102 protein-coding genes (2 of these 102 cut by a window edge) are annotated in these 114,292 nt (G+C 67.5%); 38 read left to right on the forward strand and 64 right to left on the reverse strand.

Features of this window, described 5'->3' with window-relative positions:
- The 3 genes in view from ACW18C_RS12810 to ACW18C_RS12820 are tightly spaced (each overlapping or abutting the next) and all read right to left on the reverse strand, a layout consistent with a single transcriptional unit that may run on beyond the window.
- On the reverse strand, positions 1 to 664 hold the 5' portion of the coding sequence (locus ACW18C_RS12810) for a sensor histidine kinase (protein WP_008260327.1). The gene continues 377 nt to the left of window position 1, outside the view; 664 of the gene's 1,041 nt are visible here — the first part of the coding sequence; its start codon is at positions 662 to 664; its stop codon lies beyond the left edge, outside the window.
- A complete protein-coding gene (locus ACW18C_RS12815; RefSeq protein ID WP_231492442.1) occupies positions 661 to 1,086 on the reverse strand; it encodes a response regulator in 426 nt (141 codons plus the stop codon). The genes ACW18C_RS12810 and ACW18C_RS12815 overlap by 4 nt, the downstream gene beginning before the upstream one ends.
- Positions 1,083 to 2,609 carry a sensor histidine kinase gene (locus ACW18C_RS12820; protein ID WP_035305615.1) on the reverse strand — a complete coding sequence of 509 codons (1,527 nt, stop codon included), beginning with the start codon at positions 2,607 to 2,609 and terminating at the stop codon, positions 1,083 to 1,085. The genes ACW18C_RS12815 and ACW18C_RS12820 overlap by 4 nt, the downstream gene beginning before the upstream one ends.
- 131 nt (positions 2,610 to 2,740) lie before the next feature.
- On the opposite strand from ACW18C_RS12820, the gene ACW18C_RS12825 reads away from it, so the two are divergent.
- On the forward strand, positions 2,741 to 3,457 hold the full coding sequence (locus ACW18C_RS12825; protein WP_492071258.1) for a hypothetical protein: 717 nt from the start codon (positions 2,741 to 2,743) through the stop codon (positions 3,455 to 3,457).
- Between the two features lie 18 nt (positions 3,458 to 3,475).
- Here ACW18C_RS12825 and flhA read toward each other — a convergent pair whose 3' ends face one another.
- The 10 genes from flhA to ACW18C_RS12875 form a co-directional block, all read right to left on the reverse strand.
- Entirely contained in the window at positions 3,476 to 5,572 is a 2,097-nt protein-coding gene (gene flhA, locus ACW18C_RS12830) for a flagellar biosynthesis protein FlhA (RefSeq protein ID WP_426025421.1), read from the reverse strand.
- Between the two features lie 7 nt (positions 5,573 to 5,579).
- Complete coding sequence (gene bla / locus ACW18C_RS12835; RefSeq protein ID WP_492071260.1) at positions 5,580 to 6,464, reverse strand: class A beta-lactamase; 885 nt, start codon at positions 6,462 to 6,464, stop codon at positions 5,580 to 5,582.
- 14 nt (positions 6,465 to 6,478) lie between these two features.
- Positions 6,479 to 7,897, reverse strand: a complete 1,419-nt coding sequence (gene flbD, locus ACW18C_RS12840; RefSeq protein ID WP_035305627.1) for a sigma-54-dependent transcriptional regulator FlbD — start codon at positions 7,895 to 7,897, stop codon at positions 6,479 to 6,481.
- 69 nt (positions 7,898 to 7,966) lie between these two features.
- Positions 7,967 to 8,299, reverse strand: coding sequence for a flagellar motor switch protein FliN (gene fliN / locus ACW18C_RS12845; protein WP_008258919.1), 333 nt, complete (start codon positions 8,297 to 8,299; stop codon positions 7,967 to 7,969).
- On the reverse strand, positions 8,299 to 8,946 hold the full coding sequence (locus tag ACW18C_RS12850) for a FliH/SctL family protein (RefSeq protein ID WP_492071262.1): 648 nt from the start codon (positions 8,944 to 8,946) through the stop codon (positions 8,299 to 8,301). Before ACW18C_RS12850 ends, fliN begins: the two co-directional genes overlap by 1 nt.
- Before the next feature lies 1 nt (position 8,947).
- A complete protein-coding gene (gene fliG / locus ACW18C_RS12855) occupies positions 8,948 to 9,982 on the reverse strand; it encodes a flagellar motor switch protein FliG (protein WP_008262778.1) in 1,035 nt (344 codons plus the stop codon).
- Complete coding sequence (fliF, locus tag ACW18C_RS12860; RefSeq protein WP_492071264.1) at positions 9,982 to 11,619, reverse strand: flagellar basal-body MS-ring/collar protein FliF; 1,638 nt, start codon at positions 11,617 to 11,619, stop codon at positions 9,982 to 9,984. The genes fliG and fliF overlap by 1 nt, the downstream gene beginning before the upstream one ends.
- A 96-nt stretch (positions 11,620 to 11,715) precedes the next feature.
- Positions 11,716 to 12,759: an alpha/beta fold hydrolase gene (locus tag ACW18C_RS12865; RefSeq protein ID WP_492071265.1), complete on the reverse strand. Its 1,044-nt coding sequence runs from the start codon at positions 12,757 to 12,759 to the stop codon at positions 11,716 to 11,718.
- Complete coding sequence (locus ACW18C_RS12870) at positions 12,756 to 13,364, reverse strand: uracil-DNA glycosylase family protein (protein WP_492074028.1); 609 nt, start codon at positions 13,362 to 13,364, stop codon at positions 12,756 to 12,758. Before ACW18C_RS12870 ends, ACW18C_RS12865 begins: the two co-directional genes overlap by 4 nt.
- Positions 13,354 to 13,656, reverse strand: coding sequence for a DUF3253 domain-containing protein (locus ACW18C_RS12875; protein WP_492071266.1), 303 nt, complete (start codon positions 13,654 to 13,656; stop codon positions 13,354 to 13,356). Before ACW18C_RS12875 ends, ACW18C_RS12870 begins: the two co-directional genes overlap by 11 nt.
- 47 nt (positions 13,657 to 13,703) lie before the next feature.
- Between ACW18C_RS12875 and ACW18C_RS12880 the strand changes: the two genes are divergently transcribed.
- Complete coding sequence (locus ACW18C_RS12880) at positions 13,704 to 14,138, forward strand: PaaI family thioesterase (RefSeq protein ID WP_008262173.1); 435 nt, start codon at positions 13,704 to 13,706, stop codon at positions 14,136 to 14,138.
- On the opposite strand, the gene ACW18C_RS12885 is transcribed toward ACW18C_RS12880, so the two are convergent.
- The 7 genes from ACW18C_RS12885 to ACW18C_RS12915 all read right to left on the reverse strand — a co-directional run bounded on the left by ACW18C_RS12885 (position 14,122) and on the right by ACW18C_RS12915 (position 19,099).
- Complete coding sequence (locus tag ACW18C_RS12885) at positions 14,122 to 14,760, reverse strand: YoaK family protein (protein WP_040349723.1); 639 nt, start codon at positions 14,758 to 14,760, stop codon at positions 14,122 to 14,124. The two genes, ACW18C_RS12880 and ACW18C_RS12885, sit on opposite strands and share 17 nt — an antisense overlap.
- A 6-nt stretch (positions 14,761 to 14,766) precedes the next feature.
- A complete protein-coding gene (locus tag ACW18C_RS12890) occupies positions 14,767 to 15,387 on the reverse strand; it encodes a glutathione S-transferase family protein (RefSeq protein WP_008258672.1) in 621 nt (206 codons plus the stop codon).
- A 26-nt stretch (positions 15,388 to 15,413) separates the two neighbouring features.
- Positions 15,414 to 16,688: a NupC/NupG family nucleoside CNT transporter gene (locus tag ACW18C_RS12895; protein ID WP_035305644.1), complete on the reverse strand. Its 1,275-nt coding sequence runs from the start codon at positions 16,686 to 16,688 to the stop codon at positions 15,414 to 15,416.
- An 83-nt stretch (positions 16,689 to 16,771) separates the two neighbouring features.
- A complete protein-coding gene (locus ACW18C_RS12900) occupies positions 16,772 to 17,200 on the reverse strand; it encodes a DoxX family protein (RefSeq protein ID WP_492071269.1) in 429 nt (142 codons plus the stop codon).
- Positions 17,197 to 17,961: an HvfC/BufC family peptide modification chaperone gene (locus ACW18C_RS12905; RefSeq protein WP_492071271.1), complete on the reverse strand. Its 765-nt coding sequence runs from the start codon at positions 17,959 to 17,961 to the stop codon at positions 17,197 to 17,199. The genes ACW18C_RS12900 and ACW18C_RS12905 overlap by 4 nt, the downstream gene beginning before the upstream one ends.
- Entirely contained in the window at positions 17,958 to 18,806 is an 849-nt protein-coding gene (bufB, locus tag ACW18C_RS12910; RefSeq protein ID WP_492071273.1) for an MNIO family bufferin maturase, read from the reverse strand. The genes ACW18C_RS12905 and bufB overlap by 4 nt, the downstream gene beginning before the upstream one ends.
- Positions 18,806 to 19,099, reverse strand: a complete 294-nt coding sequence (locus tag ACW18C_RS12915) for a BufA1 family periplasmic bufferin-type metallophore (RefSeq protein WP_492071275.1) — start codon at positions 19,097 to 19,099, stop codon at positions 18,806 to 18,808. Before ACW18C_RS12915 ends, bufB begins: the two co-directional genes overlap by 1 nt.
- 152 nt (positions 19,100 to 19,251) lie before the next feature.
- Here ACW18C_RS12915 and ACW18C_RS12920 point away from each other — a divergent pair, with 152 nt between their 5' ends.
- The gene (locus ACW18C_RS12920) at positions 19,252 to 19,794 is read left to right on the forward strand and encodes a sigma-70 family RNA polymerase sigma factor (RefSeq protein ID WP_035305656.1); all 543 of its coding nucleotides are present in this window, start codon (positions 19,252 to 19,254) and stop codon (positions 19,792 to 19,794) included.
- Positions 19,784 to 20,419: an NrsF family protein gene (locus ACW18C_RS12925; RefSeq protein ID WP_492071278.1), complete on the forward strand. Its 636-nt coding sequence runs from the start codon at positions 19,784 to 19,786 to the stop codon at positions 20,417 to 20,419. Before ACW18C_RS12920 ends, ACW18C_RS12925 begins: the two co-directional genes overlap by 11 nt.
- 7 nt (positions 20,420 to 20,426) lie before the next feature.
- Here ACW18C_RS12925 and ACW18C_RS12930 read toward each other — a convergent pair whose 3' ends face one another.
- Positions 20,427 to 21,305, reverse strand: a complete 879-nt coding sequence (locus ACW18C_RS12930) for a branched-chain amino acid aminotransferase (protein ID WP_492071279.1) — start codon at positions 21,303 to 21,305, stop codon at positions 20,427 to 20,429.
- 88 nt (positions 21,306 to 21,393) lie between these two features.
- Here ACW18C_RS12930 and ACW18C_RS12935 point away from each other — a divergent pair, with 88 nt between their 5' ends.
- The 3 genes from ACW18C_RS12935 to ACW18C_RS12945 all read left to right on the forward strand — a co-directional run bounded on the left by ACW18C_RS12935 (position 21,394) and on the right by ACW18C_RS12945 (position 24,110).
- Entirely contained in the window at positions 21,394 to 22,125 is a 732-nt protein-coding gene (locus tag ACW18C_RS12935) for a response regulator (protein WP_369733943.1), read from the forward strand.
- 16 nt (positions 22,126 to 22,141) lie between these two features.
- Positions 22,142 to 23,509, forward strand: coding sequence for an ATP-binding protein (locus ACW18C_RS12940; protein ID WP_008264280.1), 1,368 nt, complete (start codon positions 22,142 to 22,144; stop codon positions 23,507 to 23,509).
- 124 nt (positions 23,510 to 23,633) lie between these two features.
- Positions 23,634 to 24,110, forward strand: coding sequence for a hypothetical protein (locus tag ACW18C_RS12945; protein ID WP_492071281.1), 477 nt, complete (start codon positions 23,634 to 23,636; stop codon positions 24,108 to 24,110).
- A gap of 48 nt (positions 24,111 to 24,158) precedes the next feature.
- On the opposite strand, the gene ACW18C_RS12950 is transcribed toward ACW18C_RS12945, so the two are convergent.
- From ACW18C_RS12950 to ACW18C_RS12960, 3 genes are all read right to left on the reverse strand, one after another.
- On the reverse strand, positions 24,159 to 24,965 hold the full coding sequence (locus tag ACW18C_RS12950) for a pyrroline-5-carboxylate reductase family protein (RefSeq protein ID WP_492071283.1): 807 nt from the start codon (positions 24,963 to 24,965) through the stop codon (positions 24,159 to 24,161).
- Positions 24,965 to 25,468, reverse strand: coding sequence for a type III secretion system chaperone family protein (locus tag ACW18C_RS12955; protein ID WP_008260608.1), 504 nt, complete (start codon positions 25,466 to 25,468; stop codon positions 24,965 to 24,967). The genes ACW18C_RS12950 and ACW18C_RS12955 overlap by 1 nt, the downstream gene beginning before the upstream one ends.
- A 76-nt stretch (positions 25,469 to 25,544) precedes the next feature.
- Positions 25,545 to 25,844 (reverse strand): accessory factor UbiK family protein, encoded by a 300-nt coding sequence (locus ACW18C_RS12960; protein ID WP_492071286.1) that lies wholly within the window; start codon positions 25,842 to 25,844, stop codon positions 25,545 to 25,547.
- A 175-nt stretch (positions 25,845 to 26,019) separates the two neighbouring features.
- Here ACW18C_RS12960 and lgt point away from each other — a divergent pair, with 175 nt between their 5' ends.
- The 3 genes from lgt to pgeF are packed head-to-tail and all read left to right on the forward strand — an operon-like array spanning position 26,020 to position 28,738.
- Positions 26,020 to 26,889 carry a prolipoprotein diacylglyceryl transferase gene (gene lgt / locus ACW18C_RS12965; RefSeq protein ID WP_492071288.1) on the forward strand — a complete coding sequence of 290 codons (870 nt, stop codon included), beginning with the start codon at positions 26,020 to 26,022 and terminating at the stop codon, positions 26,887 to 26,889.
- The gene (locus ACW18C_RS12970) at positions 26,886 to 27,971 is read left to right on the forward strand and encodes a class I SAM-dependent methyltransferase (protein WP_492071289.1); all 1,086 of its coding nucleotides are present in this window, start codon (positions 26,886 to 26,888) and stop codon (positions 27,969 to 27,971) included. Before lgt ends, ACW18C_RS12970 begins: the two co-directional genes overlap by 4 nt.
- Complete coding sequence (gene pgeF, locus ACW18C_RS12975; protein WP_492071291.1) at positions 27,968 to 28,738, forward strand: peptidoglycan editing factor PgeF; 771 nt, start codon at positions 27,968 to 27,970, stop codon at positions 28,736 to 28,738. The genes ACW18C_RS12970 and pgeF overlap by 4 nt, the downstream gene beginning before the upstream one ends.
- A 192-nt stretch (positions 28,739 to 28,930) precedes the next feature.
- Here pgeF and lpxC read toward each other — a convergent pair whose 3' ends face one another.
- From lpxC to murC, 10 genes are all read right to left on the reverse strand, one after another.
- A complete protein-coding gene (gene lpxC / locus ACW18C_RS12980; protein WP_292150274.1) occupies positions 28,931 to 29,830 on the reverse strand; it encodes a UDP-3-O-acyl-N-acetylglucosamine deacetylase in 900 nt (299 codons plus the stop codon).
- Positions 29,831 to 30,019: 189 nt separating this feature from the next.
- The gene (gene ftsZ, locus ACW18C_RS12985; protein WP_492071294.1) at positions 30,020 to 31,615 is read right to left on the reverse strand and encodes a cell division protein FtsZ; all 1,596 of its coding nucleotides are present in this window, start codon (positions 31,613 to 31,615) and stop codon (positions 30,020 to 30,022) included.
- Between the two features lie 237 nt (positions 31,616 to 31,852).
- Positions 31,853 to 35,254 carry a TonB-dependent receptor plug domain-containing protein gene (locus tag ACW18C_RS12990; protein WP_492071296.1) on the reverse strand — a complete coding sequence of 1,134 codons (3,402 nt, stop codon included), beginning with the start codon at positions 35,252 to 35,254 and terminating at the stop codon, positions 31,853 to 31,855.
- Positions 35,255 to 35,529: 275 nt separating this feature from the next.
- Positions 35,530 to 36,822, reverse strand: a complete 1,293-nt coding sequence (ftsA, locus tag ACW18C_RS12995) for a cell division protein FtsA (protein WP_492074031.1) — start codon at positions 36,820 to 36,822, stop codon at positions 35,530 to 35,532.
- A 59-nt stretch (positions 36,823 to 36,881) separates the two neighbouring features.
- Entirely contained in the window at positions 36,882 to 37,766 is an 885-nt protein-coding gene (locus ACW18C_RS13000) for a cell division protein FtsQ/DivIB (protein WP_040349724.1), read from the reverse strand.
- On the reverse strand, positions 37,754 to 38,695 hold the full coding sequence (locus ACW18C_RS13005) for a D-alanine--D-alanine ligase (protein ID WP_492071298.1): 942 nt from the start codon (positions 38,693 to 38,695) through the stop codon (positions 37,754 to 37,756). Before ACW18C_RS13005 ends, ACW18C_RS13000 begins: the two co-directional genes overlap by 13 nt.
- Before the next feature lie 87 nt (positions 38,696 to 38,782).
- Complete coding sequence (gene murB / locus ACW18C_RS13010) at positions 38,783 to 39,691, reverse strand: UDP-N-acetylmuramate dehydrogenase (protein WP_492071300.1); 909 nt, start codon at positions 39,689 to 39,691, stop codon at positions 38,783 to 38,785.
- Complete coding sequence (locus ACW18C_RS13015) at positions 39,688 to 40,083, reverse strand: type II toxin-antitoxin system VapC family toxin (RefSeq protein ID WP_292150265.1); 396 nt, start codon at positions 40,081 to 40,083, stop codon at positions 39,688 to 39,690. Before ACW18C_RS13015 ends, murB begins: the two co-directional genes overlap by 4 nt.
- Positions 40,083 to 40,328 carry a type II toxin-antitoxin system VapB family antitoxin gene (locus ACW18C_RS13020; protein WP_292150264.1) on the reverse strand — a complete coding sequence of 82 codons (246 nt, stop codon included), beginning with the start codon at positions 40,326 to 40,328 and terminating at the stop codon, positions 40,083 to 40,085. Before ACW18C_RS13020 ends, ACW18C_RS13015 begins: the two co-directional genes overlap by 1 nt.
- Positions 40,329 to 40,395: 67 nt before the next feature.
- Complete coding sequence (murC, locus tag ACW18C_RS13025) at positions 40,396 to 41,808, reverse strand: UDP-N-acetylmuramate--L-alanine ligase (protein ID WP_292150262.1); 1,413 nt, start codon at positions 41,806 to 41,808, stop codon at positions 40,396 to 40,398.
- A 279-nt stretch (positions 41,809 to 42,087) separates the two neighbouring features.
- Between murC and ACW18C_RS13030 the strand changes: the two genes are divergently transcribed.
- Positions 42,088 to 44,175: a carbon starvation CstA family protein gene (locus ACW18C_RS13030; protein ID WP_492071303.1), complete on the forward strand. Its 2,088-nt coding sequence runs from the start codon at positions 42,088 to 42,090 to the stop codon at positions 44,173 to 44,175.
- A complete protein-coding gene (locus ACW18C_RS13035) occupies positions 44,168 to 44,431 on the forward strand; it encodes a YbdD/YjiX family protein (protein ID WP_492071305.1) in 264 nt (87 codons plus the stop codon). The genes ACW18C_RS13030 and ACW18C_RS13035 overlap by 8 nt, the downstream gene beginning before the upstream one ends.
- 1 nt (position 44,432) lies before the next feature.
- Here the strand turns inward: ACW18C_RS13035 and ACW18C_RS13040 are convergent, their stop codons facing one another.
- Positions 44,433 to 45,707 carry a S41 family peptidase gene (locus ACW18C_RS13040; RefSeq protein ID WP_492071307.1) on the reverse strand — a complete coding sequence of 425 codons (1,275 nt, stop codon included), beginning with the start codon at positions 45,705 to 45,707 and terminating at the stop codon, positions 44,433 to 44,435.
- A 50-nt stretch (positions 45,708 to 45,757) separates the two neighbouring features.
- Entirely contained in the window at positions 45,758 to 46,468 is a 711-nt protein-coding gene (locus ACW18C_RS13045) for an SDR family NAD(P)-dependent oxidoreductase (protein WP_492071309.1), read from the reverse strand.
- Positions 46,469 to 46,509: 41 nt separating this feature from the next.
- On the opposite strand from ACW18C_RS13045, the gene ACW18C_RS13050 reads away from it, so the two are divergent.
- From ACW18C_RS13050 to ACW18C_RS13075, 6 genes are all read left to right on the forward strand, one after another.
- Positions 46,510 to 47,211, forward strand: a complete 702-nt coding sequence (locus ACW18C_RS13050) for an HAD family hydrolase (protein WP_492071311.1) — start codon at positions 46,510 to 46,512, stop codon at positions 47,209 to 47,211.
- A 67-nt stretch (positions 47,212 to 47,278) separates the two neighbouring features.
- Entirely contained in the window at positions 47,279 to 47,653 is a 375-nt protein-coding gene (locus tag ACW18C_RS13055) for a ribonuclease E inhibitor RraB (protein ID WP_230307711.1), read from the forward strand.
- Positions 47,654 to 47,678: 25 nt separating this feature from the next.
- Positions 47,679 to 50,978 carry a carbamoyl-phosphate synthase large subunit gene (carB, locus tag ACW18C_RS13060; RefSeq protein WP_492071314.1) on the forward strand — a complete coding sequence of 1,100 codons (3,300 nt, stop codon included), beginning with the start codon at positions 47,679 to 47,681 and terminating at the stop codon, positions 50,976 to 50,978.
- On the forward strand, positions 50,978 to 52,273 hold the full coding sequence (locus tag ACW18C_RS13065) for a glycosyltransferase (protein ID WP_492074032.1): 1,296 nt from the start codon (positions 50,978 to 50,980) through the stop codon (positions 52,271 to 52,273). Before carB ends, ACW18C_RS13065 begins: the two co-directional genes overlap by 1 nt.
- Positions 52,274 to 52,347: 74 nt before the next feature.
- Positions 52,348 to 52,887, forward strand: a complete 540-nt coding sequence (locus ACW18C_RS13070) for a hypothetical protein (protein WP_492071316.1) — start codon at positions 52,348 to 52,350, stop codon at positions 52,885 to 52,887.
- 58 nt (positions 52,888 to 52,945) lie between these two features.
- Positions 52,946 to 54,265, forward strand: a complete 1,320-nt coding sequence (locus ACW18C_RS13075; RefSeq protein ID WP_492071318.1) for an amidohydrolase — start codon at positions 52,946 to 52,948, stop codon at positions 54,263 to 54,265.
- 7 nt (positions 54,266 to 54,272) lie between these two features.
- Here ACW18C_RS13075 and ACW18C_RS13080 read toward each other — a convergent pair whose 3' ends face one another.
- The gene (locus tag ACW18C_RS13080) at positions 54,273 to 55,568 is read right to left on the reverse strand and encodes a dicarboxylate/amino acid:cation symporter (protein WP_492071320.1); all 1,296 of its coding nucleotides are present in this window, start codon (positions 55,566 to 55,568) and stop codon (positions 54,273 to 54,275) included.
- Positions 55,569 to 55,693: 125 nt separating this feature from the next.
- On the opposite strand from ACW18C_RS13080, the gene ACW18C_RS13085 reads away from it, so the two are divergent.
- From ACW18C_RS13085 to ACW18C_RS13110, 6 genes are all read left to right on the forward strand, one after another.
- Positions 55,694 to 55,894, forward strand: coding sequence for a hypothetical protein (locus ACW18C_RS13085; RefSeq protein ID WP_008264128.1), 201 nt, complete (start codon positions 55,694 to 55,696; stop codon positions 55,892 to 55,894).
- Positions 55,895 to 55,950: 56 nt separating this feature from the next.
- Positions 55,951 to 56,616: a glutathione S-transferase family protein gene (locus tag ACW18C_RS13090; protein WP_426024861.1), complete on the forward strand. Its 666-nt coding sequence runs from the start codon at positions 55,951 to 55,953 to the stop codon at positions 56,614 to 56,616.
- 53 nt (positions 56,617 to 56,669) lie between these two features.
- Positions 56,670 to 56,870: a hypothetical protein gene (locus tag ACW18C_RS13095; protein WP_008259424.1), complete on the forward strand. Its 201-nt coding sequence runs from the start codon at positions 56,670 to 56,672 to the stop codon at positions 56,868 to 56,870.
- 146 nt (positions 56,871 to 57,016) lie between these two features.
- The gene (gene greA / locus ACW18C_RS13100) at positions 57,017 to 57,490 is read left to right on the forward strand and encodes a transcription elongation factor GreA (RefSeq protein ID WP_008260399.1); all 474 of its coding nucleotides are present in this window, start codon (positions 57,017 to 57,019) and stop codon (positions 57,488 to 57,490) included.
- Between the two features lie 4 nt (positions 57,491 to 57,494).
- Positions 57,495 to 57,917, forward strand: coding sequence for a VOC family protein (locus ACW18C_RS13105; protein WP_492071323.1), 423 nt, complete (start codon positions 57,495 to 57,497; stop codon positions 57,915 to 57,917).
- On the forward strand, positions 57,914 to 58,900 hold the full coding sequence (locus ACW18C_RS13110) for a mitochondrial fission ELM1 family protein (protein ID WP_492071325.1): 987 nt from the start codon (positions 57,914 to 57,916) through the stop codon (positions 58,898 to 58,900). The genes ACW18C_RS13105 and ACW18C_RS13110 overlap by 4 nt, the downstream gene beginning before the upstream one ends.
- Positions 58,901 to 59,052: 152 nt before the next feature.
- Here the strand turns inward: ACW18C_RS13110 and ACW18C_RS13115 are convergent, their stop codons facing one another.
- A complete protein-coding gene (locus tag ACW18C_RS13115; RefSeq protein ID WP_492071327.1) occupies positions 59,053 to 59,319 on the reverse strand; it encodes a glycine zipper domain-containing protein in 267 nt (88 codons plus the stop codon).
- A 70-nt stretch (positions 59,320 to 59,389) separates the two neighbouring features.
- On the opposite strand from ACW18C_RS13115, the gene trxB reads away from it, so the two are divergent.
- Positions 59,390 to 60,397, forward strand: a complete 1,008-nt coding sequence (gene trxB, locus ACW18C_RS13120) for a thioredoxin-disulfide reductase (protein ID WP_492071329.1) — start codon at positions 59,390 to 59,392, stop codon at positions 60,395 to 60,397.
- A 45-nt stretch (positions 60,398 to 60,442) separates the two neighbouring features.
- Here the strand turns inward: trxB and ACW18C_RS13125 are convergent, their stop codons facing one another.
- The 4 genes from ACW18C_RS13125 to ACW18C_RS13140 all read right to left on the reverse strand — a co-directional run bounded on the left by ACW18C_RS13125 (position 60,443) and on the right by ACW18C_RS13140 (position 64,624).
- Entirely contained in the window at positions 60,443 to 60,850 is a 408-nt protein-coding gene (locus ACW18C_RS13125) for a response regulator (protein ID WP_492071331.1), read from the reverse strand.
- 69 nt (positions 60,851 to 60,919) lie between these two features.
- Positions 60,920 to 62,896, reverse strand: a complete 1,977-nt coding sequence (locus tag ACW18C_RS13130) for a PAS domain-containing protein (RefSeq protein WP_492071333.1) — start codon at positions 62,894 to 62,896, stop codon at positions 60,920 to 60,922.
- A gap of 49 nt (positions 62,897 to 62,945) precedes the next feature.
- Complete coding sequence (locus ACW18C_RS13135) at positions 62,946 to 64,043, reverse strand: cell wall hydrolase (protein ID WP_492071335.1); 1,098 nt, start codon at positions 64,041 to 64,043, stop codon at positions 62,946 to 62,948.
- Between the two features lie 101 nt (positions 64,044 to 64,144).
- On the reverse strand, positions 64,145 to 64,624 hold the full coding sequence (locus tag ACW18C_RS13140) for a Dps family protein (protein WP_035310050.1): 480 nt from the start codon (positions 64,622 to 64,624) through the stop codon (positions 64,145 to 64,147).
- Between the two features lie 134 nt (positions 64,625 to 64,758).
- Between ACW18C_RS13140 and ACW18C_RS13145 the strand changes: the two genes are divergently transcribed.
- A complete protein-coding gene (locus ACW18C_RS13145) occupies positions 64,759 to 68,496 on the forward strand; it encodes a PAS domain S-box protein (protein WP_492071337.1) in 3,738 nt (1,245 codons plus the stop codon).
- Positions 68,497 to 68,583: 87 nt separating this feature from the next.
- Here the strand turns inward: ACW18C_RS13145 and ACW18C_RS13150 are convergent, their stop codons facing one another.
- Positions 68,584 to 68,940: a DUF6481 family protein gene (locus ACW18C_RS13150; RefSeq protein WP_008263506.1), complete on the reverse strand. Its 357-nt coding sequence runs from the start codon at positions 68,938 to 68,940 to the stop codon at positions 68,584 to 68,586.
- Positions 68,941 to 69,172: 232 nt separating this feature from the next.
- Positions 69,173 to 69,358 (reverse strand): hypothetical protein, encoded by a 186-nt coding sequence (locus ACW18C_RS13155; protein WP_492071339.1) that lies wholly within the window; start codon positions 69,356 to 69,358, stop codon positions 69,173 to 69,175.
- A 444-nt stretch (positions 69,359 to 69,802) separates the two neighbouring features.
- On the opposite strand from ACW18C_RS13155, the gene ACW18C_RS13160 reads away from it, so the two are divergent.
- Complete coding sequence (locus ACW18C_RS13160; RefSeq protein ID WP_492071341.1) at positions 69,803 to 70,975, forward strand: cell wall hydrolase; 1,173 nt, start codon at positions 69,803 to 69,805, stop codon at positions 70,973 to 70,975.
- A 46-nt stretch (positions 70,976 to 71,021) separates the two neighbouring features.
- Here ACW18C_RS13160 and nadC read toward each other — a convergent pair whose 3' ends face one another.
- Genes nadC through nadA form a run of 4 tightly spaced genes read right to left on the reverse strand, consistent with a single transcriptional unit; the run spans position 71,022 to position 75,403 of the window.
- Positions 71,022 to 71,882, reverse strand: a complete 861-nt coding sequence (nadC, locus tag ACW18C_RS13165) for a carboxylating nicotinate-nucleotide diphosphorylase (RefSeq protein WP_492071343.1) — start codon at positions 71,880 to 71,882, stop codon at positions 71,022 to 71,024.
- Positions 71,879 to 73,411 (reverse strand): L-aspartate oxidase, encoded by a 1,533-nt coding sequence (locus ACW18C_RS13170; protein WP_492071345.1) that lies wholly within the window; start codon positions 73,409 to 73,411, stop codon positions 71,879 to 71,881. Before ACW18C_RS13170 ends, nadC begins: the two co-directional genes overlap by 4 nt.
- Positions 73,411 to 74,301 carry a metalloprotease gene (locus ACW18C_RS13175; protein ID WP_492071347.1) on the reverse strand — a complete coding sequence of 297 codons (891 nt, stop codon included), beginning with the start codon at positions 74,299 to 74,301 and terminating at the stop codon, positions 73,411 to 73,413. Before ACW18C_RS13175 ends, ACW18C_RS13170 begins: the two co-directional genes overlap by 1 nt.
- A 22-nt stretch (positions 74,302 to 74,323) precedes the next feature.
- Complete coding sequence (gene nadA, locus ACW18C_RS13180; RefSeq protein ID WP_492071349.1) at positions 74,324 to 75,403, reverse strand: quinolinate synthase NadA; 1,080 nt, start codon at positions 75,401 to 75,403, stop codon at positions 74,324 to 74,326.
- 208 nt (positions 75,404 to 75,611) lie between these two features.
- Between nadA and ilvA the strand changes: the two genes are divergently transcribed.
- Positions 75,612 to 77,126, forward strand: a complete 1,515-nt coding sequence (ilvA, locus tag ACW18C_RS13185) for a threonine ammonia-lyase, biosynthetic (RefSeq protein ID WP_492071351.1) — start codon at positions 75,612 to 75,614, stop codon at positions 77,124 to 77,126.
- Between the two features lie 56 nt (positions 77,127 to 77,182).
- On the opposite strand, the gene ACW18C_RS13190 is transcribed toward ilvA, so the two are convergent.
- From ACW18C_RS13190 to ACW18C_RS13215, 6 genes are all read right to left on the reverse strand, one after another.
- Entirely contained in the window at positions 77,183 to 77,581 is a 399-nt protein-coding gene (locus tag ACW18C_RS13190; protein ID WP_492071353.1) for a host attachment family protein, read from the reverse strand.
- A 65-nt stretch (positions 77,582 to 77,646) separates the two neighbouring features.
- The gene (locus ACW18C_RS13195) at positions 77,647 to 78,177 is read right to left on the reverse strand and encodes a methylated-DNA--[protein]-cysteine S-methyltransferase (protein ID WP_492071355.1); all 531 of its coding nucleotides are present in this window, start codon (positions 78,175 to 78,177) and stop codon (positions 77,647 to 77,649) included.
- Positions 78,170 to 79,240, reverse strand: a complete 1,071-nt coding sequence (locus tag ACW18C_RS13200; RefSeq protein ID WP_492071357.1) for a bifunctional transcriptional activator/DNA repair enzyme AdaA — start codon at positions 79,238 to 79,240, stop codon at positions 78,170 to 78,172. Before ACW18C_RS13200 ends, ACW18C_RS13195 begins: the two co-directional genes overlap by 8 nt.
- Positions 79,241 to 79,309: 69 nt before the next feature.
- On the reverse strand, positions 79,310 to 79,519 hold the full coding sequence (locus ACW18C_RS13205; RefSeq protein WP_426024846.1) for a helix-turn-helix transcriptional regulator: 210 nt from the start codon (positions 79,517 to 79,519) through the stop codon (positions 79,310 to 79,312).
- Positions 79,509 to 80,192 (reverse strand): hypothetical protein, encoded by a 684-nt coding sequence (locus tag ACW18C_RS13210; protein ID WP_492071359.1) that lies wholly within the window; start codon positions 80,190 to 80,192, stop codon positions 79,509 to 79,511. The genes ACW18C_RS13205 and ACW18C_RS13210 overlap by 11 nt, the downstream gene beginning before the upstream one ends.
- A gap of 44 nt (positions 80,193 to 80,236) precedes the next feature.
- Positions 80,237 to 80,938 carry a hypothetical protein gene (locus ACW18C_RS13215; protein WP_492071361.1) on the reverse strand — a complete coding sequence of 234 codons (702 nt, stop codon included), beginning with the start codon at positions 80,936 to 80,938 and terminating at the stop codon, positions 80,237 to 80,239.
- A gap of 112 nt (positions 80,939 to 81,050) precedes the next feature.
- Here ACW18C_RS13215 and ACW18C_RS13220 point away from each other — a divergent pair, with 112 nt between their 5' ends.
- Both ACW18C_RS13220 and ACW18C_RS13225 read left to right on the forward strand, forming a co-directional pair.
- Entirely contained in the window at positions 81,051 to 83,681 is a 2,631-nt protein-coding gene (locus tag ACW18C_RS13220) for a M14 family metallopeptidase (RefSeq protein ID WP_492071363.1), read from the forward strand.
- A gap of 103 nt (positions 83,682 to 83,784) precedes the next feature.
- Positions 83,785 to 84,114: a hypothetical protein gene (locus ACW18C_RS13225; protein WP_492071365.1), complete on the forward strand. Its 330-nt coding sequence runs from the start codon at positions 83,785 to 83,787 to the stop codon at positions 84,112 to 84,114.
- A 38-nt stretch (positions 84,115 to 84,152) separates the two neighbouring features.
- Here the strand turns inward: ACW18C_RS13225 and ACW18C_RS13230 are convergent, their stop codons facing one another.
- The 5 genes from ACW18C_RS13230 to ACW18C_RS13250 all read right to left on the reverse strand — a co-directional run bounded on the left by ACW18C_RS13230 (position 84,153) and on the right by ACW18C_RS13250 (position 94,112).
- Positions 84,153 to 85,928, reverse strand: a complete 1,776-nt coding sequence (locus ACW18C_RS13230) for an SLC13 family permease (protein WP_492071367.1) — start codon at positions 85,926 to 85,928, stop codon at positions 84,153 to 84,155.
- A gap of 91 nt (positions 85,929 to 86,019) precedes the next feature.
- On the reverse strand, positions 86,020 to 87,132 hold the full coding sequence (locus ACW18C_RS13235) for an HAAS signaling domain-containing protein (RefSeq protein WP_492071369.1): 1,113 nt from the start codon (positions 87,130 to 87,132) through the stop codon (positions 86,020 to 86,022).
- A 26-nt stretch (positions 87,133 to 87,158) separates the two neighbouring features.
- Positions 87,159 to 87,491 carry a PadR family transcriptional regulator gene (locus ACW18C_RS13240; protein ID WP_008261789.1) on the reverse strand — a complete coding sequence of 111 codons (333 nt, stop codon included), beginning with the start codon at positions 87,489 to 87,491 and terminating at the stop codon, positions 87,159 to 87,161.
- A 154-nt stretch (positions 87,492 to 87,645) separates the two neighbouring features.
- Positions 87,646 to 90,900 (reverse strand): TonB-dependent receptor domain-containing protein, encoded by a 3,255-nt coding sequence (locus tag ACW18C_RS13245; RefSeq protein WP_492071371.1) that lies wholly within the window; start codon positions 90,898 to 90,900, stop codon positions 87,646 to 87,648.
- Positions 90,901 to 91,154: 254 nt separating this feature from the next.
- Positions 91,155 to 94,112, reverse strand: coding sequence for a TonB-dependent receptor domain-containing protein (locus ACW18C_RS13250; protein WP_492071373.1), 2,958 nt, complete (start codon positions 94,110 to 94,112; stop codon positions 91,155 to 91,157).
- 313 nt (positions 94,113 to 94,425) lie between these two features.
- Here ACW18C_RS13250 and uvrB point away from each other — a divergent pair, with 313 nt between their 5' ends.
- From uvrB to ACW18C_RS13270, 4 genes are read left to right on the forward strand one after another with little or no spacing between them, the layout of a single operon-like run.
- Positions 94,426 to 96,768, forward strand: a complete 2,343-nt coding sequence (gene uvrB, locus ACW18C_RS13255) for an excinuclease ABC subunit UvrB (RefSeq protein WP_492071375.1) — start codon at positions 94,426 to 94,428, stop codon at positions 96,766 to 96,768.
- 23 nt (positions 96,769 to 96,791) lie between these two features.
- Positions 96,792 to 97,226, forward strand: coding sequence for a very short patch repair endonuclease (locus tag ACW18C_RS13260; RefSeq protein WP_292149280.1), 435 nt, complete (start codon positions 96,792 to 96,794; stop codon positions 97,224 to 97,226).
- Between the two features lie 60 nt (positions 97,227 to 97,286).
- Positions 97,287 to 98,354 (forward strand): DNA cytosine methyltransferase, encoded by a 1,068-nt coding sequence (locus ACW18C_RS13265; protein WP_292149278.1) that lies wholly within the window; start codon positions 97,287 to 97,289, stop codon positions 98,352 to 98,354.
- Positions 98,355 to 98,389: 35 nt separating this feature from the next.
- The gene (locus ACW18C_RS13270; protein ID WP_292149276.1) at positions 98,390 to 99,253 is read left to right on the forward strand and encodes a NaeI family type II restriction endonuclease; all 864 of its coding nucleotides are present in this window, start codon (positions 98,390 to 98,392) and stop codon (positions 99,251 to 99,253) included.
- A 144-nt stretch (positions 99,254 to 99,397) separates the two neighbouring features.
- On the opposite strand, the gene ACW18C_RS13275 is transcribed toward ACW18C_RS13270, so the two are convergent.
- Positions 99,398 to 100,171 carry a hypothetical protein gene (locus tag ACW18C_RS13275; RefSeq protein ID WP_156796458.1) on the reverse strand — a complete coding sequence of 258 codons (774 nt, stop codon included), beginning with the start codon at positions 100,169 to 100,171 and terminating at the stop codon, positions 99,398 to 99,400.
- A 317-nt stretch (positions 100,172 to 100,488) separates the two neighbouring features.
- On the reverse strand, positions 100,489 to 102,297 hold the full coding sequence (gene lepA / locus ACW18C_RS13280; RefSeq protein WP_492071378.1) for a translation elongation factor 4: 1,809 nt from the start codon (positions 102,295 to 102,297) through the stop codon (positions 100,489 to 100,491).
- A 185-nt stretch (positions 102,298 to 102,482) separates the two neighbouring features.
- On the opposite strand from lepA, the gene ACW18C_RS13285 reads away from it, so the two are divergent.
- On the forward strand, positions 102,483 to 103,625 hold the full coding sequence (locus tag ACW18C_RS13285) for an efflux RND transporter periplasmic adaptor subunit (RefSeq protein ID WP_492071380.1): 1,143 nt from the start codon (positions 102,483 to 102,485) through the stop codon (positions 103,623 to 103,625).
- A 9-nt stretch (positions 103,626 to 103,634) separates the two neighbouring features.
- The gene (locus tag ACW18C_RS13290) at positions 103,635 to 106,727 is read left to right on the forward strand and encodes an efflux RND transporter permease subunit (protein ID WP_154726990.1); all 3,093 of its coding nucleotides are present in this window, start codon (positions 103,635 to 103,637) and stop codon (positions 106,725 to 106,727) included.
- 54 nt (positions 106,728 to 106,781) lie between these two features.
- On the opposite strand, the gene ACW18C_RS13295 is transcribed toward ACW18C_RS13290, so the two are convergent.
- The 3 genes from ACW18C_RS13295 to nhaA all read right to left on the reverse strand — a co-directional run bounded on the left by ACW18C_RS13295 (position 106,782) and on the right by nhaA (position 112,124).
- The gene (locus tag ACW18C_RS13295) at positions 106,782 to 107,834 is read right to left on the reverse strand and encodes an NAD(P)H-dependent flavin oxidoreductase (RefSeq protein ID WP_492071382.1); all 1,053 of its coding nucleotides are present in this window, start codon (positions 107,832 to 107,834) and stop codon (positions 106,782 to 106,784) included.
- A 180-nt stretch (positions 107,835 to 108,014) separates the two neighbouring features.
- The gene (locus ACW18C_RS13300) at positions 108,015 to 110,666 is read right to left on the reverse strand and encodes a TonB-dependent receptor (RefSeq protein WP_492071384.1); all 2,652 of its coding nucleotides are present in this window, start codon (positions 110,664 to 110,666) and stop codon (positions 108,015 to 108,017) included.
- Between the two features lie 264 nt (positions 110,667 to 110,930).
- Positions 110,931 to 112,124, reverse strand: coding sequence for a Na+/H+ antiporter NhaA (gene nhaA / locus ACW18C_RS13305; protein ID WP_492071386.1), 1,194 nt, complete (start codon positions 112,122 to 112,124; stop codon positions 110,931 to 110,933).
- Positions 112,125 to 112,340: 216 nt separating this feature from the next.
- On the opposite strand from nhaA, the gene ACW18C_RS13310 reads away from it, so the two are divergent.
- The gene (locus tag ACW18C_RS13310) at positions 112,341 to 113,798 is read left to right on the forward strand and encodes a protein adenylyltransferase SelO (RefSeq protein ID WP_492071388.1); all 1,458 of its coding nucleotides are present in this window, start codon (positions 112,341 to 112,343) and stop codon (positions 113,796 to 113,798) included.
- Positions 113,799 to 113,915: 117 nt separating this feature from the next.
- On the forward strand, positions 113,916 to 114,292 hold the 5' portion of the coding sequence (locus ACW18C_RS13315) for a DUF2975 domain-containing protein (protein ID WP_372705103.1). The gene runs 151 nt beyond the window's last position; the window shows 377 of its 528 coding nt (coding positions 1-377); its start codon is at positions 113,916 to 113,918; its stop codon lies beyond the right edge, outside the window.

A 114,292-nucleotide genomic window follows, 5' to 3' on the forward strand; every position in this document is an offset into this window, starting at 1 on the left:
GGCCTTCGAGATATTCGTCCATGGCCACCCGGCTCATGTCGCCCGAGGTGTAGAGGCGGCGATGGACGTGGGCCACGGCCTCGATCCGCGCCTGGCATTCCCGCAAGGCCTCGCGCGCGCCCTCATCGGTGATCTGGCGCATCTGCAGGGACATGAAGCTGGACACCAGTTGCAGCGAATTGCCGACCCGGTGATTGACCTCGCGCAACATGGCCTCGGCACGGTCACGGGCCAGACGGACTTCCTCCTGCGCGATGTCGTTCTCACGCTGCAGCCGGCGACGCAGAACGGCGTCTTCCAGGGCCGACCGCAACAGGGAGGTGAAGTCTTCCGACACGTCCTTGATGACATAATCCGCAGCGCCCGCACGCAGGGCGGCCACAGCGATCCGGCCCTCCTGGGCGCCGGTCACGTAAACGACCGGGGGCGGCGCGTTCAGGGTCAGGATGTCCGGCAGAACGTCCAGCCCGTCGCGGCTGGGCATATAGTGGTCCAGGGCGCAGACGTCGTATTCATGGGCCGCAAGCAGCGCCAGCCCGGCGTCACCATCGGGCGCGCAGGTCACGGCGAAGCCGTGGCGGCTCAACTCCTTCTCGACCAGCCGCGACAGGCCGCGGTCATCGTCGATATAGAGCAGTCGAATGGCGCCGGAGATTGCGGTCACTCGATCTCCGGGGCCTGCATCACCGACAGGAACAGACCCAGTTGGCGGATCGCGCCGGCGAAGGATTCATAATCGACCGGCTTGGTGATGTAGACGTTGCAGCCCAGGTCGTAGCAGCGCTGAATCTCGACCTTGTCGTCCGTGGTCGTCAGAACCACGACGGGCGCGCGCTTCAGTCGGTCGTCGGATTTCACCTTCTCCAGAATGTCGGTGCCCGACATATCCGGCAGGTTCAGGTCCAGCAGGATCAGCAGCGGGCCGTTGGCCAGGATTTCCGCACTGAACAGATAGTCGAGCGCCGCGCCGCCTTCGTCGAAATGCTTGATCTCGTTGCTGATATTCGCACGGCGAATATTCTTCTCGATCAGTTTGGCATGACCGTGGTCGTCTTCGACCATGATGATTTTGACGGGTTGCGTCACAGCACGCCTCCGGGTTCGGACAGGATCAGTCGTTTGGGGAATTTCAGAAGGAAAGTCGAGCCCTTGCCAAGCTCGGACTCCAGATCGATGACCCCGCCGATCCTGCGCACGCTGTTGCGCACGAAGGCCAGGCCCAGTCCCTCCCCGGCGCGGTCCTGCTTGCCCGAACGACGGAACAGTTCGAAGATTCGTTCATGGTCCCTGGGCGCGACGCCGCGTCCATTGTCGGCGACCCGATAGACGATCCAGCCGCCGGGCACCTCTTCCCCCGAGACGACGATCTCGCCCGGCCGGCCGGCGTCCAGATATTTGACGGCGTTGTCGATCAGATTGCCCAGGATCTGTTCCATCGACAGACGGTCGCTCTCGATCGGCGGCAGGCTTTCGACGACGATCCGTGCGCCGGAGGCCTCGGTCTGATGGTGGACGCTGTCGGCGATGTTCTGGGCCATGGCGGTCATGTCCAGCCGCTCCGGCGCCAGATTGCGCCGCCCCTCGCGCGACAGTTTCAGGATGGCGTTAATCAGCCGGTCCATCTTTTCCGTGGAGGCCCGGATGAAGCCCAGGGCCTCCGGCATGTCCTCGCGCACGGCCGTGACGACGTCGGCGCTGACAGGGCCTTCGGCCTCCGCCTCGCGGATCGCCGCATCGATCACCTTGCCAGCCTGCTCCAGTTCGGAAGTGTAACCCATGACATTGACCAGGGGCGCGCGCAGATCGTGGCTGACGATATAGGCGAACCGCTGGATCTCGTCGTTGGCGCGGGTCAGGGCGGCGGTGCGGTCGCGGACCGTGTCCTCCAGGCCGGCGTTCACCGCATCCAGTTCCTCGCGCGCCCTCTGGATCTCGCCGACGTAGCGACGCACCATCCAGGCCGACAGCAGGGCCAGAATCAGCACCAGAAGGCCGGTCATGGCGTTCATCAACACCGTGACGAAGGCGGATCGCTCGGATGCATGGGTGCGGTCGGCGATGCGGGCGGACTTGAGGGCGTCGAAGTCGTCGATGGCCACGCGCAGCTCGTCCATGTAGCGCTTGCCTTCGCCGGAGCGCACGGACTGGATCGCCTGCCCTATGCGACCCGCGCGCGCCAGGGCCAGCGTGCCCTCCATTTCTTGAAGCTTGGCGTCCGCCAGGCGTCGTATGCGCGCCACCGGCTCCTCCAGGACAGGGTCGCCGACCACGCCCTGCTCCAGAAAGCTGAGGGCCGGCTCCCGCTCCGCCCTTGCGGCCTCGAAGGGCTGAAGGAAGTCGCTCCGTCCGGTCAGCAGAAAGCCGCGCTGCGCCGTCTCGGCGTCCAGCATGGAGATCAGGACGGTGCGTGACGCCCGCCGCATCTGCTGTGCATGTTCGATCGTGTCGTTCACCGTCGCGGTGCGCCGGATCATGACGAAGGTCGAGATATTCACCGTAAGCAGCAGGACGAAGGCCAGGATCAGCAAACCCGAGACGGATCGCACAAGCGACGGCGTCCGCAGGAAGGTGCTGAAACGCGACCAGTTCTGGCTTTGTCGAGGTGTCATGCCACGAGCATTAGCGGCGCCGGGGCGTGCGTCAAACGCCTGTTGCACGAAACCTGCGGGCTTTTCGCGGCTTGTGGTTAATATGGCCCGGCATGACCTTGCGGGGGCGGGGCTTAATCGGGGACGGGACGATGATCGGGTGGTGGTGGATTTTGCCGACGGCGGTGGCGCTGATCGGGCTGGTTCTGTTGATCCGGGGCTTGCGGGCCCTGTTCGGCGGCAAGCCTCTGAGCGGGGGCCTGGGCGCAGTCTTCGGCGGGGCCATTCTCTGGGCCGCCTGTCTGGCCGCCCTGTTCGGCATGAATATTCAGACCTACGCCCGCCTCACCTACGAGCGTCCGGTCGCCACCCTGACCCTGCGCCAGATCGGGCCGCAGTATTACGAGATCAACCTGGTCCAGCCCCCGCGCGAGGGCCAGGCCGCCGCTGCGGGCGCCCTCTATCCGGTTCACGGCGACGACTGGCGGATCGAGGCCCAGGTCCTGAGGTGGAAGCCTTGGGCCAATGTTCTGGGGCTGGATGCGCAATACCGGCTGGACCGGCTGTCCGGCCGGTATCGAGCCATCGAACAGGAGTTGCACGGCGAACGCAGCGCCTATGACCTGGCGGCGGCCGAGGCCAACGCCCGCAACGGCGCCGTCCCCTTCAAGGTCGAGGCCTGGGACGCCATCCGCCGCTACCGGCGCTATGTTGATGCTGCGGACACCCTGTACGGCTCGGCCGCCTACATGCCGATGGCCGACGGCGCCCGTTACGAGGTCTGGATCACCCAGTCGGGCCTGGTCGCCCGCCCCGTCAACGACGTCGCACGCAACGCCTCGGCCGGCGGTTGGACCATCGCGAACTAGGCCGCGATCCAGTCTGGTCTAAACCTGCCCCAGGGTGCGCAGCTTGGCGCGCGGGTGGATCTCGTTCTGACTCATCACCACCGTCTGCCCGCGGAAGCGCTCGATGATCGAGCGGACATAGGGGCGGGTCTGGGGCCCGGTCAGCAGGACGGGATTTTCGCCTGACATGGCGATCCGTTCGAAGGTCTCGCGCACGGATCGGATGAAGTCCTGAAGCCGTGACGGCGCCATGGCCAGTTGCTTGTCCTCGCCGCCGCCGACCAGGCTCTCGGCGAAGGCGCTCTCCCACTCCGGCGACAGGGTGACGATGGGCAGGGCGCCGTCGCCGCCCTGGTGCTGCCAGCACAGCTGGCGGGCCAGGCGGGCGCGGACGTGTTCGACCAGGGTGGTGACGCTCGTGCTGTGGGGCGCCGCCTCGGCCAGGCCCTCCAGGATCGCCGGCAGGTCGCGGATCGAGACCTTTTCGCGCAGCAGGGCCTGAAGCACGCGCTGCAGGGTGGTGACGGTGACGACGCTGGGGATCAGTTCCTCGACCAGCTTCTTCTCCTCGACCCCCAGTTCCTTCAGCAGCTTCTGCACCTCGCTGTAGGACAGCAGATCGGCCATGTTTTCCTTCAGGATCTCCGTCAGGTGGGTCGTCAGCACTGTCGAGGGATCGACCAGCGTATAGCCGTGGAAGGTCGCTTCCTCGCGCAGGTTCTCGTTGATCCAGGTGGCCGGCAGGCCGAAGGCGGGTTCGCGCATGTGTTCGCCCGGCAGTTCCACCTGGCGGCCGGCGGGGTCCATCGCCATCAGATGGCCCAGACGCACTTCGCCTGCGCCGGCGTCCATCTCCTTGATGCGGATGGCGTAGCCCTGGGTCGGCAGGCGCATATTGTCGAGGATGCGCACCTGCGGGATGACGAAGCCGTATTCCTGAGCCAGCGACCGGCGCAGGGCCTTGATCTGGTCGGTCAGGCGACGCCCCTCCAGATCATTGATCAGGCTGAGCAACGAATAGCCCAGCTCGATCTTCACCTCGTCGATGGTCAGGATGCTGGAGATCGGCTCTTCGACCTCCTCCTTGGGCTTGGCCGCTGCGGCGGCGATCTCGGCCTCCGTCGGCTGCGGCTTCAGCCGGCTGCGTCCCAGTTTCCAGGCCATAAAGCCCGAACCGATGGCCAGGGCGGCGAAGGGGATCAGCGGCATGCCGGGGATCAGGCCGATCAGGCCGGCGGCGCCGGACACAACGCCCAGCGACACCGGGTTGGTGGCCAGCTGGGTCACCATGGCCTTGTCCGCCGTACCCTCGACGCCCGCCTTGGACACCAGGAAGCCGGCGGCGATCGAGATGATGATGGCCGGCACCTGCGTCACCAGACCGTCGCCGATGGTCAGCTGCACATAGGTGTTGGCGGCCTCCATCGCCGGCATGCCGTGCGTCAGGGTTCCGATCAGGACGCCGCCGATGGCGTTGATGAAGGTGATGATCAGACCGGCCACGGCGTCGCCGCGCACGAACTTGGACGCGCCGTCCATGGCGCCGAAGAAGGTCGATTCCTGCTCCAGCTCCTTGCGGCGCAGCTTGGCCTGATCCTCGGTGATCAGGCCCGACGACAGATCGGCGTCGATCGCCATCTGCTTGCCCGGCATGGAGTCCAGGGTGAAGCGGGCCGAGACCTCGGCGATCCGGGTCGAACCCTTGGTGATGACGACGAAGTTCACCACCAGGATGATGGCGAAGATGATCACCCCGATGATGAAGTTGCCGCCCATCATCAGCTGGCCGAAGGCGTTGATGACCTGACCCGCCGCGTCGTGGCCTTCCTGGCCGTGGGTCAGGATCAGGCGCGTCGAAGCCAGGTTCAGGCCCAGGCGGAACAGGGTCGAGACCAGCAGCACGGTCGGGAAGATGGCGAAGTCCAGCGGCCGCTTCATCATCACGGCCGTCATCAGGATCAGCACGCTGGACACCAGCGAGATCGCCAGCAGCAGGTCCAGAAGCATCTTCGGGACCGGCAGGATCAGCAGCATGATCACGCCGATCACGCCGACGGCCATCAGCACTTCGCCGCGATTGACCCAGCCCAGGACGTCGCGCCCGGTGGGGCGCGCCATGCCGTCCTTCATCATCATGGGCGTATCAGTCACGGCCCAGCGCCTTCAGGGCGCGGCGGGTCGCCTCGGCGATCACGGCGTCGCGCTGATCGTCGGTCGCCTCGGTCGCGCCGGTGAAATAGGCGGCGACGATGACCGGCGAACCGCTCAGCGGCGTCAGCATGGCGATGTCGTTGGCCGTGCCGTTGGCGCCGGTCCCGGTCTTGTGGGCCACGGTCCAGCCTTCGGGCGCAGCGGCCTTGATCCGGTTCGGGCCGGTTGGCGAGGCCGTCAGCCAGCCGTGCAGCAGGGCGTCGTTCTCCGGCGTCAGCCGCTCGCTGAAGGCCATCTCGCGGATATTGGCCAGCGTCTGCTCGGGCAGGCAGGTGTCGCGCGGGTCGTTGGGCAGGGCGGTGTTCAGGTCCGGCTCCAGGCGCGAAATCACGGTGGTGGTGTCGCCGAACGTCGGCCACCACGAACGCCATACGGCGATTCCGCCCATTTCGCGGATCAGGATGTTGGCGGCCGGATTGTCGCTGACCTCCACCGTCGCCTGCATCAGTTCACGGATCGTCAGCGTGCGGCCCACGGCCTTTTCGGTCACAGGCGCATGGGGGACGATATCGGCGCGGGTGACGGCGACGGCGCGATCCAGGCTCTCCTCGTCGCGCTGCACCCGTTCCAGGGTGGCGGCGGCCAGAAAGGCCTTGAACGTCGAGCAGAAGGCGAACCGCTCCTGGCCGCGCCACAGCACGCGTCGGCCGCTGGCGACGTCCAGGGCCGCGACGCCGAGCCGGCCGCCGTGACGCGCTTCAAGATCGCTCAGGAAGAAGTCCGGCGCCTTTTCGGCCGGGATCTCGTCCTGTGTGCGCGGCGTGCAGGCGGCTAGGACCAGCGCACCGGCGCCGGCGATCAGCTTTCGTCTGTCCACACCGCGCCCCATGCTCAGGCTGCGTAGCCCGAGGCGGAGACGCCCGACTGGGGCGCCGGGATGGTCGTGCCCTCGTCGGCGTATTCGTTCAGCTTGTTGCGCAGGGTGCGGATCGAGATGCCCAGGATGTTGGCCGCATGGGTCCGGTTGCCCAGGCAGTGGGTCAGGGTGTCCAGGATCAGGGTCTTTTCCATCGCCGCCACCGTCTGACCGACGAAGCTGCGCGTCACCGCATCGGCCGCCTGGGCCGCCCGCGCCGCGACGCCGCCGCCGTAGGGGTTTTCCTGACCCGTCGAGGCCGCGCCCATCATGCCCGAAGCCGGGGTCAGGGGCTGACCGTCCGGCAGGCGGATGGCGTCGACGTCGATCTCCGGCCCGGTCGCCAGCAGCACCGCCCGGTGCATGGCGTTTTCCAGCTCACGGACGTTGCCGGGCCAGCGGTGGGCGCTGATGGCTTGGCGTGCGCGCGCCGAGATCGGCCGAACCGGCACGCCGTTGGCGGCGGCGTATTTCTTGATGAAATGCTCGGCCAGAACCCCGATGTCGCCCGGCCGCTCGCGCAGGGCCGGCAGGCGCAGATTGACGACGTTCAGCCGGTACAGCAGGTCTTCGCGGAACGTGCCTTCCGACACGGCGCGGGCCAGGTCGCGGTTGGACGTGGCGATGATGCGGATATTGACCGACACAGGCTTGGAGCCGCCGACGCGGTCGATGACCCGTTCCTGGATCGCGCGCAGCAGCTTGGCCTGAAGCCGGGCGTCCATTTCGCTGATTTCGTCCAGCAGCAGGGTGCCGCCATCGGCCTCTTCGAACTTGCCGATCCGGCGCGCGACGGCGCCGGTGAAGGCGCCCTTCTCGTGACCGAACAGCTCGGATTCCAGCAGGTTGTCGGGAATGGCCGCGCAGTTGACGCTGATGAAGGGGCGTTCCGACCGGCGCGAATTGTCGTGCATGTAGCGCGCCATCACCTCCTTGCCGACGCCGCTTTCGCCGGTGATCAGGATCGAGGCTTCCGAGCGCGCCACCTGGTCGGCCAGTTGCAGCACCGCCTTCATCGACGGGTCGGCCGAGATCATCGGCTTCTCGTCGTCGGCGACAGCGGCCAGGACGGCGGCGATCAGTTCCGCGTCGGGCGGCAGGGGGATGAACTCCTTGGCCCCGGCCTTGATCGCCGCCGCAGCCTCGCGCGCGTCGGCGTCGACGCCAAAGGCGACGACCGGCACCGTGATCCGTTCGGCCTCGTTCGCGGCGATCAGGGCCGCGATGTCGAGCTGGTAATCGACCATCAGAAGGTCGGCGCCCTGCCCCCGTCGCAACTGCTCGGTCGCCTGGTCCGCACGCTCGACGTGACTGACCTTGGCGCCGTGCGCCATGGCCATCTTCACCGCCGAAGCGAGCTGTCCGCTCAGTCTGCCTACCACCAGAAGACGCATTGTTCTTCTCCTCTAAACTTTCATCCGGGTCGCCGTCGTTCAGCCGCGCAGAACCTGCGCGGGGTCGCTTCAGCCCCCCGAGTCCTCGGTCTTGATGATTTCCGTCATGGTCACGCCCAGCCGGTCGTCGACGACGACGACCTCGCCGCGCGCGATCAGACGGTTGTTGACGAAGATGTCGATGGCCTCGCCGACCTTGCGGTCCAGCTCCAGCACAGACCCCTTGTTCAGTTTCAGCAGCTGGGCCACCGACATGTGCGACTTGCCCAGCACGGCCGAGATGTTCACCGGCACCTCGAAGACCGTGGCCAGGTCGGCGGCGGTCTTGTCGCCATGATCATCGACCACGGCCAGGGCGGTGGAGTCCGGGAACTCCTCGAGCGAAAGATCGTCGGAGGCCATCAGAAATCACTCCGGTCAGTATTGATAGGGGGTTCGGCATGCCCGGCCTCGGCGGCCAGGGCGGCGGTCAGAGCTTCGGCCACGCGTGTGGCCGAGCCTTCCGGATCGTGGTCGGCGCGGCCGTCGGCCCATTCCAGCTGGAAGGCCGCAACTCCCATGCCCGGCTCGTCGCGGAAGGCGACGACGCCGGTGAAACCGCTGTCGGCGCAGGCCCGCTCGATCTGGGCGCGGCCCTCGTCGTCCAGACCGGCTGCACGCACGACCAGACGCGGCGAAGCGTCGATCTCCTGGGCCAGCGCCTCAAGGGCGGCGCGCAAGGGGGCCTGGGGGAAACGCTCCAGCGCCGCGCCGCCGATGGCCCGGGCGGCCGCCAGGGCCAGGTCGGCCGACTGTTCACGATGCGTCTGGGCCACGTTCCTCAGCGAGGGCAAGGCCGCCGCCACGCCCTGGGCGATATTGGTCAGAGCCATGGCCCGGATGTTCTCGATCTCGTTCAGCGCCTGCTGGCGCGCCTCCAGCTGCGCATGGGCGACCAGGGCGTCCACCTCGGCAGGCAGATAGCTGCGCTTGGTCGGCTTCCAGGCGCTTTCGCGCACCACCGAACCGTCGGCGTCGAACTCGGTATCGAAGGCGAAGGGAGTGCTCATGTCAGTAGATCAACTCGTCGTCGGTGCCCTGGCCGGCCAGCATGATCTCGCCGCGCGCCGCCAGATCCTTGGCGACCTGCACCATGGCCATCTGGGCGGTGTCGACGTCCTTCAACCGGACCGGCCCCATGGATTCCATGTCCTCGCGCATGATCTTGGAGGCGCGTTCGGACATGTTGGAGAAGAACATCTCGCGAAGCGGCTCCGACGCGCCCTTCAGGGCCAGGCCCAGGGAGTCCTTGTCCACCGCCCGCAGCAGCGTCTGCACGCCGCCGGGGTCCAGCTTGGACAGATCCTCGAACACGAACATCAGGGCGCGGATCCGTTCGGCGGATTCGCGGCTGCGCTCTTCCAGAGCGCCGATGAAGCGCGCCTCGGTCTGGCGATCGAAACTGTTGAAGATGTCGGCCATCATCTCGTGGCTGTCGCGCTTGGAGGTGCGCGCCAGGTTCGACATGAATTCGGTCCGCAGCGTCGCCTCGATCTTGTCCAGGATCTCGCGCTGGACCGGCTCCATGCGCAGCATCCGCTGCACGCATTCCAGGGCGAAATCTTCCGGCAGTGCGGTCAGCACGCGGGCGGCGTGGTCCGAACGCACCTTGGACAGGATGACGGCGACGGTCTGCGGGTATTCGTTCTTCAGATAGTTGGCGAGAACCGCCTCGTTCACATTGCCCAGCTTGTCCCACATGGTCCGGCCGGCCGGACCCCGGATTTCCTCCATCAGGCCATCGACGCGGTCCTTGGGCAGGAAGGCGGCCAGCAGCCTCTGGGTCTGTTCATAACTGCCCATGACCGAGCCCGAGCCGGCCAGGCCCGAGACGAATTCGATCATCAGGGCCTCGACCGCCTCGGCGGTGACATTGCCCAGGGTGGCCATGGCCTGGGAGATCTCCTTGACCTCCTCGTCGTCCAGCCGTTCCCACAGGGCGGTGTGCTCCTCGCCCAGAGCCAGCAGGATGACGGCCGCCTTTTCAGGCCCCGTCAGCTTGTTGGGATCGTCGATCGACAGCTTCTTGGTCACGAGCTTGGCCATCAGCCTTCGGCCACCCAGTTGCGCAGGATCCCGGCGGCCTCATCGGGGTGCGCCTGGACGAAATCCGCGACCTTCTTGACCGAAGACGCCTTCACCTGACCCTCGATACGGGCGATGTCGATCTTCTGATCCATCTCGTTCGGGGCCGGAAGTTGCACCAGCTGGGGCTGACCGTCGGCGCCGATGACGGTCGTCGTCACCGTGGCCACGGGCAGGCCGGCGGGGGCTGCGGCCACAGCCCCAGGCGCCGCGCCGCCCGCCGTTTTCAAAAGCGGACGCAGCACGAAGAAGATCAGCAGCAACGCCACGACGGCCAGGATGCCCAGTTCGATCAGCCGCATCACGTCGGTGCGGGAGAAGTCCAGCAGCGACGACTTGCCTTCCAGACCGCCGGCGATGCCGGTGTCGTGGTTGAAGCGGACGTTGATCACCTCGATCTTGTCGCCCCGCGCCTCGTCGATGCCTGCGGCGGCGGCGACCAGGGACTTGATCTGGGCGATCTCCTCGGCGGTTCTCGGCGCATAGGTCGGCTCGCCCTTGCCGTCTGCGGCCGGGGTCCACTTGCCATCGACGGCGACGGCGACGGCGAGTTTCTTGACCTCGCCCGGCTCCTTGGTCGTCGTGGTCGTAGTGTTCGAGATCTCGTAATTTGTCGTCTCGGCGTTTTCCGCACTGGTCGCGCCGGCCGGCGTGGTGGCAGGCGGCGCGCCGCCGGGGATGTTGTTGGCGGCCGTCACGCCGCCGTCGTTCTGGCCCGTGGTGTCCGAGGATTGCGAACCGTTGGCGGTGGTCGAGCGCACGACCTGACCGTCGGGATCGAACTTCTGCTCCTGGGTGGTGGAACGGCTCTGATCGATGTCGGCCGTGACCTGGACGCGCGCAGCGCCGATGCCGACCACGCCTTCGACGATATCCTTGATCCGCGACTGCAGCTGGGCCTCGGTATTGCCCTTGGTCTCGGCGGCGGAGGCGGACGAGAAGGTTCCGTCATCGGACCCGGCCGCCAGGGTGCGGTTGTTCTGATCGGCGACGGTGACGCGGTCGGGCTTCAGGTTCGGCACGGACGAGGCCACCAGGTTGCGGATCGCCCGCACCTGGTCAGGCGTCAGATCCCGACCGCCCAGCCCGACCAGAACGGCCGCTGTGGGGTCTCCGGCCGCAGCGGTGAACATCTCGCGACGCGGCATGGTGATGTGGACGCGAGCGGCGGTGATGCCGCGCATGGACATGATGGTGCGCGACAGTTCGCCTTGCAGCGCGCGCTGTTCATTCAGTTGCTGCTGGAACTCGGTCTGGCCCAGCACCGACTGGTTGTCGAAGATTTCGTAGCCGACGGATCCCGAGGTCACGAGGCCCTTTTCCGCAATCAGCATCCGCGCGGTGCCGACGTCGTCGCGGTTCACCATCACGGTCGAGCCGTCGCCCTTGGACGTATATTTGATGCCGGCCTGTTGCAGGGCCGAGGTGATCTCGCCGGCCTCGCGCAGATCCAGGTTGGAATACAGCAGGGCGTCCGGCGCCTGACCCATGCGCAGCATGACAGCCACCAGCACGGCGGTCACGCCTGCGGCGACGCCGAGGACCGCAGCCAGACGACCGATCCCGAACTTCTGCAACGCCGCCGTAAAGCCGCCCACGCGTTCCCGCCCCAAACTCGCGGGAGACACTGACGCCCCGCTAGGCAGAAAATGCCGCCTGGATGGTAAACGTCACGTTAAGAGACGTTTACGGGGTCACCGCCGGCTCGCCGCTCGGCCATCGGGAGCGGCCGGCTTCTCCAGCTCCGGCAGCACCGCGGGCGCGCCCGACGGCAACGCCGCGTCGGGATTCCTCAGCCAGGCGGCGACGTCCCGGTAAACGATCTCGGCGTCCAGATCGCGGTTCAGCAGATGCCAGCCGTTCGGATACCAGGCCGTCTTCAGGGCGCCGCCGTCAGCCTGCGCGCGCTCCAGGGCCAGACGCATCGGCCCCCGCTTCACGATCTCGTCGTGCGCGCCATACATCAGCACGGCGTCGCCCCGGATGCGGCCCAGGCTGCGCGACGCCGTCTCCATCAGATCGACCAGGCCATAGACGGTGTCGAACCGGGTCGCGAGAATGTTCATCGGATCACGCCCGTTGCGGATCAGCTCCAGCGTATTGCTGGAGGCGTGGATGTCGCGGGTGATGAACTCGGGCGGCTCCAGCGCCACATCGCCGAGCGCGCGCGCCGCGATGTTCAGGGCCACGCTGTTCAGCGGCCCCTGGGTCGACCACCCCCAGACCCCCGGCGCCAGCAGCACCAGCCTGTCGGCGTCCGGCGGATTGTCTGAACCGAAGGCGGCCGCCGCCACCGATCCGCCCATGCTCTCGCCCACCACGGCGATGACGGCGTCGGGATAGCGGGCGCGGGCCAGGGCCGTGACCTCGCGCAGGTCGTCGGTCATCCGCGCCTGCCCGGCCCAGACGCCCCGCCCCGGTGCGGCGCCGAAGCCACGCTGGTCATAGGCCCAGGTCTCGATCCCCTGTTCGGCCCACCACGGCCCCGCCAGACGGAAGCTGGCGTCGTGGTCGTTCATGCCGTGCAGGGCCACGATCACCGCCCAGGGCGCCCGATCGGTCGGCCCCCAGCGCAGATAGGGCAGCCGCGCCCCGTCCGACATGACCAGGGCGCGATCCTCGACGTGAGCGCCGGCGAACCCCGGCGGCGGCGTCAGCGGCGGCTGGATGTGGGGCGCGGCGCAGGCGGACGCTCCCAAGGTCAGAGCGATGGCGGCGGCGGGGAAAGCGGGCTTCATGCGCGCATCCTTGCGGGGGGCGTCAGAATCGAACGCACCCGTTCCCGCAGATAGGGAACCACCTCGTCCTCGAACCAGGGGTTCTTCCTCAGCCAGGCCGTGTTACGCCAGGACGGATGCGGCAGCACCAGCAGGTCCGGCGCATAGTCCCGCCACGCGCGCACCGTCTCCGTCATGTTCCGCTTCGCCCGCTCGCCCAGCGCCCAGGCCTGGGCGTAGCCGCCGACCAGCAGGGTCAGCTCCATCTGCGGCAGGGCGTCCAGCAACTGCGGCCGCCACAGGTCGGCGCACCGGCTCGGCGGCGGATGGTCGCCCCCTTTCGGGGCCGTGCCCGGATAGCAGAAGGCCTGGGCCGCCACGCCGATGCGGCGGTCGGCGTAGAAGGTGTCGTAGTCCACGCCCATCCAGTCGCGCAGCCGGTCGCCCGACGGGTCGGTGAACGGCAGGCCGCTTTCATGCACCCGCCGCCCCGGCGCCTGGCCGCAGATCAGCAGCCGCGTCTCGGGAAAGACCCGCACCACCGGGCGCGGCGTATGCGGCAGCATGCCCGCGCAGGCGCGACAGGCGCGGATGTCGCTCAGGACTGCGTCCAGATCAGTCGTCATCATCCTCGACGACCGGCGGACGGCGGCTCAGCGCCAGGGCCGTCTCTTCCTCGGTCGGCTGGCGCAGACGCGTTACCCCTCGGAAATTGTCCGGATCGACCGGCTTGCCCTTCTTGGTGATGGTCAGCTTGCCCTGGCGCATCAGGCTCAGGGCGAGGGCGCGCACCTTGGGCAGCATGCGCTGCCACTGCTCGGGCTGTAGCTCTTTGGCCACGTCAGCCGGCTCGATGCTCTTGCCGGGCTCCAGCCCGGCGATTTTGTTCAGGATTGCGGTTTCGATCGGATCGCTCATTGCGCCTATATGCTGCACAGCGAGACCAGAAGTAAGGCCGAGTCGTCATGCCGAAGAAAATCACCGTCACCGAGGGCGAATTCGCCGGCTGGCAGACCTATGACCTCCACGACACCTTCGACGTCGTGGTGGGGCCCTTCTACGGCAAGCTCGATCCTGACGGTCACATGCGCTGCGCCTTCCGCGCCGAGCAGAAGCACATGAACGCCGGCGGGCGGATGCATGGCGGATGCCTGATGACCTTCGCCGACATCGCCATGTTCCAGATCGCCTATCAGGAGATGGAGGGCGCCTCGGGCGTCACGGTCCAGCTGGACTCCACCTTCATCGACGGCGCCTATGTCGGCGAACTGATCGAGGCGACCGGCCAGGTCACCAAGGCGGGCAAGAGCCTGATCTTCGTGCGCGGCCAGATCAACACGGGGGAACGGCTGCTGATGACCTTCTCGGGCGTGATCCGCAAGTTCACGCCGCGCGGTTGAGCCGCACGATCAGGGCCATAAGCACGGCGAAGCCGGCGGCGGGCCAGAGGGCCGCCAGTCCCAGACGGCCGAAGGTCAGGGCGCCCAGCACCGCCCCGAAGCTCAGCCCTGCCCAGAGGGTGAGATAAGCTTTGTAGGCGTATCGGTCTCCGCCCTTCACAGCGCCGGCCAAGGCCTGCCCCAGCTTGACCAGGGTTCCGGTCATATAGGTCAGGCTGACCCCGACCTCTCCGTTCCTCAGGAAGACCGAGTTCTCGGCGCCCATGGCCATGACCATCAGACCGACGGCGGCAGGCGTCAGCCCGGCGCCCGCCGCAGCGGCGGCCAGCGCCAGCAGCAAGGCCTCAAACATCAGCACCCGACTACGCGAGCGTACGTCCTCGCCGCCCGCGACCAGGGCGCCGGCGAAGGATCCCAGGACGAACAGGCCGAGTATGGCGGCCAGATGCGCCGCCGCCGGCCACTGTCCCTCGGCCACGCTGGCGGCGAACCGGGTGGAGTTTCCGCTCATGAAGGAGACGAAGACGCCGCCCAGATGCAGAAAGCCCAGACTGTCCACATAGCCCGCCAACCCCGCCAGCAGCAGGGCCAGCCAACGATCCGACGGCGTCAGCAACCGCAAGGCCGTTCAGACCCCGGCCTTGGCCGCCGGTCGGTCTCGGCAGGCGTCGAACCAGCGGTGCAGGTTCTCGAACTCGGCCGGGGGGCGATAGCGAACCATCCGCGCGAAATCCAGGCCGACCACCGCGACGATGTCGGCGATGGTGAACCGGTCCAGGGCGATGAACTCCCGCTCGGCCAGATGCCGGTCCAGGGTCTTCATGAACCGTTCCGCCGACAGCCGGTTGTAGTCGGCCACCTGGGGAATCTGCACCGCCTCCAGCGCCGCCAGGGCCGGATGCGAGTGGCGCACGTTCAGCATGATCGGGTTGGACAGATAAAATTCGCACCGGCGGGTCCACATCTCGACCACCGCCTGTTCGCGCGCATCGCGACCGAACAGATTGGGTTCCGGATACAGGGCCTCCAGGTAGCGGCCGATGGCCACGGATTCCGAAATGGTCGTGCCGTCGTCCAGCTCCAGCGCCGGCAGGTGGGGCACCCCGACCTTGTCGCGATATTCCGGCTTCTTGTGATCACCCGTCAGAATGTCGATCTCGACCAGTTCGACGTCCTCGACGCCCTTCTCGGCCATGACCCAGCGGACCCGGCGCGGATTGGGCGCGCGGTGCGAGGTGTAGAGCTTCATCGGACGCCTCCGTTCTTTTGAAAAACCTACTGCCCGAACACCGCCGCTGGCAAGGCGCCGACGACGGCCGCGCTCATCAGGGTGGCCATGAAGCCGGCGAACAGGGCCTTCCAGATCAGGCTCAGCACCTCGTGCCGGCGTTCAGGCATCAGCACCGACAGACCGGTCACGGTGATGCCGACCGAGCCGATATTGGCGAAGCCGCACAGGGCGTAGGTCATCAACATCCGCGTCCGCTCGCTCATCGCCTCGGCCGGCAGCTTGCCCAGATTGATGAAGGCCACGAACTCGGTCAGGGTCAGTTTGACGCCCAGCAGCCAGCCGCCCAGGGCCGCCTCGCGCGCCTCGATCCCGATCAGCCAGGCGAAGGGAGTGAACAGGACGCCCAGGATCCGTTCGACCGTCAGCGGCTCGCCGAAGATGATGATGCCGCCCAGCATCAGGTTGACCAGGGCCACCAGGGCCACGAAGACGATCAGCACGGCCGAGATGTTCAGCACCACCATCAGGCCGTCCGACGTGCCCTTGGAGATGGCGTCGATAGCGCTGTCATACTTCAGGGCCGAGTCATAGCTGATCGACTGGATGGCCTCCTTGTCCGGCTCGGGCACGATGATCCGCGCCAGCAGCACCCCGGCCGGGGCCGAAACGATGGAGGCGACCAGGACGTGGCCGGCGGCGTTGGGCAGGGTCTGTGACAGGATGCTGGCGTAGGCGACCATGGTCGAACCGGCCACGGTCGCCAGGCCCACGGTCATCATCAGGAAGATCTCGGACCGGCTCAGCTTGTCCAGATAGGCCTTGATGACGATGGGGCTCTCGATCGTGCCCAGGAAGATGTTGGCCGCCACAGCCAGAGCCGAGGCGCCGCCCAGGCCCATGGTGCGCTGGAACAGCAGGCCGAAGCCGCGGATCAACCACTTCAGGATCTTCCAGTGCCACAACAGGGCCGACAGGGCCGAGATCACCATGATCAGCGGCAGGACGTTGAAGGCGAAGGTGAACAGCGCCCCCTCGTTCTGAACCGCATAGGGCTGGTCCCCGCCGGCCAGATAGCCGAACACGAACCGCGTCCCCTGGGCCGTCGCAACCGCCAGCCCGTCGATGGCGCCCGTCACCGCCGCCAGCACCGTGCGCGACCCCGGAATGCCGAACAGCGCCAGCACCAGCCCGGCCTGAACCGCCACGGCGCCCAGGGCCAGCTTCCAGGGAAAGACCCGGCGGTTCTCTGAAATCGCCCAGCACAGGGTGATGATGACGACCAGGCCGAACAGGCTCTGGAGGTTCAGAAGGCTGAACATGAAAGATGGATCCCTGACCGGCCCGCGCCGGCTTCATCCGCTTCAAGGACAAAGTGACGCGGCTGACAAGGGGCGTGCGCGTATCAGTCGATCTTCAGCACACGGTCCAGACTGATCGCACCCGGCCCGCGCGCGATCAGATAGGCCAGCGGTCCGGCCCAAAGCAGGTGGACGGGCCAGCCGCCCGGCTCGACGAAGAGCTGGATCACCAGGGTCATGAACAGCAGGCCCGCCGCCGCCGGCCGCGTCGCCAGACCCAGCACGATCAGGATCGGCGCCAGATGTTCGGCATAGGTCGCCAGATGCGCCGCCAGGTCGGGCGCCAGCAGGGGCAGGCGGTATTCCTCGGCGAACAGGTAGCGCGTCGAGGGCGTGATCGTCAGCAGTCCCTCGACCTTGGTCCGCCCCGACAGGAAGAAGGGCGTGGCGACGCCCACGCGCAGCAACAGGGCGAGACCGGCCTCGGGTACGGCGGCGGTGATGCGTCTATGGATATCCGCGATGCGGTTCATGGTCGGTCCTTTGGGATTGAGGGTGAAGTGAAGACGCCGAGCGCGATGAGGGCGGCGAAAACAGCGGACAGATCCAGGCCGGGCGAGGCGGCCTGGGCCGCAGCCGCAGCGACGCCGAACGGCCGGTTGAGGCGGCAGGCGTCCAGAAAGACCCATTCCGCGCGACCCAACCGCCGCGCCTGCACCTCGGCGCACGAGCGGTGCACCAGCAGGCCTTCAGCCTCGGCCCGCCATTCAAGAGACGCGTCCGCGGACGGATAGCGATGCGCGAGCCAGAGCGAGGGCGCCGTCCACTCGAACCAGAACAGCTGGACCGATGGGTGCAGAGCCGCCGTCGCCCCCGCCAGGGCGGGTCCGAGCGCGGCGGCCTCCCGCGCCTCTAACGGCGCTGCATCCTCCGCGAGATGGGCCTGGGTCCAGGCCCGGTCCAGCCGGGCGCAGGGCGCCAGATAGGTCATGTCCCGCGCCGGCTCGAAGCGGGCCAGCCAGTCGGGAAAGCCTGCGCCGTAGTCAGCCAGGACCGGCGTATCGCCTGGTTGTTCTGCGACGAAGGCGGCGGCGGCGGCGCGGAACCAGTCCTCGCCGACCATCTGCAACACGGTGGGATAATTGGCCTCCAGGGCGTCGATCCGCGCCTTGATCGTCGTGTTGCGATAGACGGCCAGCGCCCCCAGCGTCCGGTCGCCCGGCTCCAGGTGCGGCCACAGGGCGTCCAGGTCGCCAGTCAACGCCCTGTCGAAAGCGGCGTGAAACCCGGTCACGCCACCGCCTCCACGGCGGCCAGCGCCGCAGCGGCGCGAGCCTGTTCAGACAAAAGGACCGGGAATTCGGGAACATCGCCGTCGCGCTCGACCAGGGTCGGCCGGGGACCGATGCGCGCGATCAGACGATCATAAAGCGCCCAGACGGTCTCGGACACGGGGGCGTCGTGGCTGTCGATCAGCAGGGCCTCGCCCCAGACGGGATCGGGGCGATGGCCCGCGAGATGGATCTCGCCCACCAGCTCGCCGGGGACGGCGTCCAGCCAGGCCTCGGCGGCGAAGCCCATGTTCGAGGCGCTGACATGGACGTTGTTGACGTCGATCAGCAGGCCGCACCCGGTCCGCCGGGCGATCTCGACCAGAAACTCGACCTCGTCCCACTCATGACCGGCCAGGGCCAGATAGGCGGACGGGTTCTCGATCAGCAGCCGCCGCCCCAGGACGCGCTGCACCTCGTCGACATGGTCGCACACCAGGTTCAACACCTCGCGGCTGCGCGGGACGGGCAGAAGATCGGGATGATAGACGCCGCCGCGCCGCGACCAGGCCAGGTGTTCGGACACCACAAAGGGTTCGAACCGGTCGATCAGGGCGCGGAACCGGGCCAGATGGTCGCGATCAGGGCGTTCATCTCCAGCCAGTGACAGGCCGACCCCGTGCAGAGACAGCGGGCGAACGGCGCGCACCGTCTCCAGCCAACTCAGGCGGGGGCCGCCCGCGACCATGTAGTTCTCGGGATGAACCTCGAACCACAGGCCGCGCTGGGCTCCGGCCGCCGGACAGGCCGCGGCCTCCGAATAGTGCTGGGGCTTCAGACCCAGTCCGGCGGTCGGAGCGGCGGACATCAGCGGTTCGCGATCGGGGTCAGCGAGCCATGGCCCCTGGGCGTCTGGATCGAGGCGCAGGTGCCCTTGGCGACCAGTTTCCAGGCATTGCCCTGATAGTCGCGCACCGAGGTGCCGGCGCAGGTGGTGCCGGGCCCGGCGGCGCAGTCGTTCTGGCCGGCCTTGGCCACGCCATAGCATTTCTCCATGGCGTTTTCCTGCTGGGCCGTGGGCCGGTTCTGCGCGGCGGCGGCGTTGGCGCCCAGGGCCAGCAAGGCGCCGGCGCCGACCAGGATCTTGGCGGAGATATTCATGGGACGATTTCCTGTGTGACAGCCGTCCGGGGCGGAGCGGCCTGACAGCAGAGGTTTCGGTCCCGGCGCGGCGAAGGTTACGAGAAATATTTCGTCGTCGTCCGCCGCCGGGCGTGTAACCTTCGCCCCGTCCGGCGCGAATGGGATGCTGCGTGGTCGACAAGGAAGCCGAGCTCAAACGTCTGATGTTGCGGGGTCTCGACGGCGACCCCGTGGCCTGGCGCGCCCTGCTGACCGAAATGCGCGGCGCCCTGACCCCCTTCTTCAAACGTCGCCTGACCGGCTGCGAGGCCGATGCGGAGGATCTCGTGCAGGACTGCCTGATCGCCATTCACGCCAAGCGCGCGACCTATGACCGGTCGCTGCCCTTCACGGCCTGGGCCTATGCGATCGCGCGCTACAAGCTGATCGATCATTTCCGCCGCCAGGGCCGCCGTCACGACGTGCCGCTGGAGGAGGCGTCGGTCCTGCTGGCAGATCACACGGTCGAGGACGGCGTCGTCCGCCGGGATCTGAAGAAGGTCCTGTCCATCCTGCCGCTGCGCCAGCGCCGCCTCATTGAGGATGTCCGCGTCGGCGGTTTCAGCCTGGCCGAGGCCGCCCAGCGCAACGGCTTTACCGAGGGCGCGGCCAAGGTCAGCGTCCACCGCTCCATGAAGACGCTGGTCGCCAGCGTGAACCCAAATGAAGACTGACGACCTGATCGACGCCCTGGCCGCCGGACTTGAGCCGGCCAAGCCCGCACGGCCCAGCCCCGCCCTGCTGGGCGCCGCCGCTGCGGCAGCCGTGGCGGCCGTGGCCCTGCTGCTGGGCGTCCGGCCTGATCTGGCGCAGGCGCTGCAGGGGCCGATCCCCTGGCTGAAGGGAATCTACACCGCCGCCCTGGCGGGAACCGGGATCTGGCTGGCGACACGGCTCGGGCGACCCGGCGTCGATCCGCGCCCGGCCGCCTTCGCCCTGCTCGCCGTCGTGGCGGCGGCGGGACTGTGGGGCGTGATCGAGATGAGCCTGACCCCGCCGGATCAGCGCATGGCCGGCTGGCTGGGCCAGACCTGGGACATCTGCGGGCGCAACATCGTGCTGGTCTCGGCCTTCGCCGCGCCGCTGGTGTTTCTGTCGGCGCGGCGGCTGGCGCCGACACGGCCGACGACGGCCGGTCTGGCGCTGGGTCTGGCGACGGGCGGCATCGCCGCCACCGCCTATGGTCTGCTGCACTGTGGCGAGGCGACCGCCGCCTTCGTCGCCACCTGGTATACGCTGGGCGTCGCGGCCGCCGGCCTGATCGGCGCCGCCGTCGGCCGCTTCGCCCTGCGTTGGTGACGCCGCCTTAGGCTTGGCGACGCACCAGCCGGCCGTAGGTCTCCATCAGGTCCAGCGACAGGGCGCCCGGCGTGAAGCGATAGTCGCCCACCTCGGCCACCGGCGTCACCTCGACGGCGGTGCCGGTCAGGAAGCACTCCGAGAAGTCCGACAGTTCTTCCGGCAGGATGTCGCGCACCACGACCTCGATCCCCTTGGACTTGGCGATCTCGATCACCGTCTGACGGGTGATGCCGTCCAGGATGTGCTCGACCTTGGGCGTGTGCAGCACGCCGTCCTTGACGAAGAAGACATTGGCGCCGGTCGCTTCGGCCACATAGCCGCGCCAGTCCAGCATCAGGGCGTCGGCGAAGCCGTTCCGCTCAGCCGTGTTCTTCGACATGGTGCAGATCATGTACAGGCCGGCCGCCTTGGCGGTCGTCGGCGCCGTCGCCGGATCCGGGCGGCGCCACTTGGACCATTCCAGCTTCAGGCCGCGCGCCTTGACCTCAGGGTCGAAATAGCTGGGCCAGTCCCAGACGGCGACCGCCAGGTGAACCTTGTTGTTCAGGGCCGAAACGCTGGTCTGTTCCGGGCCCAGATAGGCGACCGGGCGCACATAACAGTCGGTCAGACCGTTTTTGGCGCAGGTTTCGTTACAGATGGCGTCGATTTCAGCGACGCTGTAAGGTATCTCGAAATCGAGCAGGTTCGCGGACCGCTTCAGGCGCTCCGAATGCGGCGTCAGCTTGAAGATTTCGCCGCCGTACATACGCTCACCCTCGAATACCGACGAGCCATAGTGGAGGGCATGGGTCAGAATATGCGTCTTCGTTTCCCGCCAGGGCACGAAATCGCCGTCAAACCAGATCCATCCATCACGATCGTCGAAAGGAACGAAGGCCATTGAAACACGTCTCCTGCAGAAGTCTGTCTGTTAGAGCTCCCCGAATCGCTCAGGTCAACGGCCGGGATCGGGAGAATCGCGGATGAGCATGGCCGAAACGCGCGCATATGGCCGCTCGGGTCCCATCGCCGGGCCGGGCGTGGGTCGCCATCTGCTGATCGTCGACGACGACGACCGCATCCGCGAACTGCTGAAGGAGTATCTGTCGCGCGAGGGTTACCGTGTCACCGGCGCCGCCCACGCGGCGGCGGCCAAGCGGATGATGGAGCTGATCGAGTTCGACCTGGTCGTGCTGGATGTCATGATGCCGGGCGAAAGCGGCCTGGACCTGACCTCCTGGGTTCGCGCCAAGGCCGAGACCTCGAAGACGCCGGTCCTGCTGCTGACGGCGCGCGGCGATCCCGAGGATCGGATCGAGGGGCTGTCGCGGGGCGCCGACGACTATATGTCCAAGCCGTTCGAACCGCGCGAACTCGTGCTGCGGATCGAGGCCATCCTGCGCCGCACGGGCGGCAAGCCCATCGGCCCGCGCGAGATCAAGCTGGGCACGGCCGTGTTCGACATGGAGCGGCTGGAGCTGATCCGCGACGGCGCGCCCCAACGCCTGACCGAGGCCGAGGCCCAGTTGCTGAAGACCCTGGCGCTTCACGCCCACGCCCCGGTCGAACGCATGAGCCTGTCGCCCGACACGGCCGACATCACCGGCCGCGCCGTCGATGTTCAGGTCACCCGCCTGCGGCGCAAGCTGGAAGCCGACCCCAAGAACCCGCGCTATCTCCAGACCGTGCGCGGCGTCGGCTATATGCTCGCGCCCGACTGAGGCGGCGACGAACATCATGCGGCTGCTGCCCGCCTATCTGTGGCCGCGCTTTCTGAAGCGGCGCCTGCCGACCTCGCTGTGGGGGCGGTCGCTGCTGATCATCGTCCTGCCGGTGCTGGTCATGCAGGTGGTGGTGACCTGGATCTTCTTCGACGCCCACTGGCAGACCGTGACGGCGCGCCTGTCCGAGGGCCTGGCCGGCGATATCGCCTGGGCCGTCGAGAGCTATGAGGACGACCCCAGCCAACGCAATCTGGAGCGACTGGCCGATCGGGCCGAGCGGTCCATGTCCCTGTCGATCGCGCTGCAGGAGGGCCGGACCCTGCCGACGGAACAGAGGCGCGGCCCCATCGGGGTGGTGGACCGCGTGCTGGACAAGGCGCTGGCGGCCCGACTGGACCGCCCCTACTGGTTCGACACCACCCGCTACCCCGCCTATGTCGACATCCAGGTGCAGGAGCCGCAGGGCGTGCTGCGCATCATCGCCCCGCGCGAACGCGCCGTGGCCACCCAGGCCCATATCTTCGTGCTGTGGCTGACCATCGCCACCGTCCTGCTGATGGGGGTGGCGATCCTGTTCATCCGCAATCAGGTCCGCGCCATCGAACGCCTGGCCGACGCCGCCGAGGCCTTCGGCCGGGGCGAGACCGTGCCCCGGTTCAAGCCGCACGGCGCCCGCGAGGTTCGCGCCGCCGCCGTGGCCTTCCTGGCCATGCGCGACCGGATCCAGCGCCACATCGACCAGCGCACCGCCCTGCTCGCCTCGGTCAGCCACGACCTGCGCACCCCCCTGACCCGGCTCCGGCTGGAACTGGCCCTGGCCCCGCCGTTCAAGCGTCAGGCCGCCATGCGCGGCGACCTGGACGAGATGGAGCATATGATCGACGAATATCTGGACTTCGCCCGCGGCGAGGCCGGCGAACCGCCCCAACCCGTGTCGATCCTCGACCTGCTGAAGGCGGCGGGCGAAGACGCCAGGCGCGCCGGGGCCGAGGTCGAACTGTCGGTCGCCCAGGGCCTGACCGCCTCGCTTCGCCCGCTCGCCTTCAAGCGCGCCCTGGTCAACCTGGCCGGAAACGCCGCCTCTCACGGCGAGCATGTGCGCCTGTCGGCGCGGTCGCTGGCCTCGGGCGGGCTGGAGATCGCCGTCGAGGACGACGGCCCCGGCATTCCCGAAGATCTGTATGACGAGGCCTTCCGTCCCTTCTCCCGTCTGGACGAGTCCCGCAACCAGAACCGCAAGGGCGTCGGCCTGGGCCTGGCCATCGCCCGCGACGTGGCGCGCGGCCACGGCGGCGACGTCACCCTGGAGCGCAGCGACCTGGGCGGGCTGAAGGCGATCATCCGCGTGCCGGGCCAGGCGACCGTCGTTCCCGCCGCCTGACGGCGTATTTTTTGAACCAGGGCGCTGAAACGGGCGGTCGGAGCGAGATTTGGATGTCCGGCGTCTAGCGGAACCGTGCAGGAAGGATCATCTTCATGCCGACAGGGCATGGAGACAAAACACGATGCGTAAACTCGCCTTCTTCGCCCCTTTGGCCGCGGCGCTCGCCGTCGCCGCCATGGCCCAGGCGCAAACCCCCACGGTCAACGTCACCGTCGGCCCCGAACTGCAACGTCAGATCGAGAAGCTCGGCGAACGTGAAGTCAACGAACAGATCGACGAATTGAAGGCTGAAGTCGGTCAGGCGCTGGAGCACCGCTATCCGGGAGCCACCGCCAATCTGGTCCTGGTCGACCTGAAGCCGAACCGCCCCACCTTCGAACAGATCCGCCAGACGCCGGGCCTGGACCCGATCCGCAGCGTGTCCATCGGCGGCGCGGCGATCAAGGGCGAGATCGTCACCGCCGACGGCCAGTCCCGGCCGGTGGACTTCTCCTACTTCTCGCCGAACATCCGCGACGTCTGGGGCTACGGCGTCTGGCGCGACGCGGACCGCGCCTTCGGACGTCTGGGCGACCAGATCGAACAGGGCCGATTCTGATCCCGCAGGCCTCTCTCCCGTTTCGCGACGGGAGAGAGGCGTCGGGTTTCAGCCCATCTCGCGGTTTCGCCGCACGGCCGCCGCGACCGTCTCGTCCAGCATCCGCGTTAGGCGGCCGTCCTTCGCCAGGGCGTCCAGCCCGGCGCGGGTCGAGCCGCCCGGCGAGGCGATACGGCCGATCAGGGCCTCCAGATCATCGTCGCCCATCGAATCCGCCGCCGACCGCAGGGTGGCTCGCGCCAGGACGTCGGCGGTCGCCGCGTCCAGGCCGCTGGCCTGACCCGCTCGGGCCAGGGCTTCGGTAAAGGCGTAGAAATAGGCCGCGCCCGATCCGGCCACCGCCGTGGCCGCATCCATCAGGGCCTCGTCCGCCAGAACGACCGTCTCGGCCATCGGCTCGAACAAGGCCCGTCCCAGGGCCTGGGCGCGATCATCCGCCGACCAGATCGAGGCCACGCCGCGCCCGCGCGACACCCCGGTCGTCGGCATCACGCGCACGATGGGCCAGCCGCCGATCCCCTCGGCCAGGGTGGGCGCCGTCACCCCTGCCATGACCGACAGGATCACGGCCTGATCGTTCAGGAAGGGCGTCAGGGGCGTCACCACCTCGCGCCAGATCGCCGGCTTGACCGACAGCACGATCACACCCGCCCCGGTCAGGGCCTCCAGCGGCGGATTGATCCGCGCGCCCTGGGCCCGCGCCGCCTCGGCGGCGGGTTTTTCCGACGGACTGAGAATGATCAGATCGGCCGGCGCGACCGTCTCCGTCAGCAGCCAGCCTTCCAGAATGGCCGAGCCCAGCCGGCCGCAGCCGACCAGGACGACAGGTCCCCCGGACCGGACGGACCCCGCCATCAGGCGTTGCCGACGGTCTCGAACAGGCAGGCGTCGATGGCCTCCTGCGGTTTCTTGTTCCCGCGCACCATGAAGTCGAACGCGGGGTAATAGCGATCCGCCGCCTCAATGGCCGCATCGATCATCGAGGCCGCCTGGGCCAGGGTCGGGCGCTCGCCCATCGGCAGGGCCAGCGAATGACGGAAGACGATCTCCCCGTCCTCGGCCCAGACCTCGAAATGCCCCATCCAGGTGCGTTGGTTGATCAGGCCGACCAGTTCATAGGCGGCCGTCTTGCGGCTCTTGGCCACACGCAGATCCAGGGCGCAGCACAGCTGAAGACAATCGCCCTCAGGCCGCCAGGCGAACCACAGCTCGTAATCCTTCCAGTCCCCCGCCAGGGCGAAGGCCAGGTCGCCGTCGTCGGTGCGGTCGAACGGGAGGTTCTCGGCCGTGAGGACATGCTCGACGACCTCAAGCGGGTCGAAGGGCGTGTCCATTTCCTCGGGCCGGGCGATGTCCATCAAGTCTCTCGATTCGCGCTGCGTCCGCGAGAATCGCGGCCGTTAACAGAGTGGTAAGCCTGTTCGCGGATTCGGCTCAACCGGCTGCGTCCCCGGGTTGAGTTCCATCTGTGGACGTTCCCGCCGCTGGCTTGCTCGACGCCTTGGCCGCCGGCTTCTTCGCCGCCTTCAGTTCGGCGATCTCGGCCCGCAAGGCGGCGATCTCATCCTTCAGCACGTCGAACTCGTCGCGGCGGACCAGATCCATCTCGGCGGCGATCCGGTCGGCCTGGGCGCGCCAGGCGGTCTTGGCTTCCTCGCCGGCGGCCTGGGCCAAGCCCATGGCGCCGGTGGTCAGTTTGGCGAACTCGTCCAGGATGGGATTGCGGGTCTGCATGGCGGTCTCCGACTTCAACGTCGTTAACGAAGCTTCACCGACTATGGTGAATGAAACCTTTCTTTCTGCTGCTTCGCGGACGCCATCAAGGCGTCGTGATCTTTCTTCACAGGCGACGCAGCCGGCGACGCTTGCTAAACCGCCCTTCTGAGACAGGCTTGCACAGGAACGCCCCTTGCCCTTTCCCGAATTCGATCCGGTCCTGATCCATCTCGGACCGCTTCCGATCCGCTGGTACGCCCTGGCCTATGTCGCCGGCATCGTCCTGGGCTGGTGGTACGCCGCCCGTCTGGTCAAGACCGAACGCCTGTGGGCGCCGGGCAAGCCGCCGATCAACACCACCCAGCTGGACGACCTGGTCCTGTGGATCGTGCTGGGCATCATCCTGGGCGGCCGCCTGGGCTACGCCCTGTTCTACAAGCCGATCATGTACGCCCAGCTGTTCACCGGCCAGACCCTGGGCGAGCGGTTCGAGCTGTTCCAGCTCTGGACCGGCGGCATGAGCTTCCACGGCGGATTCCTGGGCGTCTGCCTGGCCATCTTCCTCTACGCCCGCGCCCAGAAGATCGACATGCTGCGCCTCGGCGACGTCATCGCCCCGGTCGTGCCCATAGGCCTGATGTTCGGCCGCCTGGCCAACTTCATCAACGGCGAGCTGTGGGGTCGCGAGACGACCGTTCCCTGGGCCGTCCGCTTCTGCAACGCCCGTATCCAGCAGATGTACGGCTTCTGCCCCGCCGGCGACGCGCCTCGCCACCCCAGCCAGCTCTATGAGGCGGGACTGGAGGGGATCGTCCTGCTTTCCATCCTGTCGCTGGGCATCTGGAAGTTCGATCTGCTGAAGAAGCCGGGCTATATCACCGGCCTGTTCCTGGTCGGCTACGGCGTCTGCCGCGCCGCGCTGGAGAATGTGCGCGAGCCCGACTTCGGCATGCCCGACTTCCCCCTGGGCCTGACCATGGGGATGATGCTGTCCATCCCGATGATCCTGGTCGGCGGCTGGTTGATCTGGCGCGCCTGGGACCGGCCGCCCGTCCAGGCATGAGCGACGCCGAAACCCTGAAAACCCGTCTGGCGCGCGAGATCGCCCTGACGGGGCCGATGACGGTCGCCGACTATGTCACCCGCTGCCTGCATGATCCCAGGGGCGGCTATTACGCCTCGTGCCCTGCTCTGGGGGAAGGCGGCGACTTCATCACCGCGCCCCTGGTCAGCCAGATGTTCGGCGAACTGATCGGCCTGTGGGCGGTCGAGACCTGGAACCGCCTGGGCGCGCCCGAACGGTTCCGGCTGGTCGAAGTCGGCCCTGGCGACGGAACCCTGATGAGCGACGCGCTGCGCGCCGCCCGCCTGGTTCCCGGCTTCCTAGAGGCCTGCGACCTGATCCTGATCGAGCCCAGCGCGCCTTTGCGCGATCTCCAGGCCAAGGCCCTGGCCGGCGCCGACCTGTCGCCGCGCTGGGTGCGCGACCTGACGCGGATCGAGACCGACGCCCCCGTCATCCTGATCGCCAACGAGGTTCTGGACTGCCTGCCCGCGCGCCAGTTTGTCCGCACTGACGGCGGCTGGGCCGAGCGCCGCATCGGCGTCACCGACGACAACGACCTGATCTTCGGCCTGACCGCGATTTCGGGCGGGTTCGAAAAACCCGGCTTCGACATCGCGCCCGGCGAGGTGTTCGAGATTTCGGAACAACAGGCGATCTTCGGCCGCGACCTGGCCGGGCTGATGAAGGCCGCCTCGGGCGCCGCCCTGCTCATCGATTACGGCCGCGCCCGACCCGAGGCCGGCGACACCCTCCAGGCCCTGCGCCGCCACCATAAGGTCGATCCGCTGGACAGCCCCGGCGAGGCCGACCTGACCCAGTGGGCCGACTTCCCGCGCGTGCTCGAGGCGGCGGTCCGCGCCGGCGCCGACGTCACCGGCTGCCTGCCCCAGGGCGAGTTCCTGAGACGGCTGGGGATCGAAGCCCGCGCTGAACGGTTGAAGGCGGGACGGCCCGACGCCGCCCCCGTGATCGACCGCCAACTGCACCGCCTGACCGCCGAGGACCAGATGGGAAGCCTGTTCAAGGCCGCCGCGATCTTCTCCCCCCGCGCGCTGATCGTGCCGGGGTGGGACCTGTGAGCGACCTGGCCCCCATCACCCATCCGCTGCTGACGGCCGCCGGCTTCGACCACGGCTTCTTCACCCGCGCCGGCGGCGTCTCGACCGGCCTCTATGAAGGCCTGAACGCCGGCGTCGGCTCGAACGACGACCCCGCCGCCGTGGCCGAGAACCGCCGTCGCGTCGCCGCCCATTTCGGCGCCGACGTCGATCATCTGAACGGCTGCTACCAGATCCATTCCGCCGTCGCCCGCGTCGCCGATGGCCCCTGGCAGGGCGACCGGCCCGAGGGCGACGCCGTCGTCACCGCCGAACCCGACCTGTTGTGCTCGGTCCTGACCGCCGACTGCGCGCCGATTCTGCTGGCCGATCCCGAGACGCGGATCGTCGCCGCCGTCCACGCCGGCTGGAAGGGCGCCCTGGGCGGCGTGGTCCATTCCGCTGTCGCGGCCATGCAGGCCCTGGGCGCCGATCCCCGTCACATCCGCGCCGTCGTCGGCCCCTGCATCGCCCCCGCCAGCTATGAGGTCGGCCTCGACTTCCAGGACCGTTTCGCCCACCACGACCCGGGCAGCGAGCGCTTCTTCTTTCCGGGCGAGACCGACGACAAACGCCGGTTCGACCTGCCCGGCTTCGTCCTGTGGCGCCTGCAACAGGCCGGCGTCGGCCAGGCAGTCTGGACCGGCCACGACACGTGCACCGACGCGGCGCGCTTCTACTCCAACCGCCGGGCGTTTCAGCAAGGCGAACCGGACTTCGGCCGATTGATCAGCGTGATCGGGGTTTAGGCGCGCGCACGATAATTCTTCCTCCCCGTCCGGGGAGGGGCGTCGCGCAGCGACGGGGTGGGAGCGGCCCGGCAGGGACGCACTATTTCCGAAAAGATAAATCAGTGGACCGGCGCCCTGCCCGTCCCACCCGGCTTCGGCTGCGCCTTCGCCCCCCTCCCCCGCTGGGGGAGGGAAAGGCTGATGCGCTTGTCAGCCCGCCTGCGCCATCTCGGGCACGCGTGTGACCTCGCGCCACGCATGGGGCGCAGCCAGCAGCGCACGGACCAGCTTGTTGTTGACCGCGTGCCCGGCCTTGTAGCCCTCGTAACGGCCCAGCAGGGGCGCGCCCAGGACATACAGGTCGCCGATGGCGTCCAGCGCCTTGTGCCGCACGAACTCGCGTTCCATCCGCAGGCCGCCGGGGTTCAGGATGTCGTCGCCGTCGATGACCACGGCGTTCTCCAGCGAGCCGCCGCGGGCCAGGCCCGCCTGACGCAGGGCCTCGACCTCATGGGCGAAGCCGAAGGTGCGGCAGGCCATGATTTCCTTGCGGAAGGTCGGCTCGTCCACGACGAAATCGATGATCTGGTTGCCGATCACCGCCGACGGGAAGTCGATCTCGAACCGCATTTCATAGCGGTCGCACGGCAACAGGGCCGCGTGCTTGTCGCCTTCGGTGACGTGAACCGTCTCCAGGATCTCGATATAGCGCTGCGGCTGCGCCTGGGGACGGAAGCCCGCCCGGTCCAGCAACTGCACGAACTCCAGCGCCGACCCGTCCAGGATCGGCAGTTCCGGCCCATCCACCTCGACCACGGCGTTCGAAACGCCCAGAGCGCAGAAAGCCGCCATCAGGTGTTCGATGGTCGACAGCCGCACGCCGGCGGCGTTCTCGATCATGGTGTTCAGGCGGGCGTCGACAACGGCCTCGCCCGAGACGGGGATGCGGTTGTCGCGGTCGGTCACGTCGGTGCGCACGAAGACGATCCCCGCCCCCGCGGGCGCAGGACGAACCGCCAGCCGCACCCGGCGGCCGGTGTGCACCCCGACGCCGGCGATGATGGCCGGCGCGATGATGGTGCGCTCGTGATGGTCGTTTCTGACCGACAAACTCAAACTCGCTTCAATCTGATTGGGTCCCGCCTCTAAGTGCGGATTACGCCCCTCGAGTGATCTAGCCCTGCCCCCGCAAGTGCGAAATGAAAGTCGGGTTTCGGATTGTTTCGTTATGGGACCGTCGCAATTGAAAACGCCCCGAAGCCAGTGGCTTCGGGGCGCGGCTTTCAGAATTTCAGTCGGTCAGTTTGCGAGACGGCGGAGAAAAGAAGGAATCTCCAGGTCGTCGTCCGCATGGCCCGTCTCGGGCTCGGCCTGGGCCTGCGGCTGGGCCGCCGACCGCATCTGCGAGGTCGGACGGGGGCTGTAGGTCGGCTCGGGCTGCGGCTGGGCGCGCTTGCCGCGACCGAACAGGCTCCAGCCGCTGCGGCGGTGGTCACGGTCGTCATAGTCATCAACGGCCGGCTCGGGCGAACGGGCGGCGTACAGGTCGCCCTGGGGCTCGGGCGCGCGGCTCGACTGCGCGGCCGGCGCGCGGGTGGTTTCGTACTCCTCGACCCACGGATCGACGATCGGGTCCAGGGCGCGCGAGGTCGGTTCCGCGACGCGGATCACCGGCTCGGGCCGGGGCTCCGGCGCGGGAGGGGATTGAAAGCTGGGGACGACGGGGGCCGCCTCGATCCGGGGCTCAGGACGCGGTTCCGGCGCGCGTTCAGCGCGGACCGGCTCACGGTAGGGTTCGCGGGCGGGCTCGGGGGCACGCGAAGCCTGGGTTCCGTACAGGCCGCCGGCGGAACGGCGCGCGCCGTGATCCGCCAGGGGCGCGGTCTGGGAGGGCGCGGCCGGGGCCGAGGGTTCGGCGCGTTGCACACCGCTCTCGTCCATGCCGGTGGCGACCACCGAGACGCGGATCTTGCCGTCCAGCGCCGGATCGAAGGCGGCGCCGAAGATGATGTTGGCGTCGCCGTCCACCTCGGCCGAAATGGCGTTGGCGGCCTCGTCGACTTCCAGCAGGGTCATGTCCAGACCGCCGGTGATGTTCACCAACACAGCCTTGGCGCCCTTCAGCGAGGTCTCGTCCAGCAGCGGGTTGGCGATGGCGTTCTGGGCGGCCAGCAGGGCGCGGTCGTCGCCGGAGGCCTCGCCGGTGCCCATCATCGCCTTGCCCATTTCGGACATGACGGCGCGGACGTCGGCGAAGTCGAGGTTGATCAGGCCCGGCAGGATCATCAGGTCGGTGATCGAGCGCACGCCCGAGTGCAGCACCTGGTCGGCCATGCCGAAGGCGTCGGCGAAGGTGGTGCGTTCGTTGGCGACGCGGAACAGGTTCTGGTTCGGAATGACGATCAGGGTGTCGACATAGCGTTGCAGCTCGGCGACGCCGGCATCGGCCAGGCGCATCCGGTGACGGCCCTCGAAGGTGAAGGGCTTGGTCACGACGCCGACGGTCAGAATGCCGCGATCACGCGCGCATTTGGCGATCACAGGCGCCGCGCCCGTGCCGGTGCCGCCACCCATGCCACAGGTGATGAACACCATGTGCGCGCCTTCGAGGTGCTGATGGATCTCGTCGGCGGATTCCTCGGCGGCGTTCATGCCGACTTCGGGGTGTGCGCCGGCGCCCAGGCCCTGGGTGATGGTCTCGCCCAACTGGATGCGGCGATCCGTCTTGGCGAAGCTGAGGTGCTGCGCATCGGTGTTGGCCACGACGAACTCGACCCCTTCAAGGCCGGCGTCGATCATGTTGTTCACGGCGTTGCCGCCGGCGCCGCCGACGCCGAACACGACGATACGGGGCTTCAGTTCAGTGTGTTGCGGCTTGACCAATGAGAGCGACATTTCTTTTCCGACCTTCCGACCCTGACCCCTTCAAACCGATGCGACCGCCCCGCCGAATCACATTGGTTATGAGCGTGTTAAGGATTGCACCCATGAGGGTTAAGAGAAGGTTACGGCGATAATGTGAGTCGGACTCAAGAGAAGCACAAACTGCGAGCTTGGCTGCAGATTTCTTCCATCCAAAGAAAAAGGGCGGCCCTTACGGACCGCCCTTTTCCCAAGGCTCCTCGTCAGAACTTACCAGGGACGGAAGTTCAGGCCGATGAAGTAACGACGACCGTAGGGATCGAAGTTGCTGTAGAGGGTCGTGCCGAGCCACGGCGCCTGCTCCGCGTCGAAGGCGTTCACCACGCCTGCGCGCACCGTCACATCGTCGCGCACGTTCCACAGCACGGTGAAGTCGTTCCGGACGAAGTTTCCGGTCGACAGGTAGTCATCCGAGCGGCTGTCCGCATTGTTGATGAAGTCGCGCGGGAACACGATGTTCTGCGACGACTGCCAGTCAGCGGTCCAGTTGACGCTCCACGTGTCGTTCGGCGTGTAGGTGAGAGACGAGGCGAAACGAACGCGAGGATACGACCCGCCCACTGCAGCGCGGCTGGCGTACTCGACGAAGTTTGCCGGATTGGTCGAGTCCAGGAACTCCTGCTGTTCAATCAACCAAGTGCCCGCGATGGAATAGTCCAGGCGGCCCCAGTTACGGCCGAGCATCTCATCGAAATCGAAGCGGTAGCGTGCGTCGAAGTCCAGTCCCCGGGTCGTGAGAGCGGCGTAGTTGATCGAGCCCTGAATGAAGCCGCCGAACTGATCGCCCAAGGGCGCGCCGATCTTGAAGGCCTGCGAACGTTCCTGAACCGTCGTCGGATTGGCGACCGCCGCAACATTGCGGAAGATCGTACCGCACGCCGAAGCGTTCAGCCCTGAACCGTTGACGCAGTTGTTCACAGCGGTTTGAGCCGAGACAGCCGAGATGACTTGGTCGATTTCAATCTCGAAATAGTCCAGGGCAAGCGTGAAGTTCGGCACGAAGCGGGGTTGGTACACGATCGAGAAGGTGAAGGAGTTGGACTCCTCGGGCTGCAGGAATGGATTGCCGCCCGACACACCAGCCGTGCCACCACCGCTATAATCCGGCGTGTAATCATCTTCAGGAGTGGCGGTCGCGCTGGCGAAGTCGTAGCTCAACCCCTTGGCCTGGGCCAAGGCCGTGCAGTTGGCGATCCGGTTGGCCTTGTTCTCAGCCGTATAAGTGGCCGTGAAGGGGCCGTTGATCACAGACGTCGCGCAAGGGTCCGTAAAGTTGATGAACGTCTGACCCAGCGGTTTGAAGTTTTCCTCCAAGTCGGGAACACGAGCCGACTTGTTGTAGCTGGCTTTGAACGTGACGTCCTTAACCGGACGATAGACCAGGTTGACGCCGTACACATCCAGGTTTCCGACCGTGGTGTAATCGGCGTAGCGATACGAGCCGCTCAGTTCCGCATATTCACCCAGGAAAGAATCGCGGATCAGCGGCAGCGACAATTCGCCAAACACTTCATCGCTCTTATATTCCGCACCGGGTTGGTTGGGACTGGTGTTCAGGAACAGCAGGCGCCCGGCGGTATCGCCGTCACGACCGATGCCGCTCGTGAACTCGCGACGATGTTCGTAACCCAGCGACACGCCGATGGACCCGGCGCCCCAGAAGTCCCAGAGTTGGCCCGAGACAGTCGCCAGCCCCTGTTCTTGTTCGTTGATTTCACGCACCGAAACCGAAGCGCCGATATAGTCCAGCGCCTCTGCACTCTGGTTGCCCTTGCCGAAGACATTCAGAGGCTTACAGTCGTTGATCGAAGCCTGACCATAGGCGGTGTCGCGAAGATCGTTACCGGTGATGGCCTGATCCATGATGCCGGCGGTGACCAGATTGCCGTCCTCGTCATAGGCGGTCCGCGGCGTGCCTTGCGCTTGAAGCAGTTGGGCACGGCAGACGATCTGACCCGCGCGGCCCGACACTATGCCTGCCGTGTCGACCACAGCGTCGGCGGCCAGATTGAAGCGCAGGATGTCGAGACCGGCTTCCACGTTGACGTTGTCAAGCTTGCCGTAGGTGTAGCCGATGTCGAAATCAACGTTCTTGACGAAGGACACCTTGTCGAAAGAACCGCGAACGCCGGCGACATACCGCTGGATCTCACGGGTGTTGTCCTGGGTGCGTTGAGGACCAAACATCGAATGGCGCGCAAACTGGCGCAGCGTCATCGTTGTCGGGACACCCGGATTGTCTCGCGTCGGCGCCGAGTAGTTCTGGACCATATTGGTCCGAATGGCGTCCTTAACATTCTGCGGCAGGAAGGCGTTGTCGTCCCAGCGCAGATCGAACTGCGATGCGGTCTGTATGGTGTTGGTTTCGTTAGCGGCGTACGAATTGACCAGATTGATATCGAAGAACGACGGCTGTGAAACGTCGAACGTGTCTTCCTTGACGTATTTTGCTTCGGCATAGGCCGAGATATTGGAGGTGATCGCGAACTTGGCGCCGGTTTGGAAGCGAGCGGACTGCGAACGCGGTTGAGACGACTCGGTCGAGAACAGCGCGGGGTTCTCGCCGTCGCCGCCGATGTTCAGCGGGCGGTTCACACCAACATTGCCGATACGCTGGCCAAAGTTGGCCAGGCGAGCGGTGCCGCCGTCATACCAGAAGGTCTTGCCCGGGTTCACGCCATAGCAGTTGGAGCTGGTGTAGGTTGAGCAAGGCGAGTTCGGGATCAACGGGTTGCTCAGCGGGGTCCCGCCTTGACCGTTGGCCAAAGTCGTCTGCCCCCACCGAGGACGGTCAATTCGCGTCAAGCCCGTGAACAGTTGAGTGTCCGTCACGCCGTCATAGACAGGACCGTTCGCAGCGTTCGTCGGGTCGGAGTCAACCGAAACCAGAGTAGGCGCACGGCGCAGCCAACGCAGGTCGAGAGGCTTGACCTCTTCGATGTCTTCATATTCGCCATGAATGTAAACATTCAGGCGATCGTCAAAGAAGTTCTGACCCAGCAGAGCCGAGATGCGCTGGTTGGTCTTGCCGTCCGAGTTGATCTGACCATAGTTGGCGTCGATTTCCAGGCCTTCGAAATCGTCGCGCGTGATGAAGTTGACGACGCCCGACACGGCGTCTGCGCCGTACACAGACGAGGCGCCGCCCGTCACGATCTCGATGCTCTGGATAAGCAGACGCGGGATGGTGTCAACGTCGACCGACAAGGTCCCCGCGCTGGAACCCACGTGACGACGGCCATTCACCAGCGTCAGCGTGCGGTTCGAGCCCAGAGCGCGCAGGTTGGCAAAGGAAAGTCCGCCGTCATTCAGGCCGCTACCGGTCGTATCCGACGGGATCTGCGAGCTGGACAGGGCGGGAATGTTGGCAAGATAGTTGATGACCGACGTCTGGCCAGTGTTCAAAAGCTGCTCTTGCGAGACCGTGATGATCGGCGTGGGCGACGTCGTCGGATCGCGGCGGATCCGAGAACCGGTCACCATGATTTCTTCAACCGTATCCGCTTCCGTCGCCTGGTCGGACGATTGCGCTTGAGCAAACGCCGGCGCCGTCGCGGCGATAACGCCAGCGAGCACGGTCGTGCCGAACAAGTATTTGCGCTTCAAATTCATTTTGGCTTGGCCCCCAACTAAATTCCAAAACAGGAACGAGTCGAAGAAACCCGCCTGCCGTAACTTCGGTCTAGCCGAATGTGACGAGAGGGCAACCATTGTGACGCAAATCAGGCTGACACACGTCAATTGTGTTACGATCAGGACACACCCAAAGTCATGTGCTCCAAATCGCAGCCGAACAACACGCACTTACTCAATGTCGAATACGCAGCATTTCTTGCTGAGTGGCGCCACGAATAGAGCAAGATATGGCTACGTTTGACCGCACAAAGTCAAAGATTATCCCGCAGCCACCCAGCCACGCGCCCCACCACATTCCCGCGATGGATTTTCGGCGCGTCCGCCGCCGTGATCTGCCGCGCCATAAGCTTCCTGGCCGACACGGCTTCGCGCGGGCCGTAGGCGGCGCGCAGCAAGACTCCGGCGGTGGCGCAGAAGGCCGGACCGGAGGCGGCGTCGGCCAAATGGGGCGCGCGCTGGGGCTTGCCCAGGCGGACGGGGCGGTCGAACACCCGCACAGCCAGTTCACGCACCCCGTTCAGTTGGCTGGCGCCGCCGGTCAGGACCAGGCCCGCGCCGGGCTCCAGGCCCACGCCGGCGTTCTTCAGCCGGTCGCGCAGCAGTTCCAGCGTCTCTTCCACGCGCGGGGCGATGACCGTCTTCAGCATGGCGCGCGGGACGATGACCGGGCCGGCCGAGGCGTCCTCGCCGCGCGGCGGAGCCTCCAGCATCTCGCGGTCCTCGTTGGCGCTGGCCATGGCCGAGCCGTGCAGGGTCTTCAGCCGTTCGGCGCCGGCCTTGGACGTCGACAGGCCGCGCGCGATGTCCGAGGTGACATGGTCGCCGCCGACGTTCAGGCTTTCGATGTGCAGCAGGGACCGGCCGCCCCAGACGGCGGCGCTGGTCGAGCCGCCGCCCATGTCGATGCAGACGGCGCCCAGGTCCATCTCGTCCTCTTCCAGCGCAGCCAGGGACGAGACGACGGGCGCGGCGGCCACGCCCTGCAGGTCCAGGTGCGCCAGCTCGAGGCAGTGGCTCAGGGTGGTGAAGACGTTCTCGGCCATGGAGACGACCAGCAGATCGAGCCCCAGCGAGCCGCCGCGCATCGAACGCGGATCATGCACGCCGCGCGCGCCGTCCACCGACCAGGTGATCGGCAGGACGTGGATCGGGCGGCGGTTGGGCAGGCGGATCTGGGCCAGGGCCATGCCGATGGCGCGCGCCAGGTCGGCGTCTCCCACCGGATTGGCGCCCAGGGACACCCGCGCCTGGACCCGGTGGCTGGCCATCTGGCCGATGGCGGTGGTGACGACGACGCCGGAGACCGGGCTCTGGGCCGCGCGTTCGGCCCGTTCGACGGCGTGGCCGATGGCCTGGGCGGCCTCGTCCATGTTGATGATGGCGCCGCCCTTCACGCCCTTGGACTGGACATGGCTGGCGCCGGCGACGCGGATGGTGCGGTCGGCGTGACGCACGCCGTCCGGCTTCATGATGAAGCACGAGACCTTGGACTGGCCGATGTCCAGCGCAGCGATCACGGGGGCGCGGCCGGCGCGGGGGTCCATGCCCCGGCCCTGGTCATTCGCCGATCCGCGCTGCTTGCCCGCCATGTCTTACTGGTCCTTCAAGCGTCGGCGGCGGGTCGCACGGCGACCTCGTCCGGCGTTCTGAGATCGACCCGGGCGAAGCCCAGGTCGAGCAGGCGTTCGCGCTGATCCAGCGCATCGAGACGGATCAGGGCCGCCTCCTGTTCGACGGCGGGCAGCTGGATCAGGCTGCCGTCCTTCAGGCGCAGGTCCCAACGGCGTTCGTCCACCCGCACCAGGGCGTCCACCCGGCTCATCAGGCGCGGGCGCTGGGCCAGCAGGGGCAGGACCTCGCCGGCGGCCAGGTCGGCGCCCTTGCCCACGACGAGGGGCAGGGTCGGATAGCGGCGCGCGTCGGCGCCCTGGATCACCTGGCCCTGGGCGTCGATGACCTTGATCTGGCCGGCGTCCTGCCAGACGGCCAGACGATCGTGTTCCTTGATCTCGACGATCAGGGTGTCGGGCAACAGGCGCACCACGCGCGCCTCGCGCACCCAGCCGACGCCCTGCACGCGTTCGCGGATGGCGTTCAGGTCCAAGCTTGTGATCGGCTGGCCCGAATACAGGCCCAGCGCCTGCTGGATCGCCGGCTCGGCCTCGGCCGAGGCGCCGGTGATATGAACCCGCTTCAGCGTCAGCCCCATGCCCGCCGTCACCCCGTCGATCCCGTGGGAAACCGACTGGCCGATCCGTTCGGCGCGGGCGCCGGTGGCCAGAACCCCGATCACCAGCAGGGCGCTGGCGCCCAGGGCGATCATGACGGTGCGGGGTGAAACATCGATACGGCCGATGGCGGCCATCTTGCCGGGGATGGCGGACGCGGGCTTGGGCGCGCCGCCGCGTGGCCGCCCGCCCTTCTTGGAGGCGACGCCACGCGAGGAACCCGAACTCTGTCGCCGACCGCCGCGAACTACCGCGGGCATGAGGCGTCCTCCACCATCCACCGAACCAGGTCTTCGTAGCTCATTCCGGTATGGGCGGCCTGCTCGGGAGCGAGCGAGGTCGGCGTCATGCCCGGCTGAGTGTTGACCTCCAACAGAACCAGATCGTCCTTAACATCGTCATAACGGAAGTCGCTTCTGGACACGCCTCGGCAACCCATGGCGACGTGCGCCGCCTCCGCCTGACGCAGGGCCGCCTCGAACACGGCGGGCGGCAGGACGGCGGGCAGGACATGGACGGAGCCGCCCGGCGCGTACTTGGCTTCGTAATCGTAGAAGCCCTTGGTCGGGGTGATGTCGGTCACGGTCAGGGCCCGCGGCCCGTCCGCATAGCCGATCACGGCGACGGCCAGCTCCTTGCCGGCGATATAGGGCTCGACCATCACCTGTTCGCCATAGCCCCAGCTGGGCTCGCCCACCTCGGCGACCGGCCGATTGGCGCCCTCGGTCACCAGATAGACGCCGACGGACGAGCCTTCGGCGTTGGGCTTGACCACATAGGGGGGCTCGATCACGTGGCGCGCCGCCACCTCATGCCGGTCGTACAAGCCGCCGCCGGGCACCTTGACGCCCGCCGCCTTCAGCACGGCCTTGGACCTGTTCTTGTCCATGGCCAGGGCCGAGGCCAGGACGCCGGAATGGGTATAGGGAATCCGCAGGGTCTCCAGCACGCCCTGGACGCAGCCGTCCTCGCCCCAGGCCCCATGCAGGCAGTTCAGCACCACGTCCGGCTTGATCAGACCCGACAACACATTGGCCAGGTCGCGACCCGCGTCCACCCGGCTGACGCGCACGCCCTGCCGCTCCAGCGCCTGAGCGCACTGCTCGCCGGAGGTCAGGGACACCTCCCGCTCGGCGGAAAGACCGCCCATCAGGACGGCGACATGAAGGTCTTTGAAAGCGCGGGTCATGGGCTCTCCGATTGCGGCCGACTTGTTTAACAGGCCGTCAACCTTATCGCCCGCGCGGCGTGAAAAATGTGTGTCAAACCCCGACGATCAGAGGCGCCGGCCGATCCGCTTGATCTCCCAGTCCAGCTGAACGCCGGTCTTCGCCAGGACGTCGGCGCGCACCGCCTCGCCCAGGCCTTCGATGTCGGCGGCGGTGGCCTCGCCGGGGTTGATCATGAAGTTGGAGTGGAGGTCGCTGAACATGGCGCCTCCCCCGGTTTCGGCGTGCAGTCTGCCGCGCCAGCCGGCCTCGTCGACCAGTTTCCAGGACGAATGGCCGGGCGGATTCTTGAAGGTCGAACCGCCGGTCTTTTCGCGGATCGGCTGGGTGGTTTCGCGGCGGCTGGTGATCTCGTCGATCCGGGCCTGGACGGCGGCGGGGGCGTCGGGCGTTCCGCGATAGACGGCCTCGACCCAGATGATGTCGGCCGGTGCCTCGGAATGGCGATAGGTGTAGCCGAAGTCGGCCAGGGCGTAATCGACCCGTTCGCCCGACCGCGTCAGGCCCCAGGCCGAGACCAGAACATCCTTGGTCTCGGCGCCGTAGCAGCCGGCGTTCATGGTCAGGGCGCCGCCGACGGTGCCCGGAATCCCAGCGTAGAATTCCAGCCCCGCCAGCCCCGCCTTCGCGCTCGCCTTGGCCACCATGGAGTCCAGCGCGCCGGCGCCGGCCGTGATGGCGTCGCCGTCCGTCGTCACCTGCGCCCAGGGGCGCCCGGCCAGGCGGATGACCACCCCCTCGACCCCGCCGTCGCGGACGATGACGTTCGATCCGACGCCCAGCACGGTCACGGGGACGGACGGGTCCAGCGCCTTCAGGAAATCAGCCAGATCTTCGGCGTCCGCCGGAATGAACAGGGCCTCAGCCGCGCCGCCGACGCGGAACCAAGTGTAGGGGCCGAGCGGTTCGTCCCGCAGAAGCTTGCCGCGAACGGGGGGAAGGGTGATCTCGGTCATGCGGCTTCGATGTCGGTCCGGGAAAAGTCGTCGCCCTTGTACAGCAGGGGCGACCGCGCGTGGCGGGCGCAGGCATAGGCGAAACAGTCGCCGAAATTCAATGCCGCCGGGTGACGGCCCTTGCCGTATCGGACGTGGGCGCGGATCGCCTCGTGTCGCACCTCGGCGTGAATGGCGACCACCTCGATATTGAAGGTCTTCAAGAACGCCTCAACGGCGGCTTCGCTGTCGGTGATGTCCAGTTTCAGCCGACGCGCGACCGCGAGGACCGCCTCCCAGACGGCCATGGGCGACGTCGTCCGAAGAGGATAGGCTTCCAGGCGCGCATAGAGTAGCCGCGCGTCGTCCTCGTCGGTCAGGATGGCCGTAAGCGCCGAAGCGTCCACGAACATCAGTCGTCCTCATAGAGGCTGTCGATCCAAGCCTTGTCCACCGGCTGGCCCTCGGCGAGGTCGCCCCGAGCTATTAGAGCGCGGGTGAAGGCAAGGCCGCGCTCGACAAAGTCGGACGGCGTCTCGACCTGCTCCAACTGACGGCGCAGCGCGCGGCGCACCGCCTCCGTCTTGCTGATCCCTCCGATGCGGCTGAGGCGTTCAGCCATCTGATCGACTTCCGGGTCCTTCACATAAAGCGCCACGACATCCTCCAGGGATATACCGTCACACCGTAATATATACTTTCGAAATCCCCGGACAAGCCGAGCCTCACCCCAACGCCTCCAGCTGCGCCGGCAGGCCATAGGCCCAGCTGGTGATGTCGCCGGCGCCCAGCAGCACGACCACATCGCCCGGTTTGGCCTCTTCCTTGATCAGGCGCGGCAGGACGGCGGCGTTCTCCAGCGCCTGGACATGGCGGTGGCCATAGCGGCGGATGCCGTCGGTCAGGGCGTGCTTGTCCACCCCCTCGATCGGCTGTTCGCCCGCCGGATAGACGTCGGCGACGATCACGCTGTCGGCGTCGGAAAAGGCGGTCGAGAACTCGTTCATCAGGTCGCGCAGCCGGGTGTAGCGGTGCGGCTGGACCACGGCGATGACCCGGCCCTCAGTCACCTGGCGCGCGGCCTTCAGCACGGCGACGATCTCGACCGGATGGTGGCCATAGTCGTCGACGATGCGCACGCCGTTGACGACGCCGGTGGTGGTGAAGCGACGCTTGACCCCGCCGAAGCCGGCCAGACCCTCGCGGATCGCCTCGTCGGACACGTCCAGCTCGCGCGCCACGGCGATGGCGGCCAGGGCGTTGGAGACATTGTGCCAGCCGGCCATCGGCAGGTGCAAATTCTCGATCCGGTGGGTCTCGCCGTTCTGGATCACGACGTCGAAGCGGGCGCCGTCCGGCCCCATCTGGCAGTTGTCGGCCCGCACCATGGCCTGGGGATTGGTCCCATAGGTCACCAGCCGCCGGTTATCGATGGAGGCGACCAGCTTCTGCACCTCGGGATGGTCCAGGCAGACAGCGGCGAAACCATAGAAGGGGATGTTCTCGACGAAATCGACGAAGGCCTTCCGCACCGCGTCGAAGTCGCCGTAATGGTCCAGGTGCTCCGGGTCGATATTGGTCACGATCGCAACAGTAGACTTGAGCCGCAGGAAGCTGCCGTCGCTCTCGTCCGCCTCGACCACGATCCAGTCGCCGTCGCCGACCTTGGCGTTGGTGCCATAGGCGTTGATGATGCCGCCGTTGACCACCGTCGGGTCCAGACCGGCCGCATCCAGCAGGGCGGCGACCATAGACGTCGTCGTGGTCTTGCCGTGGGTGCCCCCGACCGCGATCGAGAATTGCAGCCGCATCAGTTCGGCCAGCATCTCGGCCCGGCGCACCAGGGGGATGCGGCGCTCGCGGGCGGCCTTCATCTCGGGATTGTCGGCCTTGACCGCCGTCGAATAGACCACGGCCGACACGCCCTCGCTGACGTGAGCGGCGTCGTGACCGATGAAGATCCGCGCGCCCAGCTTCTCCAGCCGTTCGGTGTTGGCGCTGGCCTTGGCGTCCGAGCCCTGAACCGAATAGCCGATCTTCAGCATGATCTCGGCGATGCCGCTCATGCCTATGCCGCCGATGCCGACGAAATGGACGGGACCGAGGTCGAACGGGACGGGGCGAAGGCGAGCGATCATCCGATGCGCTTAGCAAGGGATCGGGCGGAATGCACGGGGGTGTCTGCGTCCAATTCCGACGTCGGGACGTGATAGGCGTCGCGCAGGAGAACGGGCATGACGGCGAACGCGGTTCGGTCGATTTCAGACTATTCAGACTATTCAGACCCTGTTTTTCGGGCACAGGGTCTGAAACGGCCGCCGCTCGGCCGCCTACGACTTTAGTCGATTGGCCTTGCGGAAGCTTGTCGTGCAAACAGGCGTTGAGTGACCGCCAGGCGGTCAGGCAGGAGTATTTTCGTGGGCAAACTCAGCACCCCTATCATCTTCGGCGTCATCGCCATTCTGGGGGCCGTCTCCCTCGGCGTCATCGCCCTGCACCAGGGGGAGAGCATCAGCGCGGTCTGGATGGTGGTGGCGGCGGTCTGCACCTACGCCATCGCCTATCGCTTCTACAGCCGCTTCCTGGCCAACAAGGTCATGCAGTTGCAGCCCTCGCGCCCGACACCCGCCGTCCGTCGCGACGACGGCCTCGACTATGTGCCGACGCCCAGGAACGTCCTGTTCGGCCACCACTTCGCCGCCATCGCCGGCGCGGGGCCGCTGGTCGGACCGGTGCTGGCCGCCCAGATGGGCTATCTGCCCGGCGTGCTGTGGATCCTGGTCGGCGCGGTGCTGGCCGGTGCGGTGCAGGACATGATGGTCCTGTTCATGTCCACCCGGCGCGACGGCAAGTCGCTGGGCGACATGATCCGCACCGAAATGGGCAATATCCCCGGCATCATCGCCCAGGTCGGCGTCTTGATGATCATGGTCATCATCCTGGCCGTCCTGGCCCTGGTCGTGGTCAAGGCCCTGGCCGAAAGCCCCTGGGGCACCTTCACCGTCGCCGCCACCATCCCCATCGCCATCTTCATGGGCCTGTACACCCGCTTCCTGCGCCCCGGCCGCGTCGGCGAGGTGTCGGTCATCGGCGTCGTCCTGCTGATCCTGGCCATCATCGGCGGCGGCCATGTGGCGGCCGACCCGTTCTGGGGCCCGGCCTTCACCCTGACCGGCCCGACCCTGGCCATACTGATGATGGTCTATGGCTTCATCGCCTCGGTCATTCCGGTCTGGCTGCTGTTGGCCCCGCGCGACTATCTGTCGACCTTCCTGAAGATCGGGGCCATCGTCGCCCTGGCCATCGGCATTCTGATCGTGCGTCCACACCTGCAGATGCCCGCCGTCACCCCCTTCATCGACGGCACCGGCCCGGTCTTCGCCGGCGCGCTGTTCCCCTTCCTGTTCATCACCATCGCCTGTGGCGCCGTCTCGGGCTTCCACGCCCTGATCTCGTCGGGCACCACGCCCAAGCTGCTGGAGAACGAGAGCCAGATTCCGCTGATCGGCTATGGCGCCATGCTGTGCGAAAGCTTCGTCGCCGTCATGGCCCTGATCGCCGCCACGGTGCTGGACCCGGCCGTCTATTTCGCCATGAACAGCCCGGTCGCCATCATCGGCAATGATGCGGTCTCGGCCGCCGCCGCCGTGGCCCAGTGGGGCTTCCACATCACCCCCGGCGAGCTGGAGCAACTGGCCCGCGACGTGGGCGAGCACTCGATCCTGTCGCGCGCGGGCGGCGCCCCGACCCTGGCCGTGGGCATGGCCCACATCCTGTCGGGCGTGATCGGCGGCAAGGCCATGATGGCCTTCTGGTACCACTTCGCCATCCTGTTCGAGGCCCTGTTCATCCTGACCACGGTCGACGCCGGCACCCGCGTCTGCCGCTTCATGATCCAGGACCTGCTGGGCGTGGCCGTGCCGAAGATGCGCGAAACCAAGTCCTGGGGCGCCAATGTCGTCGCCACCGCCCTGACGGTCGGCCTGTGGGGCTATTTCCTCTACACCGGCGTGGTCGATCCCCTGGGCGGCATCAACAGCCTGTGGCCCCTGTTCGGCATCGCCAACCAGATGCTGGCCGCCATCGCCCTGATCCTGGGCACGGTCGTCCTGTTCAAGATGAAGCGCGAGAAGTTCGCCTGGGTCATGGTCGTCCCGGCGACCTGGCTGCTGATCTGCACCCTGACGGCGGGCCTGCAGAAGCTGTTCCACCCCGAGGTCCGCATCGGCTTCCTGGCCCACGCCCGCAAGTACCAGGAGGCTCTGGGCGCCGGCGAACTGATCGCCCCGGCCAAGACCGTGGGCGACATGCACCGCATCATCGTCAACGACTACGTCAACTCGACGCTGACGGCGGCCTTCCTGTTCGTGGTCGTGACCATGGTGGTCTACGGCGTCCTGGCCTGCCTCAAGGCCTATCGCAGCAACCGGCCGACCGTGCGCGAATATCCCGAGGCGCACGAGCTGACGGCGTCCGACGACGCGGCGGATATCGCCCGTGCCTAAGTCCGGGCTCCAGTCCGGGCCGGCTCCCGCCGCCACGCCGGACGACCTGCTCTGCCTGTGCCGCGATGCCGCCTTGCGGTGGGGTCGCGGCGTCAAGCGGACGGCGGGGGCCATGATCGGCCAGCCCGACTACGACGCCTATGTCCGCCACGCGGCCACGACCCATCCCGACCAGCCCCCGCTGGACAAGATCGCCTTCTTCCGCCTGCACGAACAGCGTCGCTTCGGCGGCTCGGGCGCCTTCAAGTGTTGCTGATCTAAAGGCCGGCGGGCTGGTCGGCCGACCGGACCCGGTCCGCTCCCTGCGCCTGGAGCGCGGCGATGGCCGCCTCCAGCGTCGGGTCCTCGCCCGCGCGGCGCTGGCTCACGGTGCGGGGCGCCGCGATGTCCGGGGTGACGCCGCGTTTCTCCAGCCGCACCCCGCCCGCCGTGACGAAGTTCGCCCGGCTCAGCGTCAGCTTGCCCCCGTCCGGCAGGTCCGTCTCCTGGGCGATCAGGACCGAACCGATGGTCTTCTCGCCCACCACTATGCCCCGCCCGGCCTCCTGCAGGGCGGCGGGCGTCAGTTCGGCCGCGCTGCGGCTGCCCCGGTCCACCAGGACCGCGACCGGATTGGCCACCGGCGCGCTGCGGTCGCCGCAGTCGCCTGAGGCCCGCAGGATCACGGGCCGCCCGTTCCGTCCGGTCCGGGTCGCCCAGACCTGGTCGCGGGGCAGGAAACAGGTCAGCACCGACTCGGCCTCCCACAGCCGGCCGCCCGGATTGGCTCTCAGGTCCAGGATCACGTCCACATCCGACGGCAGGCCGTCCAGCTCGCCGCCCAGCCAGCGCCCCAGCCCCGCATCGAACTGCTCCACCGTCAGCACCAGAACCCCCGGCCTGGACTTGTCGGCCGTGAACGGCTGCGGCCCGTCCATCAGCTGCGGGGTCAGGATGGTGTCGCGGCGCGCCCCGGTCTCGTCCGTCAGGACCAGATGGACCGGCGTCCCCTCCTGCACCTCCACGTCCGGTCCCCACGGCCGACCATCGACGCTGTCCAGGGTCCAGCCCAGCTGCACCCCCGCCGCCTGGGCCGGAGAACCGTCGCGCACCCGCTCCACCGTCCACAGATCGGGATCCTCGCCCCGCATCAGGGTCATGCCCATGACGGCCCGGCGTGCATACTGGGCGTCCTGACGGCGCACGGCGGCCGGCGGGCTGGCGCCGGCGTGGCCGTCGTCCAGCAGGTCGAGCATGGTGTTGACGACCCGGTACAGCGCCCGGTCATCCGAGGCCGCCAGGGCCTGGGGCCGGAACCGATCGCGCGCCGCGCCCCAGTCCACCCCATGCAGATCAGGATCGTAATAGCCGCGCCGCACCTCGCTCCAGACCGTGTCGAACACCCGCTGGTTCATCCGCGCCCGCTCGCGGCTGGGCGCGGCCACGACCGCCGCCGCCGGGGTCTCGGCGTAGGCCAGGGCCGCCGGCCCGCCGCAAAGCGGCAAGCTGAGCAACAAGAGGCTGAAAAGCCGGGCGGAACCTTTGACGGACATGCCGGCCATGTGACGCAAGACCGGTCCCGTCCTCAAGTCACGAATATGCGTTATTCGGGAATACGCGCCCCGTCCCAGGCGAACACCCCGCCGCTGTCGGCCGGCGTCAGCGCCGCCATGACCGCCAGCAGCCGTTCGGCGGAATAGTCGGGCGTGAACAGCCGCCCCTCCGCCACCCCCTTCTGGAACGGCGCGCTCAGGCCCGTATCGACCGTGCCGGGATGCAGGCCCGCGATCACGGCCAGCGGATGACTGCGCGCCATCTCGATCGCCAGATTGCGCAGGATCATGTTCAGCGCCGCCTTGGACGCCCGATAGCTGTGCCATCCGCCCAACCGGTTGTCGCCGATCGACCCCACCCGCGCCGACAGGGCCGCGAACACCGCCCGCCGGTCGCGCGGCGTCAGCGGCAGCAGGTGTTTCGCCGCCAGCGCCGGCCCCACGGCGTTGACGCGATAGTCCCTGAGCATGTGATCCGCCTCAAGCTGCCGCAGGCTCCGTTCGGGCTGGAACCCGTCATGCAGCACGCCCGTCGCCAGCACGATCAGCGTCGGCGCCGCGCCCTGGCCGATTCGCCGCGCCGCCTCCGCCAGACTGGCCTCGTCCTCCAGGTCGGCCGCCAGGGCCTGTGCGCCCGCGACCTCTTCCCCGGTTCGCGATATCGCCCAGACGGTCTGGTGCTTGCCCTCCACGATCAGGCGATCGACCAGGGCCCGGCCGAGGCCGCCCGTCGCCCCGATCACCACCGCCGATCCGTTCATCCCGTCTCCCCTCGCGTTTCGTCCCATGATAGGGGCGCGGCATGAACATCACCACGGTCGGCCTCGATGCCGACGACACCCTCTGGCACAACGAGACGATCTTCCGCCTGACCCATGCGCGGTTCGTCGACCTGCTGGACGATCACGGCGACGCCGCCACCATCGAGGCGCGGCTGGCCGAGACCGAACAGCGCAACCTGCGGCTCTACGGCTACGGCGTGAAGGGCTTCACCCTGTCGATGATCGAGACGGCCATGGAGCTGTGCGACGGCGGCGCCCCGCCCGAGGTCGTGCGCGAGATCCTGGCCGCCGGCCGTGAAATGCTGGCCCATCCGGTCGAGACCCTGCCCGGCGTGGACGAGGTGGTCTCCGAACTGGCCGAACACTACCGCCTGGTCCTGATCACCAAGGGCGACCTGCTGGATCAGGAACGCAAACTGGCGGCGTCGGGCCTGGGCGACCGGTTCGCGGCGGTCGAGATCGTCTCGGAAAAGGACCGGGCCACCTACGACCGCGTCTTCGCCCGCCACGGCACCGGCGCGGCCGAGGCCGTCATGGCCGGCAATTCGATGAAGTCCGACGTCCTGCCCGCCATCGCCGCCGGGGCCTTCGGCGTCCACATCCCCTACCACGTCACCTGGGCCCACGAACTGGCCGACGCCCCGGTGAACGAGCCGCGTTACGTCTCGCTGAGCCGCATCGACGAACTGCCCGACTGGATCACGGCGATCGGCAATGGATAAGCTCTTGCCCCCCCGCCCCTCCCTCTCTAAACGGGCCGCTTAACCGACAACCCGACGCGAGCTCCGCATGGCGACGCCCTGCGGCGGCTACGCGCGCGCAAACTATGAAGGAAGACGTCGCCCCTTGGACGCCTCGGACATCAGTCATGACGAACGCGACGCCATGGTGCGCGCGGCGCTGGCCGAACAGGGCGACAGCGGCGTGACCCCGCGCCACACGCTGTTCTTCTTCCTCGGCGACGAAGACGCCCATGGCGATCTGTGCGAGGTGGCGCGGCGCGCCGGCTTCATCGCGCGCGGCGACGGCGACATGACGATTCTCGAGACCACCATGGCCGTCGACGCGGAGAGTTTCGCTCCCGTCTCGTCCATGATGCAGACCTGGGCCGCGGCCTTCCAGCTGGAGTACGACGGCTGGGAATGCGCGGTCGTGACCCATTAGCGTTCAATAAGAAGAAGAGCTGGCGATGCCCAAGCGCACAGACATAAAATCCATCCTCATCATCGGCGCCGGCCCGATCGTCATCGGTCAGGCGTGCGAGTTCGACTATTCCGGCGTCCAGGCGTGCAAGGCGCTGAAGGCGGAAGGTTACCGGGTCATCCTGGTCAACTCGAACCCCGCCACCATCATGACGGACCCCGAGGTGGCCGACGCCACCTATATCGAGCCGATCACGCCCGAGATGGTCGAGAAGATCATCGCCAAGGAACGCCCCGACGCGCTTCTGCCGACCATGGGCGGTCAGACGGCGCTGAACACCGCCCTGGCCCTGGACGCGTCCGGCGCGCTGAAGAAGTACGGCGTCGAGATGATCGGCGCCAAGGCCGACGTCATCGACAAGGCCGAGGATCGCCAGAAATTCCGCGACGCCATGGACAAGCTGGGCCTGGAAAGCCCCCGCTCCAAGGCCGCCCATTCGATGGAAGAGGCGCTGGACGGACTGGAGTTCGTCGGCCTGCCCGCCGTGATCCGTCCCTCCTTCACCCTGGCCGGCACCGGCGGCGGCATCGCCTTCAATCGCGAGGAGTTCGAGGAGATCGTCCTGCGCGGCCTCGACCTGTCTCCGACCACCGAGGTGCTGATCGAGGAATCGGTGCTGGGCTGGAAGGAATACGAGATGGAGGTTGTCCGCGACACGGCGGACAACTGCATCATCATCTGCTCGATCGAGAACATCGACCCGATGGGCGTCCACACCGGCGACTCCATCACCGTCGCCCCTGCGCTTACGCTGACCGACAAGGAATATCAGCGGATGCGGACCGGCTCGATCAACGTCCTGCGTGAGATCGGCGTCGAGACCGGCGGATCGAACGTCCAGTGGGCGATCAACCCCGCCGACGGCCGCATGGTGGTGATCGAGATGAACCCGCGCGTGTCGCGTTCGTCCGCCCTGGCGTCCAAGGCCACCGGCTTCCCCATCGCCAAGGTCGCGGCGCGTCTGGCGGTCGGCTACACCCTGGACGAACTGCAGAACGACATCACCCAGGTCACGCCGGCCTCGTTCGAGCCGAGCATCGACTATGTCGTCACCAAGATCCCGCGCTTCGCCTTCGAGAAATACCCCGGTTCGGAGCCCCTGCTGGGCACCTCGATGAAGTCGGTGGGCGAGGTCATGGCCATCGGCCGCACCTTCCAGGAATCGATGCAGAAGGCCCTTCGCGGGCTTGAGACCGGCCTGTCCGGCTTCGACGAGATCGAGATCGAAGGCGTCGCCGATGTCGAGGACGCCGGCGCCGCCCGCGCCGCCGTGGTCCGCGCCCTGGGTATCCCTACGCCCGACCGCATCCGCGTCATCGCCCAGGCCTTCCGCCACGGCCTGACGGTGGAAGAGGTCAACGCCGCCTGTTCCTACGAGCCCTGGTTCCTGCGCCAGATCGCCGACATCGTGCGTGAGGAAGGCCATGTCCGGGTCAAGGGCCTGCCGACCGACCCGACCGAGTTCCGCCGCCTGAAGGCCAAGGGCTTCGCCGACGCCCGCCTGGCCCAACTGACCGGCGCGACCGAAAAGGCCGTGCGCCTGGCCCGTCGCGGCCTGAACGTTCGCCCGGTCTTCAAGCGGATCGACACCTGCGCGGCCGAGTTCGCCAGCGCCACCGCCTATATGTATTCGACCTATGAGACCGGCGCCCTGGGCCAGATCCCCGAGTGCGAGTCCCAGCCGTCGGACAAGAAGAAGGCCATCATCCTGGGCGGCGGTCCGAACCGGATCGGCCAGGGGATCGAGTTCGACTACTGCTGCTGCCACGCGGCCTTCGCCTTCGACGACATCGGCGTCGAGTCGATCATGGTCAACTGCAACCCCGAGACCGTCTCGACCGACTACGACACCTCCGACCGCCTGTATTTCGAGCCCCTGACGGCCGAGGACGTGCTGGAGCTGATCGAGGTTGAACGCTCCAACGGCGACCTGATCGGCTGCGTCGTCCAGTTCGGCGGCCAGACCCCGCTGAAGCTGGCCCACGCCCTGCAGGAGGACAACATCCCCGTTCTGGGCACCAGCGTCGACTCCATCGACCTGGCCGAGGACCGCGAGCGCTTCCAGCAGATGCTGGAGGCCATCGGCCTGAAACAGCCGCCCAACGGCCTGGCCCGAAGCGCCGAAGAGGCCGCGCAAAAGGCCGAAGAGGTCGGCTATCCCGTCGTCCTACGCCCCTCCTACGTCCTGGGCGGACGCGGCATGATGATCGTCCACGACCGCGAGCAACTGGACCGCTACGTCCATGAGGCCATGCGCGTCTCGGGCTCGGACCCCGTCCTGATCGACCACTATCTGAACCGCGCCACAGAGGTGGACGTGGACGCCCTGTGCGACGACGAAACGGTCTTCGTCGCCGGCGTGCTGGAACATATCGAGGAAGCGGGCGTCCACTCGGGCGACAGCGCCTGCTCCATGCCGCCCTGGTCCCTGTCAGCCGAGACGGTGGCCGAGCTGAAGCGCCAGACCACCGAAATGGCCAAGGCCCTGAAGGTGCGCGGCCTGATGAACGTCCAGTTCGCCATCGAAGAACCGCACAGCGAGAACCCGCGCATCTTCGTGCTGGAGGTCAACCCGCGCGCGTCCCGCACGGCGCCCTTCGTGGCCAAGACCATCGGCCAGCCGATCGCCTCTATCGCCGCCAAGGTCATGGCCGGCGTGCCGCTGAAATCCTTCGGCCTGACCGACAAGCCCTACGACCATATCGCGGTCAAGGAAGCGGTCTTCCCGTTCGCCCGCTTCGCAGGGGTCGACACCATCCTGGGCCCGGAAATGCGCTCGACCGGCGAGGTCATGGGCCTGGACTGGAAGCGTGAGGGCGAGGCCGACATGGCCCCCGCCTTCGCCCGCGCCTTCGCCAAGTCCCAGATCGGCGGCGGCACCACCCTGCCCACGGCCGGATGCGCCTTCGTCTCGGTCAAGGAGGACGACAAGCCCTTCATCGTCGAGGCGGTGAACACCCTGCTGTCCGAAGGCTTCTCCATCATCGCCACCAGCGGCACCCGCGACTATCTGGCGACCCAGGGCATCGAGGTCGGCCTGGTCAAGAAGGTGCTGGAAGGCCGCCCGCACATCGTGGACGCCATGAAGAACGGCGAGGTCCACCTGGTCTTCAACACCACCTCGGGCAAGCAGTCGCTGCAGGACAGCTTCAGCCTGCGCCGCACCGCCCTGATGATGAAGATCCCCTACTACACCACCACCGCCGGCGCCCTCGCCGCCGCACAGGCCATCGGCGCCATCAAGGCCGGCGACCTGGATGTGAGGCCGATCCAGGACTACGCGTGATGGAGGCCGCCGGTCGCATCGTTCTGGCGACCGGCGGCTCCCTAGGGGATCTGCACCCCTTCATCGCCCTGGGCCGCGCCCTGCAGTCGCTCGGCCATGACGTCGGGATCGCCACGGCTGTCGATTATCGCGACAAGATCGAGGCTGCGGGTCTGAGCTTTCATCAGGTCGGCCCCAGCATCGCCGACCTGACGCGCGACACCGGCATGGATCTGTCGGCCCTCACCGCCGCCATCGCCAAGTCTGATCGCTTCCTGTTCGGCGACATCCTGCTGCCCCGCGCAGAAGACGCCGCACGACAGCTGATCGCCGTCACCGAGGGCGCCGCCGCCGTCGTGGGCTCCACCCTCGCCATCGGGGCGCAGTTTGCGGCCGAGCATTGGCGCATTCCCTCCGTGGCCGTGTCGCTCCAGCCGACAATGGTCTTCTCGCGTTACGACCCGCCCTTCCTTCCCGCCGCGCCCTGGTTGAAACCGGCGACCAGCGGGCCTCAACTCTGGCTGAATGATCTCACCAGGGCGTTGGGTCGGATGAGCACGGCCCGCTGGACCGCGCCGATGAACGCCATCCGCGCCTCGCTGGGTCTGCCGCAGACCAAGGACAACATCGTCTTCGACGCAGGCCGTTCGGCGGACCTGTATCTCGGGCTCTACTCGCCCCTGTTGAGCCCCCGCCAAGCCGACGCCGCTCCCAACTTCGACGTCGTCGGCTACGCCGCCTATGACAGCGAGACCGGCGCGCCCTCCGCCCTTGCTCCCGACCTCGAGGCCTTCCTGAAGGCCGGGCCTCCGCCGCTGGTCTTCACCCTCGGCAGCGCGGCGGTGAACATCCCCGGCGACTTCTATGTCGAGAGCCTGAAGGCCGCCCGCCGACTAGGCCGTCGCGCCGTCCTGCTGGTTGGTCCCGACGGCGACCGAACCTTGGCCGAAGCCGACCCCGAAATCCATGTTGCGGCCTACGCCCCCTTCTCCCTTCTGTTCCCCCGCGCGGCGGCGATCGTGCATCAGGGCGGGATCGGCACCGTACATCAGGCCCTGAGCAGCGGTCGCCCGCAACTGGTCGTGCCTCACCTCGGCGACCAGTATGACAACGCCGCCCGCGTGGTTCGGCTGGGCTGCGGTCGGTCGCTGGCGCGACCTCGCTACAGGTCTGACACGGTCGCGGCGGCCCTTCGCGCGCTGGCGGAGGATCCGCTGGTTTCGGCCCGCGCCGAGGCGGTCGCCCCTCAGGTCCGCGCCCAGGACGGCGCCGCCAATGCGGCGGCGCGCATCGGCCGCCTTCTCGGCGGATCATGAGCAAAGCTTAACTGGACGCGCCCCGGCGCCCCATGATCCCCTTCCTGTCGATATCGACGAGGGGGACTTTCGATATGGCTGAGCCGCGCAAGGTTGGACCGGGCTTTTACGTCCTCCTGCTGTTGATCTCCGTGGCGACCTTCGTCCTTCACGAAGGGGCGCACTGGCTGGCCGGCGTCGTCCTGGGGCACGAGATGACGGTCACCCTGAACAGCAGCGCCCCGGTCGGCGCCGTACCCCGCGACCATGACCTGTTGATCGCGGCCGCCGGGCCCTTGGTCACCCTGGCCGGAGGCTTGATCGCCTTCGCCCTGGTCCTGACCCGCGACAGCCTGGCCGCCTATGGCGTCCTGTTCTTCGCCCTGTTCATGCGGCTGATGGCGGCGGTGATCAGCCTGATCAACCCGAACGACGAGGCCCGGATCAGTCTGGCCATGGGATTGGGCCTCTATGTCCTGCCCCTGATCATGGTGGGGGCGCTGTTGGTCCTGACGGTCGTCGCCAGCCGACGTCTGCGTCTGGGCTGGAAGACCAATCTGATGACCTATCTGGTCTCCACTGTCGCCGTCACCGCCATCGTCGCGGCCGACCAGTTCGTCATCGCGCCCGGCTGACGCCCTCTTGTCTCGCCGCGATCCCGGTCTAAGGTCGGGAAGGGACAGGGGATCGAACATGAAACGCGCGATATTGACCACGGCCGCTCTGGCTCTGGCCCTGGCGGCCGGGACGCCCGTCGTGGCGCAGGACGCCGGTCTGAAGGCGGCGGTGAAGGCGGATTATGACGCCAATCTCGCGACCCTGTTCGACTGGTTCCACCGCAATCCCGAACTGTCGGGGCAGGAGGTCCAGACCTCGGCGCGGCTGGCGCGCGAGCTGACGGCCCTGGGCTATCAGGTCACGACCGGCGTCGGCGGCACGGGCGTGGTCGCCGTGCTGAAGAACGGCGACGGCCCCACGGTCATGATCCGCGCCGACATGGACGGCCTGCCGCTGCAGGAACGCTCGGGCCTGGCCAACGCCTCGACGGCGCGTCAGTTGGACGCCGACGGGGTCGAAAAGCCGGTCATGCACGCCTGCGGCCATGACGTGCACATCACCGCCCTGGTCGGCACGGCCCGCCAGATGGCGGCGCGCAAGGCCAACTGGTCTGGCACCCTGGTCCTGATCGGCCAGCCGGCGGAGGAGCGGATCTTCGGCGCCCGCGCCATGATGCAGGACGGCCTCTATTCCCGCTTCCCCAGGCCGGACTACGCCCTGGCCTTCCACGTCTCGGCCGACACCCCGACCGGCAAGATCGAGGCCCCGCTGGACATCACCTCGTCCAGTTCGGACAGCGTCGATATCGCGGTGCGCGGCGTGGGCACGCACGGCGCCTATCCGCATCTGGGCGTCGATCCGGTGCTGGTCGCGTCCCAGATCGTGGTCTCGCTCCAGACCCTGCGCAGCCGCGAGGTCAATCCGCTGGAGGGGGCGGTCGTCACCGTCGGATCGATCCACGGCGGCATCAAGCACAACATCATTCCCGAACAGGTCGATCTGCAACTGACCGTCCGCGCCGACAGCCCCGAGGTCCGCACGACCCTGCTGGACGGGATCGACCGGGTGGCCCGCAACACGGCCCTGGCCCTGAACGTGCCCGAGGACCGGCTGCCCGTCGTGACCCGCTCGGCGACCGAGACCACGCCGGCGACCATCAATGACCGCGAGACCGCCCAGCGGGTGCGCGACATCTTCGCCTCGACCTTCGGGCCGGACGTGCTGCGCGACAGCCCGCGCACCGGCATGGGGGCCGAGGACTTCGCCTATTTCGTCCAGCCCGAGACCGGGGTGAAGGGCGTCTATTTCAGCGTCGGCGGCACGCCCGAGGCCGAGCTTGAGCAGGCCGCCGGCCACCATTCGCCCCTGTTCAAGATCACGCCGGAACCGGCCGTCACCCTGGGCGTCGAGGCCTCGGTCGCGGCGGCCGAAGGCCTGATGCCCCGCACGAACTAGGAACGGATTAGGCGGCTTCTGCCGCCTCTTCTTCCCCGTCCTCGCCCGCCACGATCCGCGTCGCCGCCAGGTCGCCGGTGACGTTGCCGACGGTGCGGAAGATGTCGGGGATGACCTCGACCGCCAGCAGCAGGGGCAATACCCCCAGCGGCAGGCCCATGGCCAGGCAGATGGGGCCGACGCTGGCGAAGAAGCTGACCTGGCCCGGCAGGCCGACCGAGGCGATAGACACGGCTATGGCCGTCAGCCCGCCTGCGATCAGGGCGGTCAGGCTCAGCTCCACCCCGTTCAGCTGGGCGACATACAGACAGACGGCCAGATTGGCGACCGGGCTGGTGATGCGGAACACCGCCACCGCCAGCGGCAGGACCAGACCCGCCGAGGTCTGGGGCACGCCCAGCCAGTCGCGCGCCCGCTCGATCATCACCGGCAGGCTGGCCAGCGACGACTGGGTCGAGACCGCCACCACCTGGGCCGGGGCAACGGCGCGCGCGAACCGGCCCAGCGAGATCCGCCCCCAGACCGTCGCCACGACATAGATGAGCAGGATCAGGCCGATCTGGCTCAGGCAGACGATGGCGACATAATGGGCCAGGGTGCCCGCCACCCCCAGGCCCGCTCTCAGGCCCACGCCCAGCGCCAGGGCGAACACCCCGAACGGCGCGGCCAGCAGCACCCAGTGGACGATCACCACCAGGGTCTCGGCCACCGCCTCAAAGAAGCCCGCCAGGGGGCGACGCAGCTCGGCCTTGATCCGGGTCGCGGCGAAGCCGAAGGCCAGGGCGAAGACCACCACGGCCAGCACCCCGTCGTCCGCCGCCGCCTTGATCAGATTGGCCGGCGCCAGACTGGCCAGGAAGGCGCGCAACCCGTCGGTCCGCGCCGCCTCGCCTACCGTCGCCAGCGAGTCCGCCGGAACCCCGGCCAACAGGGCCCGCCCCGCCTCCGGATCGATGGGCCACAAGGCCAGCAGCCCCAGGCCCGCCAAGATCGCATAGACCGTCGCCCCGACCAGCAGCAGGCCGAACACCGTCAACGCCCGCACCGCGATCCGCCCCGTCGCCGCCGCGTCGGCGATGGAGACGATGCCCGTCACCAGCAGGCTGAACACCAGGGGGATGACGGTCATCCGCAGGGCGTTCAACCACACCTGGCCCAGGCTCTCGACCACGCCCAGCGCGCCGGTCAGCCAGGGGGCGTCAGTCTCCTGCGCCAGGGCGCCGACGACGACGCCGGCGGCCAGGGCCGCGATGACGAAAAAGCTCAGCGAGGTGAAGAAGGCGGCGACGCGAGATCTGTTCATGACGCACGGCTAGCATCGCTTTCGCCGTCGCGCGCGCCAAACCTTCTGTGATCGGCCTTCAGTTCATGTCGTCGCAGGTCGAAACGCGCCGCCGGCCGAGGCGTTGAGCCGACGAAGGAGATTCCATGTCCCGTCTGCACAAACTCGTTCCCCTGCTCGGCGGCCTGCTGCTGTCCCGGGGCGGCCGCCGCGTCGCCGGGCGTCACGCCGGCAAGCTGGCCCTGGCCACCCTGGCCTATGAGGTCTGGCGCAACCGACGCGAGGGCGCCCGCCCCAAGGTCCGCCCCGGCCCCCGTCCGCGCTGGAGCGGCCGCTCCCCGCGATAGGCCTCGACTTCCGGCCTCACGATGGGGATAGTCGAACCCGTTCGAACGGAGCCTCCATGATCAAAGTCCATCATCTGAACGACAGCCGTTCTCAGCGCGTGCTGTGGCTGCTGGAAGAACTGGGCCTGGACTATGAGGTGGTCCGTTACGAACGGGACGCGACCAGCCGGCTTGCGCCCCCGGAACTGCTGGCCATCCATCCGCTCGGCAAGTCGCCCGTGATCCAGGACGACGGCGTCACGGTCGCCGAGACCGGCGCCGTGGTCGAGTATCTGCTGGACACCTATGGCGAGGGCCGCCTGCGCCCGGCCGCCGGTTCCGAGGACGCCCGACGCTTCACCTATTGGCTCCACTACGCCGAGGGTTCCGCCATGCCGCCCCTGCTGCTGAAGCTGGTGTTCTCCATGCTGCCGCGGCGCGCGCCCGGCCTCGTCCGACCCTTGGTCAAGAGCATAGCCGCCAAGGCCCTGACCGGTTTCGTCGATCCGCAGCTGCGGGCCCACGTCGGCTTCTGGGAGGACGAACTGGGACGGTCGGAGTGGTTCGCAGGCGACCAGTTCACCGCCGCCGACATCATGATGAGCTTCCCGGTGGAGGCCGGCGCCGACCGGGCCTTCGACCCGGCGACCAAACCCCGACTGAGGGCCTTCCTCGACAAGATCCACGCCCGCCCGGCCTATCGCCGCGCACTGGAACGGGGCGGGGCCTACAGCTACGCCTGAGGCGAAGACACGGCTCGGACGCAACCCGGCGACGTCACGGGCGTTAAGAGCCCATGCAGTTTCGAACCATTCAGATCGTAGCGGGCCTGACGGCGGCGGTAGCCTTCGTTCTGGCCTTCATGGCCGCCGGCGCCGCCCTCGTGTCCGGCCTCTTCATGCTGGCCGGTCTCGCGGCGGTCGCCTGGCTAGCCTACAGCCTGATCAAGGGCGTCGTGCACCGCGACGACAAGTCCGAACCGCCGGCCCGCGCCTGACGCCTCCATCGATAACGGGGCTCGCTCTTGAAATCCTGAACGAGAAACCCTAATATTGATGCCCGGCCGCGCCCGCCCCGCGGCCTTTTGTGTGCCTACTCCGCGTCTTTCCAGTCTCCGGGCGAACCAGAAAAATCACGACACCAATGGAAAAAGTGCCGATGACGGCCGAGGGCTACCGTGTCCTCGACGATCAACTGAAGCAATTGAAGTCGGTCGAAAGGCCGAGCGTCATTGCGGCCATCTCTGAGGCCCGCGAGCATGGCGACCTGTCCGAAAACGCCGAATACCATGCCGCCAAGGAGCGTCAGGGCTGGATCGAAGGCCAGATCGCCGAGATCGAGGACAAGATCAGCCGCGCCCAGGTCATTGACGTGTCGAAACTGTCGGGCAGCCAGGTCAAATTCGGCGCCACGGTCACCGTGGTCGACGAGGACACCGAGGACGAGGCCCGGTACCAGATCGTCGGCGAACACGAAGCCGACGTGAAAAAGGGCAAGGTCTCGATCGCCTCGCCCATCGCGCGCGCCATGATCTCCAAGGAGGTCGGCGACGTGGTCGAGGTCAACACCCCCGGCGGCGTCAAGGCCTACGAAATCCTCAAGGTCGAGTGGAAGTAAGATCGTGACCGACGCCGCAGGAACACGCCCGCCTCTGGTGTCGCATGTTTCTGTGGGCGTCTCCGATCTTGAGAAGGCGGGCGCCTTTTATGACGCCGCGCTCGGCGCGTTGGGGATCGGCAGGGTCATGGACCATGTCATGGGCATGGCCTACGGCCGCGCCTTTCCCGAATTCTGGGCCTCCATCCCCCATGATCGCCAGCCATGCTCCGCAGGCAATGGCGTGCATGTCTGTTTCGCCGCATCCGATCGGGACGCTGTTGATCGTTTCCACGCCCAGGGCCTGGCGGCCGGCGGCCGCGATGACGGCGCCCCCGGGTTCCGGCCCGACTACGCGCCGGGCTATTATGCCGCCTTCCTGCGCGACCCTGACGGAAACAAGCTCGAGGCCATGACATGGGTCAGGCCGGCGTTGATCGACGCGTGACCGCCCCCTCGTCTTCCCGCGTCCTGACCATCTGGGTCGTCTCGGACGGCCGCGCCGGGATCGAGAACCAGGCCCTGGGCCTCGCCGAGGCGGTGGAACGCCTGACCCCGGCCGAGATCGCCGTCAAACACATCCGCTGGCGCCCCCTGTTCGACCGCTTGCCGTCGGCCTTCAAGACCCCGGCCATGCTGGCGCCGACGTCCGACCCGCTGACGACGCCCTGGCCCGATCTGTGGATCGCCACCGGCCGCGCCACCCTGCCGCTCTCGACCCGCGTCAAGGCCTGGAGCCAGGGCCGCACCTTCGTGGTCCAGACCCAGGACCCGCGCTGGTCGAACGCCAGCTACGACATGATCGTCGCCCCCGCACACGACGGCCTGTCGGGCGACAATGTCTTCGAGATCACCGGCTCGCCCCACCGCATCACGCCCGCGCGGATCGCCCAGGCCGCGCCGGCCTTCGCGGACCGGATCGCCCCCCTGCCCCATCCCCGTGTCGCGGTGCTGATCGGCGGCAGATCCAAGGCCTTCGACCTGACCGAGGCCCATGCGGCGGACCTGGCCGACCAGATCGCGGACGCCGTCCGCGCATCCGGGGGATCGCTGATGCTGACCTTCTCGCGCCGCACGCCCGAGGCCGCCAGGGCCGTCATGACCGCGCGCCTGTCCGACCTGCCGGGCTGGATCTGGGACGGGACCGGCGACAATCCCCTGTTCGGCTTCCTGCATTTCGCCGACCATATCCTGGTCACCGAGGACAGCGCCAACATGGCCGCCGAGGCCGCCTCGACCGGAAAGCCCGTCCACGTCCTGCCCATGATCCCGCTGAAGTCCGGCGACAAGTTCGCCCGGCTGCACGACGACCTGGCCGAACGCGGCGCCACCCGTCCGTTCGACGGAACGCTGGACGGCTGGACCTACGACCCCCTGGCCGAAACCGAGCGCGCGGCGCGGGCTGTGCTGGAAGCGATGGCGACACGCTAAGCCCAACTACGTTCCGCTCATCCCGGCGAAAGCCGGGACCCAGAGCTTTGGGCGTTTAGATGTGAGGCGGACTCACCGCCTTTGGTCCAGCGCAGTGCCGAGCGAAAGAACTGGGTCCCGGCTTTCGCCGGGATGAGCGGAATAGGGGCTTGTTAGTCCCCGCCTCCTCCGTCGCCACCACCGTCGGAACCCCCGTCATGCTCGTGGCGATGCGTGTCCCCGCCATCCGGGATCACCGTCCCGCCACCATCCGAACCGTCGCTCTTCTTTGACTTGGCTTTCGCGCTGGAGGCCACACCCAGCCCGGCGCCGATGGCCACGCCGATAGGCAGCCACAGACCCAGGTTGTCCGTCGCCACACCAATGGCCACCCCTAAGCCCAAGCCTATCGGCAGAAACGTCGCATTCATATCGCCCATCCCCGTCTCCCTTTGCACCCGAGGCGAGACTAGCATCGCGCAAACGGGAATCAGCGCCTAAATAGGCGTCATGACCCAAGCTCGTACCGTCCGCGTCGCCATCATCGGTTCCGGCCCCGCCGGCTGGACCGCCGCCATCTACGCCGCCCGCGCCTCGCTGAACCCCGTCGTCATCGCCGGTATCCAGCCCGGCGGCCAGCTGACCATCACCACCGACGTCGAGAACTATCCCGGCTTCGCCGAGACCATCCAGGGTCCGTGGCTGATGGAGCAGATGCAGGCCCAAGCCTTGCACGTCGGCACGGAAGTCATCCACGACATCGTCGTCTCCGCCGACCTTTCGCAGCGTCCGTTCCGGCTGAAGCTGGACGGCGGCGACGAGATCCTGGCCGAGACCGTCATCATCTCCACCGGCGCCCAGGCCAAATGGCTGGGTCTGGAGTCAGAGGCCGCCTACCAGGGCTTCGGCGTCTCGGCCTGCGCCACCTGCGACGGCTTCTTCTACCGCGGCAAGGAAGTCGTGGTCGTCGGCGGCGGCAACACCGCCGTGGAAGAGGCGCTGTTCCTGACCAATTTCGCCGCCAAGGTCACGGTGGTCCACCGCCGTGAGGAGTTCCGCGCCGAGAAGATCCTGCAGGACCGCCTGTTCGCCAATCCAAAGGTCGAGGTGATCTGGAACTCGGCGATCGAGGAGATCGTCGGCGTCGTCGACGGCATGGCCAAGAACGTCACCGGCGTGCGGCTGAAGAACGTCCAGGACGGCTCGACCAAGGAAATCCCGGCGGACGGCGTCTTCATCGCCATCGGCCACGCCCCGTCGTCGGAACTGTTCAAGGGCCAGCTCGAAACCAACTCGGGCGGCTATCTGCGGGTCAAGCCGGGCACGGCCGCGACGGCCATCGAGGGCGTCTGGGCTGCGGGCGATGTGACCGACGACATCTATCGCCAGGCCGTCACCGCCGCCGGCATGGGCTGTATGGCCGCGCTGGAGGTCAGCCGTTTCCTGGCCGAGGAAGACCACGCCAAGGCTCACAATCCGATCAGCCACAAGGAAGCGGAAAAGATCGGGGTCTGGTGAACGCCTGCCGCCCGGCCGTCTGAAACCTCAGGGGCCGGGAGGACGTCAAACGAACAGTTGCAGGCCCGGCGGCGCGTATTCCACCGGCTCGCCGTGTCTGCAGCGAAGGGCGTAGTCGATCGCCGTCTGGACGCATCGCTCGTCGGTCGGCTTCGACAGGACGCCCATGGCGCCGGCCACGCCGTCGCGCACCATGCCGGGATTGGCCGTCATGAACAAGACGGTCACGCCCATGTCCTGACCCAGTTCCCGACCCAGACTGATGCCGGTGGGTCCGTCGGACAGGTGGATATCGACGAGGGCCAGATCCACATCGATCTCTCGCGCCATGTCGCGCGCGCCCTTCGCCGTCGCGGCCACGCCGACGACCTCATGACCCAGATCCTCCAGAACGAAGCGCAGTTCCATCGCGACCAGGGCTTCGTCTTCGATGATGAGGATACGCGCGGTCATGGATACTGAACTTGTGTGCGGGAACGAACACAACGCAGATGGACGGGATCGGTTTCAGGCCAAGGCGATCTAATGCGACTTTTCGGCAGCCCTGCGACGGGAAAGCGCCGTGGCCGGCAAATCCACTAGGATTCGAAGGCCTTCGGGACGCCAATCCCGAACCAGCCGCCCGCCCAGTTGGCCTTCGACGGACAGCGAGGCCAGGGACGATCCGAATCCCGTTCGTGTCGGCGCCTCTGACACAGGGGGGCCGCCGGTTTCGATCCAGGTCAGGATGAACCGGTCCTCTTCCCGCCGCGTCGCCAGATCCACCCGCCCCCCGGTCCGGGACAGGGCCCCGTACTTGGCGGCGTTGGTCGCCAGTTCATGGAACAGCAGGGCCACCGACGTCGCCGCCTGATCGTCGAAAACCGCGTCGTCGCCCGCGAGATGGACCCGGGCCGCGCCTGCGTCATCGGCATAGGCCTGGAACAGGTCCGACAGGAAGGCGTGCAGCGTATTGGCGCCGACTGTCGGCTGCGACGTCTCGGTGTGCGGCCGCACGAACTCGTGGGCGCGCGCCAGGGCCGTGATCCGCGTCCGCAAGGAGGCGGCGAACGCCCGCGCCTCCGGATACTGCCGCGCCGACAGGGCCACCAGGGCCGTGATGACGGCGAAGATGTTCTTGATGCGGTGGCTCAGCTCCTGACTGATCAGTTCCCGCCCCTGCTCCAGCCGCTTCAGCTCATCGATGTCGGTGCAGGTGCCGAACCAGCGGCTGATCTCGCCGTCCGGGTTCCGCACGGCCGCCGCCCGCCCCAGGGTCCAGCGATAGACGCCGGAATGGTGTTTCAGCCGGTATTCGATCTCATAGGGTTCGCCGGTCGCCAGGCATCGCCTCCAGCGCTCCATCGCTCTCGGCTGGTCCTCGGGATGGAACATGTCGGTCCAGCCCTCGCCGTCGGTCGATCCGGCGGGCACGCCGGTGAACTCGTACCAGCGCGCATTGTAATAATCGTGGAAGCCGTCCGGTCGCGTCGACCATACCATCTGCGGCATGGCGTCCGCCAGGACCCGAAACTGGGCCTCGCTGGCGCTGAGCCGCGCGGCGATGGCCTCCAGCTCGGCGTCCGCCTGTTTCCGGTCGGTGATATCCACGACGACGCCCGAAAACCGCACGGGCGCGCCGGTCGGATCGAAATAGACCTGGCCGCGGGCCACGATCCAGCGCGCCTGGCCCTGGGCGTCGCGCACCCGGTACTCGCTATGGAAACGACCTTCCCCCGACATTGCGGCCTGAATCTCCGCCTGGACCCGCGCTTCGTCCTGGGGATCCACGGATCGGGTGAAGTCGGCGATCGGCGCGCCCGCGCGGGCCACGACGGGATCGACGCCGTACATGGCCGCAAACCGTTCGTCGGCGACGACCCGGTCCGCCACGATGTCCCAGTCCCATGCGCCGACATAGTTCGACGCCTGCAACGCCCGGCGGGTGGTGTCCTCGCTTTCCTCACGCTGGCGCAGGACGCGGCGCAGCTCCAGTTGGGACATGACCTGGTCGGCCAGGGTCTGCAGCGCCATCTGCTGCAGATCGGTCAGTCCCTCGGGACGCGCCTTGGTGTCGAGCACGCACAGGGCGCCCAGCGGCACGCCGTCCTGCGTCTTCAACAGCCGCCCGGCGTAGAAACGCAAATGGGGTTCGCCCGTCACCAGGGGATTGGCGGCGAAGCGCGGGTCCAGGGACGCGTCGCGCACCACCATTCCGTCCGCCTGCAACAGCGTATGGGCGCAGAAGGAGGTGGCCAGAGGCGTCTCGCGCACGCCCAGCCCTGCCTCGGCCTTGAACCACTGGCGGTCTGCATCGATCAGATTGACCACGGCGATGGGCGCCTCGCAGATCCGCGCGATCAGGGCGACGATGTCGTCGAAGGCGGCCTCCCGGTCGGTGTCCAGGACCCCGTAGTCCCGAAGGATCGCCAGGCGCTTGGACTCGTCCCACCGCGGACTGTCTTTATCGGCGTGGGTCAAGCAGGCGTCCTCGCTGGGCCGGTGGTTCCGGTCGATCATGTGAATGCTCTGACCCCGCGAAGTGTTTCAATGTGCGAGGCGGCTCGTCTCAGGACGCCGGTCGGCCGACCTCCTCGACCGGCATGTCCGCCACGCCTTCGGGCGCGACCGCGACGGCTGCAGCGGGCTGTTCCAGCGTCCGCAGCCGGGCGTTTATGGCGACGACTTCCTCCTGGGTCGGCAGGCGACGGCCGCCCAGACTGACCACGCCGACGACGCGTTGCTGGCCGTTGATCTCGACGGTCTTGATCGGCGCATCCCCGCCCGGCGCCGCCACAGTGTCCGGATCGGCGCCGCCGGTCGCCTGACCGGGCTGGACGCCCGGCCGCGGCCGCGAGAACCGCGCCTCGTCGATCATCGGCTCATGGCCCTTGTAGACGGTGCGGAAGGCGGCGGTTTCGCCGTACAGGCCCTTCCAGCGATAGAAGACATGCACGCCGATCTTGTTGACCCGGGCCACCGACGGCGACCACCAGGGGTTCACATAGTCGGCGTGGTAATGGGTGGCGGTCCCGACCTGCTGGGCGACCGCGCCGTTCAGCGCCTTCTCCGCCACCTTGCGCGCCCGCTCCCAGGCCCAGGCGACCGGCGCCTGGGACAGGGATCCGTCGCAGGTGAAGCTGAACTGACAGCCCGTGGTCCGCTCGGCGCCCTCGAACACAACGCCGCAAATGGTGTTGGCGTAGTTGGGATCGCGCACCCGGTTCAGCACCACCTGGGCCACGCCGGCCTGACCGGCGTCCGGCTCCAGCGCCGCTTCGAAATAGACGGCCTGGGTCAGGCATCGCAGGGCGCGGCGCCGATCCTCGGCGCTGCCCTTGAAGACGAAGGACCGGGCGGGACGCAGGGCGCCGGTCGCCAGGATCGCCCCGTCGGTGGAATAGGCCGCGGGCTGCAGCAGGCTCGGGTCATGACGCTGGGCCAGGGCCAGTTGCGAAGGCGTCAGACGCCCCTTCACGGCGTCCAGGCCGTGAGCGCTCATGTCCCCGCCGGTGATCCGGGCCACGGCCTCGGCCGTCCGGTCGGCGTCGGGACGCACGCTAGACCCGGCGGCCATGGCGACGCCCAGCACCGCGCCGGCCGCAGGCAAGGCCGCCGCCGAGCGCTTCAGCGCCGTCCAGATCATCTTCCAGTGGGCCAGTGTCATTCAAATCCAGAAAGGAGACGACGCTCCGGGAGCCGGAGCGTCATCGTCGTCAGCCCTATGCGCGGACTTCGGGGCGGTTTTCGGGCGCCCGCAGACCGATGTTATCGGCCGCCGAGCGTGGAGCGCAGCATCCAGGCGAACTTTTCGTGCGAGCCCAGGCGCTGGGTCAGCAGATCGACGGTCACGTCGTCCCCGTCGCCGTCGGCCACGTCCAGAGCCGCCCGCATGGTGGCGATCAGGGTCTCGTGGTCGCGCATCAGCTCACGCAGCATCTCGGGCGCGTCCTTTTCCGGATCGCCGTCGCGGATGCTGGTCAGATTGGCGAAGGTGCCATAGCCCTGAGGCGCGAACTCGCCCAGCGCCCGGATACGTTCGGCGATGTCGTCCAGCGCCTCCCACTGGTCGCGATACTGCTGCTCCAGCAGATTGTGCAGGGCGAAGAACTCCGGCCCCCGCACGTTCCAGTGATAGCCGTGGGTCTTCAGATAGACGGCGTAGGCGTCGGCGAGAACGCGTGTCAGCTGTTGGGCGACGTCGCCACGCTCGGTCTGGGACAGGCCGGTGTCGATCGTGTCAGTCATGTTGCGCTCCATGGGTTGATTGACTTTACGCCGGACCGGGTCCGGTCGAATATGGCTGTCAGGAACGCGAAGCGCGAGCGAGCGTTGCATGAACAAGCGTCACTTTAGAACGACGCGTCGGGAGCGGGCGAAGCATGGACCCAGCCGTGGTCTTCAGGCGACTTCGGGACGCCGACGGAGGTCTGCTGGCGCTCGCGCGGCTCAAGCCGGGTTCGGTCTGGACCCGGATTTTCATCGGACTGATCGGGGCCGGCGCCGCCCTGTTGCTGCGCGCAGCCGGAGCGGCCTTCTACGGCGAAATCACCGGCTTCATGATCCTTCTGCCCGGCGTCATCCTGGCGGCCCTGGCGGGGGGCCGGCTTTCGGGCGCCACGGCGCTGGCGGCATGCCTGATCGGGGGCTGGTCCCTGGTGATCGTCAGCAGCGGCTCGAAGCCGGGGATGCCCCCCGGTCTCAGCGTCGTGGCGACCTTCAACTTCATCGTGGTCGGCCTGTTCTGCGCCTGGATGGGCGCCTGCCTGCGCGGCGCGCTGGCGCAGCTGGACGCGGTCGTCTCGGCGCTGTCCCTGTCCAACGCGCGCATCGACGAGACCGAAGGACGGTTGCAGATCGTCAGCGAACTGGCCCCCGTCATGCTCTGGATGACCGACGAGACCGGCCGCGTCATCCATCTGAACAACGACCAGCGCCTGTTCTGGGGCGGGCTGGACGATCCCAGCGATTTCGACGCCGACGCCTTCCTTCACCCGGACGACCGGGACCACGTGCTGTCCGTCTGCCGTCAGGCTGATCGGGACCATGTCGCCTATGTCGTCGAGGGGCGTCACCGTCGCCACGACGGCGAATGGCGCGTCCTGCGCAGCGAGGCCCGGCCTCGTCTGAACGCCGACGGCCGCTTCATGGGCATGATCGGGGTCAACATCGACGTCACCGAGGCCCGCGCCGCCGAGGCCGCCCTGCGCGACAGCGAAACCCGGTTCCGTCTTCTGGCGGACACGGCCCCCTCGCCCATCTGGCTGACGGATGTCGATGGGGCGGTCGAGTTCGCCAATATCGCCCTGACCGACTTCTACGGCGGCACGGCCGCCTCCCTGAGCGGCCACGGCTGGAAACAGACCATCCATCCCGATGATCAGCCGCAGGTCGAGGCCGCCCAGGCCGGCGCCCGGCCTGATCTTCGCCCCTATGGGTTCGAGGCTCGGTTCCGGCGTCACGACGGGGCGTGGCGCTGGATGCGCGTCGCCGTGGAGCCGCGCTTTGACAAGGCCGGGGTCTTTCTCGGCTACGCCGGCATCTCCTTCGACACCACCGAGAACCGGGAGGCGCTCGAAACCGCCGCCCGCGCGGAACGGCAGCAGGCTTTCCTGCTGGCCCTCAGCGACCGGCTGCGCGACCTGTCCGACCCCGGTCTCATCATGAGCGAGGTCGAGGCGTCGATCGGACGTCTGATCGCAGCCGACCGCGTCGGCTATGGCGAGATCGATCCCGACAGCGGCCTCATCTCGGTGACCGGCCAGTGGGCCGCCGACGACGGGGCCGTTCGGGACAGGATCAGCCTTGACGCCTTTGGCGAGGGCCTGATCGCCGACCTGGCCCAGGGCCGCACCGTCCGGATCGACGACGTGTACGAGGATCCGCGCACCGCCGACGTCGCGAGCGCGTTCGACGCCATCGGCACTCGCGCCCTGATCCGCGCGCCCCTGATCCGCGCAGGCCGTCTGCGCGCCTTCCTGTTCGCCCACGCCTCTGGTCCCCGTCGATGGACCGAGGCCGAGGCGCGCCTTCTGGAGGAAGTCGCCGCCCGCACCTGGACCGAGGTCGAGCGCGCCCGCGCCGAGACCCAGACCCGCGAGAGCGAGGAACGGTTCCGGGCCATCGCCGATACGGCGCCGGTGCTGATCTGGGTCACGGATCAGGATCGCCAGCGCTCCTTCGTCAACCAGGCCTATGTCGACTTCTTCGGCGCCGACTATGAATCGGCGCGGGCCGCAGACTGGCGTTCGTCCCTCCATCCCGACGACGTCGCCCGCATCGTCCAGGAATCGGCCGACGGCGAGGCGACCGGCCAGCCCTTTTCCATGGAGGCCCGCTATCGTCGCCATGACGGCGAATGGCGCTGGCTCAAGTCCTTTTCGCGTCCCCGCCTGACGGGACAGGCGGTGGTCGGTTTCGTCGGCGTCGCCTTCGACGTCACCGACATGCGCGAGGCCCAGGCGCGGCTGACTGAATCGGAAGTCCGCTTCCGCACGGTCGCCGACAGCGCCCCGGCCCTGATCTGGATGACGGACGCCACGCCGTCGATCATCTTCGGCAACAAGCGCTATCGCATCTTCTGCGGCATCCGCTCCAATCGGCAGTTGGCCGACGCCTGGCGGCGCCTGATCCATCCCGACGACGAAACGGTCTTCGACGCCGCCTTCGCCCGCGCCTTCCAGGCCCGCGACAGATTCGAGGCGCTCAGCCGGGTCAATCATCCCACCCTGGGCCTGCGATGGATCCGCACCGAGGGCGTGCCGCGCTTCGACGCCTCGGGCGTCTTCCAGGGCTATGTCGGCGCCAGCCTGGACGTCACCGACGCCAAACGGGCCGAGGACGACCTGAAACGCATCAATGAGCTGCTCGAGGACCGGGTGGCCGAGGCCCTGACGGAAAAGGCCGCCGCCGAGGCCCACCTGATGCATGCCCAGCGGATGGAGGCCGTGGGCCGGCTGACCGGAGGCGTGGCCCACGACTTCAACAATCTGCTGACGGTCGTCATCGGGGCCCTGGACATCATCCTCCGCTCGGACGACCCGGCCAAGAAGAAGAAACTGGGCGAGGCCGCCCTGGCCGCCGCTCGGCGCGGCGAGAGCCTGACCCACCAGTTGCTGGCCTTCTCGCGCCGCCAGGCCCTGCGCCCAGAAGCCATCGACCTGAACGGCCTGATCCGCGAGGGCGAACCCCTGCTGCGTCGCGCCGTCGGCGAGGCGGTCGACTTCAAGGTCAAGCTGAAGCGCGGGGGCGTCCGCGCGAACGTGGACCCGGCCCAGTTCGAGGCCGCCCTGCTGAATCTGATCGTCAACGCCCGCGACGCCCTGGGCGACGTCACCGGCGGCCCTATGCGCGACGGCGCCCCAATGGGCGCGCCCCCGGCCGCGCAGGTCCGCGAGGGAGCGAGGATCACCGTCCAGACGATGACCTGTTCGGTCGAACCCGGTCAGGTCGCCGAACTGGCGCCCGGCGACTATGTCTGCGTGTCGGTGTCGGACAACGGATCCGGCATGCCGGCCGAGGTCATCGACCGCGTCTTCGAACCCTTCTTCACGACCAAGCCCGTCGGCAAGGGCACGGGACTGGGGCTCAGCCAGGTCTATGGCTTCGCACGCCAGTCGGGCGGCGGGGTCCATATCGCCTCCACGGTCGGGCGCGGGTCCGAAATCCGTCTCTATCTGCCGCCCCTCCAGCCCCAGGAGACCGCGGCCCCCGCCCCCGTTCCCGTCAGCGCGGACGTCGCCTTCGCCAAGGGCGGCCGGATGCTCCTGGTCGAGGACGACGCCAGCGTGGCGGCCGTGGCTCTGGATCTTCTGGAGAGTTTCGGTCTCGAAGTGGTGCTGGCCGAAAGCGGTCCCGACGCGCTCAAGGCGCTACAGGCGGCGCGCTTCGACATCATGCTGACCGACATCGTCATGCCGGGCGGCATGAGCGGCGTCGATCTGGCCCGGCAGGCGGCCCGAGACTGGCCGGACATGCGCATCGCCCTGACCTCGGGCTATGTCGGCGACGACGTGGACCAGGTGCTGGCCGACACCCCCTGGCCCTTCCTGCGCAAACCCTATTCGACGGAACAGTTGCGCAGCATCATCGACGGCCGCGCCAGCCTTCCTGCTGAATAGGTCCGTCCGCCCAATAGGGCGGCCAAAGAAAAACGCGCCGCAGAAACCCGCGACGCGTCGATCCTTCAGTGCAGGGCCTTGAGCGACCTAGCGACGCGCCTTGCGGGCGGCGTAGCGGGCGTCGCGCTTGGCCTTCTGCTCTTCCTTGGTCAGTTGCTTGCGCGCCTTGCGGTCGGCGCGCTTCTCGGCCTCGAGAGCTTCCTGGGCTTCGAGATCGGCGGCCATGCGGGCGGCGTCCTTCTCGGCCTTTTCACGGCGCTGCTCGGCCTTGGCCAGCTCGTGCTGCTGGCGCAGGGCCTCCTTTTCGGCGGCGCGCTTTTCAGCCAGGCGTTCGAATTCAGGGTCGGGGGCGGCGGCCTTCGGCTTGAATTTGGCGAGCAGGGCCTTTTTGGCCTCCTGCTGGGCGGTAATGCGGTCGGAAAATCCGGTCTTCAGATCTTTCATGCGAAAGCGTCAGGGTTCCTTGTGAACAGCCAGGGGCGGCTATCGGGGATCAGGCGGCGACGAAAAAACGCACGGCCAGAAGCGGGCCGCACAAAGCCGATACGCGCGCCAAAAGCAAGGTTCACCGCAGCGAAATCGGACGGACGCACGATTTGACGCGCATATGCCGCGCATCGCCCGTCCAGTGATGCAGATAGGTCGCGCCCCTGCCGAAACAAGGGCGCGGCGCGTTCTAGTTGGGTTTCTGGGCCTGGCCGACGACGGCCCCGGCGGCGCCGCCGACAGCCGCGCCGACCGGTCCGCCGACGACAGCGCCGGCCACCGCGCCGCTCGCCGCCTTCTGTTCGATCGTGGTGCCGCAGGCGGTCAGGGCCAGGGTCGCGGCGGCGACAGCCGCCATCACAAGGGGTCTCGACATGGGGCTTCTCTCCAAAGGTCACGCTTCAACGCGACCGCAACGCACAGGTTCCCTTCCCAGCGTCAAGTCGCGAATACGGCCCCTGATCGCAAAATGAACAGAACCCGGCAGCCGCTTTAGCTGATATCGCAGGCTGTCACATTTGCGAATGAAGACCTACTGCAATACAATACAGTATTCGTCGTCACGACTGTCACATTTCGGCCCGGATTGTCATTCCCCCCGTCCGATACAGTGAAAATACCTAATCGTTTCGACGCCTTAACCGCAGGCTTGCGAATCAGCCACATTCAGGTCACAAACTTCGCTATATAGGCCCGTCCTCGACGCCGGGCAGCATGAGCCGTGCGTTGACCGCAGTTGGAACGCGACCGTCAGAGTCGCCCAGCAGGCGAGACTACCCCGGGGGCAGCGTTTCTCGCCCTGCTGAACAGGACTAACTCGTTGTCGCATTCCTCTCAGACGCGCGCCGCGTCGCGCGCCGATCGTGTGGCGAAGATCAAGCCCATGACGGCTGCAGCGGCCTTTGGCGGTCTGGTGGGACTGGCGATCGGCGGCGCCTATCTGGGCGGAACCCTGGCGCAGGCGAATACGCTGCGCGCCCAGGCCGAACGGATTCACGGCGCCACCGCCGCCGGCTTTACCGAAGAAGCGCTCTCGGCCGCCGCCGGGGGCCTGGACGCCAGCGCGCTCTCGATCGCACGCCGACACGATCCCTACACCAGCGCGGGCGCCGCCCAGCGCGACCGCCAGGCGGAACTCCTGGCCGCCCGCCTCGACCAGTTGAACGACAACCGCGATCCGAACCTGCGTCGCGCCAATCTGACCACGCCGGTCGGCGCCCGGCCGTTCCGCATGGCCAACGCCCTGGACGCCAGCCGCGATCTCGATTGCCTGACCCAGGTCGTCTATTACGAAGCCCGCGGCGAAGGCCGCGACGGCATGAAGGCCGTGGCCCAGGTGGTCCTGAACCGCGTCCGCCACCCCGCCTTCCCCAAGACCATCTGCGGGGTCGTCTATCAGGGCGCCGCGCGCCGCACCGGCTGCCAGTTCTCGTTCACCTGCAACGGCGCGATGCGCGGTCGCGTCAACTCGGGGGCCTGGAACCGCGCCAAGAGCATCGCCTCGGGCGCCCTGTCGGGATCGGTCTATTCGGCCGTCGGCAACGCCACCCATTTCCACACCACCGGCGTCTCGCCGGTCTGGCGCAACTCGCTGATCCGGGTGAATCAGGTCGGCAGCCACCTCTTCTATCGTTTCGGCGGACGTTCGGGCGCCAGCGGGGCCTTCACCTACGCGGCGCGTCCCTCGACCGCGGGCGACCAGCCCCGTCTGATCCAGGCCGGGCTCGATCCGGTCGAGGCCGCCCGCCAGGCCGGACAGGCCGTGGCCTATTCCCTGGTCCTGGCCCAGGAGGGCCTGTCCGCGCCCGAGCCGGCAGCCCCCGCCCCTCAGCCGCGCCCGCAAGCCCAGCCGCAACCGGAAGCCGCCTCGCGCGCCCAGCCGTCGCCCCAGCCGGCCGCCCAGACCGCCGCCGCCCGCACGAGCCGCCCTGCGGTCACGTCGGCCAAGACCGCCGCAAAGGCCGAGGCCACGGACGTCTCCAACCCGGTCTGATCCATGGACGGGAGCGGCTTCGAGGGGCCGCTCCCGCTCTAAAGGCTCAAAGCGCGTCCAGACCGATGTCCAGCACGGGCGCGGAATGGGTCAGGGCCCCGACCGAGATCACATCCACCCCGGTCTCGGCGATGCCCCACACGGTCGTCAGATCGACCCCGCCTGAGGCTTCCAGCGTCAGCCGCCCCGCGACCCTCGCCACGGCGGTCCACAGGTCGTCCAGGCTGAAGTTGTCCAGCATGACCACGTCCGGCGCCGCTCCCTCGGCGATCAGGCCCAGCACCGCCTCCAGCTGATCCAGCCCGTCCACCTCGACCTCGACCTTCATCAGATGGGGCGCAAAGGCCCTGGCCCGGCGGACCGCCTCGGCCACCCCGCCGCACACGGCCACATGGTTGTCCTTGATCAGAATGGCGTCATCCAGGCCGAAGCGATGGTTGATCCCCCCGCCGCACGCCACCGCGTGTTTCTCCAGCGCCCGCAGGCCCGGCGTGGTCTTGCGCGTATCCGCGATCCGCGCCTTGGTCCCGGCGACCGCCCGAACATAGGCCCGCGTCAGGGTCGCCACGCCCGACAACCGCCCGACCAGGTTCAGCGCCGTCCGCTCGGCCGACAGAAAGGCCCGCGCCTCGGCCTCGACCACCGCCAGCACCGCCCCGGCCTCGAAGGCGTCGCCGTCCTCGAGCCGCAGATCGACCGACGCCTGCGGGTCCATCGCCAGCACCGCCAGCCGCACACAGTCGATCCCCGCCAGGACGCCGGGCCTGCGCGCCACGAATCCTGCCTTCATCCGGGCGTCTGCGGGAATACAGGCCATGGCCGTCACATCGCCCGCCCGGCCCAGATCCTCGGCCAGGGCCATCCGCACGACCGGCTCGATCAGAACATCCGGCAAGGACCGGCTCATGCGGCGGGCTCCAGCACGGCCGGACGCATCGCCGGGCGCACATTCCGCACCCGCGTATGGTCCGCCACAGCCGCCGTCTGCGGATAATCCGAGCGATAGTGGCCGCCCCGGCTCTCACGCCGATCCAGCGCCGCCTGCACGACCAGACGCGCCGCCTCCAGCGCCGCCGCCGAGCCATACTGCGCCTCCAGCCGGTCGATCAGGGCGATCAGGCCCGACAGGCCCGCTTCATCCCGCACCACCCCCGCATGAGCCGTCATCGCGGTTCTCAGTTCGGACATCGCCGCCTCAGGCAGGTCCGGCGTGACCTCGACCGGCAATGGCCGTCCGCCGCCGGTCTCCAGCGCCGCCGCCCGTCCCGCGCGCCGCCCGAAGGTCGCCGCCTCAAGCAGGGAGTTTGACGCCAGCCGGTTCGCCCCATGCACGCCCGTCGCGGCGCATTCCCCGACCGCATACAGGCCCGCCACCGTGGTGCGCCCGTCGGCGTCGGCGGCGATCCCGCCCATATGATAATGGCAGGCCGCCATCACCGGGATCGGACTGAGGCGCGGGTCCAGGCCGCTGCGCATACAGGCGGCGAACACGGCCGGAAACTCGTGCGGGAAGGCCTCGCCGATGGCCGCGCGCGCATCCAGATAGGCGCCCCGCCCCTCCATCCGCGCGGCATGGACCGCCCGCGCCACCACGTCGCGCGCCTTCAGGTCCGCGTCCGGCGCCTCGCCCAGCAGGAACCGGCCCTCGCCGTCGATCAGCCGCGCACCCTCGCCCCGCAAGGCTTCGGTCGCCAGGGGCGCAGGATCCAGACCCACGTCGATGGCGGTGGGGTGAAACTGCACGAACTCGGGATCCAGGATCTCCGCCCCCGCCCGCGCCGCCAGCGCCAGGCCTTCACCCTTCAGCGCCGCCGGCGTCGTGGTGGCCGCGAACAGACCGCCCGCCCCGCCGGTGGCCAGCACTACCGCCGTCGCCGTGATCTCGACCAGACGCCCGCCCGGCCCGCGCGCCGCCACCGCCCCGACCACCCGGCCGTCGGCGTCCAGCAACAGGGCCTTCAGCCGCGCGTCTTCCCAGACCGTGATCCGCTTTTCCGCCCGCACGGCCGCCACCACGGCCGACAGGATGGCCCGCCCGGCTCCGTCGCCGCCGACCCGCGCCACCCGCGCCACCGAATGGGCGGCCTCCAGACTGACCACGAAGCCGCCGTCCGCGTCCCGGTCGAACGGCGCGCCCAGGGCCGCCAGCCATTCCACCGTCTCGCGCCCGGCATCGGTCAGGGCCCGCGTCGCCATCGGCTCGACCAGACCCGCGCCCGCCGCCTCGGTGTCCTTCGCGTGCAGTTCCGGCGAATCCACAGCCGTCAGGGCCGCCGCCATCCCGCCCTGCGCCCAGGCGGACGAACAGGCGTTCAACAGGGGCTCCGGCGTCAGCACCAGAACCTCAGCCCCCGCCCGCGCCGCGTCCAGCGCGGCCGACAGGCCCGCCAGACCGGCGCCGACGACCAAGGGCCCGTCATGTCGCGTTCGGTTCATCAGCGCACTCCAAGAGAGTTCAGGCCCAGGCTCACCGCCCCGACCGGATCGCCCCCGACCATGGGCAGCAATGCGCCCAGGGCCGCCGCCGCGCAGACGGCCAGGGTCAGCAGGTACAGGACCAGGCTCTTGCCCGCCTCGGGCCAGCTCAGCGTGCCCCAGGCCGCGCGCCAGACGCCGCGCTTCAAGTGGGCGAAGACCGACAGGGCCAGGAAGGCGGCCAGGATGAACCGTCCGGTGGACAGTCCCCACCAGACCACGGCCACGCCGATGACCAGCAGCACGATCTGCTCCAGCCGCGGATGCACCCGCGTCAGCACCGGCCCCAGGGCTCTGGACCCGTCCAGCGGCGGCGCCGGGACCAGGTTCACCAGGTTCAGCATGGCGATGAAGAAGGCGCCCATCAGCCATTCGCCCTGCCCGGTCGCCATCCACACCCCGACAAACGGGATCATGGCCAACAGACCGAACGCCGGGCCCGCCAGCGAAACCAGCACCCCGTCCCATTCGCTCTTCGGCTCCCGCCGCGCCTTGGCCAGCCCGCCCAGGAAGGGAATGATGTAAATCCGCGCCGGCCCCATCCCCATCCGGTTCATCGCCAGGGCGTGCCCCGCCTCATGGACGAACAGGCCGATCAGCACGGCGCCCGCCACAATGGCGCTGCCGGTGATCCACCACAGGAAGCCGCCCATCAGGGCCGTGGACAGCAGGGCCCAGACCAGGCTCTGATCCTTCTCGACCGGAATCTCGGCCGGGGCTGCGGGGGCGGCGCGCACGGCCGGGTCCTCGGGCTTGGGATCCCAGGGGCCGGGGATGCGATCGGGCGTGCGGTTCGGGGTGTCGATATTGCTCATGGCGTCCAGATGGGCGCAGCAGCCGGTCCCGACCACGGGACCGATCGCCGCGTCTCGCTCAGATCAGCTCCACATCGACGTGATGCCGCGCCTTGACCAGGTCGTAGCGCGCCGGAACGGCGGGCGGCGGCAGGTCGATCATCCGCTGCACCGCCAGCCGTCCGCGTTCGATCATGTCGGCCGGAACCGTCACCTCGAACTGCATGTGCAGCAGGCAGTCGCGGATGTTCTGCAGCGTGATCCGCTTCATGTGCGGGCACAGGTTGCACGGGCCGATGAACTGCACGCCCGGCACGTCGCCGGCGACGTTCGAGGCCATCGAACATTCGGTGATCATCACCACCTGTTTGGGCCGACGCGCCTCGACATAGTCGGTCATGGCCGCCGTCGAACCGGCGAAGTCCGCCGCCGCCAGCACGTCTTCGGGGCATTCGGGGTGGGCCAGAATTTCCGCGCCCGGATAGGCGGCGCGCATCTCGGCGATGTCGTCCGCCGTGAACCGTTCATGCACCTCGCAGCGGCCCTTCCAGGCGATGATCCCGACCGTCGTCTGGGCCGCGACATTGCGCGCCAGATATTCGTCGGGGATCAGGATGACCCGGTCCACGCCCCATTCCTTGGCCGCCCATTCCACCACCTGGACGGCGTTGGCGCTGGTGCAGCAGATGTCTGTCTCGGCCTTCACTTCGGCCGTGGTGTTCACATAGGTCACGACCGGCAGGCCCGGATAGCGTTGCTTGATCAGCCGCACATCCGCCCCCGTGATCGACGAGGCCAGCGAGCATCCCGCCCGCAGATCGGGGATCAGCACCGTCTTTTCCGGGCTCAGGATCTTCGAGGTCTCGGCCATGAAGTGCACGCCCGCCTGGACGATCACCTTCGCATCCGACCGCGCGGCCTCCTTGGCCAGGCCCAGGCTGTCGCCGACATAGTCGCCGACCCCGTGGAAGATCTCGGGCGTCATATAGTTGTGGGCCAGGATCACCGCGTCGCGCTCGCGCTTCAGCCGGTTGATCTCGCTGATCAGCCGCGCCTGTTCGGGCCACTCCAGCGGCGTGACATGGTCCTTGACCTTCGCCCACACCCCGGCGGTCTCCCGCTCCAGTTCCTTCGTCAGACCAAAGGCGCCGTCCGCCATGAGCCTCTCCTCTCGACCCTTATGCTCAAAGTTAGCATAAGCACATCCAATGTAGGCCGATGGGGGCCGCGCGCAAGAGAAATCATCGCGTCCCCGCCAAGCACGGGAGACTCGCCGTCTTGAGCGCACGAACCTTTCACAAATGGGGCAAAATCGCCTAGACGAACGGCGACTTCATTTCCTCACCCACGCCTCGACCGACATTTTGATGCAAGACACCATCCGCCGCATCCTCACCGCCCGCGTCTATGACGTGGCGGAGGAGACCCCGCTTGATCCGCTGCGCCGCCTGTCGGCGCGGCTGGACCGGCCCGTGCTGCTGAAGCGCGAAGACCTACAGCCGGTGTTTTCGTTCAAGATTCGCGGCGCCTACAACAAGATCGCCGGCCTGTCGCAGGCCGAGCTGTCCAAGGGCGTGATCTGCGCCTCCGCCGGCAATCACGCCCAGGGCGTGGCCCTGGCCGCCGCCCGCCGCAACATCCCGGCGACCATCGTCATGCCGACCACCACCCCCGGCATCAAGGTCGCCGCCGTCCGCGCCCTGGGCGGCGAGGTGGTCCTGCACGGCGACAGTTTTGACGAGGCCTACGCCCACGCCCGCCATCTGGAAAGCCAGACCGGGGCCGCCTTCATCCACCCCTTCGACGACCCCGAGGTCATCGCCGGCCAGGGGACGGTGGGGCTTGAGATCGCCCGCCAGCACGCCGACCCCATCGAGGCCGTCTTCGTGCCCATCGGCGGCGGCGGCCTGGCCGCCGGCGTCGCGTCCATCATCAAATTCCTGCGCCCCGACACCCGCGTCATTGGCGTGGAGCCGGTCGACGCCCCCACCATGAAGGCCGCCATCGACGCCGGCGAGGTCGTGACCCTGAACGAGGTCGGCCTGTTCGCCGACGGGGTCGCCGTGCGCCGCGCGGGGACCGAGACCTTCCGCCTGTGCAAGGACCTGCTGGACGAGATCGTCCTGGTGGACACCGACGCCATCTGCGCCGCCATCAAGGACATCTTCGACGACAGCCGGGCCATCGCCGAACCCTCGGGCGCCGTGGCGCTTGCGGGCCTCAAGGCCTGGGCGGCCGCCCATCCCGGCGCGGGCACGCTGATTGCAATCAACTCGGGCGCCAACCTCAACTTCGACCGGCTGCGCCATGTCGCCGAACGGGCCGAGATCGGCGAGGGCGCCGAGGCCCTGCTGGCCGTGGCGATGAAGGACGACCGCGACGACTACCGCCGCTTCCTCGACAGTCTCGACGGCCGCTCGGTGACCGAGTTCAACTATCGCTGGTCCGGCGACGGCCACGCCCAGATCTTCGTCGGCGTCGCCCTGCGGAACGGCCCGCACGAGCGCGACGACCTGATCGCGACCCTCCGTTCCGGCGGCTACGCCGTCGAGGACATGAGCGACAACGAGACCGCCAAACTGCACGTCCGCTACATGGTCGGCGGCCGCACCGTCGGCCTGCCCCACGAACGGATCCTGCGCTTCCAGTTCCCCGAACGGCCCGGCGCCTTCCTGCGCTTCCTCAACAGCCTCCAGCCCGCCTGGGCCCTGACCCTGTTCCACTATCGCAATCATGGCGACGACGTCGGCCGGGTGCTGGCCGGCGTCAGCGTCCCCCCCGAAGAACAGGCCCAACTGTCCGCCGCCCTCGCCGACCTGGGCTACCCCTATGTCGACGAAACCGCCAACCCCGCCTGCCGCCTGTTCCTCGACGGCGCCTGATCCATGAAAAAAGGGGGCGACCGTCGCCGGCCGTCCCCTCTTAACCACTTAGTAAATCAAGCTTTTTCGATGGCTGCCGCGATCTGATCGGTGCTGTGCCCCGTCAGGTCCTTGGCGATCTCGCCCGCCAGCTTCCCCTGCAGATCCTTGTGCCAGTGCTTGCGCAACTCGCCCAGGGTCTTGGGGGCGGCAATGACCAGCAGCTCGTCGAGCTTGTTCGTGAGGGACCACTTGTTCAGCACCTCGGCCACGCCCATCGCGAACCCGTCCTCGGCCTGAGTATCATTGTCCGGGTTGGCCTCGCTGGAGCGCCGCCCCGCCGACCCCGAGACCCGATCCTCGATCGCCGGCGTCTCCAGGGCCGTCAGCCGGATCTCCTGGGCATTGGTGTTCTTAAACAGGGACAGCTTCTCGCCGTCGACCACCGCTACCAGCGCGCCATTGGATAGTTTCATCGTCGATACTCTTTCGGTCTGTGGACTTGGGTAACGGTCGGGGACCGATGCCGTTGCCTCGCCGATCAGAGCAGCCGGCCGCCGGCCTCGTGCGCCAGCAGCCAGCGCTTCCGCTCCAGCCCCCCGGCATAGCCCGTCAGGGTCCCGTTCGCCCCGATCACCCGATGGCAGGGCACGATCACCCCGACCGGGTTGGAGCCGTTGGCCAGACCCACCGCCCGCACCGCCCTGGGCGACCCGATCGCCGCCGCCAGCTGCCCGTAGCTGCGCGTCTCGCCCGCAGGAATGGCCCGCAGCGCGGCCCACACCGCCTGCTGGAACACGGTCCCGCCGGTCTTCACCACCACCGCATCAAACGCCGTCAGATCACCGCCGAAATAGGCTTCGACCGCCCGACGCACCGCCTCCGGCGCCCGCCCCTCGACCAGTTCGACCGGGCCGTAGTGGCGGTGCAGCAGCCGGCGCATCCGGTCTTCGTAATCATGGAAATCCAGCGCCCGCACCGCCCCCTCGGCGTCGGTCGCCACCAGCACCTCGCCCACCGGCGAGCCGATCCGATCCAGGGTCAGGGTCATCGGCGTTGATTGTCTAGGCATCGGCCGTCTCCGTCACACGGTTCCAGTACAGGGCGCCATAGGCGCGCCAGGGGCGCCAGGCTTCGGCCCGCGCCGCCAGGGCCGCATCCAAGGTCGCAAGCCGGTCGCTGGGCGCATCCTCCCCGGCGTCGATCCAGTCGCCCGCCGGCCGCAGTCCGGGCCAGGCCTCAAGCGCCGCACGCAGGTCCGGATCCGCCGACAGGTCCCGCCGGATCGCCTCGGGATCGGCGGCCAGGTCGAACACCCGCCGCACCCGCGCCAGCACGCCCGGCAGGGCTTTCAGCTCGTCCACCCGCGCCTCGACCGCCGCCTTGCCCTCAGACCCCGACCGCACGGAAACCTCGCCGTCCGTCCCGTCCGTCGCCGCCCGCAGCCTGCGCCGCCAGACCCCGTCGGCCACCGCCTCGTCCGGGGCGGCCCGCACCGTCAGGGCCGACATCATCGCGCTCCAGTCATAGGGCGGGCGATAGGCCAGGCCCAGCTTCACCGGGCCTCCGCCCTCGCCTTCCGCCTTGCGCCGCCGCAGTTCCGACGGCGGACGGCCATACAGGGCCTGAAAGGTCTCGTTGAACCGCCGCACGCTGCCGAAGCCCGACGCCATCGCCACCTCGGCCATCGACAGGTCGCTCTCGTGGATCAGTTGTTTGGCCAGCAGCACGCGCCGCGTCTGGGCCACGCTGACCGGCGCCGCGCCCAGGTGCTGGCGGAACAGCCGCCGCAGATGCCGCTCGCCCACCCCCAGCCGCGCCGCCAGGGCGTCTGCATCGCCGCCGTCCAGCGCCCCCGCCTCGATCAGGGCCAGGGCCCGGCTGACGGTGTTCGACGTCCCCCGCCACGCCCCCATCTCCGGCGCCGTCTCGGGCCGGCAACGCAGGCAGGCGCGAAACCCCGCCGCCTCCGCCGAGGCCGCCGTAGGATGAAACACCACATTCTCGCGCCGGGGCGTCCGCGCCGGACAGACCGGCCGACAGTAGATCCCCGTCGAGGTCACGCCGGTAAAGAACCGCCCGTCGAACCGGGCGTCCCGCGCCCCCAAGGCCCGCCAGCAGGCCTCCTGATCCAACGACTGTTCCATGACCCGCAGGATGGCGGCTCAGCCCGGCGATGTCTCGCGGTTTTCGGACATGGATGCTCAGTCCTTCAGATAGAAGATCGCCTCGACCGTCGTGTTCAGCGCCCGCGCCAGTTCCAGGGCCACAATGGTCGAGGGGATGAAGACCCCGTTCTCCACCGTGTTGATCGTCTTGCGCGACACCTTGGCGGCGTCGGCCAGCTGGGCCTGGGTCAGGCCGGCCGCCGTGCGGACCTCCTTCAGCCTCAACCCCAGCCGACTACTCCCCATCGCCGGACGCCTCTCGATCCAGAAGCGCGAACCGCAAGGCCGCCGCCCCCGCCGAAGCCAGCAGCGAGAAGGCCAGCACCAGCGGCGTCCAGTTCGGCGCCCACACGCTGGCGGCCAGCGCCAGGGTGGCGCCCGCCATCAGGACGATGAAGGCCAGGCCCGTCGCGCGCGCCCGGATATGACGGGACAGTTCGTCGTCGAGGAATTTCTTCACTTTCCGCGAACCGCCGTCCCACTCCATAACCGTCATAACAATGATCCAACTGACCGTGACGGCCATCAGCAATGGAACCACAGCCTCACTGACACGCCCGGCGAGCAGGTCGTCCGAAAAGCCGATGATCATGATCCCCTCGATCAGAACCACCAGGCTCATGGTTAACAACTGGATGGTCCGATTCCGTTGAACGCGATCCCGATAAGGCATGATCGCGTCCAGGCGTCGTCGATCTTGGCCGGGCTTGCTGAACCAGGCCAGGATCGCCCCGACCAGCATGGCGACGCCGCCCGCCGCCGCGACCGCCATGGCCCATTGCGCATCACCACTATCTTCGCTGGCGGCCAGCGCGCCGATCCCGACGATGCCCAGCGTGAAGACCACCAGGGCGAACCCGTGCCGGCGGCGGCGGCGACGCTCACGCGCCAGGGTCGCCTCCTTCTCATCCTCATCCATAGGCGACGCTCCTCAAGACTCTCCGCCCGCACTCCGATTGCAAATCACCCATCGCGCCCGGCCTCCCGATCCAGCCAGGCGAACCGCAGCCCCGCGGAGGCCCCGCCCAGAGCCAGGACATAGGGCAAGGCCATGACCCCGTACTGTGGACGCCACAGCCCCAGGCCCAGCGCCACGGTCAGGCCCGCCATCAGCACGACGAAGGCCAGGATCATCGACTTTGCCCGCATGAGCTGGGTCAGCTCGTCTTCCAGGAACCGGCGGTTTTTGCGTGTGTGTGCGTCCCAGCCCATGACGATAAGCGGGATCAGCCAGCCGTAAAGAACCGGCAGAAGAACCTGCACATAGGCGCCCAGATTATGGTCTCCACCCAGGATCCGCTCCATCGCCCGATGCGCCTGAGCCATGAAGAGAAGTAGCACCACGGGCAGCATCACCAGCTGTTGGGTGCGCGCCCGCTCCAACTTGTCACGCCGCGCCCCTTCTCCGCTCGCCGCCACGATGATCGACTGGCCCGGACGCGCGCTCCACGCCCAGATCGCGCCGATGAGCGTCAGACCGAAACCCACTCCCGCCGCCACGCCGGCCGCCGTCGCCTGGTCGCCCTCTACGCCGGAAACCATCGCGAACCCCGCACCGCCGACCATGGCTGCGGCGCCGACGGCTGTCAGGGCGAGCGCCGTCCACCAGCACCTGCTTCTTTCCAGTTTCGCGCGCTGGATCGCTTGATCGTCGCTGTTGCTCATGTCGCCCTCCTGACGTAACCTTGAGGTGACATATCACCTATAGGTTACACGTCAAGACCGTTTTCTTTTTCCGTGCCCCGACTAAGGTGTCCGCCTCCCGGGGGTTCAGTTCATGTCCAGTCATCGTCGTTCCGTGCGTCCGCTCGCCTTCGGGCTGGCCGGCGCCTGCGCCGCCGCCCTGCTGGCGGTTCAGCCCGTCTCGGCGCGTCAGACCGCCGCCGACATCCCCACCGTCCGCCAGACCCTGGGCTATGACAGCGGTCAGGAGATCACCCGCGCCGCCGACGTCCGTCGCTATTTCGAAGCGCTGAAGACCGCCGCCCCCGACCAGGTCGCCATCGGCGACTATGCGACGACCTGGCAGGGCCGCCCCCTGTTCTGGGCCGCCGTCGGCTCGCCCGCCAACATCGCCCGGCTGGACCAGATCAAGGCCGACGCCCGCGCCCTGGCCGATCCGCGCCGCACCTCGCCCCAGCAGGCCGCCGCCCTGATCGCGGATCAGCCGGTCCTGGTCTGGATGGCCTATTCGGTCCACGGCAATGAGATCAGCCCCGCCGACGCCGCCATGCAGGCCGCCCGTCGCCTGCTGACCGACCCGACCGCCCAGGCCTGGCTGGCCAACACCGTCGTCGTCTTCGTCCCGACCCAGAACCCGGACGGGCGCGAGCGTTTCCTCAACAGTTTCGCCTCGGGCCGCGGCTCCCTGCCCAATCCCGACCCCGCCTCGGCCGAGCGGGACGAGCCCTGGCCCAGCGGCCGCTACAACCATTATCTGTTCGACCTGAACCGCGACTGGTTCATCCAGACCCAGCCCGAGACCCAGGGTCACGCCGCACTGGTCCGCGACTGGCGGCCCCAGGTGGTCGTCGACAGCCACGAGATGGGCTCGGACGAAACCTTCTTCTTCCCGCCCGAGGCCGAGCCGCTGAACCCGTGGATCTGGCCGCGCACCCTGGAGAACCGCGCCCTGTTCGGCCGCAACACCGGTGCCCGGTTCGACGCGGCCGGCCTGCCCTACTTCAACCGCAAGGTTTATGACGCCTTCTATCCCGGCTATGGCGACGGCTGGCCCGGCTATCTCGGCGCCGTCTCTATGACCTACGAAGCCGGTTCGGCGCGGGGTCTGGCCGCCCGGCGCAGCTCCGGGGAGATCTTCACCTACGCCGACACCGTGCGCGCCCACCTGACCGCCACCCTGGCCACCATCGAGACGGCTTCGCGCAACCACGACCGGCTGCTGAACGACTTCTACGCCTATCACCGCGACGGGGTGGCGGGACGCGGCGCCTATGTCCTGTCGCGCGCGTCGGATGCGGCGGCGGCGGACCGTCTGGCTGGACTTCTGGTCCGATCGGGCATCGAGGTCGGGGTCGCGCGCCAGGCCTTCGCCTGCGCCGGCCAACACCGCGCGGGCGACTATGTGATCAACCTGGCCCAGCCCCAGCGCCGGATGGCCGAGGTGCTGCTGACCCGCGACGTGCCTGTCCCGCCCGACTTCCTGGCCGAACAGGAGCGCCGTCGCGCCCGCGGCCTGGGCGACGAGATCTATGACGTCACCGCCTGGTCCCTGCCCTTGATGTTCGGCGTCGATGCGACCCGCTGCGACAGCGCGCCGAGCGTCGCCGTCGAGGCGCGCGGCCCCGAACTGGTCACGCCCGCCGCCGTCCGGAACGCAGAGGCCCGCTACGGCTTCCTGGTCGCGCCCGGCTCGGCCCAGCCCCGCTTCCTGGCCGCCGCCCTTCAGGCCGGACTGACGGTCAATTCGGCCGACCAGCCCTTCACCCAGAACGGCCGCGACTGGCCCGCCGGAACCCTGATCCTGCCGAAGGCGGGCGCGCCCGCCGACCTGATCGCCACCCTGAACCGCCTCGCCGCCGACACGGGCGCCGAAGTCGTGGGCGTCGACGAATCCTGGGTCGAGCGCGGCGCCGGTTTCGGCTCCAGCGACGTGGTGCGTCTCCGCGCACCCCGCATCGCCCTGGCCTGGGACAGTCCGACCGCCCCCGACGCCGCCGGCGCGACCCGCTGGCTGCTGGAACGCGACCTGGGCTATCCCGTCACCGCCATCCGCACCGCCAGCTTCGGCGAGGCCGACCTGGCCCATTATCAGGTCCTGATCCTGCCAGAGGGCCGCGACTACGCCTCCGTCCTGGGCGAGGCCGGGGTCAAGGCGTTGCACGACTGGGTCTCGCGCGGCGGCACCCTGATCAGTCTGGGAACCGCCACCCGCCTGCTGGCCGACGCCGACAGCGACATGCTGGCCTCGCGCCGCGAGGACGGCGCCTTGGACAAGGACGAGGACAAGCCCGCCGCCCCCGCCCGGATCGCCAACCAGACCGACTACGCCGCCCTGCTGGCCCACAGCGACCACGGCCCCGACTCGGTCGCCGGCGTCCTGGCCCGGGCCCATGTCGATCCCGACCACTGGATCGGCGCCGGCCTGCCCGAAACGCTGAACGTCCTGGTGCGAGGGGCCGACATCTACGCCCCCCTGAAGCGTGGCGAAGGGACCAACGCCGTGCGGTTCGAAGGCTCGGACCGCCTGCTGGCCTCGGGCCAGCTGTGGGCCGAGAACCAGGCCCAGCTGGGCTTCAAGCCCGTGGTCATGGTCGAGTCCCTGGGGTCGGGCCAGATGATCGCCTTCACCCAGGATCCGACGGTGCGCGGCTATCTGGAAGGCCTGAAGCCCCTGTTCGCCAATGCGGTGTTCAAGGGACCGGCCCACGTCTCGCCGCGCTGGTGAAGTCCCAGACGCCTGATCGCGATCAGGACTGGACACAGGCTCAGACGCGCATAACCTCGTTTTTCGCCCGCAGAGGCGCAAATAGAAAAATGGGAGTTACGCCTTGGTTCGTCTGTCTGTTTCCAAACTCGTCTCGATCGGCGCCTCGGTCGGGGCGGCCGCCGCCCTGTTCGCCGTGGGCGCCGTCGCTGTCGCCCAAACTCGTCCTGATCCCCAGCCGGCCGTTTCCGGCCGCGCCCTGCCGGTCGGCAGCTATCGCGAGACCTGCCGCAACATCTCGCTGAACGGGGATCGGCTGCGCGCACGCTGCATCGCCAAGGACGGCCAGTCGGTGGCCTCGACCCTCAGCGTTCGCGCCTGCCGCGGCGCCCAGGTCCGCAACGACAACGGCCGCCTGACCTGCGACGTGGCGCCCGCCGCCCGCACACGCTGACGCTCAACCGGCCCCGGACCGCGCCGGGGCCGGCCTGATTACATCGGCCAGAACAGCAGGATGGTCGGCGGACCGATCACCAGCACCAGCAGGCTCAGCGGCGCCCCCAGCTTGGGATAGTCCGAGAACCTGTACCCGCCCGGCCCCATGACCAGCGTATTGCACTGGTGCCCGATGGGGGTCAGGAAGTCGCACGCCGCCCCGACCGCCACCGCCATCAGGAAGGGGTCGGGCCGATAGCCCAGTTGCTGGGCCAGGGTCGCGGCGATGGGCGCCACCACCAGAACCGTCGCCGCATTGTTCAGGAAGGGCGTCACCGCCATGGCCGCGAACATCATGCCGGCCACCGCCACCACGGGCGGTATGCCCTGGAAGATCGACTTCAGCCCCCCGGCGATCAGATCCGCCCCGCCCGTCTGCTGGATCGCGTCCGACACCGGGATCAGGGCGGCGATCAGCACCAGCAGCGGCCCGTCCAGCGCGGCGTAGGCCTCGCGCATCTTCAGCCCGCCCAGGGCCACGATCACCACCGCTGCGCCGAAGAAGGCGATGGCCACGGGGATCAGGCCGAACCCCACCATCACCATGGCGACAGCCAGAACCACGGCGGGCAGGAACTTCCGCCGCTGGCCGCCCAGCCGCATGTCCCTTTCCGCCAGGGGCAGCAGGCCCAGGGTCGCCAGCCGCCCCGGCAGGCCAGCCTCGGACCCCTGCAGCAACAGCACATCCCCCGCCTGCAGCTTGGCCGTCCGCAGATGCTGCGTCAGCTCATAGCCGCTGCGCGACACCCCCAGCAGGTTCAGCCCGTACTGGCCGTACAGGTCCAGCGACCGCACCGACTGTCCGGTCAGGGACGAGTCCGCCCCGATCACCGCCTCGACCAGATGGACCTCGTCCTTGGCCTCTTCCAGCAGCACCGGCCGGTCGCCGCGCACCAGTTTCAGCTTGGTGGCGACGATGAATTCCTCCAGCGCCTCCTGATCCCCCTTGATCAGCAGGGTGTCCCCGGCCCGGATCAGGGTGTTGCCGCGCGGCCGGGCCTTGCGCTTGCCGTCGCGGATCAGGGCCATCACCTGGATCTCGTCCGGCGCCATGGCCTTCAGGGCGCTGATGGGCTTGGTCTCCAGCGTCCAGTCGTCGGGAACCCGCGCCTCGGTCAGATAGGCGTTGGCCGACAGGGCCGCCGACAGACCTATGGTCCCCGTCCGGTCCTTGGGCAGCAGCCGATAGCCGAACGTCAGGAACACCAGGGCGGCCCCCGTCAGGATCAGGCCCACCGGCGCATAGTCGAACATCTGGAACGGCGCCCCGACCATGTCCTGACGCACCTCGGCCACCAGGATGTTGGGCGCGGTCCCGACCAGGGTCACCATCCCCCCCGCCATGGCCCCAAACGCCATGGGCATCAGCAGCCGCGACTGTTTGGTCCCGGTGCGCCGGCTGACCTGCAGCGCGACCGGCATCATGATGGCCAGGGCGCCGACGTTCTTGGTCACCATCGACAACAGGGTCACGGCCGCCGTCAGCACCGGCACCTGGCTGCGTTCGGTCTTCAGGTGCGGCAGGATCCGCTTCAGCGCCAGTTCGACGATGCCCGACTTGGCGAAGGCCGCCGACACCACCAGGGCGCAGGCGATGATCACCGTCACATCGTTGGAAAAGCCCTCGAACGCCGCCTCGGCCGGGATCACCCCGATGGCCAGACCCGCCACCAGGGCCGCCACCGCGACCAGGTCATACCGGAACCGGCCCCAGATGAAGGCCGCGACCGTCAGACCGACCAGGCCGAAGGCCAAACCCTGTTGTAGTGTCACTCAGATGCTCTCGCCCCCGGCCGCCCAGCGCCGCCGACGGACAGCAACGGCGGAAACGGCCGGAGGTTCAACACATCCGCGCCGGCGTCCCCTACCGGCCGACGACCAGTCGCCCCGCCGCCCGCAGGATCCGCCAGATCTCGGCCAGGAAGGCCCAGACCACGATGATCATCAGGATCGCCGCCAGACCGCCCGAGTCGTCCGCCGTGGGATGGAACAGCGCCCGCGCCCGCTCGGCGAACTCCGTCACCGTCCCCACCCAGATCACCGGCGTCAGCGGCGACCAGAACCACAGCCACGCCACGCCCCAGGCCGCTGCGGCGCCGAAAGCCATGTCGCCCAGGGCCGTCAGCCGCACATTCCCCCCCGACGCCGCCCGCGTCAGGTCGAACAGGATCCGCGCCACGACGAACAGGGTCACGGGCCAGTAGGCCGCATCGACGACCTGGACCAGGATCCGGCCATAGTCGACGCCGTCCACAACGCCGGCCAGTTCCTCCGGCCGGATCGAGGCCATCGGCAACAGGCCGGTCCACCACAGCAGCAGCACGCCCCAGGCGATGGCGCTGGACACCGCCCGCGCGGCGGGCGACATCTCGGCGCTCTTGCGCACCGCCGGCCCCGACTTGACGGCCGCGTCTTCGCGCAGCGTCGCCCCGCCGCGCGCCAGCCTCTGGCCCCAGGTCTCGGCGTCGATATCGCCGCCCAGTTCGAACAGGCCCAGATCCTTGACCCGCCATTTGGCGATGAAGTCGGGCTTCTTCTCCTGCCGCTCCAGCACGAAGCCGATCAGGGTCACGACCCCGATCACCGACACCGCACCGCTGAACAGGCTGGCGAAGGCCTGGCCTATCGCCTGACCCGCGTAGATGTCGCCGGCTAGCACCCGCGCCGCCAGTCCGATCAGGGTGACGCACGCCATCACCAGCAGCGCCGTCTTCACCGCGAACAGCCACCACGGATACAGCTCCGGCCCGATCAGCGCCTGCGGCCCCGACCGATAGCGCGCCGCCACCGTCAGCGGGTGCCCGACCTCGCGCAGCAGGGCCTCGACCTCGTCGTCGCTCGGCGCCCGGCCCAGCCGCGCCTCCAGCGCCTCAAGCCGCCCCATGATCTCGTCGCGCAGTTCGGCGACGATGTCCTCGCGCGTCGCCTTCGGCAACTGGGCCGCCACGGCCTTCAGATAGGATTCAACCAGATCCATCCCGCACTCTCCCTCTTTCCCGATGTTCACAGCATCTTCTCCAGCGAGGCCGACAGGCCCCGCCACTCGGCCGCCAGCCGCGCCAGCATGGCCTCCCCGCGCGGCGACAGGCGGTAGAACCGCTTCTTGCGCCGCTCCTCCTCGCGCCACTCGCTGTCCAGCAGCCCCTGGCTCTCCAGCCGCCGCAGCAGCGGATACAGGGTGCTCTCCTCCATCTCGACCCCGACCTCGCCCAGGGCGACCCGCAGCGAATAGCCGTATTGCTCGCGCCGCAGGCTCGCCAGCACAGCCAGGATCAACGACCCCCGCCGCAGCTCCAGCCGCAGACTCTCGAACAGCAGTTCCTCATCCTGACTCAAACCCGCGCTCCCGATCCACGACGTCGCATAGTGTGTGACGCACAGTGTATGAGACATACTGTGCGAGAGAGTCAAGCGAGCGATGGTTTCCGCATGAAGAAGGGCGCGGAGGGTTTCCCCTCCGCGCCCCAATGCCGACGATGCGTCGATCCGCTTAGAAGCTGCGGAAGTTTGCGCTGATGAAGAAGCGTCGGCCGAACAGATCGAAGTTATCCGCCGTCGTATTACCGAGCCAGCGCGCCGGCTCCGCGTCGAAGGCGTTGACCACGCCTGCACGCAGGGTGACGTCGTCCCGCACATCCCAACGCACCGAGAAATCGTGTTGGCTGAAATCGCCCGTCTCGATGTACTTCAGGCTCTCGTAGCGGTCCGGATTGGCCAGGATATTGTCGATATCCTCGATTTCCTGGCTGGCCTGCCAGTCCCAGTCCCAGCTGAACGACAGGGTGTCGGTCGGCGACCAGGTCAGAGTCGACAGCAGGCGCACGCGCGGCGAACCGACGGTGTCCTGATAGTCCGTACCGTCCGCCGGATCGTCGATGTTCACGTAATCGACCTGTTCGATCAGCCAGTTGCCGCGGATGGCGTGACGGAACGAGCCCCATCCACGCCCGCCGAAGCGGAACAGATCGCCGCCCCATCGGGCCGAGAAATCGACGCCCTTAGCCGTCAACGCCGCATAGTTGAGCGAGCCCTGGATGAAGCTGGTCACCTGGAAGCTGGTTGCGTCCCGCGTCTGGGTCAAGCAGGCCAGAGTATTGACCTGATCGCCGCTGACGCACTGGTTTGCGGCCGCCTGAGCGCTCACCGAGTCGATGGCGTCGTTGATCTCGATATCGTAGTAATCCATCGTGATCGCGAGGTTCGGCAGCAGGTAGTCCGGCGTCCAGGCGAAGCCGTAGCTGAAGCTTTCCGAAGTCTCGGGCTGCAGGAATTGGTTACCGCCCGCCAGGCCGGGCACCGAACCGCTGCCGTAGTTCGGCAAATAGGCGTTCGTCGCGCCCAGGTCGGCGAAGTTCAGATTCAGACCCGCGGCCGAGGCAAGCGCGCCGCAGTTGGCGATCCGGTTGGCCGCGATCGAGCGGTCAGCCAGATTGTTGATGACGGTCGCGCTGCAAGGATCCGAGAAGCCGTTGGCGAAGGTCTGCCCCAGCGGCTCGTTGGTCTCGCTGAGGTTCGGCACGCGGATCGCGGTCGATTTGGTGGCGCGCAGCAGCAGTTGGTCGAACGGACGATAGGTTACGCCCAGGCTATACGTTTCCTGTTCGCCGACGTTGGAATAATCGGAGAAGCGGTAAGCCCCGTTGATGTCCATAGACCGGCCCAACCAGGTGTCGCGCATGATCGGGACCTGAAGCTCGGCGAACATCTCGTTGGTGTCATACGACGCTTCCTTGAAATCCGCGCCGCTGTTCAGGAACAGCAGACGCCCTGCGCGGTCCCGATCACGCCCGATGCCGCTGGTGATCTCCTTGCGGTACTCGTAACCGACGACCGCACCGATCGGACCGGCGCCCCAGAAGTCCCACAGATCGCCGCCGGTAAAGGCGACGAAATCGTGCTGCTTGTTCTGATCTTCGACCTTGATCGAAGCCTGAATATAATCCAGCGCCTCTTGCGAGAAGCCGCCGGCGCCGAACACCCGCACAGGGGTGCAGTCGCTGATGACGTCGCCCTGGCGCGAATAGGTCGTGGTGACGCCGCCGCTGGTGAGGCTTGCGTTCGGCACGGCGACGCCTTGGGCGTTCAGCAGTTGCACGCGGCAGACCACCTCGCCCGCACGGCCGTTGACGATGCCAGCGGTGTCAACCACCGCGTCAGCGGCCGCCTGATAACGAACGATATCCACGCCCAGTTCGACGTTTTCATTGTCCATCTGGCCATAGGTATAGGCCGCTTCCCACCGAATATTGCGCACGAAGCCGAAGTCCGGCGCATCGCCCCGCAGACCCAGCACATAACGCTGCAGTTCGCGGGTGTTTTCCTGAGTCCGGGATGGGCCATACAGCTTGTGCTGGGCGCGCGGGTCGGCGACCGTTCCGGTCAGAACCCCGGCCGAGTTATAGACTTGCCGGCGGTTATTCGTGATCGCCAGGCGCACATCTTCCGGCAGATAGGCGTTGTCCAGCCCGATCTCGAACGCCGACGTCGCCGTGATCGCCCCGACCGTGCCCGGCGCGAACTGGCGGATGTTGAAGTCGTGGAATACCCGCTGACCGGCGTCATAGGTTTCTTCCTTGACGTACTTGGCCTCTCCGAAGGCCTCGATGGAATCGGTCAGCTTGAAGTTGAAGCCGGTCTGGAAGCGGTAGTTCTCCGATTCCGGAAGGCGGCTGTTCTGGCCCTGCTCGGTATTGGGGTTCTGACCCAGCCCCCCGTTGCTGACGGTGCGCGACAGACCCGTCTGCTGGCGAATCGGGCCGAACACCACAGCCTGCGAGGCGCCGGCGTCGGTATACAGATAGCTGTTGTTCGGATTGTTGGTCGGCGCGACCGAGAAGCAGTTCGCCGAGAACGAGGTGGCCGAGCAGGTCGCGAACGGCACGTCCGGATCGCTGGCGGGGCTACGTTGCACGCCGGTGGACAGAATCGTGATCCCGCCTCGGTCTGTGCCGCGAATATAGGTGCGCAGGTTGTTGACCAGGATCCGATCGATGACGCCGTCGCTGGACGCTGAGGACGGGTCTGCGTCGTTGCTGATGAAACCCCAGCCCTCCCGACGCCAGTCGACATCGCGGTCCAATACCTCGTCGCTGCGCTGATACTCGCCAGAGACATAGACGTTCAGACGATCTTCCAGGAACTTGCCCCCCCACAGGGCGGAGAGCCGCTCGCTCATCTGTCCGTCTTGGTTGACCTCGGCCAGCGATGCATCGACCTCGAGCCCGTCGAAATCCTTGCGCAGCGTGAAGTTGACCACGCCCGACACGGCGTCTGCACCGTAAACGGCCGCAGCACCGCCGGTGATCACTTCGACGTTCTCGATCAAAAGACGCGGAATCGTATCGACATCGACGGCCAGAGAACCGGGCGAGGACCCGACATGGCGACGGCCATCGACCAGGACCAGCGTACGAGCCGAGCCCAAGCCGCGCAGGTTCAGCAGCGACAGGCCGCCATCGTTCAGGTTCGATCCTGTAGTGTCTTCCGGCACTTGAGAGAATGAAAGCGCGGGAATGTCGGCGAGGAAGTCGATGACGTTAGATTCACCCGATTGCAAAACCTCTTCCTGGCCGATCTGGATCAGGGGCGTCGCGGCGGTGGTGGCGTCGCGGCGGATGCGCGACCCGGTGACGACGATCTCCCCAACTTCGGCAGCCTGCGAGCCTTCGGCCTCCTGCGCGGCGGCGGCGCCGACACTCCCCATCACTCCGGCCAGCACTGTTCCGGCCAGAAGTGCCCCACGCAAAGTCCGTCCAGCGTCCAAATTCACTCGCATGCATAACTCCCCGAATTGAGCGACTAATAGTCGCCGCAATGCACATGAGAGCGAGGCAACGCCACTTCATTTCAGCAAAACAGACATATGTTTGGCGCCTGCGTATCAATTTGGTGACAAGTTTGCGCCTTTTGATTGTTCCGCCATCAACTTAGTCGAGTGACAAAGAAAAAGGCGGCGGACCGAAGCCCGCCGCCCTCTTCATTTCGAATCGACCGCGATCCCTAGAAGGACTTGGTCAGGTTCACGAAGGCCGTGCGGCCCAGGTAGTCATAGCCCGAGTACAGCGGGGCGTTGCCGACCCGGTTGTAATAGCCCGACGAGATGGTCGGCGGATCTTCGTTGAACAGGTTGCGGACGCCGAGCGTGGCGGTCCAGCCGTTGGCCGCATACTGGACCGAGGCGTTGTGCAGCCAGTAGTCGTCCACCGCGAGGTCCAGGTCCGACGTCGCCGGATCTTCTTCGTAGTAGGCGTAGCTGTCGGTGCCCTGGATCCATTCGACGCCGTAGCGCACGCGCCACTTGTCCCAGGCGTAGGAGACGTCAGCCGTTCCGGTGAACTCCGGATTGTTGATCATGCCGGTGTAGTCGACCAGCGGATCCTCAGCGAACAGCTTGTTCGAGATTTCCGTGTACTGGGTGATCGCCAGGTTGAACAGCGCCGTGCCGGGGCCGACGTCCTTGCGATAACGGACGGTGTAATCCAGCCCCTTCACATTGTCGGTGGCCAGGTTGACGTAGCTGTCCGAGACGGTCAGGCCGTTGTCGGCCGGGTTACGCGACACCAGGCGGCAGAAGCCGGCGTCGGCCGCGAAATCGCTCGGACTGGAGTCGTAGCAGCGATCCAGGATTTCCGTGGCGCCGGTGCGCGACACGCCGTTCTCGACCTCGATCTCATAGTAGTCGACGGCGAAGGCCAGATCGCCCCAGCCTGAGGGCAGCGGTGGCTGGATCACCAGGCCGACGGTCATGTTGGTCGAGGTTTCAGCCGACAGGCCGGCATCTGCGCCGCCCTGGGTGATGACCTGAACGCCGGAAGTCGCTTCATAGGTGTCCGGCAGGCCTTCGGCCCGGCAGTTGGCGACCCGGTTGGCGTTCACGCCGTCTGCGCCGAACTCGTTGCAGGCGTCGCTGGCGTTCGACAGGAAGCCCGAGGTGGCGCCCACATATTGCTCGAACAGCGCCGGGGCGCGGTACGAGGTGCCATAGGTGCCGCGCAGGGTGATCCAGTCGATCGGACGATAGACCAGGCCGACCTTGTAGGTCGTGTCGTCGCCGTAGGAGTCATAGTCGGTATAGCGGAACGAACCGTTCAGGGTCAGTTCGCGCACGCCCGGCAGGTCCACCAGGATCGGCGCTTCGATCTCGCCGAACACTTCCTTCACCGAGTCGGAGCCGCGCGTGATGGCCGAGGTCGAGTAGTTGTAGGTGTTGCCCAGTTGGCTATCCAGGCCCGGGGTGTCGTCGATCTCGGACTCACGCCATTCGGCGCCGAAGAAGCCCATGACGCGGCCGGCAGGCAGGCTGAACAGCGGGCCGTCGATGCCGAAGCTGACCACCTTCTCGATGAACTCGGTCGTGCCGGTCACCGGACGGAAGACATAGTCGACCCAGTTCTGCGGCAGGACGCCGGCGATGGTCTGGGTCGTCAGGGCCGGGGCGGCGATACAGCCGGGGTTCGAGGCCAGATCAGCGCACTGGAAACCGCCGGAGCCATTGCTGACCACGTCGAGAGACGCGATCAGGTTGTCGGTCAGGAACTGTTCGCTGGTGTAGGTCGACTTGGAGCGCGAATAGCTGGCGTAGGCGTCATAGCGCCATTCCGGCAGGAAGAAGTCGCCCTTGATGCCGACGACATAGCGACCGAAATCGACTTCCTGTTGGGAATGGTCATTGCCGAAGCCTATGAAGGCGCGGACACCGACGTCATCACCCTGGTTCAGGCCCTGGTCTGCGAAGGCGACGCTGCCCTGCAGGTTGGTCGGGATCAGCGGGCTGCCGACGGCGTAGTCCAGCGCCAGTTGGCGATAGCCGGTCTGCGACGACTTGCGCTGGTTGAACAGGGCTTCGCCGTAGACTTCGGCGTTGCCCAAGGCTTGCAGGTCATAGCCGACTTCGCCGTACAGGGTGGTGATGTCCACCGGGGTGACCAGCGACTCGTTCAGCATCCGGTCTTCGAAGGTGTCACGAACATTGACGTTGTTGCCGGCGCCGCCGACGCCTTCGAACCCGACCAGGCCGGTCGTGACGGCCGAGTTCGGACGCCAGCGGTTGAAGGTCGTGCCGACCGCGCCGGGAGCGGCGACGCCCGTCGTCGCGCCCGTGGCGATGGTGTTGATTGTCACGCCGTTCGAGCCGGTCGTGGTGAGCGGATAGCATTTCGACTGGCCGGTCAGCGGGTCGATATAGTCTTGGCCGTTGCGGAAGCCGTCGGTCTGGCAGCGCGTGAACTCGCGGTCGCGCAGGGTCAGCTCGTCGCGCTCGTAGCGTTCGACCGAACCGGCCGCGCGCCAGCGGTCGCCACGGACGCCGGCCGTCAGCGACAGACGGGTCGAGCCGCCCGCGCCATTGGCTTCCAGCGGCTCGTTGCGCTGGACCTCGACCGTCACGCCCTCGAAGTTGCGGCGGGTCTGGATGTTGACCACGCCGGCGACGGCGTCCGAACCATAGACCGACGAGGCGCCGTCACGCAGCACTTCGACCCGGTCGATCATGGCGGTGGGCAGGACGTTCAGGTCGGCCGCGCCGACCGAGCCGCGCGAACCGGCCGGCGAGACGCGACGGCCGTTCAGCAGCACCAGGGTGCGGCTCGGGCTCATGCCGCGCAGGCCGATGGTGTTGGCGCCGGGGCCGCCGTCGGTGACGTAGCCGCCGTACGAGTTGTTGATCTGCGAGGTGCCGCCGGTGACGGCCGTGCTCTGCAGCGCCTCCGTGGTCGAGGCGAAGCCCTGCAGGGTCGCCTCCTCGCGCGTCACGACCTGGGTCGGCGACGGGGCGTTATAGTTGTCGCGGCGAATACGGGAGCCGATGACGACGATGTCTTCGACGCTTGCGGACTCGCCGGCCTGAGTAACGGTGGCGTCTTGAGCCATCGCCACAGGCGCTGAAAGCATGGACAGCGAAGCCGCCACAATTCCGCCGACCACAGTCGACGACAGGAGGTAATTTTTACGAGTACGCATACGCCTCATTCACAAACAGTATTTAACAATACTTAGGGAAACAGCTAGATATCACGGATACATACCGACGCTATGGTAAATACATCCGTTCTATGTCCTTGGTAGGCACGTGTTTTACATACCGCAACCAAAAAGTCGCATAATTGTACGAAAACTGGAGAAATTAGACGCATAACGTCACATGTCGCGACGCATTGGCGCATTTTATTTCCAAATCACGCCGCTTTGTCGCCATTTTTAGGCCTTGAACCGGCCCGTCACCGCCGCAAGCCCCTCTCTGGCGCCGCCGCTTCCTGCGCACTAAGTTCTGTTCATGAACCGTTCTTCGACGCCGAAGCCCGCCGCCGCCAAGCCCGCCAAGCCCGTGCACACGCCCGACCCCGGCGTGCGCGAGGCCGCCGCCGCCTTCAAACGCGATACGGGCAAGATGCCGATGTTCGCCCCCGTCACCGGCCCGCGCCTGACGCCGGAGGAGCCCGTCGCCGCCCCCGCCGACTGGGTCCCTCACCGCCCCTCGCACGAGGGCAAGAAGAAGGGCGGCCGGTTCCGGCTCGAGACCCAATACACCCCCGCCGGCGACCAGCCCGCCGCCATCGCCGAACTGGTGGCACAGGCCGAGGCGGGCGACCGCGATCAGGTGCTGCTGGGCGTCACCGGCTCGGGCAAGACCTTCACCATGGCCAAGGTCATCGAACAGACCCAGCGCCCGGCCCTGATCCTGGCCCCCAACAAGACCCTGGCGGCCCAGCTCTATTCCGAGTTCAAGAGTTTCTTCCCGGACAACGCTGTCGAATACTTTGTAAGCTACTACGACTATTATCAGCCCGAAGCTTATGTTCCGCGTACGGACACCTATATCGAGAAGGACTCGTCGATAAACGAGCAGATCGACCGGATGCGGCACTCGGCGACGCGGGCGATCCTGGAGCGGGAGGATGTGATCGTCGTCGCCTCGGTCTCCTGCATCTACGGCATCGGCTCGGTGGAGACCTATACGGCCATGACCTTCACCCTGAAGGTCGGGGACCAGATCGACGAGGCGAAGCTGCGGGCCGATCTGATCGCGCTGCAGTACAAGCGCAACGACCTGAACTTCGACCGCGGCATGTTCCGCAAGCGCGGCGACGTCATCGAGATCTTCCCGGTCCACCTCGAGGACCGCGCCTGGCGCATCAGCCTGTTCGGCGACGAGCTGGAGGCGATCCAGGAGTTCGACCCCCTGACCGGCAAGAAGACCGCCGACCTGACCGAGATCACCGTCTACGCCGCCAGCCACTATGTGACCCCGCGCCCCACGCTGAACCAGGCCACCAACGGCATCAAGGCCGAGCTGAAGGAGACGCTGGACTGGATGATCGAGAACGGCAAACTGCTCGAGGCCCAGCGGCTGGAGCAACGCACCCGTTTCGACCTGGAGATGATGGAGGCCACCGGCAGTTGCGCCGGCATCGAGAACTACTCCCGCTGGCTGACCGGCCGCGCCCCCGGCGAGCCCCCGCCCACCTTCTTCGAATACATCCCCGACAACGCCCTGCTGTTCGTGGACGAGAGCCACGTCACCATCGGCCAGATCAACGGCATGTTCCGCGGCGACTACCGCCGCAAATCCACCCTGGCGGAATACGGCTTCCGCCTGCCCTCCTGCATCGACAACCGCCCGCTGAAGTTCGAGGAATGGGAGGCCATGCGCCCCCAGACGGTTCACGTGTCAGCCACCCCCGGCGCCTGGGAGATGGACCAGGCCGGCGGCGTCTTCGTCGAACAGGTCATCCGCCCCACCGGCCTGATCGACCCCCCCGTCGAGATCCGCCCGGTCTCCGGCCAGACCCGCAACCAGGTCGACGACGTCATCGACGAGGTCAAGGCCACCACCCGCGCCGGCTACCGCGCCCTGGTCACCACCCTGACCAAGAAGATGGCCGAGGACCTGACCGAATATATGCATGAACAGGGGATCCGCGTCCGCTACATGCACTCCGACGTCGATACGCTTGAGCGGATCGAGATCCTGCGCGACCTGCGTCTGGGATCCTTCGACTGCCTGATCGGCATCAACCTGCTGCGCGAGGGGCTGGACATCCCCGAGTGCGGCCTGGTCGCCATCCTGGACGCGGACAAGGAGGGCTTCCTGCGCTCCGAGACCAGTCTGATCCAGACCATCGGCCGCGCCGCGCGCAACATCGACGGCCGCGTCATCCTGTACGCCGACCGCATGACCGGCAGTATGGAGCGCGCCATCGCCGAGACCGACCGCCGCCGCGAACGCCAGATGGCCTACAACACCGAACACGGCATCACGCCCGAAAGCGTCAAGCGCGACATCAAGGAGCTGATGGACAGCCCCTATGAGTCCCGCGAGATGGACCGCCTGACCCGCCCCGGCGTCGCCGAAGCCTCCAAACCCTTCGTCGGCTCAAACTTCCAGGCCGCCCTCAAGGACCTGGAAGGCCGCATGCGCGAGGCCGCCTCCAACCTGGAGTTCGAGGAAGCCGGCCGCCTGCGCGACGAGATCAAGCGCATGAAGCTGCTGGACCTGGAATTCGCCAACGAGGCCCTGACGGGGGCGGGGGAAGAGGTGGACCGGTCGGCGCCGAAGAAATGGCGCGCGGAAGCGGCGGCGGAGAAGGCGGAGGCGTTTAGGAAGGGGCGGCTGTAGGGAGAGGGTCGCTGCCAGTGAGCATGAAACCGAAGGACGCGCGGACCTCTTCCGCCATGTCCCGGGTGCGACAAGCCAAGACCGCTCCGGAAGAACGTGTCGCGGCCGTCCTCCGCGAACTCGGCATTGCTTATCGACGCAACGCTAAGACGCTGCCCGGCAAGCCCGATTTCGCCAACCGTTCTAAAGGATGGGCCATTCAGGTGCATGGCTGTTTCTGGCATCAGCATGATTGCAAGCGGGGAACTTTACCGGCGCACAACCGCGAAGCCTGGGAGGCAAAATTCGCCCGGAACCGCGCGCGTGACGTTGAGGTTGATGAAGCGCTGAAAAAGCTGGGGCTGTCTGTGCTGACGCTTTGGGAGTGCGAGACGCGACAGCCGACTCGGCTCAAAGAGACCATAAGTGATCACTTAACGTCGGTAGCACTTCCGACGACGATTAACCATAGGTTGTAGCGTATTGACACGGCCGCGATGTTCGCGCTTTGTTTCAGCTCCAACCTTTTCGAGGCCCACATGTCTTTGCGACTGATTGATCTTTTCAGCGGCGCCGGCGGTATGAGCCTCGGCTTCTGTGACAAACAATTCTGCGGCGGTTTTGAAACCGTTCTGGCGATCGACAACGACGCAGCAGCGGTTAAGACGCACGGGCTCAACTTCCCGGGACGTTCGATCAAGGCCAATATCGAAGAGTGGCTCCTCGAAAACGAAGTGCCTCAGGCCGACGTGGTCATCGGCGGGCCGCCTTGCCAGGGCTTCAGCCTTCTCAACAAGAAGCGCGACGGCGACGCTCGACGCGCCCTGTGGGAACCCTTCATCGAAATTGCTGAACGCTCCGGCGCTCGCGTCTTCGTCATGGAGAACGTGGCTGAACTCTATCGTTCGCCGGAACGGCAGTTGATCGAGGCTAAGGCGAAACAACACGGCTTCCAGACGTCGGCCGCCATTCTGAACGCCGCCGATTACGGAGCGCCGCAGACACGGAAGCGAACGATCATCCTCGGCTGGCGCGGGGCGTTCAATCTGCCGACCTTCCCCCCCCTGCCCTCTCACGCCGACCCGAAACTGAAATCGAACCTGCCCCGCTGGAGAACCGTTCGGGACGTGATCGCAAATCTGCCACTGGCGACTGTCGGCACGGAAATCGGCTCGGAAAAGACGATAAACCTACACTTCGGCCGCACGCCGACCGAAAAGAGCATTCAGCGCTATAAGGCCGTGCCGCCCGGCGGAAATCGTTTCGACCTTCTCGCCAACCGCCCCGACATCACACCCGACTGCTGGGTCCGCAAGACGAGCGGCGGCACGGATTTGTTCGGCCGCTTATGGTGGGATCGCCCGTCGGTGACGATCCGGACGGAATTCTACAAGCCTGAGAAGGGCCGCTACCTGCATCCCGAGGCCGACCGCCCGATCAGCCACCGCGAAGCGGCGCGTCTCATGGGCTTCCCTGACGAGTTCCAGTTCTATGGCACCAAGGTTGAAGTCGCCCGACAGATCGGCAACGCAGTGCCGCCGAACTTGGCCGGGGCGTTGGGCAAAATGGTTCGCGAGATTCTATCAGAACGAAGAATCGCAGCTTAGGATAAGGCTAACCCAAATTGTCTGATACTGGAGGCATGAAGACCTCCGACTTCTCAGACGACCAGTCACTCCTGCAATACCTGGCTAAGGTTTTGCATTCATCGGTATCAGACCCCGATGGAATTGTCGGCGCTACAGCGCAATTAATTCGACGAGCGATTGATGAAGTAATCGACGCTCCGAGAACAAAGCGATTTATTTTGTCCGAGTGTGAAAAGACAGAGAAAACTTATCTAGGAACCAAGATCGAAATCTTGTTCCGAGATGCAATCGGCCAACCAAAGGGAAAATACCTAGATCTCGACCTAGGCGGTATCGATACAGATATAAAGCATTCAATAGGTACTGCCTGGATGATACCAAGGGAGGCCTTAGGTAAACCGTGCGTTCTAATTACGGAAAATGAACTCACGGCCCGATTTAGCCTTGGGCTGATCGTGTGCAGAACCGAAAACTTAACTACGGGCGGAAATAGAGATCAGAAGTTGCAAGTCTCGGCATACGGTCGAAACCAAGCCCTCTGGATCGCACATGACATGCCTTACCCTCGCAACATTTGGCAGGGTTTCGATCCAAAGCTCATGGCTCTTATCAACTCTCATAGAGGCGGAGCAAATCGAGTCGCCGAACTGTTCGAGAACATCCAGAAAACACCGATTCCTCGCTCTGCAATTCCTGCTATCGCACCGCAGCTTGATCCTTTGAAAAGAGTCAGGGCGAATGGCGGGGCGAGAGACATACTGAGGCCCCGAGGGATAGCTATTCTCTGGGGGCAAAAGGATCGAGCGACCATCGCTGAACTCAGCCTCGGCCCTGTACTGTCTGACGAATTCATCAGCATTCGCCCGGACAGCCAACGGGATCTAGAAATTTTGCGACGGGAAGGCCATCTCGACTGAGACAGAACGTCTTAGTTCATAGGATGAGATTCGCCGCTCAAAAGCGTGACGGTGCTGACGCCGGAGACGTAGCGGGCGTCCTTCTGCCCCCTCATCCGGCCCTGCGGGCCACCTTCTCCCGCAAGGGGAGAAGGAAGACGCCGCTCACAACCCGTCCAGCGTCTTGTCCCAGTCCTTCGCGGACATGACCTTGCCGCAGCAGTCGATGACCATATCGACCCCGGTGCGGATGCGTCGGGCGCTTTCCGTCTCGGCGACCGGCTCCATCCCGGCCGCCTTCAGCTGGTCCTCCAGGGCGGCGACCCGACGGTCCAGCGCCGCGCGCCGGTGCAGCTGGGCGTGCCGAAACTCCTGGTTCTTCTCACCCAGGGTCTGCTGCTGGGTCCAGTAGGCTTCTTTCAGCGCCAGATGGGTGTCGGCGGCGCCGGGGCGGATGGCCAATCGGTCGCTCGCCGCCAGAGGGTTCATCAGTATGTCGTACACCAGTTGCAGCGGCGCGTTCTCGACCGTCATGGCCCCGTGCGCCGTCTCGCCCCGCGCCTCCAGCTTGCGATAGGTGGCGGCCAGCCCCGCCAGGGCGCGCGCCTCCAACAGCCGGCCGGCCCGCATGGCCCGGCCCGAGGCCTGGGCGGCGGCCTCGGCCAGGACGGCCGGGTCCCCGCCGGCCGCATCGTCGGATGATACGTCGAACAGGCTCGGCGGCGGGGGCGGCGGATCGACCGGCTCGGCCGGGGCGTGCAGATAGCGGGACCAGCCGTCGCGCGTGGCGCGGGCGCGCAGGGCGTGGGCGGTCACGTCATATTTGGCCGCGACCTCTTCGGCGCCCAGTCCGGCCAGATAGTCCTGGCGCACCTTGTCCCAGACTTCGGCGGGTTGAATCTTGTATTTGCGTCTTTCCATGCCGCCAGTATGGGCCATGGAGAAACCCTGGCTGGAAAATCGGCGATATTCAGGGTTAAGCGCCTGAAATCACACAAGTCGATATGTCAGTTCAAACCCGCCAGCGCTCCTAATTCCTCTCCCTCCCCGTTCCGGGGAGGGGGGTCGAGCCGGAGGCGAGACCGGGTGGGAACGGCAGGGCGACGCCCCACCGACCTGCCCAAATCACAACGGCCGGGCGACGCCCCACGCACCTGCCTAAATCAGAACGGTGCGGCCTTGCCTGGCCGCCCCCACCCCGTTGCTTCGCAACGCCCCTCCCCCGCAGGGGGAGGGAGAGGGCGGTGCGCGGGTGATCAATCCTCGTCCATCTTCAGGGCGGCGATGAAGGCTTCCTGCGGGATTTCGACCTTGCCGAACTGACGCATCTTCTTCTTGCCGGCCTTCTGCTTCTCCAGCAGCTTCTTCTTCCGCGTCGCGTCGCCGCCGTAGCATTTCGAGGTCACGTCCTTGCGGAGCGCGCGCACCGTCTCGCGGGCGATGATCTTGCCGCCGATGGCCGCCTGGATCGGGATGACGAACAGGTGGGGCGGGATCAGCTCCTTCATCTTCTCGACCATGCCCCGGCCGCGCGTCTCGGCGCGGGCGCGGTGGACCAGCATGGACAGGGCGTCGACCGGCTCGGCGTTGACCAGGATGTTCATCTTCACCAGGTCGCCGACCTTGTATTCGGTGATCTCGTAGTCGAACGAGGCGTAGCCCTTCGAGATCGACTTCAGCCGGTCGTAGAAGTCGAACACCACCTCGTTCAGCGGCAGCTCATAGACCACCATGGCGCGGGCGCCGACGTAGGACAGTTCGATCTGCTGGCCGCGGCGGTCCTGGCACAGCTTGATGACGCTGCCGAGGTATTCGTCGGGCGTCAGGATGGTGGCCTTGATCCAGGGCTCGGAAATGGTCTCGATCTGCATCACGTCGGGCAGGTCGGCCGGGTTGTGCAGGTCGATCTCGGAGCCGTCGCGCAGGCCGATCTTGTAGACCACCGACGGGGCGGTCGCGATCAGGTCGAGGTTGAACTCGCGGCTGAGCCGTTCCTGGATGATCTCGAGGTGCAGCAGACCGAGGAAGCCGCAGCGGAAGCCGAAGCCCAGGGCGGCGCTGGATTCCATCTCGTAGGTGAATGACGCATCATTCAGCCGCAGCTTGCCGATGGCGGCGCGCAGGTCCTCGAAGTCGGCGGCGTCGACCGGGAACAGGCCGCAGAAGACCACCGACTGGACTTCCTTGAACCCCTTCAGCGGTTCGGCGGTCGGCTTCTTCTCGTCGGTGATGGTGTCGCCGACGGCGGCGTGGGCGACTTCCTTGATCTGGGCGGTGATGAAGCCGACCTCGCCGGGGCCCAGCTGGTCCACCGGGGTGTTCTTGGGCAGGAAGACGCCGACCCGGTCGATCAGGTGGGTCGAGCCGTTGCGCATCATCTTGACCCGCATGCCGGTCTTCAGCACCCCGTCGAAGACGCGGACCAGGACGACGACGCCGAGGTAGGGGTCGTACCAGGCGTCGACCAGCATGGCCTTCAGCGGGGCGTCGGGGTCGCCCTTGGGGGGCGGGAGTTTGGTGACGATGGCCTCGAGGACGTCCTCGATGCCGATGCCGGACTTGGCGCTGCACAGCACGGCCTCGGAGGCGTCGATGCCGATCACGTCCTCGATCTGGGCCCGGACCCGCTCGGGCTCGGCGGCCGGCAGATCGACCTTGTTCAGGACGGGGACGATCTCGTGGTTGTTATCAATGGCCTGATAGACGTTCGCCAGCGTCTGCGCCTCGACCCCCTGCGACGCATCCACGACCAGCAGCGAGCCCTCGCACGCCGCCAGGCTGCGCGACACCTCATAGGCGAAGTCCACGTGGCCCGGCGTGTCCATCAGGTTCAGGACATAGTCCTGCCCGTCCTTGGCCTTGTAGTTCAGGCGCACCGTCTGCGCCTTGATCGTAATCCCCCGCTCCTTCTCGATATCCATATTGTCGAGCACCTGCTCGGACATCTCGCGCGCGGTCAGGCCGCCGGTGAACTGGATCAGTCGGTCGGACAGGGTGGATTTGCCGTGGTCGATGTGCGCGACCACGCTGAAGTTCCGAATGTTCGAGATAGGGGGAGTCGTCATCCGCGCGGCCCTATCACGCGTAGAGGTCCGGGACCAGCGGGCGCGGCGATCCGCGCCCGCTGGCCGTGCTAGATTAAGGCTTTGCAACAATATGTATCCGCGTTTGAGAACGGCTCGCGGACGCGGTATGGGTCGCGCCTCCCGATAACCGGCGCGAGCCGGGGCCTGCAACCGAGGAACTCCCCGTGTCCAAGACGACCCGAAACGCTCTCAACCTCGGCGCCATGGCCCTGTCGGCCTTCCTGCTGGCCAGTTGCGGCGGACATGGCGATGAGAAGACCGAGGAGAAGGCCGCCGGCGGCTCGCGCCAGACCGTCACCGCCGCCACCGTGACCCTGACCAACCTGCGGCGCACCGTCACCGCCTCGGGCACCGTCTCGGCCTGGGAGGAAGTGCCGGTCGCGGCCGAGACCGGCGGCCTGACCGCCGTCGCCGTCTATGTGGATGAAGGTTCGTATGTGCGTCAGGGCCAGGTCCTGGTGCAGATGAACGACGTCCTGCTGCGCGCCCAGCTGCGCCAGCAGCAGGCCCAGGTGCAGCTGGCCGAAGCCAATGTGGCGCGCGACGACGCGGCGCTGGAGCGGGCGCAGCAGCTGAAGGCGCGCGGCTTCCTGTCTCAGGCCTCGCTGGACACCGCCCTGGCCAACCAGCGGGCGTCGAACGCCAATCTGGCCGCCGCCCGCGCCACCCTGGCCCAGACCCAGACCCATCTGGCCCAGGCCACCATCCGCGCCCCCGTCGCCGGCCTGATCATCAGCCGCAGCGTGACCAAGGGCCAGATCATCTCGGCCGGGACCGAGCTGTTCCGCATGGTCCGCGACGGCCGGCTGGAGCTGGACGCCCAGGTGCCCGAGACCGAGCTGGCCCAGGTTCGCGCCGGCCAGTCGGCGACCGTGACCTCCAGCGAGGCGGGAACCACCGCGGGCACGGTCCGGATCGTCACGCCCGAGGTCAACGCCAGCACCCGCCTGGGCCTGGCGCGCATCTCGCTGTCGCCCGGCGCCCAGCTGCGGCCGGGCATGTTCGCCCGCGCCGACATCGACGTCGGCGACCAGCCCTCCACCACCGTGCCCACCGGCGCGGTCCTGTATCGCGACAACAAGCCGGGGGTCTTCACCCTGGTCGCCGACGGCCGGGTTCACTTCCAGCCGGTCGTCATCCTGTCGCGGACCGACACCCAGACGGCCGTCACCGGCGTCAATGTCGGCGCCCAGGTCATCGTCAGCGGCGCCGGCTTCCTGAACGAGGGCGACCGCGTCAACGTCGCCCAGGCCCCCGGCGGCGCCCGTTCTGCTGGCCCCGCCGCCGCCCAGCCCGCGGCCAAGTAGGACCGACCCATGAACCAGATCTCGTCCTGGGCGATCAAGAACCCGATTCCGATCATCCTGCTGTTCCTGCTGCTGACCCTCGGCGGCGTGGTCGGCTTCATGGGGATGCGGATCAACTCCAACCCCGACATCGACTTCCCGCTGGTCAATGTCACCGCCGCCCGCCCCGGATCCGCCCCGGCGGAAATGGAGGTCCAGGTCACGCGGCTGATCGAGGACTCGCTGGCCGGCCTGTCGGGCGTGCGCCACATCACCTCGAACATCAGCGACGGCGTCTCGACAACGGTGATCGAGTTCGAACTGGGCACGGACACCGACCGCGCGACCAATGACGTGCGCAACGCCATGACCGGCCTGCGCGCCAGCCTGCCCCAGGACATGCAGGAGCCGGGGGTCCAGCGCATCGACATCACCGGCGACGCCCTGATCACCTATGTGGTCCGCTCGCCGACCATGACGCCGGAACAGATCAGCTGGTTCATCGACAACGAGATGAGCCGCGCCCTGCTGGCCCTGGGCGGCGTGGGCCAGGTCAACCGCTCGGGCGGGGTGGACCGCGAAATGCGGGTCGAGCTGGATCCGCAGCGGCTGGCCGCCTATGGCGTCACGGCGGCCGAGGTCAGCCAGGCCCTGACCAACGTCAACAACAACCTGCCCGGCGGCCGCGTCACCATCGCCGGGTCCGAGCGCGCCGTCCGCACCCTGGGCGCCGCCACCTCGGTGGCGCAGTTGCGCGAGACCCTGGTGCCGCTGGGCGAGGGCAAGACCGTGCGCCTGGATAATCTGGGCACGGTCGAGGACAAGTGGAGCGAACCGCGCCGCCTGGCCCGCTACAACGGCCAGGAGGCCGTCACCTTCAACTTCCTGCGCTCGCGCACTGCGTCCGAGGTCAAGGTCGCCGAAAAGGTCCGCGAAGAGGTCAAGAAGATCGACGAGGCCCATCCCGAGCTGACCATCAGCCAGGTCACGGCCAGCGTCGAGGAGATCGAAGAGAGCTATCTGGCCTCGCTGGAGGCCCTGCTGCTGGGCGCCGTCCTGGCCGTCATCATCGTCTTCATCTTCCTGCGCGACTGGCGCGCCACCCTGATCGCGGCGACGGCCATGCCGATGTCGCTGATCCCGACCTTCGCCATCCTGGGCCCGCTGGACCAGTCGCTGAACGTCGTCACCCTGCTGGCCCTGTCCCTGACCATCGGCATCCTGGTCGACGACGCCATCGTGGAGATCGAGAACATCGTCCGCCACATGCGCGACGGCAAACCGCCCTATGACGCCTCGCTGGAGGCGGCGGACGAGATCGGTCTGGCGGTCGTGGCCACCACCGCCACCATCATCGCCGTCTTCGCGCCGGTCGGCTTCATGCCCGGCATCATCGGCCAGTTCTTCAAGGCCTTCGCCCTGGCGGCCTGTGTCTCCGTGGCCTTCTCGCTGCTGGTGGCGCGGACCCTGACGCCGTTGATGGCGGCCTTCATCCTGAAACACTCCCACCACGAGGATCGCGACCCGTTCTGGATGGGCGGCTATCTGAAGGCCCTGCACTGGTGCCTGGGCAACCGCTGGAAGGTCTTCATCATCGGCATCCTGTTCCTGGTCGGGTCGATCGCGACCTCGATCGTGGCCAAGATGTCGTTCGAGTTCATGTCGCCCGGCGACACGGCGCGCGCGGCCTTCCAGGTGGAACTGCCGCCGGGCTCGACCCTGCGCCAGACCGACGCCGTGGTGCAGCAGATCACCCGCAAGCTGGAGGCCCGCCCCGAGGTCACCTCGGTCTATGCCGCCGTCGGCGGCCAGGACGTGACCCAGGCCAATATCTACGCCGACATGGTGCCCAAGGGCGACCGCGAGCTGAGCCAGCAGGCCTTCGCGCGGGTCATGGTCGACGAGATGAAACAGATCCCCGGCGCCCGCATCCGCGCCGGCATCAGCCAGCAGGGCGGCGGCCCCGGCGACGGCACCACCTACACCTTCTCGATCCTGAGCGACGATCCCGTCGCCCTGAACGCCGCGGCGCGCAAGGTGGAGGAAGAAATGCGCGGCGTGTCGGGTCTGGCCAATGTCGTCAACTCGGCCGCCATCGCGCGTCCCGAAATCCTGGTCACGCCGCGTCCGGACGAGGCCGCCCTGGCGGGCGTGTCGGCCGGCGCCATCTCCCAGGCGGTGCGGGTCGCCACCATCGGCGACGTCGATCAGAACCTGCCCAAATATAACCTGGGCGACCGCCAGATCCCGATCCGGCTGCAGCTGACCGAAGCGGCGCGCGAGGACTTGAGCGTGCTGGAGAACCTGCGGGTGCCGGCGACGGGCGGGGCTTCGGTGCCGCTGAGCGCCGTCGCCGACATCCAGTTCGGCGCCGGTCCGGCCACCGTCACCCGTCAGGACCGGTCGCGCATCGCCTCGATCAGCGCCGAACTGGACGGCATCACCACCGGCGCGGCGAGCGTGGCGGTCAACCGCCTGCCCTCGGTCCAGAACCTGCCCGCCGGCGTGCGCCAGGTGCCGGCCGGCGACGAGGAGTTCATCCAGGAGATGCTGACCGGCTTCGGCATCGCCTTCGCCTCGGGCATTCTGCTGATGTATGCGGTGCTGACCCTGCTGTTCAAAAGCTTCGCCTATCCGATCACCATCATGGCGGCCCTGCCCCTGGCCATCGGCGGCGCCTTCATCGCCCTGGCCATCGGCGGCGCCAACTTCTCCATGTCGGCCCTGATCGGGGTGCTGATGCTGATGGGGATCGCGGCCAAGAACTCCATCCTGCTGGTCGACTATGTCATCATGGCCGAGAAGGACGGGATGCCGCGCCGCGAGGCCATCATGGACGCCGCACACAAGCGCGCCCGCCCCATCCTGATGACCACCTTCGCCATGGGCGCGGGCATGGTGCCGATCGCCATGGGCATCGGGGCCGACGTGCAGTTCCGCTCGCCCATGGCCATCGCCGTGCTGGGCGGGCTGATCTCCTCGACCTTCCTGTCCCTGCTCTACATCCCCGCCATCTTCACCATCGTCGACGACGTGGCCCAGTGGGCGCGGCGCATCCTGCGCCGCTCGACGGCGGGACAGCGGGAACTGGCGAAACCGCGGCAGGCGCCGTTGGTGGAGTGAGGTCGATCGGCTTTGCGGACCCTCATTGGGTCCGCAAAGGGTGGTTAGCGGGCCTTAGTCTGCCGCCACCAGTTCTCGTTCCAGGGTGTCGATCAGGTCGACCGCGGGCAAGCTGCGCGCCAGCGGCGCTCCTTGCCCCGCCCACTGGGCGCCGAAGTCGCCGTTACCTGTCGCCTTGGCTGCTGCGTTCAGCGCCTTTCCGGCATCGTAGGCCACAGGATAGTCGGGTGCGCTGACGCTGGCGGTCATCCCCCAGCGTGTGAAGCCGTTGCGGAGACAGCGGGCGGGTCTGCCGGATATCGCCTTGGTCATAATCGTGTGGTGCGCGGACTCGCTTCGGAGCGCCGCTCGATAGGCTTCATCCGCCGCGCTCTCCGGACAACCAATGAAGGCGGTGCCAAGCTGCGCGGCTACGGCGCCGAGGTCTAGGACGGCGCGAACGCCTCGCCCATCCATGACGCCGCCGGCAGCGATGACGGGCAGCCCACAGTTTTGGACAAGCATGCGGGTCAACGGCAGCGTTCCGAGCTGCGCATCCTCTCCGTCGGGATCAAAGACGCCTCGGTGCCCGCCCGCTTCATAGCCTTGTGCGACGACCGCATCCATGCCGCCGCGTTTCGCAGCAAGCGCTTCGTCTAGGCTGGTGGCGGTGCTCATCAGCAGGCATCCGGCCTGCTTAAGGGCTCTGACCTTATGCTCGTCAGGCAGGCCGAAGTGAAAGCTGACGACCGGCGGTGCCCTGTCGATCATCAGCCGCAGCATGTCATCGTCCTCGGCGAAGCTGCGATAGATGGTCGTAAGGGAGGGCGGCAGCTCAGCCGAGAACGTCTCGAACAGGGGCTTCAACGCGTTAAGCCACGTCGCCTCGCGATCCAGATCGCGCCGAGGGGGGGCGTGCACGAAGACGTTGACGTTGAACGTGGCAGTCGTGAGCCGGCGGACCTCATCGATCATAGCCGCGGCCCCGGAGGAGTTCGTCGCCCCCACACCGATCGACCCAAGCGCGCCCGCGTTGGAAACTGACGCCGCCAGCACTGGGGTGGATACGCCCGCCATGGGAGCTTGAATGATGGGCAGCCGGAGCGAGAGTTCCGTAAGCAAGGTCATGGCCGTAGATAGCCCTGCCCCCTCAATGTCGGCAATGGGTCGAAAGCCGAACTAGGGGCCACGTCTGAGACCAGACGTTCCCGCCCTCCCGCCATCACCCAAGAAAAAGGGCCGACCGGTTTCCCGGTCGGCCCTTCGTCGTTCCCCCCTTTGAGCCTTACGGCCCGGGCGGCTGGACGATCAGTATTTGACCTTCAGCGTCACGCCCCAGGTGCGCGGGGCGCCCAGGTAGGCGTTGTAGGTCGCCGTGTCGGTGGCGGGGTTGTAGTAGGTGCCAGCGTACGGACCGGACGGCGTAATGACGGCCGGGGTCGTTGCGATGGCCGTGCCCTGCAGCGGAGCGGCGAAGCCGACCTGGGTGTATTCTTCCTGCAGCAGGTTCTGGCCCCAGACGTCCACGGTCCAACGCTCGTCTTCCGACCCGATGGTGATGCGGCCGTTGACGACGGTGAAGGCCTCCTGGTCCTTGTACGGCAGCAGGTCCGAACCGGTGTTGTAGTCGGTCGAATATTTGGCCGACAGGTTGAACCCGCCGCGCAGGCCGCCGCCCAGCGAGCGGTCGAAGGCCAGGGCGCCGGTCAGCGACCATTCCGGAGCGAACGAGGCGCGGGCGCCCGGCAGCAGCGACAGCTGCGGGAAGCGGCCGGGGCTCGACAGGTCGGCGGCGGTGAAGTCGTTGTATTTGGCGTCCGTATAGGTAACGCCGCCCTGGAACATCAGGCCCTCGACCGGGGTGAACCAGACCATGTCGGCGTCAACGCCGCGCGAGGTCAGTTCCGGGATGGATTCCACCACGAAGGCGGTGCCCAGGAAGGTGTTGAGCTGGAAGTTCTCGAACTTCTGGTCGAAGTAGGTGAGGTTCAGCAGCATCGAGCGGTTGAACAGGGTCGTCTTCACCCCCAGCTCGTAGCTGTCCACCGTCTCGGCGTCGAAGAACAGCGAGGCGTCCGGCGTCACCCCCGTCTGCACCCGGTCCATGTTGTAGCCCGCGCCCTTGTAGCCCCGCGCATAGGAGGCGTAGGCCATGACGGCGTCGTTGAACCGGTAGGAGCCCTTGAACGTGCCGCTGATGTCGGTGTCGCTGAACTTCTCCTGGATCCGGCGATTGTCATAGAGCGGGTTCGACCAGGGCAGGCACAGCAGGCCCACAGCCGCGGCCGGGGTCCCCACATTGACGGTGCCGGGGATGGCCGACGGCGCGCGGTTGGCCGGATTCTGGTTCGCCAGGGCGCCGCCGCAGGCCGCGCCATTGCTTCCCAGATTGTCCTGAACCCCCAGCAGACGCTTGCTGTCATAGGTGTAGCGCAGGCCCAGGTTCAGGTCGAAGGCTTCCGTCACCCGCCAGGTGTTGTTGGTGAACAGGGCCACCGACTCCGCTTTCTGGGAATAGTGGTCCTCATAGGCCTTGCCCGCCGCGAAGGTCGGGGCGGCGGCGCTGGGCGCCACGGCGCCGACGACGCAGAGCGGGGTGTTCGGCGCGGCGGCGGTGACCAGGAAGCCCTGCGGATTGGTGAAACAGCCCAGGCGGCTGGGGCTCGGTCCCCCCACGGCGGCCGGCAGGGTCGCCGTCAGCAGGAAGGAGGCGAAGCCGTTGTAGTCCGCGCCGTAGGAATAGGAGTCGTCGCGATAGACGCCTTCCTTGGTGGCGAACAGGCCGACCAGCCAGTCGAACTTGTCCGTCGCGCCGGCCAGACGGAATTCCTGGGTCAGGTTGTCGACGCCGTAGCCGTTGGACCCGTCATTCTCGCGGTGAAGGATGTCGGCGCCCGTATAGTCCAGGTCCATCCCCTGCTGGAACGACCAGTCGCGCCACGAGGTCTGCGACGTCAGGGTGGCGTTCAGGCTGGGCAGGTCGATGGTGGCTTCCGCCGACAGGCCCATGTCCTCGATCTCTTGAGGCGTCTCGCGGTTCGAATAGGCGGTGCGGCTGAAGGGCACCGTGCCGAAGCCGGCGACGGGCGGCCGCTGGCCGGGGCCGTTCGGCGCGGCCAGGGCGGCGATGAAGGCCTGGGTCGGGCCGACGCGGGTCTGAACCGCCGAGCAGCAGAATTCGTCGCGCTTGGTGTAGTCGGCGATCAGGCGGATCGACACCTCGTCGCTGGGCAGGATCAGCAGCTGGCCGCGGCCGGTCCAGTAGTCCTGGGTGTTGTCCTCGGTCAGGGTGCGCGGGCCGTCGCCGACGTTGACGTCATAGAAGCCGTCGCGCTCGCGGTGCGCCACGAAGATGCGGCCGGCGATGATGTCGCTGAGCGGGCCGGTCGCCGAGACCGAGCCGCCCATGGCGCCGTAGTTGCCGGCGGTCAGTTCGGCCGAAACCGACGGGTCGAACGACGGGCGTTCGGTGATGATGTTGATGACCCCGGCCGAGGTGTTCTTGCCGAACAGGGTGCCTTGCGGCCCCTTCAGCACCTCGATGCGGCTCAGTTCGCCCAGGTCGCCGAAGCCGACCGAGTTGCGCGAGCGATAGACGCCGTCGATCACGACGCCGACCGAGGATTCCAGACCGGGGTTGTCGCCGACGGTGCCGGCGCCGCGGATACGGACCGTGGTCGAGGCTTCGGACTGGGTCGAGGTCACGGTCATGCCCGGCGTCAGGATCTGCAGATCCTTGATGTCCTGCACCCCGGCGCCGTCCAGCACTTCCTGCGACAGGGTCGTGACCACGATCGGCACGTCCTGCAGGCTCTGTTCGCGCTTCTGGGCGGTGACGATGATGTCGTCCACGCTGGTGGGCGCCTCCTGGGCGGCGGCGATCCCGGCGAAGCCGAACACGGCGGCGCCGACGACGGCGGCGGACACGGTGGTCCGGAGATAGCGGTTAGTGTGGCGCATGAAAGCGTCCTCCCGGCTCTGAAGCCCGGTCACGCGGAGCGAGACCGCAGCGTTTCCTAGTTCCCAATCGACGCGCCTCTGCGTGGAGACGCGTTCAGTACCGCAGAGGCTAAGCCCGCTTGGGCGTGAGCTACAAGCGAGCGTTGTTACCCGCGACGATTTTTCGCCGCAGTTCGACCTTCCTGTGACAAGGAAGAGACAGAAAACGCTTACGCTAGGTCAGTTTTTGCACCGCAGTCGCGGCTTTCGCAGCGAAATCGGGGGCTATTCGCCCCCGACCTTCGGCCGGGTCCGGCCCGCCAGACCCAGCACGACAGCCGCCGCCACGGCCGACAGGATCGAGCCGCCGATGACGCCCAGCTTGACCTCGACCTGTTCGGGCGAATCGACCGCGCCGGGGAAGGCCAGGACGCCGATGAACAGGCTCATGGTGAAGCCCACGCCGCACAGCAGCGACACCCCATAGACCTGCAGCCAGGTGGCGTCGGTCGGCCGGGCGCCGATCTTAAGGGCCGAGGCCAGCCAGGCCATGCCCAGCACGCCGATCTGCTTGCCGAAGAACAGGCCCAGGGCGATGGCGACGACCAGGGGCGCAAAGGCCTGGTCCATCGTCAGGCCGGCGAAGGAGACCCCGGCCTTGGCGAAGGCGAACAGGGGCAGAACCAGGAAGGCGTTCCACGGATGCAGGTCGTGCATCGCCTCCTTCAGCGGGCTCTGGTGATCCTCCTTGCGCGCCGCGATCGGCACGATCATGGCGAAGGCCACAGCGGTCAGAGAGGTGCTCAGCCCCGACAGGACCGTCAGATACCAGACCGCCGCAAAGCCCAGCACCCAGAAGGGCGTCGGGATCCGGATCCGGTGCGCCACCAGGCCGCCCACGGCGATCAGGCCCAGGGCCCAGAACAGCGGCGCCCAGTTTGCCCCCTCGCTGAACAGGACCGCGATCAGGGCGATGGCCCCCAGGTCGTCGACGATGGCCAGGGTCAGCAGGAAGACCCGCAGCGACGACGGCAGGCCCTTGCCGACGAAGCCGAAGATGGCCAGGGCGAAGGCGATGTCGGTGGCCAGCGGAATGGGCCAGCCCGCATGGGGCGCCCCCATCGTCGCCGACAACAGCAGATAGACGGCGGCCGGCCCGGCCATGCCGCCGATAGCCGCCAGCACCGGCGTCGCCAGCTTGCGCGGATCGCTCAGCTCGCCGCGCACGATCTCGTATTTGATCTCCAGCCCCACGACGAGGAAGAAGATCGCCATCAGGCCTTCCTTGATCCAGTCGGAGATCGATTCCTCCAGCCGGATCGGACCGATCTGAAGCACATGATAGCTCTTCAGCCAGGTGAAATAGTCCGCCGACCAGGGCGAGTTGGCCACCAGCACCGCCGCGATGGCCGCCAGGGCCAGGGCCGAGCCGGACGCGGCCTCGGTCTTGAGGAAGTCGAGAGTCAGTTTGCGCGCCACGGCGGCCTCCGATCGAAAGGATGAGCTGTCGTGACGCCAGGTTATCGACGGGCGTCGGACCGGGTTCGCCGCTTCATCGTGTGAAGACGGCGCCGGCCTGGCCGCAAGCGCGGCCTGATGTCTGCCGACAAGAATACGGCATGGGCCCAGAGGTTCAACCGAAACCGTCACCATAGGCGACTTGCGAAACAGATGCGGCGGTCGCACCTAGCCCCCATGCCCCCCTCCCCCGCCTATCGCCCCGAAGCGCGCGTCTTCGATCTGGGCCCCGATTTCGCCGACGCCGTCCAGGCGGCCGATTTTCCCCAGGCCGTGCTGCGGTTCCGCAACGACCGCGCCGCCGCGGATGTGGGGCTGGAGGGGCTGAGCGACGCCGAATGGATCGCCGCCTTCGGCCGGTTCGCGCCCCTGCCGGGTCAGCCCGGCCCCCTGGCCATGCGCTATCACGGGCACCAGTTCCGCCAGTACAATCCCGACCTGGGCGACGGGCGCGGCTTCCTGGCCGCGCAGATGCGCGAAACCCCGCGCGCTCAAGCAACGAGCGACCACGTCGCGAGTGATAGCGCCCCAGGTCGACTTCTCGACCTGGGAACAAAAGGCTCGGGTCAGACGCCCTGGTCGCGCGGCGGCGATGGGCGGCTGACGCTGAAGGGCGGGATGCGCGAGGTGCTGGCGGCCGCGATGCTGGAGGCCCAGGGCGTCCCCACCAGCCGGGCCTTCTCCCTGATCGAGACTGGCGAGGCGCTGGAGCGGGGGGACGAGCCGTCGCCGACTCGTTCGGCCGTGCTGGTGCGCCTGTCACACTCCCATATCCGCTTCGGAACCTTCCAGCGCGCCGCCTATCTGGGTCGCGCCGATCAGATCGAGACCCTGATCGAACACGTCCGCACTCTTTATCACCCGACGGTCGCCGCCGGGGACGCGCCCGGCCTGCTGCGCGCCGTCGTCGAGGCCTCGGCCCGACTGACCGCCCGCTGGATCGCGGCCGGCTTCGTCCATGGCGTGCTGAACACCGACAATCTGAACGTCACGGGCGAGAGTTTCGACTATGGCCCCTGGCGCTTCCTGCCCGAATACGACCCGGCCTTCACCGCCGCCTATTTCGACCAGACCGGCCTCTACGCCTTCGCGCGCCAGCCCGAGGCGGTGTTCTGGAACCTGACGCAACTGGCCGGCTGTCTGAAACTGGTCGCCGGGGCCGAGCCCCTGACCGACGCCCTGAACAGTTTCGGCCCGGCCTATATCCGCGAACTGCGCGCCGCCTTCCTGATGCGGCTGGGCGTGCTCAGCCTGGGGGAGGCGGCGGACCAGCGGCTGGTCGATGCGACCCTGGCCCTGTTGCGGGAAGGCGGCGAGGCCCTGCGCTGGGAGCCTCTGTTCTTCGACTGGTTCGGCGGCTTCGCCTCCTCGGCCCGCGCCCTGTCGGGGCCGCGCGCCAGACTGTACCAGGGCGAGGCCTTCGACGTTTTCCGCTTCGCCCTGATGGAACATGAGCCCGACCGGATCGAACGGCTGGAACATCCCATGTTCGCCGCCCGCGAGCCGGAGGAGATGCTGATCGACGAGGTCGAGACGATCTGGGCCGCCATCGACGCCGCCGACGACTGGGGGCCGTTCCAGGCCAAGCTGGCGCGGCTGGAGGCCGCCCGCACCGCCTGGGGCTTCACCGCCTGAGCCGAACCTTACGAAAGCTTCATCTCGTTTATCGATAATTTTCTTGCCCGTTTATCGATAAATCCATATCGATAGTCGCCAAGTGTCGCGGAGGGCGACCCAATGGAGGGCTATCGGATGAAACTCGTAGGCAAATATTCGGCCGCCAGCGCGCTGCGGTGGCTGCTTGGCTTCCTGAATGTCTTCGTCATGTTGGCGACCGTGGCTGCGGGCGGCGCCCTATTGATCAGCCTCGTCTCGCCCGACTTCGCCGCCGGCTTGATCGACGGCTTGAGGGACGCGCCGAGCGACCCGACGACCCCTCTGGGCCTGGCTGAACGCCTCACCATTCTGGGCGGCTTCCTCGCCTGCGGCTTCACCTGGTGGATCATCAACCGGCTGCGGCGCATCCTGCTTTCGGTGAACCAGGGCGACGCCTTCGAGTTCGCCAATGTCAAACGGCTCCAGGCCGTGGGTTTCGGCCTGCTGGGTATTCAGCTGACCGCCCTGATGCT

This window comes from Brevundimonas sp. FV1ye7S, assembly GCF_058680995.1.

Excerpts from the sequence above, each read along its gene's own strand:
- murC (WP_292150262.1), bottom strand. The coding sequence starts at position 41,808 with ATGATCGCTCGCCTTCGCCCCGTCCCGTTCGACCTCGGTCCCGTCCAT.
- ACW18C_RS12915 (WP_492071275.1), bottom strand. The coding sequence starts at position 19,099 with ATGAATATCTCCGCCAAGATCCTGGTCGGCGCCGGCGCCTTGCTGGCC.
- ACW18C_RS12850 (WP_492071262.1), bottom strand. The coding sequence starts at position 8,946 with ATGAGCACTCCCTTCGCCTTCGATACCGAGTTCGACGCCGACGGTTCG.
- ACW18C_RS12940 (WP_008264280.1), top strand. The coding sequence starts at position 22,142 with ATGCGGCTGCTGCCCGCCTATCTGTGGCCGCGCTTTCTGAAGCGGCGC.
- ACW18C_RS12895 (WP_035305644.1), bottom strand. The coding sequence starts at position 16,688 with ATGTTCAGCCTTCTGAACCTCCAGAGCCTGTTCGGCCTGGTCGTCATC.
- ACW18C_RS13005 (WP_492071298.1), bottom strand. The coding sequence starts at position 38,695 with ATGACCCGCGCTTTCAAAGACCTTCATGTCGCCGTCCTGATGGGCGGT.
- ACW18C_RS13125 (WP_492071331.1), bottom strand. The coding sequence starts at position 60,850 with ATGACCGCGCGTATCCTCATCATCGAAGACGAAGCCCTGGTCGCGATG.
- ACW18C_RS12820 (WP_035305615.1), bottom strand. The coding sequence starts at position 2,609 with ATGACACCTCGACAAAGCCAGAACTGGTCGCGTTTCAGCACCTTCCTG.
- ACW18C_RS13065 (WP_492074032.1), top strand. The coding sequence starts at position 50,978 with ATGGAGGCCGCCGGTCGCATCGTTCTGGCGACCGGCGGCTCCCTAGGG.
- ACW18C_RS13015 (WP_292150265.1), bottom strand. The coding sequence starts at position 40,083 with ATGTTCGTGGACGCTTCGGCGCTTACGGCCATCCTGACCGACGAGGAC.
- fliN (WP_008258919.1), bottom strand. The coding sequence starts at position 8,299 with ATGGCCTCCGACGATCTTTCGCTCGAGGAGTTCCCGGACTCCACCGCC.
- ACW18C_RS12890 (WP_008258672.1), bottom strand. The coding sequence starts at position 15,387 with ATGAAGCTCTACACCTCGCACCGCGCGCCCAATCCGCGCCGGGTCCGC.
- ACW18C_RS13270 (WP_292149276.1), top strand. The coding sequence starts at position 98,390 with ATGAAGACCTCCGACTTCTCAGACGACCAGTCACTCCTGCAATACCTG.
- flhA (WP_426025421.1), bottom strand. The coding sequence starts at position 5,572 with ATGATGATGAAGGACGGCATGGCGCGCCCCACCGGGCGCGACGTCCTG.
- ftsA (WP_492074031.1), bottom strand. The coding sequence starts at position 36,822 with ATGGACCCCCGCGCCGGCCGCGCCCCCGTGATCGCTGCGCTGGACATC.
- ACW18C_RS13205 (WP_426024846.1), bottom strand. The coding sequence starts at position 79,519 with ATGGGGAGTAGTCGGCTGGGGTTGAGGCTGAAGGAGGTCCGCACGGCG.
- ACW18C_RS13145 (WP_492071337.1), top strand. The coding sequence starts at position 64,759 with ATGGACCCAGCCGTGGTCTTCAGGCGACTTCGGGACGCCGACGGAGGT.
- ACW18C_RS13250 (WP_492071373.1), bottom strand. The coding sequence starts at position 94,112 with ATGCGTACTCGTAAAAATTACCTCCTGTCGTCGACTGTGGTCGGCGGA.
- ACW18C_RS12880 (WP_008262173.1), top strand. The coding sequence starts at position 13,704 with ATGCCGAAGAAAATCACCGTCACCGAGGGCGAATTCGCCGGCTGGCAG.
- ACW18C_RS13090 (WP_426024861.1), top strand. The coding sequence starts at position 55,951 with ATGATCAAAGTCCATCATCTGAACGACAGCCGTTCTCAGCGCGTGCTG.
- ACW18C_RS13235 (WP_492071369.1), bottom strand. The coding sequence starts at position 87,132 with ATGGATCTGGTTGAATCCTATCTGAAGGCCGTGGCGGCCCAGTTGCCG.
- ACW18C_RS13260 (WP_292149280.1), top strand. The coding sequence starts at position 96,792 with ATGAAACCGAAGGACGCGCGGACCTCTTCCGCCATGTCCCGGGTGCGA.
- greA (WP_008260399.1), top strand. The coding sequence starts at position 57,017 with ATGGAAAAAGTGCCGATGACGGCCGAGGGCTACCGTGTCCTCGACGAT.
- carB (WP_492071314.1), top strand. The coding sequence starts at position 47,679 with ATGCCCAAGCGCACAGACATAAAATCCATCCTCATCATCGGCGCCGGC.
- ACW18C_RS13265 (WP_292149278.1), top strand. The coding sequence starts at position 97,287 with ATGTCTTTGCGACTGATTGATCTTTTCAGCGGCGCCGGCGGTATGAGC.
- ACW18C_RS13155 (WP_492071339.1), bottom strand. The coding sequence starts at position 69,358 with ATGTCGAGACCCCTTGTGATGGCGGCTGTCGCCGCCGCGACCCTGGCC.
- ACW18C_RS13275 (WP_156796458.1), bottom strand. The coding sequence starts at position 100,171 with ATGGCCCATACTGGCGGCATGGAAAGACGCAAATACAAGATTCAACCC.
- ACW18C_RS13055 (WP_230307711.1), top strand. The coding sequence starts at position 47,279 with ATGGCGACGCCCTGCGGCGGCTACGCGCGCGCAAACTATGAAGGAAGA.
- ACW18C_RS13075 (WP_492071318.1), top strand. The coding sequence starts at position 52,946 with ATGAAACGCGCGATATTGACCACGGCCGCTCTGGCTCTGGCCCTGGCG.
- ACW18C_RS12935 (WP_369733943.1), top strand. The coding sequence starts at position 21,394 with ATGGCCGAAACGCGCGCATATGGCCGCTCGGGTCCCATCGCCGGGCCG.
- ACW18C_RS12955 (WP_008260608.1), bottom strand. The coding sequence starts at position 25,468 with ATGGACATCGCCCGGCCCGAGGAAATGGACACGCCCTTCGACCCGCTT.
- ACW18C_RS12950 (WP_492071283.1), bottom strand. The coding sequence starts at position 24,965 with ATGGCGGGGTCCGTCCGGTCCGGGGGACCTGTCGTCCTGGTCGGCTGC.
- nadA (WP_492071349.1), bottom strand. The coding sequence starts at position 75,403 with ATGGCGGACGGCGCCTTTGGTCTGACGAAGGAACTGGAGCGGGAGACC.
- nadC (WP_492071343.1), bottom strand. The coding sequence starts at position 71,882 with ATGAGCCGGTCCTTGCCGGATGTTCTGATCGAGCCGGTCGTGCGGATG.
- ACW18C_RS12900 (WP_492071269.1), bottom strand. The coding sequence starts at position 17,200 with ATGAACCGCATCGCGGATATCCATAGACGCATCACCGCCGCCGTACCC.
- ACW18C_RS13095 (WP_008259424.1), top strand. The coding sequence starts at position 56,670 with ATGCAGTTTCGAACCATTCAGATCGTAGCGGGCCTGACGGCGGCGGTA.
- ACW18C_RS13085 (WP_008264128.1), top strand. The coding sequence starts at position 55,694 with ATGTCCCGTCTGCACAAACTCGTTCCCCTGCTCGGCGGCCTGCTGCTG.
- ACW18C_RS13080 (WP_492071320.1), bottom strand. The coding sequence starts at position 55,568 with ATGAACAGATCTCGCGTCGCCGCCTTCTTCACCTCGCTGAGCTTTTTC.
- ACW18C_RS12865 (WP_492071265.1), bottom strand. The coding sequence starts at position 12,759 with ATGAAGCCCGCTTTCCCCGCCGCCGCCATCGCTCTGACCTTGGGAGCG.
- ACW18C_RS12945 (WP_492071281.1), top strand. The coding sequence starts at position 23,634 with ATGCGTAAACTCGCCTTCTTCGCCCCTTTGGCCGCGGCGCTCGCCGTC.
- ACW18C_RS13070 (WP_492071316.1), top strand. The coding sequence starts at position 52,348 with ATGGCTGAGCCGCGCAAGGTTGGACCGGGCTTTTACGTCCTCCTGCTG.
- ACW18C_RS13050 (WP_492071311.1), top strand. The coding sequence starts at position 46,510 with ATGAACATCACCACGGTCGGCCTCGATGCCGACGACACCCTCTGGCAC.
- ACW18C_RS12825 (WP_492071258.1), top strand. The coding sequence starts at position 2,741 with ATGATCGGGTGGTGGTGGATTTTGCCGACGGCGGTGGCGCTGATCGGG.
- lepA (WP_492071378.1), bottom strand. The coding sequence starts at position 102,297 with ATGACGACTCCCCCTATCTCGAACATTCGGAACTTCAGCGTGGTCGCG.
- ACW18C_RS13150 (WP_008263506.1), bottom strand. The coding sequence starts at position 68,940 with ATGAAAGATCTGAAGACCGGATTTTCCGACCGCATTACCGCCCAGCAG.
- ftsZ (WP_492071294.1), bottom strand. The coding sequence starts at position 31,615 with ATGTCGCTCTCATTGGTCAAGCCGCAACACACTGAACTGAAGCCCCGT.
- ACW18C_RS13290 (WP_154726990.1), top strand. The coding sequence starts at position 103,635 with ATGAACCAGATCTCGTCCTGGGCGATCAAGAACCCGATTCCGATCATC.
- ACW18C_RS13215 (WP_492071361.1), bottom strand. The coding sequence starts at position 80,938 with ATGAGCAACAGCGACGATCAAGCGATCCAGCGCGCGAAACTGGAAAGA.
- ilvA (WP_492071351.1), top strand. The coding sequence starts at position 75,612 with ATGCAAGACACCATCCGCCGCATCCTCACCGCCCGCGTCTATGACGTG.
- ACW18C_RS13135 (WP_492071335.1), bottom strand. The coding sequence starts at position 64,043 with ATGACACTGGCCCACTGGAAGATGATCTGGACGGCGCTGAAGCGCTCG.
- ACW18C_RS13300 (WP_492071384.1), bottom strand. The coding sequence starts at position 110,666 with ATGCGCCACACTAACCGCTATCTCCGGACCACCGTGTCCGCCGCCGTC.
- ACW18C_RS12930 (WP_492071279.1), bottom strand. The coding sequence starts at position 21,305 with ATGGCCTTCGTTCCTTTCGACGATCGTGATGGATGGATCTGGTTTGAC.
- ACW18C_RS12990 (WP_492071296.1), bottom strand. The coding sequence starts at position 35,254 with ATGAATTTGAAGCGCAAATACTTGTTCGGCACGACCGTGCTCGCTGGC.
- ACW18C_RS13220 (WP_492071363.1), top strand. The coding sequence starts at position 81,051 with ATGTCCAGTCATCGTCGTTCCGTGCGTCCGCTCGCCTTCGGGCTGGCC.
- murB (WP_492071300.1), bottom strand. The coding sequence starts at position 39,691 with ATGACCGAGATCACCCTTCCCCCCGTTCGCGGCAAGCTTCTGCGGGAC.
- ACW18C_RS12970 (WP_492071289.1), top strand. The coding sequence starts at position 26,886 with ATGAGCGACGCCGAAACCCTGAAAACCCGTCTGGCGCGCGAGATCGCC.
- ACW18C_RS13210 (WP_492071359.1), bottom strand. The coding sequence starts at position 80,192 with ATGGATGAGGATGAGAAGGAGGCGACCCTGGCGCGTGAGCGTCGCCGC.
- ACW18C_RS12870 (WP_492074028.1), bottom strand. The coding sequence starts at position 13,364 with ATGACGACTGATCTGGACGCAGTCCTGAGCGACATCCGCGCCTGTCGC.
- ACW18C_RS12875 (WP_492071266.1), bottom strand. The coding sequence starts at position 13,656 with ATGAGCGATCCGATCGAAACCGCAATCCTGAACAAAATCGCCGGGCTG.
- ACW18C_RS13000 (WP_040349724.1), bottom strand. The coding sequence starts at position 37,766 with ATGCCCGCGGTAGTTCGCGGCGGTCGGCGACAGAGTTCGGGTTCCTCG.
- ACW18C_RS13045 (WP_492071309.1), bottom strand. The coding sequence starts at position 46,468 with ATGAACGGATCGGCGGTGGTGATCGGGGCGACGGGCGGCCTCGGCCGG.
- fliG (WP_008262778.1), bottom strand. The coding sequence starts at position 9,982 with ATGGCCAAGCTCGTGACCAAGAAGCTGTCGATCGACGATCCCAACAAG.
- bufB (WP_492071273.1), bottom strand. The coding sequence starts at position 18,806 with ATGTCCGCCGCTCCGACCGCCGGACTGGGTCTGAAGCCCCAGCACTAT.
- ACW18C_RS13140 (WP_035310050.1), bottom strand. The coding sequence starts at position 64,624 with ATGACTGACACGATCGACACCGGCCTGTCCCAGACCGAGCGTGGCGAC.
- flbD (WP_035305627.1), bottom strand. The coding sequence starts at position 7,897 with ATGCGTCTTCTGGTGGTAGGCAGACTGAGCGGACAGCTCGCTTCGGCG.
- ACW18C_RS13040 (WP_492071307.1), bottom strand. The coding sequence starts at position 45,707 with ATGTCCGTCAAAGGTTCCGCCCGGCTTTTCAGCCTCTTGTTGCTCAGC.
- ACW18C_RS13195 (WP_492071355.1), bottom strand. The coding sequence starts at position 78,177 with ATGCCTAGACAATCAACGCCGATGACCCTGACCCTGGATCGGATCGGC.
- ACW18C_RS13130 (WP_492071333.1), bottom strand. The coding sequence starts at position 62,896 with ATGATCGACCGGAACCACCGGCCCAGCGAGGACGCCTGCTTGACCCAC.
- ACW18C_RS13190 (WP_492071353.1), bottom strand. The coding sequence starts at position 77,581 with ATGAAACTATCCAATGGCGCGCTGGTAGCGGTGGTCGACGGCGAGAAG.
- ACW18C_RS13310 (WP_492071388.1), top strand. The coding sequence starts at position 112,341 with ATGCCCCCCTCCCCCGCCTATCGCCCCGAAGCGCGCGTCTTCGATCTG.
- ACW18C_RS13295 (WP_492071382.1), bottom strand. The coding sequence starts at position 107,834 with ATGACCTTGCTTACGGAACTCTCGCTCCGGCTGCCCATCATTCAAGCT.
- trxB (WP_492071329.1), top strand. The coding sequence starts at position 59,390 with ATGACCCAAGCTCGTACCGTCCGCGTCGCCATCATCGGTTCCGGCCCC.
- ACW18C_RS12960 (WP_492071286.1), bottom strand. The coding sequence starts at position 25,844 with ATGCAGACCCGCAATCCCATCCTGGACGAGTTCGCCAAACTGACCACC.
- uvrB (WP_492071375.1), top strand. The coding sequence starts at position 94,426 with ATGAACCGTTCTTCGACGCCGAAGCCCGCCGCCGCCAAGCCCGCCAAG.
- ACW18C_RS13170 (WP_492071345.1), bottom strand. The coding sequence starts at position 73,411 with ATGAACCGAACGCGACATGACGGGCCCTTGGTCGTCGGCGCCGGTCTG.
- ACW18C_RS12925 (WP_492071278.1), top strand. The coding sequence starts at position 19,784 with ATGAAGACTGACGACCTGATCGACGCCCTGGCCGCCGGACTTGAGCCG.
- ACW18C_RS13115 (WP_492071327.1), bottom strand. The coding sequence starts at position 59,319 with ATGGGCGATATGAATGCGACGTTTCTGCCGATAGGCTTGGGCTTAGGG.